General features: G+C 50.9%; 104 protein-coding genes, 1 pseudogene and 1 riboswitch (2 of these 106 cut by a window edge). Of the genes and pseudogenes, 81 read left to right on the forward strand and 24 right to left on the reverse strand.

Going from position 1 to position 115,343, the window contains the following annotated elements:
- From DX130_RS01605 to DX130_RS01630, 6 genes are all read left to right on the forward strand, one after another.
- Nucleotides 1-771 carry the 3' portion of a glycosyltransferase family 1 protein gene (locus DX130_RS01605; RefSeq protein WP_116042301.1) on the forward strand. The gene continues 357 nt to the left of window position 1, outside the view, so the window shows 771 of its 1,128 coding nt (coding positions 358-1,128); its start codon lies off the left edge, out of view; the stop codon is at nt 769-771.
- A gap of 19 nt (nt 772-790) precedes the next feature.
- Nucleotides 791-1,693, forward strand: a complete 903-nt coding sequence (locus DX130_RS01610; RefSeq protein WP_116042302.1) for a glycosyltransferase family 2 protein — start codon at nt 791-793, stop codon at nt 1,691-1,693.
- A gap of 34 nt (nt 1,694-1,727) precedes the next feature.
- The gene (locus tag DX130_RS01615; protein WP_116042304.1) at nt 1,728-2,801 is read left to right on the forward strand and encodes an EpsG family protein; all 1,074 of its coding nucleotides are present in this window, start codon (nt 1,728-1,730) and stop codon (nt 2,799-2,801) included.
- Nucleotides 2,802-2,969: 168 nt separating this feature from the next.
- Nucleotides 2,970-3,710, forward strand: a complete 741-nt coding sequence (locus tag DX130_RS01620; protein ID WP_116042305.1) for a glycosyltransferase family 32 protein — start codon at nt 2,970-2,972, stop codon at nt 3,708-3,710.
- A gap of 36 nt (nt 3,711-3,746) precedes the next feature.
- Nucleotides 3,747-4,352 (forward strand): sugar transferase, encoded by a 606-nt coding sequence (locus DX130_RS01625; RefSeq protein WP_116045647.1) that lies wholly within the window; start codon nt 3,747-3,749, stop codon nt 4,350-4,352.
- A gap of 53 nt (nt 4,353-4,405) precedes the next feature.
- Nucleotides 4,406-5,548, forward strand: coding sequence for a DegT/DnrJ/EryC1/StrS family aminotransferase (locus tag DX130_RS01630; protein WP_240644457.1), 1,143 nt, complete (start codon nt 4,406-4,408; stop codon nt 5,546-5,548).
- Here the strand turns inward: DX130_RS01630 and DX130_RS01635 are convergent.
- Nucleotides 5,545-6,204, reverse strand: coding sequence for an acetyltransferase (locus DX130_RS01635; protein ID WP_116045649.1), 660 nt, complete (start codon nt 6,202-6,204; stop codon nt 5,545-5,547). The genes DX130_RS01630 and DX130_RS01635 overlap by 4 nt on opposite strands.
- 203 nt (nt 6,205-6,407) lie before the next feature.
- Here DX130_RS01635 and DX130_RS01640 point away from each other — a divergent pair, with 203 nt between their 5' ends.
- The 9 genes from DX130_RS01640 to DX130_RS01680 are packed head-to-tail and all read left to right on the forward strand — an operon-like array spanning nt 6,408 to nt 16,951.
- Nucleotides 6,408-7,607: a nucleotidyltransferase domain-containing protein gene (locus DX130_RS01640; protein ID WP_116042309.1), complete on the forward strand. Its 1,200-nt coding sequence runs from the start codon at nt 6,408-6,410 to the stop codon at nt 7,605-7,607.
- A gap of 30 nt (nt 7,608-7,637) precedes the next feature.
- Complete coding sequence (locus tag DX130_RS01645) at nt 7,638-8,276, forward strand: acyltransferase (RefSeq protein ID WP_240644094.1); 639 nt, start codon at nt 7,638-7,640, stop codon at nt 8,274-8,276.
- Nucleotides 8,273-9,541: a glycosyltransferase gene (locus DX130_RS01650; protein ID WP_116042310.1), complete on the forward strand. Its 1,269-nt coding sequence runs from the start codon at nt 8,273-8,275 to the stop codon at nt 9,539-9,541. The genes DX130_RS01645 and DX130_RS01650 overlap by 4 nt, the downstream gene beginning before the upstream one ends.
- A complete protein-coding gene (locus DX130_RS01655; protein WP_165861119.1) occupies nt 9,498-10,553 on the forward strand; it encodes a glycosyltransferase family 2 protein in 1,056 nt (351 codons plus the stop codon). The genes DX130_RS01650 and DX130_RS01655 overlap by 44 nt, the downstream gene beginning before the upstream one ends.
- 16 nt (nt 10,554-10,569) lie before the next feature.
- Nucleotides 10,570-11,727, forward strand: a complete 1,158-nt coding sequence (locus tag DX130_RS01660; RefSeq protein WP_116042313.1) for a polysaccharide pyruvyl transferase family protein — start codon at nt 10,570-10,572, stop codon at nt 11,725-11,727.
- Between the two features lie 7 nt (nt 11,728-11,734).
- Nucleotides 11,735-12,931, forward strand: coding sequence for a glycosyltransferase (locus DX130_RS01665; protein WP_116042315.1), 1,197 nt, complete (start codon nt 11,735-11,737; stop codon nt 12,929-12,931).
- 3 nt (nt 12,932-12,934) lie between these two features.
- Entirely contained in the window at nt 12,935-14,149 is a 1,215-nt protein-coding gene (locus DX130_RS01670) for a glycosyltransferase (protein ID WP_116042316.1), read from the forward strand.
- The gene (locus DX130_RS01675) at nt 14,124-15,392 is read left to right on the forward strand and encodes a glycoside hydrolase family 88 protein (protein ID WP_240644102.1); all 1,269 of its coding nucleotides are present in this window, start codon (nt 14,124-14,126) and stop codon (nt 15,390-15,392) included. The genes DX130_RS01670 and DX130_RS01675 overlap by 26 nt, the downstream gene beginning before the upstream one ends.
- Nucleotides 15,389-16,951: a lipopolysaccharide biosynthesis protein gene (locus tag DX130_RS01680; RefSeq protein WP_116045653.1), complete on the forward strand. Its 1,563-nt coding sequence runs from the start codon at nt 15,389-15,391 to the stop codon at nt 16,949-16,951. The genes DX130_RS01675 and DX130_RS01680 overlap by 4 nt, the downstream gene beginning before the upstream one ends.
- A 45-nt stretch (nt 16,952-16,996) precedes the next feature.
- Here the strand turns inward: DX130_RS01680 and DX130_RS01685 are convergent, their stop codons facing one another.
- On the reverse strand, nt 16,997-20,020 hold the full coding sequence (locus DX130_RS01685) for a right-handed parallel beta-helix repeat-containing protein (protein ID WP_116042319.1): 3,024 nt from the start codon (nt 20,018-20,020) through the stop codon (nt 16,997-16,999).
- Between the two features lie 233 nt (nt 20,021-20,253).
- On the opposite strand from DX130_RS01685, the gene galE reads away from it, so the two are divergent.
- The 3 genes from galE (at nt 20,254) to DX130_RS26310 (ending at nt 22,780) form a co-directional block, all read left to right on the forward strand.
- Nucleotides 20,254-21,291, forward strand: a complete 1,038-nt coding sequence (galE, locus tag DX130_RS01690; protein WP_116042321.1) for a UDP-glucose 4-epimerase GalE — start codon at nt 20,254-20,256, stop codon at nt 21,289-21,291.
- Nucleotides 21,292-21,359: 68 nt separating this feature from the next.
- The gene (locus tag DX130_RS01695; protein WP_165861120.1) at nt 21,360-22,418 is read left to right on the forward strand and encodes a glycosyltransferase family 2 protein; all 1,059 of its coding nucleotides are present in this window, start codon (nt 21,360-21,362) and stop codon (nt 22,416-22,418) included.
- A gap of 101 nt (nt 22,419-22,519) precedes the next feature.
- Nucleotides 22,520-22,603: riboswitch (cyclic di-GMP riboswitch) on the forward strand.
- A gap of 15 nt (nt 22,604-22,618) precedes the next feature.
- Nucleotides 22,619-22,780 carry a hypothetical protein gene (locus DX130_RS26310; protein WP_165861121.1) on the forward strand — a complete coding sequence of 54 codons (162 nt, stop codon included), beginning with the start codon at nt 22,619-22,621 and terminating at the stop codon, nt 22,778-22,780.
- 12 nt (nt 22,781-22,792) lie between these two features.
- On the opposite strand, the gene DX130_RS01700 is transcribed toward DX130_RS26310, so the two are convergent.
- Complete coding sequence (locus tag DX130_RS01700) at nt 22,793-23,119, reverse strand: helix-turn-helix domain-containing protein (RefSeq protein ID WP_116042324.1); 327 nt, start codon at nt 23,117-23,119, stop codon at nt 22,793-22,795.
- A 355-nt stretch (nt 23,120-23,474) separates the two neighbouring features.
- Here DX130_RS01700 and DX130_RS01705 point away from each other — a divergent pair, with 355 nt between their 5' ends.
- From DX130_RS01705 to DX130_RS01735, 7 genes are all read left to right on the forward strand, one after another.
- On the forward strand, nt 23,475-25,409 hold the full coding sequence (locus DX130_RS01705; RefSeq protein ID WP_116042325.1) for an asparagine synthase-related protein: 1,935 nt from the start codon (nt 23,475-23,477) through the stop codon (nt 25,407-25,409).
- 13 nt (nt 25,410-25,422) lie between these two features.
- Nucleotides 25,423-25,569, forward strand: coding sequence for a paeninodin family lasso peptide (locus tag DX130_RS01710; RefSeq protein WP_116042327.1), 147 nt, complete (start codon nt 25,423-25,425; stop codon nt 25,567-25,569).
- Nucleotides 25,570-25,655: 86 nt separating this feature from the next.
- Nucleotides 25,656-26,597, forward strand: coding sequence for an aldolase (locus tag DX130_RS01715; protein WP_240644108.1), 942 nt, complete (start codon nt 25,656-25,658; stop codon nt 26,595-26,597).
- Nucleotides 26,587-26,907: a lasso peptide biosynthesis PqqD family chaperone gene (locus DX130_RS01720; RefSeq protein WP_116042330.1), complete on the forward strand. Its 321-nt coding sequence runs from the start codon at nt 26,587-26,589 to the stop codon at nt 26,905-26,907. Before DX130_RS01715 ends, DX130_RS01720 begins: the two co-directional genes overlap by 11 nt.
- Before the next feature lie 13 nt (nt 26,908-26,920).
- Entirely contained in the window at nt 26,921-27,403 is a 483-nt protein-coding gene (locus tag DX130_RS01725) for a lasso peptide biosynthesis B2 protein (protein WP_116042332.1), read from the forward strand.
- On the forward strand, nt 27,400-29,208 hold the full coding sequence (locus DX130_RS01730) for an ABC transporter ATP-binding protein (RefSeq protein ID WP_116042333.1): 1,809 nt from the start codon (nt 27,400-27,402) through the stop codon (nt 29,206-29,208). Before DX130_RS01725 ends, DX130_RS01730 begins: the two co-directional genes overlap by 4 nt.
- Nucleotides 29,209-29,268: 60 nt before the next feature.
- Nucleotides 29,269-30,054, forward strand: coding sequence for a metallophosphoesterase (locus DX130_RS01735; RefSeq protein WP_116042335.1), 786 nt, complete (start codon nt 29,269-29,271; stop codon nt 30,052-30,054).
- Between the two features lie 55 nt (nt 30,055-30,109).
- Here the strand turns inward: DX130_RS01735 and DX130_RS01740 are convergent, their stop codons facing one another.
- A complete protein-coding gene (locus tag DX130_RS01740; RefSeq protein WP_116042337.1) occupies nt 30,110-30,385 on the reverse strand; it encodes a hypothetical protein in 276 nt (91 codons plus the stop codon).
- A 50-nt stretch (nt 30,386-30,435) separates the two neighbouring features.
- Nucleotides 30,436-30,732, reverse strand: a complete 297-nt coding sequence (locus DX130_RS01745; RefSeq protein WP_206098753.1) for a DUF3055 domain-containing protein — start codon at nt 30,730-30,732, stop codon at nt 30,436-30,438.
- A 257-nt stretch (nt 30,733-30,989) separates the two neighbouring features.
- Here DX130_RS01745 and DX130_RS01750 point away from each other — a divergent pair, with 257 nt between their 5' ends.
- From DX130_RS01750 to DX130_RS01780, 7 genes are all read left to right on the forward strand, one after another.
- Nucleotides 30,990-32,003 (forward strand): HRDC domain-containing protein, encoded by a 1,014-nt coding sequence (locus DX130_RS01750; protein ID WP_116042338.1) that lies wholly within the window; start codon nt 30,990-30,992, stop codon nt 32,001-32,003.
- 140 nt (nt 32,004-32,143) lie between these two features.
- Complete coding sequence (locus DX130_RS01755) at nt 32,144-32,605, forward strand: chemotaxis protein CheX (protein WP_116042340.1); 462 nt, start codon at nt 32,144-32,146, stop codon at nt 32,603-32,605.
- A gap of 82 nt (nt 32,606-32,687) precedes the next feature.
- Nucleotides 32,688-33,461, forward strand: coding sequence for an SDR family NAD(P)-dependent oxidoreductase (locus DX130_RS01760; RefSeq protein ID WP_116042341.1), 774 nt, complete (start codon nt 32,688-32,690; stop codon nt 33,459-33,461).
- 39 nt (nt 33,462-33,500) lie between these two features.
- Complete coding sequence (locus DX130_RS01765; RefSeq protein WP_116042343.1) at nt 33,501-35,048, forward strand: DEAD/DEAH box helicase; 1,548 nt, start codon at nt 33,501-33,503, stop codon at nt 35,046-35,048.
- Between the two features lie 112 nt (nt 35,049-35,160).
- Complete coding sequence (locus DX130_RS01770; RefSeq protein WP_240644125.1) at nt 35,161-36,441, forward strand: S-layer homology domain-containing protein; 1,281 nt, start codon at nt 35,161-35,163, stop codon at nt 36,439-36,441.
- A gap of 512 nt (nt 36,442-36,953) precedes the next feature.
- Nucleotides 36,954-37,703, forward strand: a complete 750-nt coding sequence (locus tag DX130_RS01775; RefSeq protein ID WP_116042345.1) for an ABC transporter ATP-binding protein — start codon at nt 36,954-36,956, stop codon at nt 37,701-37,703.
- Nucleotides 37,703-38,953 (forward strand): ABC transporter permease, encoded by a 1,251-nt coding sequence (locus DX130_RS01780; protein ID WP_116042346.1) that lies wholly within the window; start codon nt 37,703-37,705, stop codon nt 38,951-38,953. The genes DX130_RS01775 and DX130_RS01780 overlap by 1 nt, the downstream gene beginning before the upstream one ends.
- Nucleotides 38,954-39,035: 82 nt before the next feature.
- Here DX130_RS01780 and DX130_RS01785 read toward each other — a convergent pair whose 3' ends face one another.
- A complete protein-coding gene (locus DX130_RS01785; protein ID WP_116045659.1) occupies nt 39,036-40,334 on the reverse strand; it encodes an aminotransferase class I/II-fold pyridoxal phosphate-dependent enzyme in 1,299 nt (432 codons plus the stop codon).
- Nucleotides 40,335-40,569: 235 nt separating this feature from the next.
- Here DX130_RS01785 and DX130_RS01790 point away from each other — a divergent pair, with 235 nt between their 5' ends.
- Both DX130_RS01790 and DX130_RS01795 read left to right on the forward strand, forming a co-directional pair.
- Entirely contained in the window at nt 40,570-41,361 is a 792-nt protein-coding gene (locus DX130_RS01790; protein ID WP_116042348.1) for a helix-turn-helix domain-containing protein, read from the forward strand.
- A 160-nt stretch (nt 41,362-41,521) separates the two neighbouring features.
- Nucleotides 41,522-42,232: a DUF421 domain-containing protein gene (locus DX130_RS01795; protein WP_116042349.1), complete on the forward strand. Its 711-nt coding sequence runs from the start codon at nt 41,522-41,524 to the stop codon at nt 42,230-42,232.
- Between the two features lie 119 nt (nt 42,233-42,351).
- Here DX130_RS01795 and asd read toward each other — a convergent pair whose 3' ends face one another.
- A complete protein-coding gene (gene asd / locus DX130_RS01800) occupies nt 42,352-43,137 on the reverse strand; it encodes an archaetidylserine decarboxylase (protein ID WP_116042351.1) in 786 nt (261 codons plus the stop codon).
- 130 nt (nt 43,138-43,267) lie between these two features.
- Between asd and DX130_RS01805 the strand changes: the two genes are divergently transcribed.
- The 3 genes from DX130_RS01805 to DX130_RS01815 all read left to right on the forward strand — a co-directional run bounded on the left by DX130_RS01805 (nt 43,268) and on the right by DX130_RS01815 (nt 45,868).
- On the forward strand, nt 43,268-43,555 hold the full coding sequence (locus DX130_RS01805) for a hypothetical protein (RefSeq protein WP_116042352.1): 288 nt from the start codon (nt 43,268-43,270) through the stop codon (nt 43,553-43,555).
- Nucleotides 43,556-43,624: 69 nt separating this feature from the next.
- A complete protein-coding gene (locus tag DX130_RS01810; RefSeq protein ID WP_116042354.1) occupies nt 43,625-44,308 on the forward strand; it encodes an HAD family hydrolase in 684 nt (227 codons plus the stop codon).
- A gap of 318 nt (nt 44,309-44,626) precedes the next feature.
- The gene (locus DX130_RS01815; protein WP_116042355.1) at nt 44,627-45,868 is read left to right on the forward strand and encodes a chitinase; all 1,242 of its coding nucleotides are present in this window, start codon (nt 44,627-44,629) and stop codon (nt 45,866-45,868) included.
- A gap of 255 nt (nt 45,869-46,123) precedes the next feature.
- On the opposite strand, the gene DX130_RS01820 is transcribed toward DX130_RS01815, so the two are convergent.
- Genes DX130_RS01820 through DX130_RS01845 form a run of 6 tightly spaced genes read right to left on the reverse strand, consistent with a single transcriptional unit; the run spans nt 46,124 to nt 52,848 of the window.
- A complete protein-coding gene (locus tag DX130_RS01820) occupies nt 46,124-47,251 on the reverse strand; it encodes a YheC/YheD family endospore coat-associated protein (protein WP_116042357.1) in 1,128 nt (375 codons plus the stop codon).
- Nucleotides 47,208-47,705, reverse strand: coding sequence for a GNAT family N-acetyltransferase (locus tag DX130_RS01825; protein WP_116042359.1), 498 nt, complete (start codon nt 47,703-47,705; stop codon nt 47,208-47,210). The genes DX130_RS01820 and DX130_RS01825 overlap by 44 nt, the downstream gene beginning before the upstream one ends.
- A gap of 1 nt (nt 47,706) precedes the next feature.
- Nucleotides 47,707-48,867, reverse strand: a complete 1,161-nt coding sequence (locus DX130_RS01830; RefSeq protein ID WP_116042360.1) for a YheC/YheD family endospore coat-associated protein — start codon at nt 48,865-48,867, stop codon at nt 47,707-47,709.
- Complete coding sequence (locus DX130_RS01835; protein WP_116042362.1) at nt 48,864-50,240, reverse strand: YheC/YheD family endospore coat-associated protein; 1,377 nt, start codon at nt 50,238-50,240, stop codon at nt 48,864-48,866. The genes DX130_RS01830 and DX130_RS01835 overlap by 4 nt, the downstream gene beginning before the upstream one ends.
- A 50-nt stretch (nt 50,241-50,290) precedes the next feature.
- A complete protein-coding gene (locus tag DX130_RS01840; RefSeq protein ID WP_165861122.1) occupies nt 50,291-51,454 on the reverse strand; it encodes a YheC/YheD family endospore coat-associated protein in 1,164 nt (387 codons plus the stop codon).
- Between the two features lie 11 nt (nt 51,455-51,465).
- Entirely contained in the window at nt 51,466-52,848 is a 1,383-nt protein-coding gene (locus tag DX130_RS01845; protein WP_116042365.1) for a YheC/YheD family endospore coat-associated protein, read from the reverse strand.
- Nucleotides 52,849-53,075: 227 nt separating this feature from the next.
- On the opposite strand from DX130_RS01845, the gene DX130_RS01850 reads away from it, so the two are divergent.
- On the forward strand, nt 53,076-53,393 hold the full coding sequence (locus DX130_RS01850) for a hypothetical protein (RefSeq protein WP_116042367.1): 318 nt from the start codon (nt 53,076-53,078) through the stop codon (nt 53,391-53,393).
- Between the two features lie 172 nt (nt 53,394-53,565).
- On the opposite strand, the gene DX130_RS01855 is transcribed toward DX130_RS01850, so the two are convergent.
- A complete protein-coding gene (locus DX130_RS01855; RefSeq protein ID WP_116042368.1) occupies nt 53,566-53,919 on the reverse strand; it encodes a helix-turn-helix domain-containing protein in 354 nt (117 codons plus the stop codon).
- A 180-nt stretch (nt 53,920-54,099) separates the two neighbouring features.
- Here DX130_RS01855 and DX130_RS01860 point away from each other — a divergent pair, with 180 nt between their 5' ends.
- Both DX130_RS01860 and DX130_RS01865 read left to right on the forward strand, forming a co-directional pair.
- Complete coding sequence (locus tag DX130_RS01860; protein ID WP_116042370.1) at nt 54,100-54,570, forward strand: hypothetical protein; 471 nt, start codon at nt 54,100-54,102, stop codon at nt 54,568-54,570.
- 96 nt (nt 54,571-54,666) lie between these two features.
- Nucleotides 54,667-56,013 carry a DRTGG domain-containing protein gene (locus DX130_RS01865; RefSeq protein WP_420818508.1) on the forward strand — a complete coding sequence of 449 codons (1,347 nt, stop codon included), beginning with the start codon at nt 54,667-54,669 and terminating at the stop codon, nt 56,011-56,013.
- Here the strand turns inward: DX130_RS01865 and DX130_RS01870 are convergent.
- The 3 genes from DX130_RS01870 to DX130_RS01880 form a co-directional block, all read right to left on the reverse strand.
- On the reverse strand, nt 56,010-56,324 hold the full coding sequence (locus DX130_RS01870) for a YtpI family protein (RefSeq protein WP_116042373.1): 315 nt from the start codon (nt 56,322-56,324) through the stop codon (nt 56,010-56,012). The two genes, DX130_RS01865 and DX130_RS01870, sit on opposite strands and share 4 nt — an antisense overlap.
- A 107-nt stretch (nt 56,325-56,431) precedes the next feature.
- Nucleotides 56,432-56,941 (reverse strand): sporulation membrane protein YtrI, encoded by a 510-nt coding sequence (locus DX130_RS01875; RefSeq protein ID WP_116042375.1) that lies wholly within the window; start codon nt 56,939-56,941, stop codon nt 56,432-56,434.
- 3 nt (nt 56,942-56,944) lie between these two features.
- On the reverse strand, nt 56,945-57,271 hold the full coding sequence (locus DX130_RS01880) for a YtrH family sporulation protein (protein WP_116042376.1): 327 nt from the start codon (nt 57,269-57,271) through the stop codon (nt 56,945-56,947).
- 125 nt (nt 57,272-57,396) lie between these two features.
- On the opposite strand from DX130_RS01880, the gene DX130_RS01885 reads away from it, so the two are divergent.
- The 9 genes from DX130_RS01885 (at nt 57,397) to DX130_RS01925 (ending at nt 69,746) form a co-directional block, all read left to right on the forward strand.
- Nucleotides 57,397-61,167 carry a DNA polymerase III subunit alpha gene (locus DX130_RS01885; RefSeq protein ID WP_116042378.1) on the forward strand — a complete coding sequence of 1,257 codons (3,771 nt, stop codon included), beginning with the start codon at nt 57,397-57,399 and terminating at the stop codon, nt 61,165-61,167.
- Between the two features lie 96 nt (nt 61,168-61,263).
- Entirely contained in the window at nt 61,264-61,761 is a 498-nt protein-coding gene (locus DX130_RS01890) for a phosphatidylglycerophosphatase A family protein (protein ID WP_116042379.1), read from the forward strand.
- A 129-nt stretch (nt 61,762-61,890) separates the two neighbouring features.
- The gene (locus DX130_RS01895) at nt 61,891-62,079 is read left to right on the forward strand and encodes a glutamate decarboxylase (protein WP_116042381.1); all 189 of its coding nucleotides are present in this window, start codon (nt 61,891-61,893) and stop codon (nt 62,077-62,079) included.
- 39 nt (nt 62,080-62,118) lie between these two features.
- Nucleotides 62,119-62,988 (forward strand): acetyl-CoA carboxylase, carboxyltransferase subunit beta, encoded by an 870-nt coding sequence (accD, locus tag DX130_RS01900; protein WP_116042382.1) that lies wholly within the window; start codon nt 62,119-62,121, stop codon nt 62,986-62,988.
- Nucleotides 62,978-64,051 (forward strand): acetyl-CoA carboxylase carboxyltransferase subunit alpha, encoded by a 1,074-nt coding sequence (locus DX130_RS01905; protein WP_116042384.1) that lies wholly within the window; start codon nt 62,978-62,980, stop codon nt 64,049-64,051. Before accD ends, DX130_RS01905 begins: the two co-directional genes overlap by 11 nt.
- Before the next feature lie 95 nt (nt 64,052-64,146).
- Entirely contained in the window at nt 64,147-65,901 is a 1,755-nt protein-coding gene (gene pyk, locus DX130_RS01910) for a pyruvate kinase (RefSeq protein ID WP_116042386.1), read from the forward strand.
- A gap of 174 nt (nt 65,902-66,075) precedes the next feature.
- Entirely contained in the window at nt 66,076-66,546 is a 471-nt protein-coding gene (locus DX130_RS01915) for an acyl-CoA thioesterase (RefSeq protein ID WP_276310878.1), read from the forward strand.
- Nucleotides 66,547-67,161: 615 nt separating this feature from the next.
- The gene (locus DX130_RS01920) at nt 67,162-67,554 is read left to right on the forward strand and encodes an FxsA family protein (protein WP_116042387.1); all 393 of its coding nucleotides are present in this window, start codon (nt 67,162-67,164) and stop codon (nt 67,552-67,554) included.
- Nucleotides 67,555-67,637: 83 nt separating this feature from the next.
- The gene (locus DX130_RS01925; protein ID WP_276310879.1) at nt 67,638-69,746 is read left to right on the forward strand and encodes an RNA degradosome polyphosphate kinase; all 2,109 of its coding nucleotides are present in this window, start codon (nt 67,638-67,640) and stop codon (nt 69,744-69,746) included.
- A 2-nt stretch (nt 69,747-69,748) separates the two neighbouring features.
- Here DX130_RS01925 and DX130_RS01930 read toward each other — a convergent pair whose 3' ends face one another.
- Complete coding sequence (locus tag DX130_RS01930; protein WP_116042390.1) at nt 69,749-71,287, reverse strand: Ppx/GppA phosphatase family protein; 1,539 nt, start codon at nt 71,285-71,287, stop codon at nt 69,749-69,751.
- Between the two features lie 308 nt (nt 71,288-71,595).
- Here DX130_RS01930 and citZ point away from each other — a divergent pair, with 308 nt between their 5' ends.
- Nucleotides 71,596-72,708: a citrate synthase gene (citZ, locus tag DX130_RS01935; RefSeq protein ID WP_116042392.1), complete on the forward strand. Its 1,113-nt coding sequence runs from the start codon at nt 71,596-71,598 to the stop codon at nt 72,706-72,708.
- Here citZ and DX130_RS26165 read toward each other — a convergent pair.
- Nucleotides 72,674-73,015, reverse strand: coding sequence for a hypothetical protein (locus DX130_RS26165; protein ID WP_133297876.1), 342 nt, complete (start codon nt 73,013-73,015; stop codon nt 72,674-72,676). The genes citZ and DX130_RS26165 overlap by 35 nt on opposite strands.
- A gap of 29 nt (nt 73,016-73,044) precedes the next feature.
- On the opposite strand from DX130_RS26165, the gene icd reads away from it, so the two are divergent.
- The 23 genes and pseudogenes from icd (at nt 73,045) to DX130_RS02045 (ending at nt 100,526) form a co-directional block, all read left to right on the forward strand.
- Entirely contained in the window at nt 73,045-74,340 is a 1,296-nt protein-coding gene (gene icd, locus DX130_RS01940) for an NADP-dependent isocitrate dehydrogenase (protein ID WP_116042393.1), read from the forward strand.
- A 272-nt stretch (nt 74,341-74,612) separates the two neighbouring features.
- Nucleotides 74,613-75,557, forward strand: coding sequence for a malate dehydrogenase (gene mdh, locus DX130_RS01945; RefSeq protein ID WP_116042395.1), 945 nt, complete (start codon nt 74,613-74,615; stop codon nt 75,555-75,557).
- 148 nt (nt 75,558-75,705) lie between these two features.
- Nucleotides 75,706-77,859 carry a DNA helicase RecQ gene (recQ, locus tag DX130_RS01950; RefSeq protein WP_116042396.1) on the forward strand — a complete coding sequence of 718 codons (2,154 nt, stop codon included), beginning with the start codon at nt 75,706-75,708 and terminating at the stop codon, nt 77,857-77,859.
- Nucleotides 77,860-78,094: 235 nt separating this feature from the next.
- Nucleotides 78,095-79,117 carry a LacI family DNA-binding transcriptional regulator gene (locus tag DX130_RS01955; protein WP_116042397.1) on the forward strand — a complete coding sequence of 341 codons (1,023 nt, stop codon included), beginning with the start codon at nt 78,095-78,097 and terminating at the stop codon, nt 79,115-79,117.
- A gap of 156 nt (nt 79,118-79,273) precedes the next feature.
- Complete coding sequence (locus DX130_RS01960) at nt 79,274-80,197, forward strand: nucleoside hydrolase (protein WP_116042398.1); 924 nt, start codon at nt 79,274-79,276, stop codon at nt 80,195-80,197.
- Nucleotides 80,198-80,267: 70 nt separating this feature from the next.
- Nucleotides 80,268-81,641, forward strand: a complete 1,374-nt coding sequence (locus DX130_RS01965) for an ABC transporter substrate-binding protein (RefSeq protein ID WP_116042400.1) — start codon at nt 80,268-80,270, stop codon at nt 81,639-81,641.
- Nucleotides 81,642-81,751: 110 nt separating this feature from the next.
- Nucleotides 81,752-82,675: a carbohydrate ABC transporter permease gene (locus DX130_RS01970; protein WP_165861123.1), complete on the forward strand. Its 924-nt coding sequence runs from the start codon at nt 81,752-81,754 to the stop codon at nt 82,673-82,675.
- Nucleotides 82,676-82,688: 13 nt separating this feature from the next.
- Nucleotides 82,689-83,534, forward strand: coding sequence for a carbohydrate ABC transporter permease (locus DX130_RS01975; RefSeq protein ID WP_116042404.1), 846 nt, complete (start codon nt 82,689-82,691; stop codon nt 83,532-83,534).
- 25 nt (nt 83,535-83,559) lie between these two features.
- A complete protein-coding gene (locus DX130_RS01980; RefSeq protein ID WP_116042405.1) occupies nt 83,560-85,722 on the forward strand; it encodes an ADP-ribosylglycohydrolase family protein in 2,163 nt (720 codons plus the stop codon).
- Between the two features lies 1 nt (nt 85,723).
- A complete protein-coding gene (gene rbsK / locus DX130_RS01985; protein WP_116042407.1) occupies nt 85,724-86,644 on the forward strand; it encodes a ribokinase in 921 nt (306 codons plus the stop codon).
- Nucleotides 86,645-86,660: 16 nt separating this feature from the next.
- Nucleotides 86,661-88,010, forward strand: coding sequence for a choice-of-anchor Q domain-containing protein (locus tag DX130_RS01990; RefSeq protein WP_116042409.1), 1,350 nt, complete (start codon nt 86,661-86,663; stop codon nt 88,008-88,010).
- A 222-nt stretch (nt 88,011-88,232) separates the two neighbouring features.
- Complete coding sequence (locus DX130_RS01995; RefSeq protein WP_116042411.1) at nt 88,233-89,255, forward strand: LacI family DNA-binding transcriptional regulator; 1,023 nt, start codon at nt 88,233-88,235, stop codon at nt 89,253-89,255.
- A gap of 173 nt (nt 89,256-89,428) precedes the next feature.
- Nucleotides 89,429-91,591, forward strand: a complete 2,163-nt coding sequence (locus DX130_RS02000) for an ADP-ribosylglycohydrolase family protein (protein WP_116042412.1) — start codon at nt 89,429-89,431, stop codon at nt 91,589-91,591.
- Between the two features lie 231 nt (nt 91,592-91,822).
- Nucleotides 91,823-92,644: an SDR family NAD(P)-dependent oxidoreductase gene (locus tag DX130_RS02005; RefSeq protein ID WP_116042414.1), complete on the forward strand. Its 822-nt coding sequence runs from the start codon at nt 91,823-91,825 to the stop codon at nt 92,642-92,644.
- A pseudogene (locus DX130_RS27520) lies at nt 92,644-93,123 on the forward strand (ATP-binding cassette domain-containing protein); the annotation flags it as partial. The gene DX130_RS02005 and the pseudogene DX130_RS27520, both read left to right, overlap by 1 nt.
- A gap of 138 nt (nt 93,124-93,261) precedes the next feature.
- Nucleotides 93,262-93,597 (forward strand): ATP-binding protein DrrA1-3 family domain-containing protein, encoded by a 336-nt coding sequence (locus DX130_RS27525; RefSeq protein WP_476703819.1) that lies wholly within the window; start codon nt 93,262-93,264, stop codon nt 93,595-93,597.
- A complete protein-coding gene (locus DX130_RS02015) occupies nt 93,594-94,430 on the forward strand; it encodes an ABC transporter permease (RefSeq protein WP_116042416.1) in 837 nt (278 codons plus the stop codon). The genes DX130_RS27525 and DX130_RS02015 overlap by 4 nt, the downstream gene beginning before the upstream one ends.
- 247 nt (nt 94,431-94,677) lie before the next feature.
- Nucleotides 94,678-96,426, forward strand: a complete 1,749-nt coding sequence (locus DX130_RS02020) for an ABC transporter ATP-binding protein (protein WP_116042417.1) — start codon at nt 94,678-94,680, stop codon at nt 96,424-96,426.
- Between the two features lie 24 nt (nt 96,427-96,450).
- Entirely contained in the window at nt 96,451-97,125 is a 675-nt protein-coding gene (locus tag DX130_RS02025; RefSeq protein ID WP_116042419.1) for a response regulator transcription factor, read from the forward strand.
- Nucleotides 97,122-98,195 (forward strand): sensor histidine kinase, encoded by a 1,074-nt coding sequence (locus DX130_RS02030; RefSeq protein ID WP_116042421.1) that lies wholly within the window; start codon nt 97,122-97,124, stop codon nt 98,193-98,195. Before DX130_RS02025 ends, DX130_RS02030 begins: the two co-directional genes overlap by 4 nt.
- Before the next feature lie 124 nt (nt 98,196-98,319).
- Complete coding sequence (locus tag DX130_RS02035) at nt 98,320-98,739, forward strand: hypothetical protein (RefSeq protein WP_116042423.1); 420 nt, start codon at nt 98,320-98,322, stop codon at nt 98,737-98,739.
- A gap of 39 nt (nt 98,740-98,778) precedes the next feature.
- Nucleotides 98,779-99,741 carry a sugar kinase gene (locus DX130_RS02040; RefSeq protein WP_116042424.1) on the forward strand — a complete coding sequence of 321 codons (963 nt, stop codon included), beginning with the start codon at nt 98,779-98,781 and terminating at the stop codon, nt 99,739-99,741.
- Nucleotides 99,741-100,526 (forward strand): DeoR/GlpR family DNA-binding transcription regulator, encoded by a 786-nt coding sequence (locus DX130_RS02045; protein ID WP_116042426.1) that lies wholly within the window; start codon nt 99,741-99,743, stop codon nt 100,524-100,526. Before DX130_RS02040 ends, DX130_RS02045 begins: the two co-directional genes overlap by 1 nt.
- A gap of 56 nt (nt 100,527-100,582) precedes the next feature.
- On the opposite strand, the gene nagA is transcribed toward DX130_RS02045, so the two are convergent.
- Together nagA and nagB are read right to left on the reverse strand one after the other, a co-directional pair.
- Nucleotides 100,583-101,767: an N-acetylglucosamine-6-phosphate deacetylase gene (nagA, locus tag DX130_RS02050; RefSeq protein ID WP_116042427.1), complete on the reverse strand. Its 1,185-nt coding sequence runs from the start codon at nt 101,765-101,767 to the stop codon at nt 100,583-100,585.
- Nucleotides 101,768-102,493 carry a glucosamine-6-phosphate deaminase gene (nagB, locus tag DX130_RS02055; protein WP_116042429.1) on the reverse strand — a complete coding sequence of 242 codons (726 nt, stop codon included), beginning with the start codon at nt 102,491-102,493 and terminating at the stop codon, nt 101,768-101,770.
- 268 nt (nt 102,494-102,761) lie between these two features.
- On the opposite strand from nagB, the gene fni reads away from it, so the two are divergent.
- Nucleotides 102,762-103,838, forward strand: a complete 1,077-nt coding sequence (fni, locus tag DX130_RS02060; protein WP_116042430.1) for a type 2 isopentenyl-diphosphate Delta-isomerase — start codon at nt 102,762-102,764, stop codon at nt 103,836-103,838.
- A 44-nt stretch (nt 103,839-103,882) separates the two neighbouring features.
- Here the strand turns inward: fni and DX130_RS02065 are convergent, their stop codons facing one another.
- Genes DX130_RS02065 through DX130_RS02075 form a run of 3 tightly spaced genes read right to left on the reverse strand, consistent with a single transcriptional unit; the run spans nt 103,883 to nt 107,405 of the window.
- On the reverse strand, nt 103,883-104,974 hold the full coding sequence (locus tag DX130_RS02065; protein ID WP_116042432.1) for a Ger(x)C family spore germination protein: 1,092 nt from the start codon (nt 104,972-104,974) through the stop codon (nt 103,883-103,885).
- Nucleotides 104,971-106,071 (reverse strand): GerAB/ArcD/ProY family transporter, encoded by a 1,101-nt coding sequence (locus DX130_RS02070; RefSeq protein ID WP_165861124.1) that lies wholly within the window; start codon nt 106,069-106,071, stop codon nt 104,971-104,973. Before DX130_RS02070 ends, DX130_RS02065 begins: the two co-directional genes overlap by 4 nt.
- Entirely contained in the window at nt 106,068-107,405 is a 1,338-nt protein-coding gene (locus tag DX130_RS02075) for a spore germination protein (RefSeq protein ID WP_116042435.1), read from the reverse strand. Before DX130_RS02075 ends, DX130_RS02070 begins: the two co-directional genes overlap by 4 nt.
- A 147-nt stretch (nt 107,406-107,552) precedes the next feature.
- Between DX130_RS02075 and DX130_RS02080 the strand changes: the two genes are divergently transcribed.
- From DX130_RS02080 to DX130_RS02110, 7 genes are all read left to right on the forward strand, one after another.
- Nucleotides 107,553-108,299, forward strand: a complete 747-nt coding sequence (locus DX130_RS02080; RefSeq protein ID WP_116042437.1) for a class I SAM-dependent methyltransferase — start codon at nt 107,553-107,555, stop codon at nt 108,297-108,299.
- A complete protein-coding gene (locus DX130_RS02085) occupies nt 108,296-109,279 on the forward strand; it encodes an MBL fold metallo-hydrolase (protein ID WP_116042438.1) in 984 nt (327 codons plus the stop codon). The genes DX130_RS02080 and DX130_RS02085 overlap by 4 nt, the downstream gene beginning before the upstream one ends.
- Before the next feature lie 256 nt (nt 109,280-109,535).
- Complete coding sequence (locus DX130_RS02090; RefSeq protein ID WP_116042440.1) at nt 109,536-110,483, forward strand: ABC transporter permease; 948 nt, start codon at nt 109,536-109,538, stop codon at nt 110,481-110,483.
- Nucleotides 110,484-110,528: 45 nt separating this feature from the next.
- Nucleotides 110,529-111,416: a carbohydrate ABC transporter permease gene (locus tag DX130_RS02095; protein ID WP_116042442.1), complete on the forward strand. Its 888-nt coding sequence runs from the start codon at nt 110,529-110,531 to the stop codon at nt 111,414-111,416.
- Between the two features lie 126 nt (nt 111,417-111,542).
- Entirely contained in the window at nt 111,543-113,102 is a 1,560-nt protein-coding gene (locus tag DX130_RS02100) for a helix-turn-helix domain-containing protein (RefSeq protein ID WP_116042444.1), read from the forward strand.
- 4 nt (nt 113,103-113,106) lie between these two features.
- On the forward strand, nt 113,107-114,870 hold the full coding sequence (locus tag DX130_RS02105; protein ID WP_116042445.1) for a cache domain-containing sensor histidine kinase: 1,764 nt from the start codon (nt 113,107-113,109) through the stop codon (nt 114,868-114,870).
- A gap of 143 nt (nt 114,871-115,013) precedes the next feature.
- Nucleotides 115,014-115,343, forward strand: the beginning of a protein-coding gene (locus tag DX130_RS02110) for an extracellular solute-binding protein (protein WP_116042447.1). It continues 1,380 nt past the right edge of the window; 330 of the gene's 1,710 nt are visible here — the first part of the coding sequence; it begins with the start codon at nt 115,014-115,016; its stop codon lies off the right edge, out of view.

The raw sequence follows: 115,343 nt of genomic DNA on the forward strand, positions 1-115,343 counted from the left end.
AGCGATTTGGCGCTGGACTACAAGTACCCGTTCCGTCTCTATGCGAGAGCGGCGATCAAGGGCAATCCGAGCCACTACTTCGCTTGTTCGACCCGAGCCGGCGAATGGCTCTACGGCAAGAAGCCTGCCAGTGAAAGAGCGGTAACGGTACTGAACAATGCCGTCAATACAGAGGAGTTCCGCTTCGACAAGGAAACGAGAGCAGAGGTCAGGACCGAGCTGAATGCGGGAGACTCCCTTGTCATCGGGCATATCGGGCGATTCAACGAACAGAAGAATCATAAGTTTCTGCTCGATATATTCGAATCGCTGCATCGGCGCAGGGGGGACGCGCTGCTGGTGCTTGCGGGAGACGGATACTTGCGTCCCGCGATCGAGAAGGAGGCCGAGAGAAGGGGCTTGTCGCAATCGATTCGCTTCCTGGGCGTACGCGAGGATGTCGCAAGGCTGCTGCAAGGAATGGACCTCTTCCTGTTCCCTTCCTTATTCGAAGGGCTGCCGGTTGTCCTGGTAGAGGCGCAAGCCGCAGGACTTACCTGCATCGTATCCGACCGTATTACGAAGGAGACGGATGTGACGAAGCGGGTATCATTCCTCTCGCTGGACCAGTCGCCCGACGAGTGGAGCAGTGCCATTCTGAGCGCTTCCTATGAGCATGCCGATACAAGAGCCATACTCCGGGAGAACGGATACGACGCAGTGGCTATGGCGAAATGGCTGGGTACATTTTACCGGCAGCAGCTTGAGAGCGCTGCGGCATCATCGCAATAAGAAGGAGCGGACTTTACGGATGGAACCTTCCATTACTGTATTTACACCCACGTTCAATCGGGCTTATACGCTGCATCTGTGTTACGAGAGTCTGTTGCGCCAGACTAACAAGAATTTTACATGGCTCATCATCGATGACGGGTCTACCGACGGCACATCGGAGCTGGTAGAGGGTTGGAGGCGAGAAGCGGATTTTTCGATCCAATATATATACCAGGAGAATCAAGGGATGCATGGCGCTCACAATACGGCGTATGAGCATATCCGGACGGAGCTGAACGTCTGCATCGATTCGGACGACTATATGACCGATCATGCCATCGAGGCCATTCTGACGTATTGGAAGCGGCATGGGAGCGAGCGTTACGCCGGTATTGCAGCGCTTGACGCTTCGCCCGACGGAACGGTGATCGGCACCAGGCTCCCGACTGGGCTTCAGAGCGCTACCCAATCCGAGCTGTATGCCAAGCATGGGGTGAAGGGCGATAAGAAGCTGGTGTACCGAACGGAGCTGACGAGGAGCAGTCCGCCGTATCCGGTGTTTGAAGGCGAGAAGTATTGTCCCCTCTCCTACAAATATATTTTGATCGACCAGCAGCAGCCGCTTCTCTTAATGAATGAGGTGGTCTGTATCGTCGAATACCGGACGGACGGCTCCAGCATGAACATTTTGAAGCAATATTTGCGCAATCCGCGCGGGTTTTCTTTTTTTCGCAAAACGGCCATGCAATATGCGTTGACGTACAAGGACCGATTCAGGGAAGCGGTGCATTATGTATCGAGCAATCTCATTCTGCGCAACAGGCGGTTTCTAGCCGAATCGCCGCGTCGATGGACGACGCTGCTGGCCGTGCCGCTGGGCGTAGCGTTGTACGTCTATCTGAATCGAACGAAACGAAGCACCGTTATGAAGAACGGATAACATCACGGCGCGAGACCTGGAGGGAGCAAAGCTAATGGAAATGATATGGTTCACGCTGGCGGCTGTGTTCTTATGCGCGTTTATGGGCAGGTTTCTATCTCTGAACACCGGGAGAATGCCCCTGACTATACGGCCGAATAGAGGATATATCGTTCTAGCTGCGCTTTGCTTGATTCTGGTGGCGGGCTTGCGCAACAACATAGGCGACACCTATCTCTATATGCACGGCTATCAAGTAACCGATTTTACGTGGGAGTCCGTGTTGCAATCGGAGGATATCGGCTTCAATCTGTTTCAATTGCTGCTGAAGCAACTGACGCCCGATCCGCAATTGATGATTTTTTTGACGGCGATGGTTACGAATTTGTTAATCGTCATCGTCTTCTATCGCTACTCCAGACTGGTAGAGTTCAGCTTGTATGCCTACATTACCACTGGGGCGTTCATCGTATCGATGAACGGCATTCGCCAATACTTGGCGGCGGCTATCGTATTCGCTGCAATCAAGTCGTTGCTGGATGGGAAGTGGAAGGTGTACTTCCCGGTCGTGCTGTTCGCTTCTTTTTTCCATCAGAGCGCATTAATTATGCTTCCGATTTATTTTTTGGTACGAAGAAAAGCCTGGACGGTGACGACCAGTTTGCTGCTTGCGGTAGCTATTCTGATCGTCGTCGGTTTCAACTACTTCTCTACCATGCTCTTCACGGTAATCGAGAATACCAAATATTCGGAGTATGAGAACTTCCAGGAGGGCGGGGCGAACTTCATCCGAGTGATCATTTACGCCATTCCGCTCATTATCGCTTATTTGGGAAGAGATAAGCTGAAGGCGATTTTTCCGCAAAGCGACGTGATCGTCAATCTGTCTCTGGTAGGAGCGGTCATTATGCTGATCTCGACCCAAAACTGGATATTCGCCCGGCTCGGCATTTATTTCACCTTGTATCAGCTCATTCTGATGGGGTGGATGATCAAGCTGTTCCGGGAGAAGGACCAGCGGTTTGTCTACCTGATGTTTGTCTGCTTCTACTTGCTCTATTTCTTCTATGAAAATGTCATTATTCTCGATATTCGCTATACCAGCGACTACATTAAGTGGCCATTCTAATGAGGCCTATGCTTTCGAAGTAGTTTTGCTTCGCAAAACTAAGCCTATGCTTTCGAAGTAGTTTTGCTTCGCAAAACTAAGCCTATGCTTTCGAAGTAGTTTTGCTTCGCAAATCTAAGCCTATGCTTTCGAAGTAGTTTTGCTTCGCAAAACTTTTAGGAGGAACCTATGGAAAAATCGGAACGCATCCCGCGCATTATCCATTATTGCTGGTTCGGACGCGGGGAGAAATCGAAAAAAATTAAAAAGTGCATGAAAAGCTGGGAAAAGCATCTGAGCGGGTACCGCTTCATGGAATGGAACGAGGACAGCTTTGATATCAGTCAAAGCCGCTACGCGAAGGAAGCCTATGACGCCCGTAAATTCGCTTTCGTCAGCGATTACGTCAGGCTGCATGCGCTCCATCAGTACGGCGGCATCTATCTGGATACCGATGTGGAGGTGGTGAGGCCGCTTGATGATTTGCTCCACCATGACGCCTTTTCGGGATTCGAAGACGAAACCTATCTGCAGTCTGGCACCATGGGAGCGACGGCTGGTCATCCGTGGATTAAGGCATTGCTGAGTGAATATGCGGGGAGGACGTTTCTGCTGCCGGACGGCACCTACGACATGCTGACGAATACGGCTGTCATCTCCGAGCATTGCAAGAGGGATGGGCTGAAGCTGAACGGCCAGCATCAAGTATTGGACAATGGGGTTGTGTTCTATCCCAGAACCTGCTTCAGTCCATACGATTATATTAACGGAGGCAGCTATTTGACGGGTGACAGCTATACGATTCACCACTTTGCCCAGTCCTGGCTGCCGGCTCATGTCCGGTTGAAAAGCGGGATTAAACGGATCGCGGGGAGAGTGGTAGGTCCCAAAGTCATTTCCAAGATGCGAAAGTGGCTCGTCCAGTCCTAGATTGATTCATAGAGAAAGAGGAGAAACCATACGATGATGAAACGAAGTTTTGATTGTATCGTCGCCTCCATCCTGCTCCTGCTGCTTTCGCCAATCCTGGTCATTGTTGCCATATTGGTCGGCACAAGGCTGGGCAGACCGATTCTATTCCGGCAGACAAGGCCGGGGAAGCACGGAAATCCGTTCCAGCTGTACAAATTCCGCACGATGACGGATGGGATGGATGCGGAAGGGGAGCTGCTGTCGGATCATTTGCGGCTGACACCGTTTGGTCAGAGGCTGCGCAAGTGGAGCCTGGATGAGCTGCCTCAACTGCTGAATGTCGTGAGGGGAGAGCTGAGCCTGGTCGGTCCGCGTCCGCTCTTGATGGAGTATTTGCCCCTCTATACGAAGGAACAGGCGAAGCGGCATTTTGTCAGGCCGGGCATAACGGGATGGGCGCAGGTGAATGGCCGTAACGCTGTGACCTGGGAAGAGAGGTTCATGAAGGATATTTGGTATGTAGAGAACAGAAGCTTCTGGCTGGATATGAAAATATTGCTGTTAACGGTAAAACGGGTGGTTAAGTCTGACGGCATTAGCAACGGCAACCATGCCACCATGCCGCTCTTTGAAGGAAACGCAAGCAATCAGAAAGGATGAGATGCCCTTTGTCCGCATCTGCTAATGCCAAAATTTATTTATCGCCGCCCCATATGAGCGGCCGGGAGCAAGCGTATATCGGGGAGGCGTTCTTGGACAATTGGATCGCGCCGCTCGGCCCCCATATTAATGCATTCGAGAGTGAATTGTCTGCTTATATCGGCTCGGGAGGAGCGACGGCAGTCAGCTCCGGAACGGCGGCGATCCATCTGGCGCTGCGCCTCCTCGGCGTAGGAGAGGGCGACAGCGTATGCTGCCCAAGCTTTACGTTCATTGCAAGCGCCAATCCGATTTTGTATCTGGGCGCGGAGCCCATCTTCATCGATTCAGAACCGGAATCATGGAACATGTCGCCTGCTGCGTTGGAGAAGGCGCTGGCCCATGCATCACGATGCGGCAAGCTTCCCAAGGCTGTTATTGTCGTCCATCTCTATGGGGCAATGGCTGATATGGAGGCTATTATGGGCATTTGCGAAAGCTATGGCGTGCCTATCGTCGAGGATGCGGCGGAGTCGCTAGGTTCTACTTATCAAGGCCGTCAAAGCGGGACGTTCGGTCGATTCGGTATTTTTTCCTTCAATGGCAATAAGATCATTACGACATCGGGCGGAGGTATGCTCGTATCAGACGACATTCTTGCCTTGGAGAAAGCACGGTTTCTGGCTACTCAGGCAAGGGACGAGGCGCCGCATTATCAGCATAGTCAGATGGGTTACAATTACCGGATGAGCAACGTGCTTGCGGGAATAGGCAGGGCGCAGCTTGACGTGATTAACGATCGTGTCGAGGCAAGAAGGAGCATCTTCCATATCTACGAGGAAGCGTTGAAGCATTGGGGAGAGATTCAATTTATGCCGGAGCTGCCGGGAACAAGATCCAACCGCTGGCTGACCGCATTGACGATCGACAGTCCCCATGCGGAATATATGATTCAGCAGCTTCTGGCTGCTATGATCAGAGCCAATATAGAAGTACGTCCCTTGTGGAAGCCGCTGCATATGCAGCCGCTGTTCGAAGGGAATGCGTTTTATAGCCATTCTGCGACAGGCAGAGCCGTCTGCGAAGATTTGTTTCATCGAGGGCTGTGCCTGCCTTCCGGATCTAGCTTAAGTCTGGAGGATCAAGGAAGAGTCATTGATGTGGTGGAAGACGTCATGCATCAATTGACAGGTTTGACAGCAAGGGCGGTCAATTAAAGGTAACGGTCGCCCGAAGCTCTTGAACGGATGATGCGAGCAGGCGTACCATAAGCTACCGTATGTGCGGGTACATCCGATACGACCGTCGCGCCTGCTCCGATGACACAATGGTCGCCGACGGTGCGGCCGTGGATGAGGACGGCTCCGATGGCAATAGCGGTATAATCGCCAATGGTCACATTGCCGCCAGTGGCGCATCGCGGCGCAAAGCTGACAAAGCTTCCAATGCGGGAATCATGATCAACCGATGTATTGGGATAAAGAATGTCATGTTCGCCTATAATCGCGTCGCTGTTCACGACAGCGCCCGCCATAATGACCGAGCCTGCGCCGATGCGGGCTCCTCTTGCTATTTGGGCAGAGGGATGGATAGCGGTTGCGAATGCCAGCTCCGGAAATCGACGCTTCAGGCTGTGGACGACTAGACCGCGCGTCCAGTTGTCGCCAATGGCTACGATAGCGCCGTCGATCGTATCGGCATGCGACTCCAGCCAATCTTCGCTGCCTAACACCGTGCAGCCGTATACCTGCTCCCCGATGGAGAGACGCTGATCCAGCAGGCCGGCAATCTCGTAGACGCCTTCTTTTTCCACCGTATCCACAACCGTCTTCGCATGACCGCCTGCCCCAAATATAATAATGCGCTTCGACATAAGGATTCCTCCGAACTTCATCATTGAAAAGGATAGACTACCTCTTATTCTAGCATATTGCCGGATTATCATAAAAATTGGAGGATATGGCATGCAAGAATTGACAGAATGGAAGACGGATGATAATCTGTACATGTGTTCGTTTTATAGAACAAAATTTTATTTTTGTTCGTTATTTGCGAATGAGTGTGAAGGGGAGACTTATGAAAAACGACTATAGCGGAGAATTCTCCCAGGAGCTGAAATTACTGCTGGCGCTGCTGGAGATGGAGGAAGGGTCGTCGCTGACATTCGAGCACTGGGAGCTGATGCAGGATGCCGATTGGCATGAGTTCATTGCGCTGGCCAGACATCATCGGGTGTTCCCGACGATTAATCGCAAGCTTCAAGAGTTAAGGCCGATTCGAGTCCCGGCGTTCGTCATGAGCATGTTCCAGCGGGATTATTATCGGAATACGATTCAAATGCTGGCGCTAAGCGGAGAGATGGAGCTGCTGGCAAGCCAATTTTTACATAAGGAGATTCGGGCGCTCTTCCTGAAGGGGCCGGTCATCGCTGCTGATCTCTATGGCGATGTGTCGCTGCGTACCTCTTGCGATCTCGACATATTGGTGCCGATGGACCGTCTTGAGGCGACGGAAGCACACTTGCTCTCTCTCGGTTATGTGAAGGATGAATATATTACGAGCGTGCTGAACGACTGGAAGTGGCGTCATCATCATATCACCTTCATGCATCCCCAGAAGGGAATCAAGGTCGAAGTGCATTGGCGTCTTAACCCGTCTCCGTCGAAGGAGCCTGATTTTGAGGATCTTTGGAGCAGAAGAAGGCAAAGCTCGCTAATCAGCAGGCCCATCTATTATTTGGGACGTGAGGATTTATTCTTGTTCCTGGTCTCTCACGGTGCCCGGCATGGCTGGTCGAGACTGCGCTGGCTGCTCGATATCAAGCAGCTCATGAATCAAAAGCTCGATTGGTCGAAGCTCATTGTGCTGCTTCGCAAGCATCAGCTTCTGCATGTTGGAGGGATGGCCGTTTGTTTGGCAGCGAAGCTGCTGGCGGCGCCTCTAAGGGAGGAGATGCGACCGATTCTGGCGTCACGCAAAGCGGAGTGGTTGGCGGAGGATACGTTGTTCTATGTCCAGAGAATGGTGAATCTCCATAGTCCGCCTGTGCCAAAAGATATCGAACGTTATCATAGACAATACTTGCTGGCGCTCATGACGACTAGACAGAAACTGCTGTTTTTCGCCAGCATTTTGCATCCGCTGGCAGAAGACGTCAAGACGCTGCCCCTGCCGGCCAAGCTGCATTTTTTATATTTTCCGCTGCGTCCCATTCTATGGGCTTCCAGGAAAATACGGGACCGTTCCTCCGGGAAGAAGCGGGAAGCAAGCGCCTAAGCGGAGGGCGCGCTTGAAGGGAGCATATCCATGGGAACATTGGTCAAAGCATTGCAAATGATAGGAAGCCAGTACCGGTCCAGAGGCTTGAGCAGCTTCCTGGCTATGAACAGGCTGCAGTTTTTTGCATGGCTGAGAGCGCTGGTCGTGAAGCTGTTCAGCTTTGGCAAAATTAAAAGCTCCATCTTCTTCATGCAAGCCAACAGTACAATCGAGCTGCTCGGCAAGCGCTCTCGGATGCGAATCGGCAAATATGCATTCATTCGGAAAAATGCCAGCATCCGCATCGACCACGAAGGCGAGCTGGAGCTGGGCGACTACGCGTTCATTAACGACAATTGCAATATTAATTGCGTCAATCACGTATCCATTGGCGCTTATACGAAGATTGCTCCCAATGTATGCATTAATGATCACGATCATAATTACAGGCAAGCCGGAGATGATCATTTGCTAATTGGTCAGGTCACCATTGGCGAGCATGTATGGATCGGCTCCAATGTCGTCATTTTGCGGGACACCACGATTGGGGATCATGCCGTTATAGCGGCTGGAAGCGTTGTGAAGGGTCATGTGCCGGCACATACTTTATTTGCGAATAAACGGGAGAAGCGAATGATTCCGATCGATCCTGAATCGGCTTCGTCACCCGTCAAGGAGTCCGTATGAAGAAGCAAATCCTGATCTCAGTGTATGACATGGAAATCGGAGGCATTGAGCGGAGCCTCATTAATATGCTGGAGCACTTCGATTATGAGCGATACGAGGTAGATATCCTCGTCTTCTCTCATCAAGGCGATCTCTTGGGGCAATTGCCGCGATCCGTCCGGCTGCTTCTGGAGGACGGACGCTACACGGTGTTCCGCAAGTCGATGAAGCAATGCTTGAAGGAGGGGCGATTCGGAAGCGTGGCCGTACGTCTGCTGGTGAAGCTGATTGCAGATGCGAAGGCCAGACGCCGGAAGCTGTCGGAGGGCTCGGGCTATATCCAGCTTCAGCTGGTGTCCAAATATTTGTCATTTATGCTGCCTGCGATCAGCAAGCGGTACGATGCGGTAATTAGCTACGCCTGGCCCCATGATTTTATGGCGAAGCGCGTAAAGGCAGGCAAGAAGCTGGCCTGGATTCATACCGATTATACCCAGCTCCAGATTGACCATGAGATGGATGAAGCGATGTGGGCCAAGTATGACGGCATCGCATCGATATCGGAAGCGTGTACGGCAGCTTTTATTAGCCGCTATCCCAGGTTGTCCGCCAACATGTTTATGGTCGAGAATATCACCTCCCCCGACTATATACGCGATAAGGCGCTCGAAGGTCGAGCGGAGGGGATGGAGTGCGACTGCTTCAACCTCGTATCCGTAGGCCGGCTTTCCTATGTGAAGGGCTTCGATATGGCGATTGACGCTATGCGCTTGCTCCACCGCAAGGGCATTCATCGGGTGAAGTGGCATATCGTCGGCTTTGGCGGCACCGAAGCGGAGCTGCGGGCGAAAATTGCGGAGTATGGGCTGGAGCAACAGGTTATTTTGCACGGAAAGAAGCAAAATCCTTATCCCTATATGGCAGCCTGCGATCTCTATGTACAGCCTTCCCGATATGAAGGCAAGGCGGTGACGGTGACGGAGGCGCAAATTGTAGGCAAGCCCGTCCTTATTACCAATTACCCGACCTCGGGGAGCCAGGTGCGGGACGGTGTGGACGGAATCATCTGTGAGGCGAATGCGGAGTCCCTTGCGGAATCGATCGAGCGGCTGTATCGCGACATTCCGTTAAGAGAGAGCTTAATAGCGGCGGTCAAAGGAATGAATTACGGAAATGCCGGCGAGCTTGCCAAGCTGTATGGCTGGATCGAAGGCGTTCCGGCAGGGCGGGAGGAGGAGAAGGATGAATACAAGCAGCCTATCAGTAGCGCGGCGGCCCAAGGTTAGCGTCATTATTCCGGTCTATAATACGGAAGCTTATCTGTCCTCTTGCATCGATTCGCTTCTGGCCCAATCGCTTGCAGACTGTGAGTTTATATTTATCAATGACGGCTCCTGTGACGGAAGCGCCGACATATTGGAGCGCTATCGGGGACAGGATCAGCGTATCAGCGTCATTCATCAGGTCAATAGCGGGGTAAGCGTAGCGCGCAACGCTGGGCTGGCCGCAGCAAGGGGAGAGTTCGTCGGATTTGTGGATGGGGATGATTGGGCGGCTCCCGAGCTATTCGCTACGTTGTATGCCGCTGCAGCAGACTGTGATGTTGTCTTTTCCGGCTATATCGGATCGGCGGGCGACAGGCAGAGAATTCATCATGATCCGTTCATGACTGGCGTTCGAATGGATCAAGCGTATTTGCGGGAGTGGGTATTGCCTGTATTCGTAGAATCGGACAGCTGCAACTCCGTATGCAATAAGCTGTACCGAAAGGAAATGATCGACGTCAACGGCTTGTCGTTCTCTCAGTCTCTCGCACTGGGCGAGGACGGTCTGTTCAACATGCGTTTTCTCTGCTACGCCAGAGGAGGCATCTGCCTGAATTATGCCGGCTATTACTACCGGGAGAGGGAGGGCAGCGCCACGAGGCAAGCGGAGGCAGTCGATTATTTCGCCCGTACGCTGGAGGTGTATCAATCCCCATTGCCTGACGATGTGACGGCTTTACTTGAGGAGGAGAAGCTGGAGCCGCTCAAGCTGAACAAATTCGTCAGGTCGGCGATTTCCATTATCCATGTTTATTACTCCGCGTCGACTCCGATTAGCTTTGGTCAAAAATACCGCTACGTTCACGCGCTGCTGGGGCAATGGCTGCTGCGCGAGGCGTTGGAGCGCTACAAGCAGTTGAACGAAGAGAAGATAGGGAGATATGAGCGGTTCTTGATCCGGCTCATGCAGCTCCGGTCACCGCTTGGCTTATATTGCATTACCGCATATAGCAATGCCCGAAATAAAGGATAAAGGAAGGTATTCCATCATGAAGATTATGATGTACGGCCATGGGGGCAGCATGAATCGCGGCTGCGAAGCGATCGTTCGCTCTTCGGCTTCGATTATTAAAGAAGGCATCGGCGGAGCGCAGGTGTATCTGCTGTCCGACAACCCGCATACCGATCAAACCATTACAAAGCTGGACGATGTGTACGACGGCTCGCCGTCTCCGCTGCGCAAGTACACCTACGACTGGCTGGTCTCATCAGTTAGAAACAAACTGTTCCAGGATGAATCCTATGCGCTGGGGAAAATTCACGACAATATCATAAAGCACATCGACGGGATGGATGTCTGCCTCTCGATCGGAGGAGACAATTATTGCTACGGCGAGCAGCCAGGCTGGTATGAGGTGAACCGCAGGGTGAAGCGCCAAGGGAAGAAGCTTGTCCTGTGGGGCTGCTCCATTGGCGAGGAAGATATGTCGCCGGCGAAGCTTCAGGATCTTGGCGGCTATGATCTGATTCTAGCTCGCGAGACGCTGACGTACGAGATGCTGAAGTCGAAAGGGCTGACGAATGTCAGACTGGTTGCGGATCCGGCATTTACGATGGAGAAGGAAGAGCTTGCGCTGCCGGAGGGCTGGCAGGAAGGCAATACGGTCGGCCTTAATTTCAGTCCGCTCGTTTGGAAGAGAAATCAGCAGTCCAAAGAGGCCGTTCATGAGTTGATCCGGCATATGCTGGATTCCACCGATATGACGATCGCCTTAACGCCTCATGTGATGCAGGAGGGCAACAATGACTACGAAGTGCTGCAATCGTATTACGAGGAATACAAGGATACGAGAAGAGTGTTGCTGCTGCCGGATCATCTGAATGCGATTCAGTATAAGGGATACATTGCGAGAATGCGGTTTTTTATCGGGGCGCGGACCCATGCGACCATTGCGGCGTATTCCAACGCTGTACCGACACTGGTGCTGGGTTATAGCGTTAAGTCGAAAGGCATCTCAAAGGACCTGTTCGGCGAGGAAAAGCTGGTGCTTGGCATACAAGATATCTCAAGCGGCGCCAAGCTGAAAGGGGCGTTCGATGAGATGGTGAGGGATGAGGCAGCACTAAGAGCTGCGCTGCATCAGTCTGTGCCGCGACTTCAAGGGCTGTCGCATCGGGCTGTTCAATATTTGGCCGAATTGGCGTGAGGTGACTATGAAGAAGAAGCTGCTGTTTGTGATGCCCAGTCTAGCCGCGGGGGGCGGGGAGAAGAGTCTTGTCACCATGCTCTCGCATATCGATTTTGACCGTTACGAGGTTGATCTGTTCCTGTTCAACCGGGAAGGGATCTTTCTGGATGCGCTGCCGAAGGAAGTAAGGCTGCTGGATTCGCAGTCCTTGTTTGACGCGTTTACGCTTCCGCTTCTCCAGTCGGTGAGGACGTTGTGGTCATCCGGTCATTTCCGATTGGCGTATAGCCGTCTCCGCTATACCCTGCGGAACAAATACCGCAGCGGAAGCTCCGTTACCGAGCAGCATAGCTGGAAGTATATGGCCCGTGCACTGGATACGCTGGAGCAGCAATACGATGTGGCCATCGGATTTCTGGAGAAGTCTTCTACCTATTTCTGCGTCGATAAGGTGAGAGCGGACAAACGGATCGGCTGGATTCATATCGATTACGACAAGCTGGAGATGGACCCCAAGTTCGATAAGCCGTACTTCGGGAAGCTGGATCATATTGTTACCGTGTCTGAGGAATGCGAGGACATATTGAAGCGCCGCTTCCCAGAGTATGATCGCAAGATCAGCACGATCTACAATATCGTGTCCCCGACCATAATTAACCGATTGGGCGAGCAGCAAGCCGGCGATGTATATGGACGGCGGAAGGGTGAGACCATTCTGCTCACAATCGGGAGGCTTCATGTGCAGAAGGGCTTGCCCCTAGCAGTAGAAGCTTGCGCCAAGCTCGTGGCGAACGGATATAACATCCGTTGGTTTATTATCGGGGAAGGGGAGGAGCGGGAAGCGCTGCAGGAGCTGATTCGGAGACACGGCTTGGAGGAGCGATTCATCCTGCTCGGTCTGAGAGCCAATCCGTATCCTTATACGCGGCAATGCGATATTTACGTGCAGCCATCCCGGTTCGAAGGCAAGTCCATTGCCATTGATGAAGCAAAAATTATGCATAAGCCAATCGTCGTGACGAATTTCTCGACGGCGAAGGATCAGATTCGGGATGGGGCGAACGGAATCATCGCTTCCATGGACTCCGAAAGCATCGCAACGGCAATTGCCCGGCTGGTCGACGAGCCGGAGCTTGCGGGACATCTTGCGAAGGAGCTGTCGAAGGAGAAGCTTGGAACGGAAGAAGAGATTCATAAGCTCTATAAGCTGGTAGGAGGCTGATTCATGAAGCCGAAATTGCTGTTCGTTATGAATCACTTGGATTGCGGCGGCGCGGAGAAAGCGCTTGTCTCGCTCTTGCAAGTGATCGACTATGACCGGTTCGAGGTTGACCTGCTCCTCTTCAAGCGCGAAGGCATGTTCCTGAAGCATGTTCCGAAGAGGGTGAAGCTTCTGCAGCCGCCCGCAGACTATCATTATTACGATATGCCGATCGGCTCCGCTATTGCGAAATGCGTTCGAAGAGGCGCTTTCCGTTCCCTGTTGCCCCGTTTGTATTTGGGACTGGTTATGCGTACGGAAGGTAATGCGGCACGAAGAGAGCAACTGGCGTGGCGACATATTGTACGAACGTTCAAGCGGCTGGACGGCCACTACGACGCTGCGATTGGCTTTCTGGAGAAGACGCCGATCTATTATGTCATCGACAAGGTGAAGGCCCGGCGCAAAATCGGCTGGATTCATACCAATTATGAGAATATGGGCATGGATCGGCGACTGGATGAGCCGTATTTCAACCGGCTGGATCATATTGTGACCGTGTCGGAGGAATGCGGCTCCTCCGTTAAGGATGCATTCGAGGAGTTTAAGACCAAGGTCAAGGTCATCCATAACGTCGTGTCTCCTGCGATCATTCGCAGGCTGGCCCAAGACGAGCTACCTGCCGAGCGGGGCAGTGCCGTACGTTTGCTGACCATTGCCCGATTGCATCCTGTGAAGGGAATTGATCTTGCTATCGAAGCGGCCAGACTGCTCCGGGATATGGGTATAGAGATAGACTGGACGGTACTTGGGGAGGGCAGCAGGGAAGAGCGCGAAGCGCTGACATCGCTGATTGAGCGCTATGAGCTTCAGGGGCATATACGGCTGATAGGGGCTGTCGATAATCCTTACCCTTATCTGAAGCTGGCTGACATTGTCGTCCAGCCGTCACGATATGAAGGGAAGTCGATTGCCATCGACGAGGCGAAAATTATGGGCAAGCCGATCGTGGCGACTGCTTTCACGACAGTGGCCGATCAGATTGAGCATGGTCAGAACGGCCTTGTGGTAGAGATGCAGCCTCATGCGATCGCCGCTGGAATTAAGCGGTTAATCGAGCATCCGGAGTTGCGTGAAGCTTTTGCCGTAAGACTGGCTGAAGAAGCATTGGGAACGGAACAAGAGGTACGCAAGCTGTATGAGCTCGTACACGATGGAGAATGGTTGGAGGCGAATTGAACATATGGAGCTCCTATCGGCAGGTTGGATTGTTGCATTGATTCTAATGATTAGTATAGCGGTCTTGTCGCTGCATGATCTGGTCCCGCTGTTGAACACTTGGTTCAAACGTATTCATATAGGTAGACAGGATCAGCACGCACTCTGGCATGCAGCTATTGTAGACAGAGGGGCGAAATGGTTGAACCGTACGCCCGTCGCCAAAGTAACCGATCAGACAAGACTGACAGTTATTGAGCGGATGCAGGGCCGATATTCGGCTTCAGCACTGCAGGATTGGCAGCGGGCCTCGTTGCTGCTGGGGCTTTCGGAGCTGCCCGAGGAAAGCGGAGTGAAACGCAGCATCGAGCACTTTCTGTCCGCTACCTTTACTGACAAGGGCGACTGGAAGCATACGCCACGCCATGTTGATTCTGCGATCCTGGCCTATGCTGTTATGAAAATTCCAGGCGTTCAGGCGGGGCGGTATCGCCCGGCGCTTGACGCCATCAGACGGCTTATTGAAGATCATGTGGGAGAAGACGGGACGGTCCGCTATCGGCATGCGATGCGTGACTATCGATACGTCGATACGATCGGATTTATTTGTCCGTTCCTCATTGCCTATGGAATGAAGTTCGGGGATACGTCTAGCCTGGAGCTGGCGATGAAGCAAGTGCGGGCATTTGCGAAGCATGGCTTCCACGAAGGGCTCGGCATCCCAGCACATGCCTACGATATCGGGAATCATGCGCCCCTCGGGCTGATTGGTTGGGGACGCGGGCTTGGCTGGTTTGCCATTGGACTGATTGATATGTGGAGCGAATTGCCAAGCAATCATGTCTATAAACGTGAGCTGAGACATGTCGTAAAGGCATTCGCAGAAGCGGTTATAAAGCTGCAGCAGCCGGGGGGAAGCTGGAATTGGACCGTCACACGGAAGGAAAGCCGCCCGGACTCCTCGGCCACCGTTACGCTGGCCTGGTTTCTTATCTTGGCTTCCGAGGTGGAGGGATTGTCTGCGCCTGCCATGAAGGCTGTGGAGAAGGCTATGGATTATTTGCGGAGTGTAACGCGAAGAGACGGTGCCGTAGAATTTTCTCAAGGCGATACGAAGGATATCGGAGTATATTCCACGTTGTTCGGCATCTTGCCGTTCACGCAGGGCTTTGCGATTCGGCTCGGTCAGCGATACGGGCAGTCGATAGATAGAGGGTCGGAGCTACGCACGGCTGAAGGGCAGCGTGAGTGGAGCAAGCCATGAGAGTAAAGAGCAGCTTCTTGAACATCTCGGCAGGCCTGGTGAATCAGCTTATTATTACAATCCTTAGTTTCGTGTCGAGAACGGTATTTATTAACAGCCTCGGCATCGAATATTTGGGCGTAAATGCGCTGTTTACAAGCGTACTGGCCATGCTTTCCCTGGCGGAAGCGGGCATCGGCTCCAGCATTATTTATAACTTGTACAAACCGGTGGCGGAGCGAAACAGGCTTAAGGTGCTGGCGCTTATGAAGCTCTACCGCAATACGTACCGGGTCATTGCCATTATTGTGCTGCTGCTGGGGCTTAGCGTGATGCCTTTTCTGGACATTATCGTGCAGGATGCCGATGTCAAGCATCTGGAATGGGTGTATTTGATCTTCCTGTTGAATACAGCTGTGCCTTATCTATTCGTATACAAGCATTCCTATCTCAATGTGAATCAGAAAAACTATATTGTCACGATCGTATTTTCGATATCCGCCATTATTTCGACGAGTATACGCATTGCTATTTTGTTCTACACGGAAAATTATTTGCTGTATCTGGCAGTGGACAGCATCATCACCATAGCGACGTCGATCATTCTGGCGCGTATCGTGGACAAAAAATATCCGTTCCTCCGCTTCGGCAAAGCTGATATTCTGGACCCGGAGACGAGAGCGAACTTCATGAAAAACATGAAGGCAATATTCATTCAAAATGTAGGCAATTACTTTATTTTCGGCATCGAAAGCATTCTGATCTCGACCTTTGTCAGCATTATAGCGGTCGGCATCTATGCCAACTATAAAATGCTGATCGACATAAGCCGTACCTTTCTCAATCAGGTGTTCGCCGGGATGAACCACAGCGTAGGCAATATGGTAGCCGTCGAATCCGCCGCCAAAATTTTCGATGTCTATAAAGTGATGCTGCTGCTAAGCTTCTGGCTGTATTCACTGTTGTCGATTGGCATGTATTTGCTCATTCAGCCGCTAATTCTGTTATGGCTCGGGCCGGACTTCGGCATGAGCGAGCTTATCCTGGCTTTGCTCGTCCTCATGTTCTATGAACGTGGCATGCGCAATACGATTACCTCGGTAAAGACGACGGCGGGGATTTTCCATGAGGACCGCTTTGCGCCGCTAGTTCAGGCTGTCATCAACCTAGGGCTGTCCCTATGGCTCGTACAGCAAATCGGGCTGGTTGGGGTATTCGTAGGCGGATTGCTCAGCGCTCTTCTTGTGCCCTTCTGGACAACGCCATATTTGGTATACAAAAAAGTATTTAAGCGCTCCGTCTTTCATTATTACTGGACCTATCTGCTGTATACGTTGCTGGGCACGGGCGCTCTTGGAGCCTCGTACGCTATAAGCAGTCTGCTTCCCGCACATTCCCTGCTGGCCCTTATCGCCAATGGCGTGATCGTACTCGTGGTGGTCAATCTGATCTATGTACTAGTGTTCTTCAAAACGAAAGAGTTCGCTTATCTGGCCCGCATCGCGGCGTCGTTTGCATCCAAGCTTAATCCTTTCAAGCGCCTTGTTCCTTCACGATTGCTGCGTACGGAAGAGAAATAAAGGCCATTCGTTATGGGGGCTCCCGGCGAATGACCTTTTTTGATATTAGGGGGCAATCAGGCCGTAAGGCTTGAAGCCCGCAAGCGGACCGATCCTTTGCCAGGTAACGCTTCCGTCTACGACGGTAGCCCCTATGACGCCTGGCCATACTGGAGCCGCAGCGCTTGTTGTACCGGTGTTGAGCGCTTCGTACACATAGCTCCCCGACTGAATGCGGTCGCCTTTGGTCTTGGCTGTAGACGTCGACCAGGCTAAGGTTGCAGCGTATCCTTCCGTGACGCATATCCAGCCAGCATATCCGCCTGAGACAGGAGCAGCATTGCCGTACAGATCGCCTCGGAACCAATAGCCGTGTACAGGAGGACTTAGTCCTTCGATATTAGGATCATAGTTTAAATAGATTGCGCCATCCGGCACCGGCAAATTGATTTGCGAATAGACGTTGCGGATATTGCCGAAGGTTCGGATCGCCTTGCTGTTCGCGGGATTGTAAAACTGCAGATTCAGTCGCCCAGCGCCTGTATAGTTAATCGTCGAACGTTTCAGATAGACGCTAGTTGTTCCGGCGACATTGAAATTATTGGTCAGGAAATAGGCAAAGCCGCTATTGGCGATTCCAATTCGGGAATCCACAACCTCAATCCAGCCATAGCCGGTATTGAACTCGCTTTGGAAGAGAGAAGCAGCCGTACGGATCGTAAATTCACATTGTTCAAGCCGCATAATCGGAGATTCGCCAGGCGTGTTAATGTTGCCGATTTTGAGAATGGAATCCGTCAGCTTGCACGAGTGGAATCGCGCTGTTCGCTGCTTCATGCCAAATATATGATTGTTCAGCAGGCTGTTCCTGAATTTGCAATCCCGGAATAGCACATTCTCCGCAGTCGTTGTCTGATAGCGCGTCTCAATACGGATGTTGACGTTCGTCATGATCGACCCGATGACTTCATAGGCGCGCAGGTACAGCTCTCGCTGAATCCCAACGCCTTCAAAGGAGCAGCTCTCTATCCGGTTCGCGACAACAAACGGTGTACCGGTGAAGTTTTCGGTCCAGATGAAATGATTTTCGCGGCAAATGAACCGGTCATCGTCTAGCAAGGAGAAGTTCGCGGAATCGATGAGCGTATTGTTGCGGAAGTTCACATCGTAGCCTGTGCCCGCCATGCTTGTGTTGGCGATGCTTACCATCGTATTGTTTTCGATATTGACATGCGCGTTGGGAAGATGGGCGTTCATAAGACCGACACCGGCTTGGCAGCGATGCAGGAAATTTTCCCTTACGTTCGCAACTTGCAGCGAATACAGGTTGATGCCGATGCCTGACAAATTGTACAGATGATTGTTGTGAACTTCGACCGACCAGCATCCGACCAGAATGCCGTGGTACAGGTTGTAGAACACATTGTTGCGAATGACGCAATTTTCGCCGTAGGAATCCTCCTGATTAATGCCATACCGAGTCGGGTCGTTGAAGACAGGCTTGCGGTCGAGCAGTCCCGTTCCGTCGCGAATGATATTGTTCTGAATCGTATTATAATTGCCGCCGAGCGTAATGCCGCCTCTGTGTGTGTTAAAGACTTCATTGAATTCAATCAGATTGTGATGAGGAGTTAGTCCGAATTTCAGCGTAATTTGCATGTTTTTGGTTGTGGAAGTCTCATTGTTGAAGATGAAGCGTAAGGTTCGGGCGCCGGGGGGAATGGAGATTGGCGTGTAAATTTTTTTGGCGTCATAGCGTCCGAGATAGATGTTATTGGCACCATAATAGGCGACGTCAACTTCCTTTGTATTCAAGGCGGTCTGACGGGTATATCCGGCTCCGGCAACGAGGAAGCTGTCATAGCCTGCCGGAATATTAATGGGCTGCGATACAAGCGTCTTGCCGTTCGCCTGGATGAGTGCGCCTGTCTGGCGATGCACTTCGTTGACGGTAAGGCCTAGAGCAAATTCGGCATAATCGTAGAAGGACACGCTGTCGATGGAGATGCCGTCGCCCATATAGCTGCTAATGATGCTGTTGCGGACTGAGCAGAAGGAGGAGCCTTTTGTAATATGAATGCCGTAGGTGCCCTCATGTGCTGCTTCGGCTGCATTCGCAAAGCTGCGCTCCGCCTTGTCGCCAATGAGAATCAGGTTTTTGATATGGGAATCGGTAACCCCTGGAAGCTGGATGCTGATGCCGCTTTGGACGGGGAACTGATAATAGGCTGTTGTGCCCGCGCGTGTATCGAACGGCGATCTGCGGTCGGAATCGTACAGCACCTTGAGGGTGGAGCCTTCAAAGTCTATGGTCATGTGGCTTTGGGCAATGGTGATGCTTTTGGGGAAGCAAATCGCGTATTCGCTCTTCGGAACATATACGTAACGATAGCCGTTATCGTAAGCCCATTGAATGGCATTGTTCAAGCCATCGATGTTTTTGTCGGCCATGATGTAATGCTGGTCGGTATAAGGTTTCGGCGGCAGTCCGGTTGAAATGCCCCATCTTGCAAGCTCAATCTGATAGGACGCAGCTTCACCTCCCGATCCTGATCCTGGCGGCCCTGGCGGTCCCTGTGGTCCTGCAGAGCCGGTATCGCCCTTGGGTCCGGCAGCGCCAGCGGGACCGGCGAGTCCTTGCGGGCCGACCGGTCCTTGTGGTCCTGCTTGACCCGCTGGCCCTGCCGGACCTTGAGCCCCGGCAGCTCCTACATTGCCTTGCAATCCAACCGGCCCTTGAACTCCGGCGGGGCCAGTATTGCCCTGCAATCCAGCCGTCCCTTGAACTCCGGCGGGGCCAGTATTGCCTTGCAATCCAACCGTCCCTTGAACTCCGGCGGGGCCAGTATTGCCCTGCAATCCAGCCGGCCCTTGAGCCCCATCAGCGCCAGCAGTCCCTTGCAATCCAGCCGGCCCGGTCGGTCCTGTTGGGCCGGGCGTCTGGCCGATGTTGTCCGGGATGGCCGATGGTCTGATCTGGCCTGTGTCGGGGTCAATGATAGAATCCAGTCTATTCTGGATATCCGTATCGTTGTATACGAGGAACGATTGTCCGTTCACATCGATGTAACCGTTATTATTTGAAGCCATGCATACATCTCTCCTTTCTCTTGATGATTAAGAGGGGTTCTCTGTTATTCATATGATAGAATGCCGGAGAATGAATGTGCGTTTTATAGAATGTGCTGCTGCCGTTATCTCTTGTTTTAGACGATAATCGTAATCTTTTGTTCGTTATTAGAGACAAAACGGCAATGATCTGCTACAATGTTCTTTATAAAGAACGAAATGTTCTCATTAGAAAATTGCGGAGGAGATGGAGCATGGCCATTCTCATCACGGGCGGAGCCGGTTACATCGGCAGTCATACTTGTGTCGAACTGCTCAATGCCGGTTATGACATCGTTGTTGTTGATAATTTATCGAACAGCCATCCGGAGGCGCTGAAGAGAGTATCGGACATTACGAACAAGACATTCCCCTCCTACTTTATTGATTTGCTTGACCGTGATTCGCTCGATCATGTGTTCAAAGAACACGGAATTGAAGCAGTCATTCATTTTGCGGGCTTGAAAGCGGTAGGCGAATCCGTGAAGCAGCCTCTCAGGTATTATCATTCCAACCTGATGAGCACGACGACGCTGTGCGAGGTTATGGAGGACAACGCCGTCAGAAAGCTCATTTTCAGCTCCTCCGCAACGGTCTATGGCGTGCCGGAGCAAGTGCCGATCGATGAGCAGGCCCCGATTGGCGCTATTAATCCATACGGACGGACGAAGCAAATGATTGAGCAGATGCTTGTGGATCTGGCGGAGTCGAATCCCGACTGGAGCGTGGCGATCTTACGTTATTTCAATCCCGTAGGCGCGCATGAAAGCGGTCGGATCGGGGAAGATCCAAGCGGTGTGCCAAATAATTTGATGCCCTACATTGCCCAGGTTGCCGTCGGAAGACTTCCCGAAGTATCTGTCTACGGAAGCGACTATGAGACGATTGATGGTACGGGTGTCCGGGATTATATTCATGTCGTTGATTTGGCGATTGGACATCTGAAGGCGCTGGGCAAAATCGAACGTTCCAGAGGTATCCATACCTACAATCTTGGCACGGGCAGAGGGTATAGCGTGCTTGAAATGATCGAAGCGTTCAAGCGTGCCTCAGGGAGAGCGATACCTTACCGGGTGATTGCCAGAAGAACGGGGGATATCGGAATTTGCTATGCGGAGGCATCCAAAGCAGGTCGAGAACTGGGCTGGGAAGCAGCCAGAGGCATCGAGGACATGTGCAGGGATGCCTGGCGCTGGCAATCGATGAATCCAAGAGGCTATCGGATGCAAGAGCCTATCGCTCAGCGGTTGTAGGACTGCGTCCGGGCCGCTATGCAACGTTTATGTCTTATTAATCAACTATCTGCGGCGAGGTGCAGCCTGTGAGCAAGGTCGATATCGTGGTGCCCGTCTATAACCCAGGGCTAAAGCTGCATGCCTGCATCAGATCGATCCGGAAGCAGACCTATCAGGAGTGGAACTTGCTGCTCATTGACGACGGTTCAAGCGATGGCAGCGATGCCCTGTGCATGCAATATGCGCAATTAGACAGCCGAATCCTATATGAGAGACAACACCACTCGGGCAGCGTATTGGCTCGCAGGCGCGGGCTGGAGCTGTCCAAGGCTCCATATATCCTGTATATGGATGCAGATGACTGGGGCGATCAGCGGCTGCTGGATCATTTGATGACCGCAGCACTAGTCCATAGCGCGGACATTACGGTGTGCAATATGTACAAAGTAATGAACGAAACAGCATGGCCCAGAAGGAGCAACGATAGCCGATACTTCAAACAAAAAAGGCTGTATGAAGCTGATGAGATCCGCAGCGAGCTTGTCCCTGCCTTTCTGCATGGACATCCGTTCCCGCCGCAGCTGCACGGCAAGCTCTACAAGCGAGAGCTTCTGCTGTCCAGCGGTCTTTATGCTTCACGTATCCGTTTTTTTGGCGATGACCTTTTTTTAAACCTGGAGATGTTTTTGAAGGCGCAGTCGGTCATGATTATTCCCGATATTCTATACTACTATCGTGCGGGCGGAGCTACGAGCCGCTATATGCCGCATTTATTTCACGATATGGTGAACGGGTTTCTCATCCAGAAGGAGGTTGTCGAGTCTCATTACCGGCATCAGTCCTACTCTCATTACTTCGGAATTAGAGTGATGCTGCTGAATACGCTCCGTACTTGTTTGCGCAATCTGTTTTCAAGCCGGCTGCCGGAGGGGGAGCGGAGGTCCGCAATCAGCGAATATTGCGCTCATCCGGCTGTTCTGGAGTGCGCCGGAGACGAGAGGACAGCAGCTTATTTCCCAGAACGCTACATTCATGCCATTCAAAATGGAGACATTAATTATTTGTCCAGATTGGGGAAAAGGGACTATCAGAGGAGTCTGCCAAAAAAAATTGTGATGTATGCGATTGCAAAAATATCATTCTAAAAATTTCGACAAATTGAGAAACAATATCTCAAAATATGGAGACATGAACCGACAGCATGTGCAATTGAATTAGGCTAATATACGTCTTGTGGTAATGAAATCGGAATGAGGGCGACGTTGAAATGCGTTTAGTATCTGGGCACCTTAAACGCATGGAGTCAGTGGTGCAACCGGCCCCAATGAAATGGGGGATATTAAGGATGAGACGAGTAACATCGGACAACCAGCAGGAACTGGATGCGGAGTGGGTAGAGCTCATGTTATGCGCGCGCGCGAAAGGGCTCACGACGGAAGAAGTGAGCAAGGTTCTGCGTATCCTTCAAGAAGAAGGGCAATCCATTATGCAGGAGAGCGCTGTATAACGTTATACAGCGCTATTCACGGCCTGATTTCCATTTATTAAACTCCAGAAATTCTTTGAATTGTTCTTTGCTTACCCCTGAATTCATAGCTTCTCTAACTAAAGCCTCCCAATCCCGATCTAGCCCTTCAGGGCGCTCAGATTGGTCGCTGTTTACAAATTCCTCGACCGGCACGTTTAATACCTCGCCTATTTTTTCAAGAAACTGTATGGAAGGGTTTTGCTGAAGACCACGTTCAATGGAACTCAAATAAGACTTTGCGACCCCTGCGCGCTGTGAGAGCTCTGTTAACGAAAGGCCCTTCCGTTTGCGAAGCACTTGAATGCGTTGTCCGATCATAGCAAACTCCTCCGTTAATGCTTATATGCATTTTTTTTTATTATATCGAAATATATTGAAATACGAAAGTGATTATGTTCCATTTGTCGTACATATTCGATATTTCATAACAGAATAAGCGTTCTTCATTCAATATTTCCCAATGAAGTGAAAGGTTGCTATTGTTTTTAATAGCGAACAAAAAGATTGCGAAAAGAACAAAAAAGGGCGAAAAATACGGTTGACACCCGAATGATTCCGAGATAATATGAGATTGTGTTCTTAATAAAGAACTTCATTCCTGCGGGATGCAGGGGGAGATTAATAGAGAGCTTGTTCGTTAAAGTGAACGATACCAGCATTTTCGGAGGCAGACATGAGCGCGATTGCGGGAGTACACGGAGATATCGGGATGACACGGCTGAGAGAGCATGGCAGCCGCATGTTGCAGGCATGGGCCGATCAGCCTGCTGATCATGTGCTGGCTTGGGAAGACAGACTTACCTTTATGGCCGCGCAGAGTCACTGGATTACGCCGGAATCCGTCGGTGTGCCTAACCCGTTCTATGATGGGGAACGCCGGTTGACGATTGTTGCCGACGCGATAATCGACAATCGAGAGGAACTGTTCGACAAGGTCGGCGTTCATCGTGGGGACAGATCCACTATAAGCGATCAGGAACTCATACTTCTGGCTTACGACAAATGGGGGATAGAGACTGCCGCCCGGTTGATAGGGGACTTTGCATTTGTCCTCTGGGATGAGCGTAACGATAGGCTCTATGGAGCAAGGGATTTCTCCGGCGGCAGAATGCTCTACTATAACTGGGATGGCTTGCAGTTTCGATTCTGCTCCATGATGGAGCCGCTGATGAAGCTGCCAGGCGTAACCCGATCGCTAAACGAGCAGTGGCTCGCTCAATATTTGGCCATCTCGACCGTTGTCGATGTCGTGAATACGGAGCAGACGGTATACGAGGACATTCGACAAATCCCGCCCGCGCATTACTTTGTTCTGAAGGATGGCAAGCTGAGCCTGTCCCGTTACTGCGTACTTGATTCTCCCGGGAAGCTGAAGCTTAAATCTGATGGCGAGTATGTGGAGGCGTTCCGCGATGTATTTCAAGAGGCGGTGGACGCCAGAGTGAGGACAAGGCATGGTGTGGGCGCCCAATTAAGCGGCGGATTGGATTCCGGTGCTGTTGCAGGATTCGCGGCCAGGCGGCTTCGGAAAGAGAACCGGACGCTGCAGACATTCAGTTATGTGCCGGTGAGCGACTTTGTCGATTATACATCGAAATGGTACATGCCGAACGAACGCCCCTATATTGAGAAGACAGTAGCACATATCGGGGGTATTCAGTCCCATTGTCTGGACTTCGAAGGACTGGACCCATATTCAGACATGGACGACATGTTGAATGTAATGGAAATGCCATATAAATTTTATAGCAATTCATTTTGGCTCAAGGGAATCTTCAAGGAAGCGAGCGACCGTGGGATCGGAGTGCTTCTTAATGGAGGGAGGGGGAACCTCTCCATCTCGTGGGGAGATGCCATTCCCTATTACGCAAAGCTGCTCAAGCGGATGCGCTGGATCACGCTGTCGGAGGAATTGAGGCTTCGCAGCTACGCAATCGGCTCGGGCAGAAAATATTTGCTTGGTGCGGTTAGCCGGGAAGCCTTCCCGTTTCTGGGGCGCACTAAGGGGGCGGTGAATCCGTTCCATACGATGATTCATCCCGATTTTGCCCGCAGAACCGGTGTATATCAACAATTGCGGAAGCATGGAATCGGTGATTCAGGGTGGCTCGAGGGCGGTGATGTCTACGCGCATAAAAAAAACCACTTCCGGGAGCTGTTCCACTGGAATGCAAGCAATACGCTTGCGGCCAAGCTGTCGCAGCGCTACAAGCTGTGGAAGCGGGACCCCACTAACGACTTGCGCGTCATCCGATACTGTTTGTCGCTGCCGGAGGATCAATATGTGAAGCAAGGCATGTCGCGAGCGCTTGTAAGACGAGCGACGATCGGCGTGCTGCCGGACTCCATCCGGTTGAACGAGACGGTAAGAGGCGTGCAGGGCGCGGATTGGCTTCATCGCATCCTGCCGAACTGGCAGTCCTTCTACGGAGAGCTGCAGCAGCTCAGCCGGGATGAGAGGATGCTGGAGCTTGTGGACGGCAACGTCATACGAGGCGTACTGGCCGCGCTTAAGGAGGGCGTACGCTCGGAGGACGCATATGGCAGAGATGTGAATGCCGCGATGTATCTGATTATCCTGTATCGTTTTCTACAGAAAACAGCTTGAAAGGAGGTGACGAATGATGATGGCAAAAAAAGAATGGAACAAGCCGGAACTGGAAGTTCTTCAGGTTAATCTGACTGAAGCTTCGACTCACAATGGTCCTTTTACTGATGAAGCGTATGTACCAGGAAGCAACAATGAAAACCCTCGGTTTACAAGCTAATAGCAGCGATGCAGTGGCGACTGGGCAAGTTCTTATACAACGATTGTATAGGAACTTGCCGATTCCATTTGTGGGGTGAGCAAAACGTGTTTGATACAAAAGTGAAACTGCAATATAAGGCCTTTGGCTTTTCCGTCCACAGCGACATGCTGCTGCCGGAGCTGTCTGCAGCAGAAAGCGACACTGCAAAGGCAGATATTACGGTCAAGGTTAATTCGTTCCTGAAAAACGGCTTTGATGCGGAGCCATATGATTTTATTGCCGAGGACGGAATGGTGTCGGTGAAAATGCCTGACGCCGGTGTATTCCGTGTGCAGGACGGCGACAAAATCATCGTATCGCCTTATGCTGGCGCAGATGAAGATTTAATTCGTCTCTACGTGCTGGGTACTTGCTTTGGCATCTTACTGCTCCAGCGGGGCATCTATCCGCTCCATGGCAGTGCGCTGGCCATTAACGGCAAAGCTTATGCCATCGTGGGGCAATCCGGAGCGGGCAAATCAACGCTTGCTTCTGCCCTGATCGAGAAAGGCTTCCGGCTGCTGAGCGATGATGTAATCGCCGTGTCGCACGATTCGCTCACGGGACAGCCCATCGTAGCGCCATCCTACCCTCAGCAGAAGCTATGGCAGAATAGTCTGGAGGCGATGGGTCAGAGCCATGAAGCGTTGCGCTCGATCTTCGGCAGAGAGACCAAATATTGCGTACCGCTTACGGATAGCTTCCATGGAACGTCCTTGCCGCTGGGAGGCGTCTTCGAGCTGACGAGGACGACAGAGCTTGACGGAATTGAATTGGAACCCGCGGGCAAGCTGGAGCGTCTGCCTCTCTTGTTCAGGCATACGTACCGGTATCAGTTGATCGAGCGGATGAACTTGATGAAATGGCATTTCGAGCAATCGGCAGCGCTGGCCTCAAGGCTGAATATTTATCGGCTGCGCCGTGGCGAATCCGCGTTCACTGCGCCGCAATTAGCCGATCTGATCTTGAATACGATATCGACGGAGGGAACAGACCATGGATTATAGAGGGGAATTGATCAGCCGGCCTGACCATCAAGCGTTATCGCTGAATCTGATTGCCGTGCAGAACAACAACAACATCGCCAGCGATATGAATGGCGAGAAAGTGCTTCTCAGCATTGATAACGGAAAGTACTACAATCTGGGCGCAATCGGCGGACGCATCTGGGATATGATGGCGCATCCCGAGACAATCGGTTCCATGGTCAACACGTTGATGGATGAATACGAGATTGACCGGACAACTTGCGAGGAACAAGTGTTTTCGTTCCTGACGCATCTTTCCGAAGAACGGCTAGTCCAATTCGGCATGTAAGGCTGGTGAATTCATGTCGATCATAAGGAAGCTAAAGCTGCTAATGTCCTACGATATCCGAACCATTGCGTTGCTCGTGGAAGCGACCTTCTATATGGGATGGGCAAGATATCAGCTGCTGTACCGTCCGTTCCCAGGCCTTGCTGCCCGACTGGGAGAGCCCATGAAGGAGACGGGATATGAGGAGAACGAAACGAGGCGCAAGGAACTGGCTCGAATCCGCCAAGCGCTTAAGTTGATGAGCGGGCATACCTTCTGGGAGAGCAAATGTCTCGTTCGCGCCGTTGCAGGTCTCAAAATGCTGGAGAGACGCGGAATCGAAAGCACTTTATATCTGGGAACCGCCAAAAACGAAACGGGTGGCATGATTGCTCATGCCTGGCTTCGTAGCGGACCGTGGTATATTACCGGGGCGGAAGAGATGAACTTATTTACTGTGACAGGCAAGTTTGCCCGAAGCATGGCATTCAAGGGCCGGAGGGCGATGAAGGTATGAAACAGCTGTTTTATTTTGCAGGACAACTCCATCGGTATTCAGGTAAGATCTTATATTTCAATCTCATCGGCATGTTGTTTATCGGATTGCTGGACGGTGCGGCAGTCCTGTTGCTGTTGCCGCTGATCAGCGTCATCGGGATTATACCGGCAAGTACGGCATCCATTCCAGGCACAGGCTTTCTGTCCTTCCTGCAGGAGATGCCCCTCAGTCAGTCGCTCGCGATGATTTTATGTTTTTACGTTGCATTGGTGGCGGCCCAGAGCTTGCTGCAACGAAATTTATCGCTGAGGGAAGTACGCATACATACAGGTTTCATTAATCATGTGCGGCTGGAAACGTACCGGCTGCTGCTGCAGGCGAACTGGACTTTTTTTGTGCGAAAACGAAAGTCGGACTTGATCAATGCGTTGACAGGCGAGTTGGGAAGAGTAACGAACGGCGCATTTTTGTTTCTGCAAATGATAGCTTCCATTACGTTTACACTCATTCAGATCGGGCTGGCTTTATGGCTGTCCTGGCCTTTAACGCTGTTTATATTGGGCTGCGGCTTGCTGATCGGCTGGCTGTCACGGCGTTATATCCGAAAGTCGAAACAACTGGGAGCTGTTACCGTCGAATTGGCCCAGAGTTATTTGGCAGGCATCACCGATCATTTTAATGGAATGAAAGAAATCAAAAGCAACTCGCTCGAGGGGTCCCGCTATCGCTGGCTGCAAGATTGGTCGGTGAAGATCGAGCGCGAACGATACGAATACTCCAAGGTGCGGAACAATTCGCAGCTGTTCTATAAATGGGCTTCGGCTCTCTTGATTGCAGTGTTCATCTTTGCCGCAGTTACCTTATTCGATACGCAAGGTGGACAGATGCTGCTGATCACGCTATTGTTCGCGAGACTGTGGCCCCGATTTACCGGCATTCAATCCAATCTGGAGCAGCTTGCCTCTTCCATTCCCGCCTTCAGGGCGCTAATGGAGCTTCAGCTTGAATGCAAGGCGGAGAGGGAGCGGGGCGTACGAGGGGAAGAAACGTTCGGAGAGAAGCTCCTTCCCTTGCCAATGAACGAGGCGCTGGAGCTGAAGGAGATTTTCTTCCGCTACGATCGCAACAGTCCGGACTATACGCTGCATGATGTCAGTCTCCGTATTCCTGTGAACGGGATGACGGCCATTGTAGGCAAGTCCGGTGCAGGCAAAAGCACAATCGTTGATATGCTGCTGGGATTAATTGAGCCCGAGCGGGGAGTGGTAGCCGTAGACGGCAAGCTGCTTCAGCCGGAGCAAGTGACGAGACTTCGGCGATCGATCAGCTATGTTCCGCAGGATTCGTTCCTGTATCATGCCAGCATCCGTGACAATTTGCTGTCGATCGATCCGGATGCGACTGAGGAGCAGATGTGGGAGGCGATGGAATTTTCGTCGGCGATCGAATTTGTCCGCGGGTTGCCTCAGGGACTGGATACCGTCATTGGGGATCGCGGCGTCCTGCTCTCCGGCGGGGAGCGGCAGCGTCTTGTACTCGCGCGAGCGATACTGCGGGGACCCTCCATTCTCATTCTAGACGAAGCGACGAGTGCGCTGGACAGCTTGAACGAATCCAAAATTCAAAGTGCCTTGGAGCGGCTGAGAGGCAAGCTGACGATTATCGTCATTGCCCATCGCTATACAACGATTCAAAATGCGGATCATGTTATTGTGGTGGACGATGGCCGTGTCGTGCAAGCGGGTGAGTTCAAGACGCTCGCGGAGGAACAGGGCGGCATGTTCCGAAGCTTGCTCGGAAGCAAGCAGCCAGTAGCAATGTAGCTGCAAATTCTCTATACTGAATCTTATATCGTTATAAGATGAGGTGAGAGGAGAGCCGCTATGAATCTGCTGTTGGAATGGCTCGCTATCGCTGCGGCTGCGGCCGCCTTGCTCTATATCGCCTTGATCGTTCCTACCCGCTGGCTCAAGATCGAGCAGGTGCGGCACTCGCTTGACATCGGCGCCCGTATCCTGCAAATTAGCGACTTGCATGTAGATATGCTACGAATATCGTCCCAGAAGCTCCAAGAAGCGATCCATAAATCCAACCCGGACTATATCTTTCTAACCGGCGACTACACATTCAAGGCAAGCTGTTTGCCTGCGCTGGATCGTTATATAGGTGTAATCGCAGCAGCCGGCGTCCCTGTCTATGCCGTGCTTGGCAATCACGATCATAACTTTCCCGATGCCAAAAGAATAATCGATGTGATGGAGCGGCATGGCGTAGCTGTGCTTCGCAACAAATCGGTGGAGCTGCCGGATTTCTACTTGGTAGGGATCGATAATTATGGAACCGGCCACAGCCGGATACAGGAAGCCTATAGGGGGGTAAGCGACAGCGGAAAGAAGCCCGTAATCGTCATTACCCATGATCCCAATATCGTGCCTGTGCTGCAGATGCGCTTCGATTATTTATTATCCGGGCATCTGCACGGGAAGCAGATGAACGTTCCCTTTTTTTTCTCTTTCGTGCAGAAAGGAGCGTTGCCTGCCAAAGGGATCTATAAAGGGCTGCATCATACCCCGAACGGCGGCTCTTATTATATTTCCAAAGGGATTGGTCAAGCTGGCATAAATGCACGTTTTATGGTCAGAAGCGAGATTACGCTTCATGAAATATGAACAACGCCCTTAATAGCCATTTGGCCGTTAAGGGCGTTGTTCATATCGGCAGAGCTTATGGTTCGTCCTGTACTTCGGGGATGGACGCGTTATCGTCTTCGCCAGGATAACGGCGAGGGAGTCCGGCGTGCAGCTCCTGGTTCTCGTAACCGAATCGTGGCGAAGACCGCTGACCCGTGCTCCATGGGGTGCTTTTGCCCAGTGACTCGCTAATCAGATCCGAACTGTAAGGCCCTTCCGGAAATTCCTCGAGAGCAAGATCATTTTGGTGAGACTCCACCGTATCTAAATCCTCATATGCGTCGCGCTGTTCCGAATCAAACCGATCCAATGGCAAGCCCTCCTGACTTGTAGTTGTTTGCCACCCTAGGTTTGCCGAGATTAGTCGGTAAAATTCACCGTGCCAACCACGAAGTAGAGAAATTGGGCCAGCTCCCCGGCTTCTTCCTCGGTCAGCTTGAACGTATGCTCCAGATAGCCTTCCTCTTCCAGATCGTCCGGCCCGATAATAGCTGTTTTGCCCGACTGCAGGTCGGTAATCAATTTTTTGCCGTAGAAACGGTTTGTCGAGGTGACGGCCAGATCGAATCTTTTTAAGCTTGGCGTAATAAAAGTAGTGAATCTCGTCGTTGTATCCTCTGTCGTATCCGACATAAAGTCGTATTGAGGCAAATCCATAGGCGTAATCCTCCGCATCGGTTTTGAGATTATTATACCTGAATGCGAGGCAAAAGATAAGGAAGTGTATAGCCTGTTACAGGAGAGTCTTGCCTAATGTTCCGTAATATGTTAGAATAATGGAAATCGAATTATGGAACGTGTGAGGAAGCACCTCTTCTGCCTTTGCGGAAGGGGTGCTTTTTTTTTTGCATGTCTGAAGACGGGGCGTTCGTTCTTGCATTCGCCATATAACTTGACGAAAGGTGAGATGAAGGATGCAAATCGTATTTTTGAACACGTTTGAGAAACCGGTAGAGGGAGGACGAGTCGATGTCGCTCAACTTTCCATATGCGAGGATGGAGGTCTGTGGAGAGTGCTCTGGCTGGAAGCGGGCGCAGGCGCTGACGAGGGCGGCAAGAACGAGCCGCATCGCTGGTTTGAGGGGACGTCATGGGAGGAGCTGCTGGCGGCCTTCCGTTACGGTGTGGCTAAAATGATGGGGGCCGGCTATGTTCCGATTATCGAGGGCATGCTGGAGAGCGGACGCGCTTCCGGCGGCAGTCTGCCGTCCATGCTGCAATGTTACGGAGAGCTGAACGCCGATGAAACCTTGTTCAATGAGCTAAGAGAGTGGCGGCGCAAGACGGCGGCTGCAGAGAAGCGATCGGCGTATTTGGTCGCTTCGAACCGTATGTTATGGATGATTAGCGCATATGTCCCGCATAACCTCGACGAGTTGAAGCAATTGCCCGGCTGGGGCAAGAGCAAGCAGGAAGCTTACGGAGAAGCGGTCATCGGCTTGACCGCCGGAGTGGAGCGGGCGACTTCATTTCCTCTGGATTGGGTGGCGGACAATTTGGATGAGGAACATTATACAGCGTGGTTGTATAAGCAGAAGGAGAACAAGTATAAGGGCATAATGGATCGCCAGCAGCAAAAACGCCGCATACTGGACTTGCTGCAGCAGTCGGGCGGATTGGATGAATTGCAGTCCGAGCTGAAGCTGCCGCGCAGGGAGCTTCTCATGCGAATCGAGCTGCTGGAGCAGGAAGGGTATGATGTAGACGGTCTAATTCAGCGGGAGCTGGACACGGTTCCCGAGGAGGAGCAGGAGCAGATCATGGAGGCGATGGCATCGATCGGGGACCGATATTTGAAGCCCGTGCTCCAGCACGTATACGGCGAAACTGCCGCCGCACAGTCCGGGAAGCCGGTTGAAATGCTATACGAAAGACTTAGGCTGATTAGAATACATTTCCGGAAAAAGACCCAAGAGAAAGCCGTTTAGACTAGATTAACTCTTCATTTTTTTGTAGGTCTAAAGATCGATATGCAGCATTACTAGTATACTTGTCCTATTAATTCAAGTATAATAGTGGCAAAATAGACAAATAGCGAATTTTGTCGAAAAAGGAGCGCATCCTCTTTATGAAGGCAGAATATATAAATCCGTTTCTTGAGTCAGCAAAAATCGTAATTGAGCAACTTGTGCAGATTAAGCCTGCTACAGGGCAGCTCGGAGTCAAGGACATTAAGTTCGTAGAAAACTATATTTGGATACAAATAGGATTAAACGGACAAATGAACGGTGATATTGTATTCGGACTTAGTGAACAGGTGGCTCTGAAGATGGTTTCGGCGATGATGGGCGGATATGCGATTTCCGAGATTGATGAGATGGGACGCAGCGCGATCTCCGAACTGGGCAATATGATTAGCGGCAATGCCAGCACGATCTTGTACAATCAGGGTGTAAGAGTGGATATTACGCCGCCGAAGCTGATTCAATCAGCCCAGGCAGCCGGATTCAATGCTACGAAAGCACTGACGGTTCCCCTAATTATGGACGGAATCGGTGAACTGGATATTCAAGTGCTTATTGCCTCTTAAATACAGAAGAAGCTCCTAATTTGGAGCTTTTTTTTGCTTAGAGGGCTTGATATGGAGTACACTGAGGGATGGGTGATGCTGCATGTTGAAAGATAAGATCGTACTCATCTCGGGCGCTTCCAGCGGAATAGGCGCTATCATCGCTTTGATGCTTGCGGACCGGGGAGCGATACCGGTATTGACCGGCCGAAATATTGAGAGGCTGAAGAAGCATGCGGCCTCTATTAAAGGTGAATGCGCCTATTACGTCATGGATGTAACGAAGACACAAGATGTAGAGAACACGGTCAATGCGGTCATCGCAAAGTACGGTAAAATCGATATCTTGTTGAACAATGCCGGGTATGGCCAATTCGAGACGATTACGTCTATGCCTGTCGAGCGGTTCGAGGCGATGATGGATACCAACTATATGGGCATTGTACGATGTGTTAAGGCGGTACTGCCTCATATGCAGAAACGCGGCCAGGGACATATCGTAAATGTGGCCTCGATGGCAGGCAAAATCGGCTCCTCCAAGTCGACCAGCTATTCGGCGACCAAACACGCTGTTCTCGGCTTTACGAATTCACTCCGTATGGAGCTCAGGCCGCAAGGCATTCATGTGTCGGCCATTAATCCTGGGCCGATTGACACGGAGTTTTTTGCACTGGCCGACCCTTCCGGCTCTTATGTGAAAAATGTAAGCTGGTTCATGATGAAGCCGGAGTATGTCTCCCGTGCCATCGTGCGCGTCATGGAGAAACGAACCGCCGAGCTGGATCTGCCGCGTACGGCGTCCATCGGCATTAAGCTCTACGGATTGTTCCCGAGAATAGCGGATAAGCTGTTCGGCGGACTGTTCAACAAGAAATAAGATAACGACAGGGTTAAAGAAGATAAGCGAGGTATAACAATGAGCGGAAAAACCTGGAACGATCTAGGGATTCAAGAAGCATTAATAAAAGAATTGGTCAAAAACGGCATCAATGAGCCGACCTCCGTGCAGGCGGAGACGATTCCGGCTATGCTGGCCGGACATGACGTTTCTGCGAGATCGCAAACCGGAACAGGCAAGACGCTTGCCTTCCTGCTGCCGCTGCTGCAGCATATTAACACGGAGTCTGGAGCGATTCAGGCTGTTATTCTATCGCCGACGCAGGAGCTTGCCATGCAGATTGTTCGTGTCGCACAGACTTATGCGGAGCCGATAGGCGTTCGCGTACAACAGTTGATCGGCGGGGCAGCGATGAAGCGCCAGGTTGAGAAGCTGAAGCTCCATCCGCAACTGGTCATTGGAACACCAGGCCGGATGAATGAATTGCTGAAAAATCGCAAGTTGAAGCTAAGCGATGTGCGGCATGTCGTCATCGACGAGGCGGATCAAGTGTTCCAGCTCGGCTCGACGAAGGAAGTGGAGGCCGTATTGTTCAGTATGGGCAAAGAGCGGCAGACGGCATTTTTCTCAGCAACTTATCCTGATATTATGTCACGGTTTGAAGGCCGTTGGATGAGAGGCACGCAGCGCATCCAGTTGACGCCGGAGCACCGGGTTTCCCAGACGATCGAGAACTATTATGTCATCAGCGATAAGCGAGACAAGACGGATACGGCAAGAAGGCTTATCCGATTGCTTAATCCGTCTTCGGCGCTATTATTCCTGAATGACACCAATGGAATTGCAAACTGGGAATCCAAGCTGAGCTATGAAGGCTTCAATGTCGAGATGCTCTACGGCGATTCCGACAAGCAGCGCAGAGCGGCGACGCTTGAGCGGTTCCGCGACGGCCGCTGCCAGCTGCTGCTGGCAACTGACGTGGCGGCGCGCGGCCTGGATATTGAAGGTCTTCCGCTCGTCCTTCAGCTTGACCCTGCTGTTGATGCTGATCACTATGTCCATCGTGCGGGCCGGACAGGCAGAATGGGACGCAGCGGCACGGTCATTACAATCGTCACGCCGCATGAGCTCTTCATCATGGAGAAATTCCGCAAGCAGCTCGGCGTCGATCTGAAGGAACGGGCCATGTACCGTGGCGAACTGCTGTCTGAGGAGGAGCTGCGCGAAGCGACGAGACCGAAGATGGAGCGACTGGCTAGAGAAGAAGCAAGAGCGGGCAATCGCTCTAAGCCGTCCGCAGAGCGGCCTGGCAAGCCATCGGGCGAGCAAGGCAGCAAGTCGGCGCAGGCATCTGTTTCGGCGAAGCCGGCAACATCGGGAAGAGGCGAAGAAACGGCTCCGCGCTCCCGAGCGACAGCTCCGGCAAGAGGCGAAGAGACAGCGCCACGCTCCCGTGCGAGCAGCGGAGCTGCTGCTAGCCAAGCTCCGAAGAAGCCTGCGCGAGCGAAGGACAAGCCTGAGGCGAAGCCTGCGAAGAGCAAGGCGGTCAGGAAACGGGAAGCCAAAGACAAGGGCGCTCCGAAGTGGTTGAAGGAGAAGCGTCAGTCGACCTCAAACCCAGAATAAAAATATTTTTTTAAAAAGCCACCCCCTTTAAACGAACGCGTCCCTCCGAAAGGTATGGGCGAAGGTAAAAAGCGGTATATCCCGCAATCGTTCTTAAAGGAGAGTGGCTTTTATGTCTAAAATGAAAACGTTGAAAAAAACGGTGCTGTCAGCTACGGCGCTGGTCATGCTGGCAACAGGAGCAACATCCGCTTTCGCTGATGGTAAAAACAATGCTAACAGCAACAGCAAGTGGAAATCCGAATATGAGCATAACAAGAACAAAGGCAAAGGCAAAAACGATAAGCAAGACAAAGATGGTAAGCACGACAAGGATAATCATAAAAAAGAGAACAAAATAACATGGCAATTCAAGGACGAAGCTGAGCTTCAATGGGCGTTGGAGTACATTATGCGTCTGGCCTCGAAAGGCGTATTTACCGGCTATGAAGATGGTACGTTCAAGCCGCAGCAAAAAATTTCCCGCATTGAGACGCTTACAGCAGCCGTACGGCTAATGGGATTGCGCGACAAGGCGGAATCGACCGCGGAGATGAATACAGAGCTTCACTTCAAGGATGCAGACAAGTTGAAGAAAAAATATCCTTGGGCAGTCGGTTACGTTGCTGTAGCGCTTGAGAATGATCTGTTCTTCGAGACAGACACAGAAGTTCAGCCGGAGCAACATGCAACAAGACTATGGTCGACGATTCTGTTGATCAAAGCGCTCAAGCTGGAGAACGAAGCGAAAGCACTGAACAACACGAAGCTGGACTTCAAGGATGCGCACGAAATTCCAGCGGGATCTGTGGGTTACGTAGCGCTTGCGCTTCAGAAGGGGATTATTACCGGCTATGAGGACAAGCGTGGCAACAAAACATTCCGTCCGAACCAGCCTGTAACACGCGCCGAGCTTGCAGCGCTGCTTGATCGTACGGATGGCGAGATGCCGGATCATGATGCACAAGCGATCCATGGCCAGTTGAAGGCTGCGCCTACGGGCGGCAAGCTTACACTGGTGAAGCCGGACAAGACGGAATTGACGCTGACGATCGATCCGACGGTCTTCATCTTCCGCGACGACAAGAAGTCGCCGGTCAGCGCGCTTCAAGCGGGGGATAAGCTTTTCTTGCGTACGTATCAGAACAAAGTTGTCTTTATCGAAGTGACGGAGAAAGCTCCGGCCAGCACAGCATTCACACAGCTTGGCGTTGTCAGCACGCTCGGCTTCAATTCCCAAGCGAAGCTTTCGACCATCGCGATCAATCCGGCCGACAGCACTCAAAATTCCGTTCTTATCTATAACGTTGATCCTAACGTCACCATTATCGGCGATGCTTCCAAGCTGAAGAACGGACAACTCGTTCAAGTGAAGGGCGACAAAAATATCGTAAAGACGATTGAAATCAAATAATGCTCATTTAGACTCTTTAAATTGATATGGCTGCAAAAATAAGATGGCGGTGCCGGGATGATTCCTGGCATCGCCATTTTTATTTTCGTTGCTTTGCGTGTCCTATAGAAAATATGTGCGGACGAAAGTCACTTGGTTTTGAGGTTTACTTTCGGCGGGCTTCCAAGCAGAGAACGTTGGAGTCTTTCATTGATCTAACGTTTTGTTTCTCGGGTTCTCCATTCATGGCTTAAAACAAACGGAGTCAGATATATTCTGGAGAAGCGATAGCGTGCGCCTTTGTATCCGGATTCCAATTTTATAACATTGTTCAGGGAATCTGGATACAACAGCGCTCGGAAGAATATATCTTACGCAGCTGTCCCTTCCGCCATAGAGTGTTCTTTAAAGCAAGAGAGTCATCTTTTGAGCTGCCTACAACTATTACGCCAGCGGTTTTTTTGATATTAGGCCGCGGATTCGGTATGCTAGCTAATAGGAAGGCGATTATTGGAAGGCAGAAGGTGATTGATATGGAAACCATATTGAGCGTTAAGCAATTAACTGGCGGATACAGCCCGCGAAGACCGGTGCTCCATGACCTCAACTTCGAGCTGAAAGCTGGCGAGATGGTCGGACTGATCGGATTGAACGGTGCGGGGAAAAGTACTACGATCAAGCATATTTTGGGATTAATGAATCCCCATCAAGGCCAGATCAAGGTGGCGGGCGTCACACTGAACGAATCGCCGCAGCAATACCGTTCGGCATTTGCTTATGTACCGGAGACGCCTGTTCTCTTCGATGAAATGACCGTTGAGGAGCATTTGCGGCTAAGCGGCATGGCGTACAACGTGCCGAGCGGCGATTACGAGGAACAGGCGTCCAAGCTGTTGGAGCAATATCAAATGGTTCCGAAGCGAAAGGCGTTTTCCTCTCATCTGTCCAAGGGCATGAAGCAAAAGGTCATGATTATGAGCGCGCTCTTGGCCTCGCCGCCACTCTACATCATTGACGAGCCATTCCTGGGACTGGACCCGCTGGGTATTCGCTCGCTGCTCGATCAACTGGTCGAAGTAAAGCGCGGAGGCGCAGCGATACTAATGAGCTCCCATATTTTATCCACAGTGGAAGCGTATTGTGACCGATACATCGTCATGCATCAAGGGAGGATTGCCGCACAAGGCGATCTTGAGGATGTCAGGCGAGCAGCGGGATTGGATGCAGGAAGCGGAACGCTTGAAGATGCCTTCTACAAGCTGGTGTCTGGAGGAGCAAGCTAATGCTGCCCGCAAATTATGATCTGGCAGCGCTGTGGCGCGGAAGGGCCAAAGACTTCCGTAATGAGATCAAACCGTATATTCGCTATATGGCGATGAGTGGTTTTCCCTCTTTTTTATCGCTGATCTTTATTGCGTCTGCAATCGGATACTTTACCCTGCTACGGGATGTGCCGCCGGATTTCCCTATTGTCCTTATAGGCGTGCTTGTTTTGATGCCGGTGTTATGCTGGAGTCCGATGCGCACATATTTGGCTGGCGCTGACGTTGTGTATTTGATGCCGCGTGAATATGAGATGGGCCCTTATCTTCGTTCCTCCTTTCAACGTACGACAGTGAAGAGCGTACTGCTTGCGGCTGTCGTGATGCTGCTGTATATGCCGATCTATCGACAGGTGGGCACGGGAAGCGGGATCGAGTGGCTCGTATTCGCCGCAATCGTCATCAAAGGAGCTAATGCTGCCGGCGGATGGCAAGAGCGCAAGCTGGCCTGGAACAACATGAGACTGCTGCTGCGCTCGGTGCGCTGGTTGTTAACGGGACTGACTTTAGCTGTCTGGCTTACATCGGCTCCATGGCAAGCGATGCTGTTCACATTGTTGTGCGCTGGGCTGGCGACGCTGTGTTATCGGCTCCCTCAGCGTCATCGCTTTCCGTGGGAGAGACTGATTGCGGAGGAAACGGTGACACGGAGACGTTATTATGCTTTCTTTGGCCTATTCATTGACGTGCCCGTTCTGCCATCCAGCATTAGGCGCAGAGCTTATCTGTCCTGGATATTGCCGCGTATTCCGTTCGCGCACCGGTATACATTCAATTATCTATTTAGCGCGACGCTGTTCCGATCAGAGATTGGCGGCATCCTGATTCGCATTCTGATGCTGGGAGCACTTGTGAACTATATGGTTGCGGATGCCGCATCCTTGTTAGGTTGGGTAACCGCTTTTGTGTATGGCTTGTTCGGCATCGTATTCAGCCTGCAGCTTGGCGGACTGCGAAGCGTACATCGCTACTCGGTTTGGAAGCATGTCTATCCGCTCCCTGACGACAAGCAAACCGAGCAGCTGATTCAGGTTGATAGACTTGCACTGGCAGCAGGTTTGCTGCTGCTCTGGGTGCCAGCTGCGGTACCATTGTTGCTGAAGGGCATTATAGCGCCGCCTGTTGTTATGCTTGTTGGCGCTCTTGCATACCTCGCCATCAGGCCGATGAGACTGCGGAGGAAGATTAAGTCGGACGCCGATGAAGATTGAAGTCGCAGAATGAAGCAAACCGCCCGAGGCAGATGCCCCGGGCGGTTTGCTTTCTTATAAACGCATGAATAAAGGTCCGTCTTTATTTTGCTGCTACTTCGATTACCGCTTTGTGGATCGTATCGAACAGCTCTTCCAAGTACTCTTCTTCGATACAGGAGAAGGCGACGCGAAGATCCGTCTCGCCCAGAGCAATGGTTCCAATGCCGTATTCATGAAGCAGATGCTGGCGAACATCCTCAGCGGATACAGTCGTCAGCTTCAGACACATGAAATAGCCGGAGTTAAACGGATAATATTCCCATGTATCGCCATAACGGCCGCTGTCCAGCAGCGACTTGACGCGATTGGCGCGTCCCTTCATGATGTCGAACTTCTCGGCCTTCTGCGCTTCAAACTCTGGCGATTGCAACGCATGCAGGACGAAGGTCTGTGATGGATGCGGACCGCTGGATATCGTCGAGCGGATAATGCCCAGCGTCTTCTGCTCCAGCGCAGCCAGCGTTGCTTGCGATTCGGAAGCGTATGTGATGAATCCAACACGGAAGCCCCATACGTATTCTTCCTTTGTCGCGCCGTCTACCTTCACGGCAAGCACACGCGGATGCAGTGCAGCCAGCTTCGAGAACAACGACTCTTGCACCGAATCCTCAAAGAACAAGCCGAAGTAGGCATCGTCGGTTACCGCTACGACATGAATGCCGGCTTCTGCAGCATCGTGAAGGGCCGCTACAATTTCCTCGCATTCCCGAACGCCAGGCGTATATCCGGTCGGATTGTTCGGGAAGTTGAGAAGGACAATTGCTTTGCCTTTTCCCTGTTGAGCAAGTAGAGCTTCGCGTAGAGCGGCACTGTTGAATTGCATGTTTTCATTATACAACGGGTACTCTACGATCTCGGCGCCGCGGCGGATTCCGAAGGTAAGTTCATAGTTTTCCCAGTTTTTGTTGGGGATAACGACAGCGTCTCCTTCGTCGGCGAACAGATCGGCAACGATACTCAGCCCGTGAGTGAGTGCGTTCGTGACGATTGGATTGCCGAAGCTCACGCCTTCAAGAGAAGGGTTGTCCTTGAACATCTTGGCGCGCCAAGCGCTGCGCAGCTCAGGCTTGCCGGCTGGTGGTGCATATTCATATATATCCTTCGGATGATAGGCGCTTAGCGTATCTTGAATGACCTTAAGATGCATGGGCTTTCCGTCTTCAGTCGCGATGCCGATGGTGGCATTGAACTTGGTTGCCTTCGTCTTCGCTTCAGCGGATTGGCTGAGGATGCCTTCTTTTGGGAAATAGATCGCTTTGCCTAGGTTTGACAACATGGCGTAGACGTTCGGACTTTCCTTCTGCAACGTCTCATTTAATTGCTGTGCCAGTGGGTTCATGGATTTCATTCCATCCTTCCGAATTCAATCGTTATTGTACTTCTAATGTTCGTGATATTATACCATTTTTGTTCTCTGCAAACCATTCGGGATTGTGAATATTTTTCGGAAATCGTTGCTAGCGCTTGCAATCCATATGTTGATTGATAGCGCTAATCCACTATAATAAAAGGAGGAAGCGCTGCGGCATCGCTTATGCGATAGACGCGCGCATGATGCGAGGGAGGATCACTTAATGCTTCATATATCGCCCGATTCGCTAGGACTGCAGCCGGCCTTCGCCAAAATCACCTGTGAGCCGGGATGGAGATGGGCCAGACGCGAGAAGCCATTGGCGAACTTTGACTTGTTCTATGTCTGGAGCGGGGAAGGGGAGGTCGAAGTGAACGGCGTCCATTATAACGTAGGACCGGGAAGCTGCTTCCTGTTTCGGCCCGGCGATTACACTAGTGCGACGCATAATCCGCAGAAACCTCTAGTACTTACCTATATTCATTTCTCAGCCAATGGAGCATTGGACCACATTCCGGATCGATATCGGGTGCTGGACGAGACGGTCGACTTCGAATATATGCTGTCGAGGTACGTCAGATTGTTTCTTGTACAGACCTATGCGGCGGAAGAAGAGGCCAAGCTTGTACTGAAGGCGTTGCTGATTCAACTGCTCAGAGCAGATAATCATAATCATGTCCCGATCGAGAAGAAGGCCAGCAATCAATTGACCGAAGCCATCCATGAAATTGCGAACTATATCCGGCAGCATCCGGGTATTGCCCATCGGGTAGAGGATCTGGCTACGAGAGCGCAGCTTTCCCCCCGTTATTTCTCGATGAAATTCAAGGAGATGGTCGGGATGTCCGTCCAGACTTACATGATCCGCACCCGAATTGAGCGTGCGCAGCATCTGCTCATGCATGCGGGCATGAATGTGACGGAGGTGGCCGATGCGCTCGGCTATCGGGACATCTTCTTCTTTAGTCGTCAATTCAAGCAATATACTGGACGAAGTCCGTCCGAGATCCGGTGAACAGTGCCGTAGTCTCATGATCAAGAGTCGCAATCTATCGATTGTGCTCTTTTTTATGTTGAAAATGACCAGTATTTGGATAGAGTCGTCAGGTTCGGAACATACTTATAGCGAAGCTTAGAAGCAAGAGTCAGAAGATTGGCGGGACGGTGCGATATGGATGTTTGAGCATTTCAATATTTTTATAAGAAGCATAACCGCCTTTGTTATCTTGTTGCTGATTACACGGCTATTAGGCAAGCAAACGCTATCTAACATGAACTTTCACGAATTTGTGACAGCCGTTATTATGGGCGCGATCGGAGCAAACTTTGCTTTTAACGAAAACATTCAAGTAACGCATTTGCTTATCTCTCTCGTCGTATTTACAGGGACCTCTTATCTATTGGCCAAGCTTCTGATTCGCAATCGAAAAATTCGCAAGTGGACGGAAGGCACTCCGACGGTCCTTATTGAAGGCGGTAAAATTCTCGAAGAGAATTTAAAGAAAAACAATCTAACCTTGGATTCGATGAATCAATTGCTTCGACAGAAGGATATCTTTAATATTGAAGAGGTTGAGCATGTCCTTTTGGAATTGAACGGCAAAGTGTCTGTCATGAAAAAAGACGAGCACAGAAATGTGACGCTTAAGGATTTGAAGCTAAAAGCGGATTCGTATAAGCCTGTCCCCATTGAGTTAATTATGGATGGGCAAATGATGATCGGCAATCTTGAAAACAATCAGATCTCGCGCGATTGGCTGCAAAAGGAGCTGAGGAATCTCGGCAAAACGGTGCAAGACGTTTTCTATGCTGTAAAGGGGAGCGATGGGAAGTTGTATGTGGATTTTTTCAAGGATGGGATCAAGCATCCTGTGGATATAGAGTGAGCTATTGGGAATGACGTATCAGGTATCGAAGTCCCAGCTTAGCAAGCAAAAGCACGCGCTCAATTGGGCGCGTGCTTTTGTATGCTGTACTCATTTCAGAAAGGCTCCCTGTTTGTGGGCTATAGGCGCAGCTCGCCCAGAGATTCGCCCATCCGGACTTTCGTGCCAAGCTTCAAATCAGGACGAGGGGTGAATGTGTCCTCCTCCAAAAGCAGGACAACCGTCGATCCGAATTCAAAGTAGGCAAGCTCATCGCCCTTGACTACTGTTTTGGGTAGCGGAGCGGCGTATTTGATGCTGCTTACATTCATCGCGCCCACCTTGATGACCGCCGCTTCCCCGCCTTCATGGCGAATATAGGTGATCAGGCGCTCATTTCGGCTAAGCACCCGCTTCATGTGCTTGAGGCCGAAATCATTGACGGGATACACCTTCCCAGGAATATGTACATTCTCCGTGACAGCCCCCGATACGGGAACGTGAATACGGTGATAGTCTGTCGGGCTAAGATAGAGAACCATATAGTAACCGTGATAATAACTTTTAGCTCTTGGTGAACCGTCCAGCAGCTCATCGACGTTATAGTCTTGTCCTTTAATATTCATCATCGTACCCGCGTTGATAGGGCCAAGTCCGGTTATGAGCGCATCGACCGGGCTTGCCAGCGTAGTTGGTCCGGAATCTATCGTTCTCATGCCGGGTTTTAATCTTCTGGTAAAGAAATCATTCAACGTGCGGTATTCTCGAAGCTCTTTCTCAGCTTCTTCTACCGCAATGCCATATAGCTTGGCGAATCGGGGAATCATAAGACGACTTGCCGCAGATTGGGCGAATTTGCCGGTCAGGCGAGAAATCCATTTGCGGGAGCTAAGCTCCGTCATTGCGCGTAACAGCCATTTGGTCATAGCGGCACCGTCACGTCCTTTTCTTGCGCATAGCGCATGTATTGGCCGTAGGCCTTTGGTCCAACACACAGTTTGACATAATCGGTTCATTTAAGCAATAGCTGCGAACAAGTAAAGGAGGAAGATTAAGATGATTATGATCATTACAATAGCATTGGCTCTAACATCGCTGGCGGCGCTGGCAATGATGTTGAAGTATGAGAGGGTCAGAAGAGGGCTTGACGGCCTCGCTTGTCTCGTGACATTCGTATTTTTCGTTGCCGTGTCCGGCGCTGTTATGGGGACGCTGCTTGACGATACGGTGTTCATGACAGAAGTTCACAGAGTACTTCTGAATCCCGCATTTCTGATCAGCGGGGCGTATCTGGGTCCATACGGCGTATCCAGATTAGCCTTGCTGGCTTGGCGAGGGAGGTAGGGTGAGGGTTGCGGGAATAGTCGGCATCCGATATGATAGGTAAAATTGTTGGAAAGGATGACGCATTTCATGACGATTGAGCGACAGGGACGGCCGGATGCCGTCATTTTTGATATGGATGGAACCTTGTTTGAGACAGATAAGCTGCTGATTCCTGTACATGAGCGCGTGTTCCGGACGCTGCGCGAAGAGGGGCTGTATGTGGAAGAAGCGCCGCCTGCCGAGCGATTGCTAAGCTGCCTAGGCATGCTGCTTGATGATATATGGCGCGAGATTATGCCGGGAAGCTCGGAAGCGGCCCGCCGCCGAGCGGATGAGCTTCTGTTGCAGTATGAGCTGGAGGGGCTGCTTGCTGGAGAAGGAGCTCTGTATCCGTACGTAGAAGAGACGCTGCAGCAGCTTAAGGAGGACGGCGTCAAATTATTTGTCGCCAGTAATGGCCTAGAAGGGTATGTAAAGGGAGTCGCGGAGCAAAAGGGGATCGCTTCGTTGTTCGATGGCGTATACAGTGCTGGAGAATACAACACAGCTAGCAAAGTCGATCTGGTGGCAAGGCTGCTTCAAGATCATCATCTGGACTTCCCCGCATCGATATGGATGGTAGGTGATCGCTCCTCGGATGTGGAAGCTGGCCGCGGCAATGGCCTGAAGACGATCGGATGCGCTTATGCGCGCTATGGACGCGCTTCGGAGCTTGAGGACGCGGATGTACAGATCAACGATTTCCGTGAATTGCTGGAACTTCGCTTGTAACCAAATCACAAGAATGTACACATAGCTACGAACGAATGAACTGTCGAATTTCTTCGACAGTTATTTTTTTTATCCGCAGGGTCACCTGAGTTTTGTTCCTTCTCTTAGTTCCTCGGCACGATGGAAGCCTATCCCAATTTGTCTAAATCGACGGCGAAGGTTCGGAGACAGTCCCGCCTAGTCGCCTTTCGCCATAAAAAAACGATCGGAAAACCGCATATCGGCCTTTCTATGCAGGATTCAGGCTCTATGTACAAGCGCAATCTCGATGATTATCTTTTAGTGGTAAACTAATTTTTTCGTAAAGGAGACTTGTACATGCTACAACGCAATGCATCTCGTCCTCGAACCATGATCTATCGGACAGCTTGTCTTTCTCTGGGAGCGGCCTTGCTTCTGACGCCGCTGGGCGCTTCCGCTGCGCCGGGACCCGCACCGGTGACGAGTACAACGAAGCACGAAATCGCTGTCGCCGTGTATGAGGGAAGCGATCTGGCCGTAGGAGAGAATCGTTTTCTCACGCGCCGCGACATTCGCAGCGAGTGGGACGGTATCGACCCGGATTACAGACCTGATGAAGCCGTTCAGGCGGTAAGGGCGCTGCTGACCAAGCAAGACTTCGAGAAGCTGTTCCCATACCGGCTAGGCTCTGCAGCTTGGAGGGAAGTCGCGAAGGACAAAGAGTACTACAAGGAAAACCAGGCTGACTACTTCTCCTACGAAAATCTGATTAGCGCCGTGACGGAAGCGGCGAACATCAAGCTTAAAATCAGCACGCGCAAGGATACGCCGGGCGCGCAGGAAATTCATCGTCTGGACAAGGAAGCCCGCATCGAGACGCTCGTCAGCCGTTCGGCCGATTTCAACTCCTCCAAAAATAAGAAGAAAGAAATTGAAACCGTTATCATTGATTTTGGCACATTTCTGAAGGAAGGTTTTAAGAAAGACCGTAAACGCGAGCTGGCGGCTTTCCTTGCGAACCTGTCTCATGAGACAGGCGGCGGCTGGGCTACCGCTCCCGGAGGAGAGCTGAAGTGGGGCCTTTTCTGGAATGAGAACATAGCGGGAAGGACCGGAGCCAACATGTCCGACTTCGTCGATCCAGACAGCGCAGAGCTGTATCCGGGCGCGGAGGGCAAGCGCTACTATGGACGCGGTCCGATCATGATGAGTTGGAATTTCAACTACGGGCTGTTCAGCTCTATCATTTACGGAGACAAGAGCGTACTGCTGAACAAACCAGAAATTTTGGCGCAGGATGGCAAGATCGGCTATATGACCGCGATTCTGTTCTGGATGACGCCGCAAGATCCGAAGCCGTCCGCTCACGATGTCATCATTAACAAATGGAAACCTACGAAGGAGCAGATCGACAAGGGGCTCGGGAACCGCGGCTTCGGGGTCACCATTATGGTGCTCAACGGTCTGGAAGCGAATCTGGGCGAGACGGACGGCAGTCCGGTCAAGCGTCGTGCGGGCCATTACCGCGATATTACGAAGCAGATGGGTGTCGATATAACGGGAGAGAAAGTGGACACGCTTGGCATGCAACCGTTCTAACGGCCATGCTTCTTTAGCCGGAATCGCGCCGAAAGGGTGAATCCGAGCAAATAGAGTTGCCACACACCACTCATCACGTCACACGGGCGAATCCGGGCAATTAATGTTGCTGAGAACCGTTAGACCCGCGGCTTTGACCGAAATCCAGAAATGGCGGTGCAGGGATACCCTGACACCGCCATTTCTTTATCCGCTTCATCTATGAAGCGAGCGAGCTGTCTTCTCAAGTACAGCCTATCCTTGGGATCTCGCCCGTTACGACTCGATTTTCTTATCGCTGTCTCTGGTCTTCATCATCCGATATTTCCATAGAGCGTATTCCAGCGGTCTGACGATGGCACTGCGGTATACGTCGGATTCGCCTGCTCGACTGAACACTTCCCGCGCGGGCTTCGGATTGACCTCAATCATCCAGATGCGTCCATTGCGATCAATGGCGATATCGACGGCAAGCTCGCAGAGCGCATCATAACAAAACTCCAAATATTCGGCTACGGCTACCCCGAACCGATCGACATCTGCCTTGATTTTCGCTATCTTGGTTTCATCTCCAATCCAGGATCGGAGCAGCGTATCCATCTTGACGGCACGGCCGCCACCGTGAAGATTGGCGGTAATGCTGCCTGCTGCGCCGACCCGACCCGCACATCCTGTTATCTGCCATTGCCCGCTGCCATCCTTCTGCACAAGCAGTCTGTAATCATGGACGCGTCCGTTATTCAGCTTCAATTGCAGCCCTTGCTGCACAATGTAGCGTGTGTCCTTCACTTTCCATCCAGTCAGGAAGTCACCGAGCCGCTCGGAAACCACCCGTCTGGGCTGGATGATGCGTCTGGAGTGGTTTCTTCCTTGGATGAGGAGAGTCCCGTTACGCTCTTTCTCGATTCGGAGTATGCCCCGGCCGCCCGTTCCATTGATGGGCTTCAGGTACAGTTGGGAGTGGGTTTTGAGCATCTCCTTCACGTCCTGAATGCCTTCGTAGTAACGGGTAGCCGGTAAGTACGGACTGAATCGGGCGTCTTTCGCTAATATGGAATGAATCGCCCACTTGTTGCGTAGCGGGCGATTGAGGAAGGTTTCGTGGTGATAACGCGCCCTGAACTTCAAGAGCTGCTCGAACCGGTGGGAATGCTGGATTCGGCAGCGATCGAAGATCAAATCAGGGAAATTCGTCCATTTCCTGTACCAGCTGCGGGTTTCGGGATTATAGAACTGTGCCCGGATTCGGTTCCTCTTCTCATTTACATCCGATGGCGTGAAGACGAATACGTGTAGTCCGAGACGTCTGCCTTCCTCGGTCATCCTTCGGTAATAATCCCGTTCTTCGAGGGTGCCAGCGTCATTGAGATATAGCGTCAATATGCCCAGGACGGGCTGAGTCATGCTGAATTCCCCCCTCGAAACGGAGCGTCGATTTACCGGTAGGCCCTTTGTGAATGGAGACGGCTTTCATGCCCAGGGAGAAGCAAAGTGCCATGCTGGGAATATTATCGGCAGCGACATGACAGGCCAAATGACCGATTGCATTCATCATACTCTGCATGATCGAACTGCCCGTACCGGTTCTGCGGGCACTAGGGTGGACAACGATAAGACAGCCCCCCTCGCCGCCGTCGGCCGCGAACCCAAGCCCGCTTATCCGCCCACCTGATTTGGCGACGACAATCGTCGCTTTGCTGTAGCCGCTCTCATCTGACATAAGCCAGGCCGGCTCCAGACTCCGGAGCGCATGCAGCGATGCTACTGTAATGCGTTTCTCCCCGAACCGAATGATAAAGCCAAGCAGCCTTCTCTTTTCTTTCATCCACATTTCAGGTGTCAGCAGCAGCAGCTCCACGTTACGCGCCTCCCGCTTGTTGCGATTTTTTCTTTCGTGCCAGAAAAGCTCCGTACTGAAATATGCGCTCAAGCGATTTTTGCCGGATGTGAGGCTCATCGAATTTCATCGGTTTGGAATTGGCTTCGAAAAACCATAAGTTGCCGTTGCTGTCGACGCCAAGATCCATCGACATCTCGCCAAGCCGCTGCCCGGACGCGCGTTCGATCTGCCTGGCGATAGTCAGAGCGGCGAGTTTCGCCTTTTGCAACAGTTTATGAGCCTGCTCTGAATTGAATGAATAGGTGAGCAGTTTCTCTGGGTCCTCGATGCGTCCGCCTCTAGGCACATGTGTCGTAATGCTGGTCGCACCGGCCAGCCGGGCGCCCATGCCTGTCAGCTCCCAGTAGCCTCTACGGTTTTTTTGCACAAGCGCCCTCAGGTCGAACCGCCTTTCATTGACCGATGCCAGTTGAATGCCTTGCTGCGCAATATACGCCTCGCCGCCGCTTTGCTTTTGGATTCGCGTCCAGAGCTTCTGCAGAGAAGAGCAGCTATAGGTGGAACTTGTTTTGTTCTCCTGGATTTTAAGGCGGTAGGGGAGGCTCTTCTCCCCATGCACTTTGACGGTCATAATGCCTTTGCCCGCCTTGCCGCTTTCCGGTTTCAAATAGAGATAGTTGTGCTTTCGCATCAGCTTGCCAAGTCCGCTTACAGTCATGAGCCGCCTGGTTGTCGGGATGAACGGACGTGTTGTCTTCGATCGGCGCAGCCATTCGAACAAATCCCATTTGTTGAAGAAGGAGGGATTGAATAGAATGACGCGGGAATGCCTCCGGCAAGCGTTGATTTTCTGGCGGACGGCAGGCTGAACCTCGTCTTCGCGCAGCGGAATGCGATTATAGATAATGTCGGGGAAGGGAACGAGCTGCTTCTGCCAACTGCTTGGATCCTTGTGATAGACGTAGCCGCGCAGCATTTTCCGGTGCAGGTGCAAGTTTTTGACGGTGAGCACGTAAACGAGAAATCCTAGCGATTGCCCGGTACGGATCAGATCGGCGAAGTTAGCGCGATTGCCGCGGAAGTCGCCTGCGGGGTCGTCAACCGTCAAAATCGCCAGCACGAGAGCACCGGGACGCGTCGTTTCTTTCACTTGTCGCTCATCCTGAATTAAGCTGTTCATTGGCTGCTACCTCCTTTGAATCGGCTCAAATACAGGCAATGATCGAAGAGATAGGAGATGGAGGCCTTGCCTTCAGAGCGAAGCGAAGGGTGCTTGAAGATGGAGCGTCCAGGTTTCGCATTAGCCTCGAACATCCATACGTTGCCGGATTTGTCGATGCCGATATCAAGGCCCAGTTCACCTAGCCGATGCGGATAGTTGCGTTCGATCGCCTCGGACAGCTTGACGGCGACGTGCTTCGCCCTCTCTAGGATGGCTCCAGCCTCTCTGCCGAAGGTGCGACTTAGCGCCTGCTCGGGAGTCATGAGGGACCCGCCGCTCTTGACATGTGTCGTAACGCTGCCGCGCCCGGCTTTCTTGGCGCCGATGCCTGCGGCAATCCATTGATTGCTGCCGTTCTTGTGCATATGAAAGCGGAAGTCCAACTGGCATCGGTCTATCTCAATTAAACGAATGCCTTGCTGTGCTACATATTGACTAAGCCGGCTGCCATGCCGGGACTGAAGCATCTTCATCATGCTTTGAAAGCTGCTGTAGCGCGCCAGCACATTTTGGCTGCCTTTGCGGTATCGGACGAAGTAGCCTCGCTTTGGATGGTGAGTCAGCCGGTAAATACCGAAGCCAAGACTGCCGCCTCCCGGCTTGTAATAGATGAATTGGTGCTGGTCCAGCATTTCTTTTATTTTGGTCGGGGTCGGATTAGGCACGGATTCCGGTAAGTGCGTCAGCGCCTCTGGATCGTTGTCGAGCAGCTTGTAGACATCGGCTTTATTGAGGAAACTCCAGTTGAAGATCGGAATTTGCTTTTTCACGAATCGTTCGCGCACCGAGCTTATATAAGGGGAGATTTCCGCCTTGCGATTAGGCAGCCGGTTATAGACGACATCAGGCAGCGGTACAACTTTGCGGTACCAACTGCCTTGGGCGTTCAGGAAATAGCCGTTGACCGTCTCCTGCTGCCAGTTGATATCGCTGGGGGTAAAACCGAACATGTAGGCCTTGCGGTCGCCAGTTCGGATCACTTGCTTGATAAAGCCTGAGCGTGAGCCAAAGGGATAGCTCTCTGCAGGATGGATCGTATCTGTCAAAATACCGACCAGCGGACCAAGCTGCAATTCATTTTCCCCATTGCTGAGCAAATAGACATTGCCGGATTTCGGTACTCTGATTGAATTGCGAATGCCCGCAGACAGATAGAGATGGTTGCCAGCGCGCTTCAATTGCCTCACGGCGGCGGTGATGACTTCCTTGCCCAGCTTGAGATGGATCGATTTATTGCCGGTTAGCTTGAGCTGCTGGTAGAGCGGTCTGGACAAATAGACGATTTTATCGGACTGCTGTGAGAAGTGTACGTTGCAAGTTGTCAAACTCATCGATGAACCTCCTGAACGTGTAAAGACCTCAGTCTATTGGAGCGGGCCATCTAACGGTGCGGCTGACAAAGGTCGTATGGGGACTCGGATGCGGTAAAGGTCGGCGATAAACGGTCCTTCAAGTATCTGGCATAATGAATCGGTCGTTCGATTGACGCGGTATATGCGGTTAAGGGAGCGGTCTGCCGGAAGGCTTCGCGGCCAGGCTTTGAGTTGACCTCTAGCAGCCATATGGAACCGTCCGGTTCAATTCCGAAATCCATCGCAAGCTCGCCGAATCTTCCGAAGCCATGCTCCAGTCGGATTGCTGTATGCCCACTTATTGTATGGATTTTACGAAGTAAACGTTCGGCCATGGGCTTGCCAAAATTGGCAGACAACAGGGTGCAGGAGTCGCTCACTTCTCCTCCCCCGTGCAAGTTGGACGTCAGGGACCCGCTGCGTCCGATTCGGGCCGCCGTTCCCGTTAATCTCCATTTGCCCTCTCCATTCTTTTGAAGCAGCGCGCGTATATCGTATGGCCGTTCCTTGTCGTCTCGCAGATTCAGATAGGGCTGCAACAGGAAAGGGGAGTTCCCCATAAATCGGGCGAGTCTTTTCTTCAACTCGACGAGGTTCGGAAAAATGCGCTCGAATGAGCGGTTGTCCCGGGTTCTGCCCTTGACGGCGACCGTATCATCCCATAATGATTGCCGGATTAGGATGACCCCCCTGCCTTGCATGCCGGCAGCAGGCTTTATAAGGGCTTTTCCGCCATGCGAGGCGAGGAATGAGGCAAGCTCCTCAGTGACATATCGGGTAGTTGGAGGAATATGACGTGCAAGCGTGTCGTCTTCGGCAAGCCGAGTGTAGACGATCGGCTTGGAGGGCAAGCTCCCGTTAATCCGTTGATGGGCCTTGCGGGCATGAATAGCGGAGAGGGCCTCTTCGCATTGCAGTCGATCCCGTTTGGAATGGAAAAACGTTCTGTCATACACGATATCCGGCAGCGGCATGGACTGCCGAACCCAAGCGCCATTCTGCCAGCGCCAGCCTAGCAGCATCCCCGTATGGTGATCGTAGTCTTCGGAGGAGAAGACATACGTCTGAAAGGAGAACCGGCTGGACGCCTCGGACAAGTCCCTGCATAGACGCGGCTCCGGTGGAGTCATGGACTGCTCGGCAGTGCGGTCTGGCGCAATCAGAATACCTAGGGAAAGAATCGTGTAGTCCATGGCTGCCTCCATCAGAAGCCCGCGAGGAAACGGGCGTATTGGATCATCATGCGAACGGAAGGCCTGATCTTGCCTTCGTTAAGCGGTGTGTTGTCGTTTTTGGACGGTTTGGAATTAACTTCGAGCAGCCATACCCTGCCGCTTGTATCAAGTGCAAGGTCAATGCCAAGCTCTCCGAAATGCGCAGGAATATGGGTGTCGATGCCTTTGGCGATTTGAAGCGCTGCGTTGCGGAGTCTTCCAGTTGCATCGAGACGGTTAATGTTGCTGCTCATATTGCACTTGGACACTGCTGCGGTTACGGTGCTCAGCGTTCCTCCGCGTGCGAGATTGGATACAAAATGCTGATTCCCCGCTGTACGGGCGACGATGGAGGTGATGATCCAGTTGCCTGTGGCGTTTTTCTGAACGAGCGCGCGGAAATCGACAGGTCTCTTCTGGATTTCAATTAGCTGCAATCCTTGCTGAATCTGATAGCGGACCGACTTCATCTTGGCGGAGATAGAGGCGTACAACTTGGTCAAATTAGGGTAGACCTGTCTGCGCGAGCCAGCTGGCGTAGCATGCAGTGCCTGATAGCTTTCTCCTTCCAGATGGGAGACGCGGATGATTCCCTTGCCGAGGCTTCCTCGTACCGGCTTTAGGAACACATTGCTGTATTTGCCGCACATGCTGCGCATGGTGGTATAGCTTCGGAGAGGATGCGACTCAGGCAAGTAGCGGACGAGCGATTCGTCCTTCTTAAGCGCTTCGAACACTTCCGTCTTATCCAGAAACTTTTCATTAAAGAAGACGGTTGAATGATAGAGCTTGGTCTCCTTCATAAAGTGCTGTACCCCTGCGCTATTCTCCAGCTTTCGCGTCGTCAGGCGGTTGTTCACGATATCCGGCGCAGGAAAAAGATTTTGCTTCCATCCGTCCGCATAAGTCCATCCTTCGACTATGTCTGGCCTCTTCCTGATATGGCTCGGCGTGAAGAAGTACACATACGCGCCTTGCGCTTTGCACGCTTCTACCAGTTCGCGGCAGAACATGGTAATGGTGCCGAATGGCTTATCCGGCGTTTGGGGGAAGTCGCGGCTTACCAGCACGCCGATAAGCGGACCAAGTGACAACAGGCCGGTGCCTGTCTTGTAATGCATACGCAGATGCAGGCGGGAGGGAGAGCCTGCAGGCCAGCCCATTTTGGCTGCGAGCGACTGGCTGATGCGCATGCCGTCGAGTTTCGCTGACGGTATTACTTTCAGGTGTCGGCGAAAGGCGCCGAACTTGAGCTCTACATGCTGTCCTCTAGGGATCTTCCAATGCTTGATGTAGCCTTCGCCAATCACAATCGTATCTTCGGGCAATTGATCTGCGGCGATGACTCCTATGGCGACTTTCGTTCTAAGCATTTCTAATCTCCTTCCAAGCCAGAAGGTTACTCGTTGACAGGAGGCGGAGGCCTGTAGGTGTTTTACACGAATTAATTCATCATATGAGTACGCCTAACGGATGGTGATTGCGTGTTCGCGGCGCGGTGCTACAGACAGGCATAGTGTTGAAAGCCGGTTCATAGAATAGATACAGAATGGACAAGGTTGTCGATGGATGAAGCGGGGGAAGAGGGAGGGATTGCGTAATGGAGAAAAAACGAAAACAGCCGGGTAAGGGACGTCATGTGTTTTATCTGATCTCTGCTTCGGGCATGCTTTTTTATGCGTTGACCCAAATGGGGCATAGCAATGGAGGCAGCGCTTCTCATGTATTCTGGTATGTATGGCTTGGTTTTACTGCGGTCATTATAGCAGCCAATGTGAATATGCTGCTCATGAGCGAAGGGAAACGGGAGGAGATGGCCCGCATCAAACGCGCGAAGGCGCAGCGGTGGGAGCGTGCCCTGGAGAAGCGGATTGCGAAGCGTGCGGAAGCTGTGCAGCGCTCTCGAAGCAGAGGGTAAAGGAGCGGCTGGAGTTAACGTCAAACGCATGAGATTAATCTGAAGAGATAGTGAGAATCGGAAGCGGGAGCCGCTTCCGATTTGTTTTTCCTGTCTGAGTCATGATAGAGAATGATTGCTTGCAAGCCTTGAGGGGGAAAGCTCCAAGGTTTTTTATTCCGTGCAGAATGCGTTAGTCCAGCTCTTTGAACTGTACCAACTGCTTGACGAATTTGTAGACAGCTTCCTGCTCTTTCAGAGACAGGCCGTTCAACTGGCTTGCGATTTTGTCGACGTAATGTTCGGAGTCCGATCCAGTTGCGGTTTTTTCCGGCTCTACTACGTTCACAATCGTCTCAAGCGGCGTATGCAGAGCGGCAGCAATTCTGTTCAGAACGTCAATCGTCGGGTTCTTATCTCCGCGCTCGACTTGTCCCATGTAAGAAGCGTTGATATCCGCGCGCAGCGCCAATTGTTCTTGGCTAAGTCCCTTGGCTCTGCGCAGTGCGCGTATGTTCTCGCCGACCAAACGTCCGATGTCGCTCATAAAGTCACCTCAGCCTAACGATAAAATGTTGAACGCGACGCCTCAACGTTATATAGGATGTATATTAAATAATTACTATAGTCATTGACTTCCTAGTGGATGATTTATTATAATTAACATAAATATTACAGATGTGTTAGAATGGTGGGATAATAGCTGAAGGAGCAGGGTGAAGAAGGGATGATGGTAGAAGAGTTTGAGTTTTATAGAAAGGTCCGGGCTTTTTATTGCAATGTGTCGTTTTCATTGTCCTTCACCTACCGTTTCTCACACCGGCATAACAAGTCCGCGACAGCTAAAGGGACGTTCAGTTGTGGAGTGAACGCGCACACGCAAACTGTGGAATATTTGATGCAGTTGAATTCGGACCCCATTGAAAGGCCCTATAGCGAAAGCAGTTCTTTTCTGTTTTCCAGTATTTACGAGGCCATTCCGGCTCAGGTTATTGAATTTATCAATTACCCCATCCATAAGCTTCGCTATCGGGTGCCGATCGATTATGATTGGCAGCAATTTATAGTAGACGGGGCAGAGAGCGCCATTAACGTAAGTACGATGAACGGATTGTTTAAGAAGTGGAAGCTGCTAGGATCCAATAATCAGCCCGTCGACGCCCATTTTAAGGTGAAGAAGGTAGAGTTTAATTGGTAGATTAGGCTGTCATGATCAGGACAAGCCCTCCGGATTTCCGATTCCCCGTCCCATATCCTATAATGGAACTAACGAGGAGGAATGCGTGTGAGCAGCATCCATGAGCCTGGCAATGATACAACTACCAAGCATGAGCAAATTCTTCACTATATACAAGGACTTAAGATTGGCACGAAAATCTCGGTAAGAGCGATCGCGAAAGAGCTTGGCATCAGTGAAGGGACCGTGTACAAAGCATTCAAGGACGCAGAGGCATCCGGTCTCGTCAGCACCAAGGAACGAATCGGAACCGTGCGGATCGACCGCAAGCGGCGTGACGCTTTGGACCAATTGACGTTCGGCGAGGTTGCGCAAATTGTCGAAGGCCGTCTGTTCGGCGGCGGCGAGGGACTGGACAAAACGCTGCACAAATTCGTTATTGGCGCGATGGAGCTGGACGCGATGCTTCGTTATATCGATCAGGGCAGCCTGCTTATCGTAGGCAACAGAGTGAACGTCCATCGCCGTGCGCTGGAGCAAGGGGCGGGGGTTCTCATCACAGGAGGGTTCGAGCCAAGCGAAGAGGTAATCTCGCTGGCGGACGAACTCTCTTTGCCGATTCTATCATCCAGACACGATACGTATACCGTAGCTTCCATGATCAACAGGGCTATGTACGACCGGCTTATTAAGCGGAAAATCATGCTGATCGAGGATATCGTCACGTTCAGCCGCCCGGCGGATGTACTGCGCACCGGCGCTGCCGTATCCGATTACAACAGGCTATCGAAGGAAACAGGTTACTCGCGGTTTCCGGTTGTAGACGATCGAGGCAGGGTAGTCGGGATGATGACGGCGAAGGACGCGGTTGGCTCCAGGGAAGATATCGCGGTGGATAAGATTATGACCAGGCAGCCCATTACGGCGGCACCCAACATTACCGTTACGTCTGCCGCACATACGATGGCGGCGGAAGGCATCGATCTGCTGCCTATCGTCGATCGGCATCGCAAGCTGCTTGGCGTTGTCACGCGGCAAGAGGTACTCGATACGATGCGATTCGCGGGCAAACAGCCAGAATCGGGACAAACCTTTGAGGATTTGATGTGGGCGGGCTTCATTCAGACGGAGGAAAACAGTTCGGACGACGCGGGCATTAGCTATAAAGGGGCTATTACGCCGCAGATGTCGGGCGCACTGGGCATGGCTTCCGAAGGACTGCTCACTACACTGATGGCGCAAGCCGCCAGAAGAATGATCCGGGATACGGGCAAGCGAGACTTCCTGCTGGAGAGCATGACCTCCTATTATGTCAGGCCGGTTCAAATTGATAGCGAGATTACGATAAAGCCGCGGCCGCTTGAGCTGAGCCGCAAGTTCTCCAAGCTGGAGATCGAAGTGCTGGACCGGCAGGGATTAGCCGCCAAGGCTATGCTGACGGCCCAGATGATCGACCCGTATTAACGGTGACTTCCTTCGCTTGAGGCCATCGAACGGTAGACGCTCAAGTTGCGAATGCCCGCGAACAAGTTGAACAGTCCGAGAACGATGAAAATCGCGCCAATGATGATGCGAAGTGTAGATTCGTTGGACAGGAATAGCTGGACGGCGGCGATAAAGATAAGCATACCGCCCATGCTTATGTTCATTCTAGCGGCATATATGCCCTTCGTTCTGGTATCCTTGGCGCGACGCGACTTGAAACTGAATAGGGTCGAAAACGTCAGCGTGATGAGAATACCCGGGAATAGCAGCCATTGCAGCAGTTGATCCATGTTACCCATACAGCTCCTTTAATCCGAGAAATAGAGGCCGGCGCCGCAATCGGCGTCCACGGCTTGCCAATCGTTCTCTATTGTATCAGATTGTGTCTCCGATTACTTCAAGAAGCGGGAGCTTTGGCATGGGGCAGAGCGATCATCCAGATTTGCAGCACGTTGTCCGCAAGCAGCACCGTTTGCAGCTCAACCATATAATCTTTGCCGTTAATGTCCGTATAGACTTTCCGCTCCAGAATCTTGCGGGCGAATTTGGCGTCAGAGTCGACCTTGTAGATGCTTTGGCCGAGGAAGATCGAGAGATCTTCCTTTACGCGTTTGATCAGCTCTGCTTCGGTCACTTTGTCCAGATGGGCCCGTTTGCCGCTTGATTCGGCGAGCCTTAGCTGGATGCTTTTAATGACCGTATGCTGGTTTTTATATTGATTTAACCCCCGAATATCTTGCTCGTATTGCTCCAGCTTGGACTCCAGCTCATTCTTCGTATGATATAAGGCCTCAAACTGCGCAACAAACAGAGAATTCAGTGTAACGGCTCCGGCAAGCATGCCCAGCAGGAAGACGCCTGTCAGTTGCATCCATCTTATATACCGATTGAACGGAGGCAGTCTCATCGACTATAGCGCTCCTTTACATATTAATCGTACCAGTTCAGTGGCCATATGCGCCCCTAGAAAGGCGAACAAAATAAAGCAAATTTGCTGTGCGACCGGCGACAGATGACCGAGGGAGATATTGCTCTCAATGACTCGTACCGGATCGATGGAGCCTCCGATGGCAGCCACTATTGCCCATATTTTCAGCCGGAGTGCCGTATCGAGCATAACAGTGGCGGGAGGCATCAGCATAAAGACGGATCCGACTCCCGCCAGCGTGGCCCCGCCGATTACAACGCCAAAGGCGATAAAAAAATCCATACCCGCTTTTGATAAAAAATAACTCATCCCGCTGCCTCCAATTCTTGCTCCGAATGCTTTATATCATTCTATGGGCGTGTCCAACCTGATTATGATAAAATAGCGATAACTTTAAAATGAGAACAGAAGTTTGCCAGGAGGGTGGTCATACCATGGGCGTAAGTGCCGGACAAGAAGGGGCATTTGTACATCTGCATGCGCATAGCGAATATAGTCTGCTTGACGGCGCCGCCCGCATACGGGATCTGGCTGCTCGGGCTGCCGAGCTTGGCATGCGCGCGCTTGCCTTAACGGATCACGGCGTTATGTATGGCGCAATTCCGTTCTATCGGGCTTGCCGCGCGAACGGGATTAAGCCGATTATCGGCTGCGAGCTATATTTGACGGCGGGATCGCGGTTCGAGAAGGGCCCGCGCAAGGATAATCCGACCTATCATCTTATCGTGCTAGCGAAGGACGAGACAGGTTATCGCAACTTGATGAAGCTTAGCTCGATAGCCCATCTGGAGGGCTTCCATTATAAGCCGAGAGTGGACATGGAGATGCTGGCGAAGCATGCCGAAGGCTTGGTCTGCCTAAGCTCCTGCCTGAATGGCGAGGTGTCCCAGCATCTGCTCTATGATCGTATGGATGAAGCGAGGGAAGCCGCTCTTCGTTACCAGGCGATCTTCGGAGATGATTTCTATCTGGAGCTTCAGGACCATGGGATGCTGGAGCAGAAGAAAGTCGCGACAGCGATGATCGGGCTTGCCCGGGAGACAAGCATTAAGCTGGTTGCGACCAATGATGTGCATTACCTGAAGCCAGAAGATGCAGGTGTGCAGGATGTACTCATCTGCATCGGTACGGGCAAGACGGTTGAGGATGCGGACCGGATGCGCATGACGACGGATCAGCTGTATATGAAGAGCGGCGAAGAGATGGCGGCTTTATTCCGCCATGTGCCGGAGGCAATCGACCATACGGTAGAAATCGCGAATAAATGCAATCTGGAGCTGACGTTCGGCAGAGCGGCTTTGCCGGTGTTCCGGCCTGTTCCCGCCGGTACTTCTTCCACGCAATATTTGGCGGAGCTATGCCGGAATGGGCTCATATCGCGATACGCGGGTCTGCCGGAGTGGAGTGATGGTTCGGATTTTCAGGCGCGGGCAGAAGAGCGCCTCGCTTATGAATTGTCGGTCATCGAGAATATGGGCTTCAGCGATTATTTCTTAATCGTCTGGGATTTCATCCGGTTCGCTCATGAACGCGGTATTCGCACCGGGCCGGGCCGGGGTTCCTCTGCCGGCAGCCTTGTTGCTTATGCGCTAAGGATAACGGATGTTGATCCGTTGAAATACAAGCTCCTCTTCGAGCGGTTCCTGAACCCGGAGCGGATATCGATGCCGGATATCGATATCGACTTCAACGATGAGCGTCGCGACGAAGTCATTGCTTATGTATCCGCCAAGTATGGCGAGGAGCATGTCGCCCAGATCATTACGTTCGGTACGATGGCGGCCAAGGCTGCGGTCAGGGATGTGGGCAGAGCGCTGAACGTCCCATTCCAGGAGGTGGATCGGGCTGCGAAGCTGATTCCGAATCAGCTCGGCATTACGCTGGAGGAGGCGCTGCGCCAGAGCGAGGAGCTGCGAGCGGCTTGCGAGCGGCAGCCGAAGACGGACGCGCTGCTGAAGATGGCGATTAAGGTAGAAGGAATGCCCCGGCATGCCTCGACGCATGCGGCGGGGGTTATTATCTCGAAGGAGCCGCTTACGCATTACGTCCCGCTGCAGGGCGGGAGTGAATCGATTCCGTTGACCCAATATTCCATGGAGCATCTGGAAGCGATCGGGCTTCTTAAGATGGACTTCCTGGGCCTCAGGACGTTGTCTATTCTGGAGAGAACGCTTAGCTGGGTGAAGGAGCTCTTTCAGAAAGAAATCGATTTCCGTACAATAGACGATTCCGATCCCCATACGTATGCGATGCTCGGCCGCGGCGACACGACGGGCATCTTCCAGTTGGAGTCGACGGGTTGCCGGCGCGTGCTGCGGGAGATGAAGCCTTCAACCTTCGAGGATATTATCTCGGTGCTGGCCCTGTATCGTCCCGGCCCGATGGAGTTTATTCCGAAATATATTGGCGGCAAGCATGGCGTACTCGATGTATCTTATCCTCACCCCAAGCTTGAGCCTATCTTAAAGGATACATACGGCATCATCGTCTACCAGGAGCAAATCATGCAGATTGCCTCCCTCATGGCGGGTTTTTCGCTTGGCGAAGCCGACTTGCTCCGTAGAGCCGTATCGAAGAAAAAGCGCGAGGTGCTGGATGAGGAGCGCGCTCACTTCGTGAAGGGCAGCCTTGGTCAAGGGTATAGCGAAGAGGAGGCCAACAAGGTCTATGACATGATTGTCCGTTTCGCCGATTATGGCTTCCCTCGGGCGCATGCCGCCGCATACGGCGTGCTCGCGTTCCAGACCGCTTGGCTTAAGGCGCATTATCCTGTTCCGTTTATGGCATCTATGATGGCATCGGTAACGGGCAATATGCGCAAGACGGCGGAATACGCCGATGAATGCCGCAGGATGGGCATCGAGGTGCTGGCTCCGGATTTGAATGAGAGCAGCGTCACGTTTACACCCGTGGGAGGAGCGATTCGCTTCGGGCTGGCTTCTATTAAAAACGTTGGCACTCAAGCGATCGATGCGATCTTACGGGAGCGGGAGAACGGTCCGTTCCTAAGCTTTCTGGATCTCTGCAAGCGGGTCGATCTGCGCGTCGTGAACAAGCGTGTGCTGGAGTCGCTTATACAAGCCGGGGCGTTCGATTCCATGTCGGGCCATCGGTCGCAGTTGCTTGCTTCGCTGGAAGAAACAGTGGAAACGGCTGTGAAGTGGCGTAAGGAGAAGGAAGAGCTGCAGATTGAGATGTTTGGCTTCGAGGAAGTGCAGAATTGGGATGTGGAGCTGCCGGACATCACGCCGTATACGACTTCTCAGAAGCTGGACTTTGAGCGGGAATTGCTGGGGATGTATCTGTCCGGTCATCCGCTTGATTCAGCAGCCGAACTGTTGGATAAGCTGGAGTTGGAACGTCTGGTCGATTTGAACGAGGCAGCGGACGGAACGATTGCCATGGTCGGCGTGATGATTGCGGGATTGAAGCCTTTTACGAACAAGAAAGGCAATGCGATGGGTTTTATGGAGGTAGAAGATCGGATTATGCGTGTGGAAGCCGTCGTTTTCCCGGCCGTGTGGAAGCGCGTAGGCGCAAAGCTTGCCAAAGACGGGCTTGTCATCGTGCAAGCCAAGGTTCAGCATGAGGACGAGGATTTCAAGCTGCTTGTGGATGATGTCATTCCTTTGGAAGGGACGGTCGACTACTTGGCGTCGCAGGTTCGGCGATTGCGCCAAGCGGCTCGCGCACGATCATCGCGGACGGATGCAGGCCGCTCTATAAATAATCCGCAGCAGTCATCAACGGTAGCCGGCACGACGACTCGTCCGTCTTCCAGCGGTAAGGACGATGCTCCAGCGGAGCCAAAACAACCGCAGCATGCCCTTCCATCTGGCGAGCGGCCGCAGCCGGAGCGGACAGTGATGGAGTCTGAATCCCGTTCCGTTCATCGGGGCGATCATTCGCGGCCTGCAGCCGTTCAAGTTCCAGCACAGTCCCGAGCCGCTGATAGCGGCGGAACGAAGGCAGGAAAGCGGCAGCTGTTGTATATGAAGATTACGGAGAACAGCGAGCGCACGGAAGTGCTGAATGCTCTGAAGCAGCTGCTGCTCTCCCATCCCGGTCCGATCGACTGCGCCTTATTCTATGAACGGGAAGGCAAAGCAATGGCGCTAAGCGCCAGCCATCGCGTGAGACCGGGTCCTGAATTGATCAGATCCATCGAGGCCTTGCTTGGCCCAGGCACTGCGATTATCAAGTGAGAACGGAGCGCTCTTCTTATCGGATTTTGTATTTCTATGCACATAATGGCTTGTACACGCATATGCATAGAGATACAAGCAGGCCCGAGAGGAAGGATGTCCGTGAACGCAATCGAGAAATGGCTGGAGACGCGCGGCGTAACCGTAGAAGATATCTCAGAAATTGTATATACGCTGCAATCACCCTATAATGCGGATCTTCGCATAGAGGAATGCCGGGAGAGCGTGCGAGCGGTGCTCGAAAAGAGAGAAGTGCAATATGTGCTGTATACGGGCATTGCCCTGGATGAACTGGCCGAGCGCAAGCTGCTTCCCGAGCCGCTCCAATCCATTATGGAACGCGACGAATCGCTGTACGGAGTTGACGAGACGCTGGCTCTTGGCATTACGAACGTATACGGCATGATTGGACTTACGAGCTTCGGATATTTGGATAAAATGAAGCCTGGCATCATTCGCAAGCTGAACGTAAAAGGGGAGAAAATCCACGTCTTTCTGGATGATTTGGTTGCGGGTCTGGCAGCAGCGGCATCCGCCCGCATCGCTCATAGCGATCCGAAAGCCATTCGATATCATTTGCCGGATTCGCCATAACTATGTTATCATTATGGCATCATATGGCCTTTTGGCGGGATTGGTTTCGTTTTACTAGACAAGACGGCGACTGCCGTGAACGTTTGACAGGTTAACTTTGCTTACGCGGGGTTATCAGGAGGTACCAAGATGTGGACGGTTATCTATATCGCACCAACAGCAAAAATGGCAGAAAACATCAAGAAGCGGCTTACGGAAGAAGGTTTTTTGATAAAGGTCCGGCCCGTCAATCTGTCTAAACAGCAATATGAGATATTAGTTCCATCAGGCGAGCTTGAGGAAGTACAGGAAGTATTCAATTCCTTGTTCCGTTCTTGATGGCTAATTCTACATTATTGCGCCTTGAGAGGTGTCACAGTGCAAATTAAGGACTTATTTTCGAAAAAAAAATATGCGACGATTCCCTCGGAGCGTCCCAAGCGTGATATTCCAGAAGGCTTGATGAATAAGTGCTCCAAGTGCGGCACGATTCAATATAGCAAAGAGCTGGAAAAAAACTTGAAGGTTTGCTCTTCATGCGGGCATCATTACCGGCTGAATGCGTGGGAACGGATCGGAATGACACTTGATGACGGGCATTTGACTGAATACGATGCCGCTATGGAATCGGTCGATCCGTTGTCCTTCCCGGGCTACGCTGGCAAGCTGGAGCAACAGAAAGCCAAATCGAACCTTCGCGATTCCGTTGTGACGGGCGATGGCAAGATTGGCGGCTTTCCTGTTGTTGTTGCTGTGATGAGCTTCGACTTCTTCACAGGCAGCATGGGCTCCGTCGCTGGCGAGAAAATTACAAGAGCGATCGAAGCGGCTCATGAGAAGAAGCTTCCTCTTATCATTTTCTCGACATCGAGCGGCGCTCGTATGCAGGAAAGTATACTGAGCTTGATGCAGATGGCTAAGACGAGCGCTGCGCTGGCGAAGTTTCAAGGAGCGGGCGGGCTTTACATTTCCGTCTTTACAGACCCGACGACTGGCGGCGTATCCGCCAGCTTCGCGAGCCTTGGCGACTACAATTTGGCCGAGCCTGGCGCTTTGATCGGCTTTGCTGGACGTATCGTCATTGAACAGACGATACGTCAGAAGCTGCCGGACAACTTCCAGACGGCCGAATTCAACTTGCAGCATGGTCAGTTGGATAAAGTCGTGCATCGTAAGGATATGAAGGCGACGCTTACGAAGCTGCTGGACATGCATTGCGAAAAGGAGGGATCGTTCCATGGCGAATGAACTGCCTTTTGAGAAGCCGATCGTGGAATTGCGCCAGAAAATCAAGGAATTGAAGAGCCTGAGTGTAGACAAAGGCATTGATTTCTCTGAGGAGATTCTGCGGCTGGAGGAACGCTGCAAGCAGCTGGAAGAAGAACTGTACAGCGAGCTTACGGCTGCCCAGAAGATGCATCTGGCGCGTCATCATCAGCGTCCGACATCGCTCGATTTCATCGGCGCGATCTTTTCCGATTTCATGGAGTTGCATGGCGACCGTCTGTTCGCAGACGATCTGGCGATCGTGGGCGGCCTTGCCAAGCTGAACGGAGTGCCGGTTACTGTTATCGGCCATCAGCGAGGCAAAGACACACGCGATAATATTGCCCGTTTCTTCGGCAGTCCCCATCCGGAGGGCTTCCGTAAGGCGCTGCGTCTTATGCAGCAGGCGAACAAATTCAATCGCCCGATCATTACGTTTATAGATACAAAGGGCGCCTATCCGGGCAACACGGCAGAAGAACGCGGACAATCGGAGGCGATTGCGCGCAATTTGCGTGAGATGGCCGGTTTCGGCGTGCCTATTATCTGCGTAGTCATTGGTGAAGGCGGAAGCGGCGGAGCGCTGGCGCTTGGTGTCGGCAACCGCGTATTGATGCTCGAGAACGCCATCTACTCGGCCATATCGCCGAACGGCGCAGCCTCCATCCTATGGAAGGACGCGTCGCGAGCCGATCAGGCAGCCGAGGCGATGAAGATTACAGCGAAGGATCTCCTTGAGTTTGGCATTATCGAGCAGATCATCGAGGAGCCGCAGGGCGGTGCCCATCGCGATCTGGAGTTCCAGGCGGAGCGTATTAAGGAAGGTCTCTGGAGCCAGCTTCAAGAGCTTCTGAAGCTGAACGCCGAGGAGCTGATCGAAGATCGCTACAACAAGTTCCGCAAGATTGGATACTTCCAGATGGCCGAGCTTGAAGCGGCTGAGGATGGCTTGGAACAATCTGCGGCAACAGAGCTTAACAGCGGCTTGAACGACTCCATCGCAAGCGATGCCAAGGGACAGGAAGCTGCCCCAACCCTTAACTAACGTATACAATCGCTTTAACGCGGAGGACAAGCCCGCGGAAGCGTGTATTTATATTCAAAAAAGACATTTCAGGCACTAAACGGAGGAAACATAACATGCGCAAAACTAAGATCGTTTGTACAATCGGACCTTCCAGCGAATCACTGGAAAACACTAAGAAACTCATTCAAGCCGGGATGAACGTAGCCCGTCTTAACTTCTCGCACGGAGACTTCGAGGAGCATGGCAACCGGATCAAAAACGTTGGACTGGCTAATGTTGAGCTCGGCACATCGGTAGCGATCCTGCTCGATACAAAAGGTCCGGAAATCCGTCTGGGCAAACTGAAGGAAGAGCCGATTGAACTGGTGCAAGGCGATGCGATTACGCTGACAACGGAAGAAATTCTGGGTGACCGCACGCGTATCCCGGTAACGTACAATAATCTTCCGAACGACCTGACTGTAGGTTCGACTGTTCTGATCGATGACGGTCTGATCGGTCTGACAGTTGAGTCCATTGAAGGCACGGAAGTTCACTGCCGTATCGTGAACAACGGTCCAATCAAGAGTAAAAAAGGCGTCAACGTTCCTGGCGTGAAAATCTCGTTGCCAGGCATCACCGAAAAAGATGCGAACGATATCGTATTCGGTATCGAGCAAGGCGTCGACTTTATCGCAGCTTCCTTCGTGCGTAAAGCAAGTGACGTTCTGGAAATCCGCGAATTGCTGGAGAAGCACAACGCAGGCCATATCCAAATCATCTCCAAAATCGAAAACCAGGAAGGCGTAGACAACCTGGATGAAATTCTGGAAGTGTCCGACGGTCTGATGGTTGCGCGTGGCGACCTTGGCGTAGAGATTCCTGCTGAAGAAGTACCGCTCGTTCAAAAAATGATGATCAAAAAATGTAATCGCGTAGGCAAGCCGGTTATTACGGCAACCCAAATGCTTGATTCCATGCAACGCAACCCGCGTCCGACTCGTGCGGAAGCGAGTGACGTAGCGAATGCGATCTTCGACGGTACGGATGCGATCATGCTTTCCGGTGAGACAGCTGCCGGCAAATACCCGGTTGAATCGGTTCAAACGATGTCACGTATTGCTGAACGCGCTGAGAGCGCGCTTGAGTATCGTGAAATCTTCATCAAACAAGCGAATGCTCAGCAAACTTCCGTAACGGAAGCGATTAGCCAAGCGGTAGCCAATTCTGCACTGGATCTGAACGCAAAAGCGATCATTACATCCACGCAAAGCGGCTTTACAGCTCGTATGGTATCCAAATACCGTCCGAAAGCGCCAATCATCGCTGTTACAACGGATACTAAAGTAATGAGACGTCTTGCACTGGGCTGGGGCGTTATCCCGGTTAAGGGAGCAGATGCGGTTACAACGGACGAAATGTTCGATAATGCCGTTGAAGGCGCACTGGGCACAGGCATTCTGGCACTGGGCGATACAGTTGTTATTACAGCAGGCGTACCAGTTGGATTCGCTGGCACAACAAACCTGATGAAAATTCATCACATTGGCGAACTTCTGGCTAAAGGCCAAGGAATCGGCAGCCAAACCGTAACGGGTAAGCTTGTGGTAGCTCGTACGCCGCAAGAAGCTAATGAGAAAGTACAGCAAGGCGATATTCTTGTTACTGTAGCGACAGACAAGGAATATATCCCTGCATTCGAGAAAGCGGGAGCTGTCATTACGGAGCAAGGCGGCATTACTAGCCATGCGGCCGTATGCGGTCTTAACCTGAGCGTTCCGGTTATTCTAGGCGTGACAGGTGCTATGGATACGCTGAAGGATGGTATGGAAGTTACCGTGTATGCGGAAACTGGCTTTATCTACTCCGGCCAATCCAAAGTACTGTAAACTTAACTTTATAATGAATAGAGAGCGATGGTGTCTACACCGTCGCTTTTTATTCAATTATCGGAATAACCTCTATTGCGGCCGTTCAATCCAAACGGACCACGTTAGAGGTTTTTTCTAACCATTAGCTTATGGCAGGTTGCAGATGCAAATAATAGAACGGGGGATGGAAACTTGGAGAGGGAAGGCGCATGGAGATTGCATCCGATTCGGGTAAGATATCAGGAAACCGATCAGATGGGCGTTGTTTTTCATGGCAATTATGTAACCTGGTTCGAAGTTGGACGTACGGAATGGATAAGGTCGGCTGGTTATGATTACAAAACAATTGAGGGCAAAGGATTGTTATTGCCAGTCGTTGATCTGGCGTGCAAGTATGTTGCTCCTGCCCATTACGACGATCTCGTAGTGGTATGTACCCGAATTGCTGGCAGCTCGCCGCTGCGCGTAGAGTTTCAATCGCAGGTTCGCCGAGTTTCGGAGGCGGATTTTCAGGCAACGGAGGTGGCATATGGCGAGGAGCTTCCTGGAGAATTGCTCGTCGAAGGCGGCACCAAGCATGTCTGGGTCAATCCACAGTGGCAGCCAGCCCGGCTGAATCGCGTGCTTCCGGAACTGTATGCGCTTATCGGCGGAAGTAAGTGACAGGATGGGCCAAGAGCGCACCATTTAAGTCGCTCCTGCCGACCTAATTGTGTGAGAAGGTCAAGCGTGTACCATTTAAGTCGCTCCTGCCGACCTAATTGTGTGAGAAGGTCAAGCGTGTACCATTTAAGTCGCTCTTGCCGACCTAATTGTGTGAGAAGGGCACGCGTGTACCATTTAGGTCGCTCCTGCCGACCTAATTGTGGGAGAAGGGCAAACGTGTACCATTTAAGTCGCTCCTGCCGACCTAATTGTGGGAGAAGGGCAAGCGTGTACCTTTTAGGTCGCTTCTGCCGACCTAATTGTGGTAGAAGGTCAAGCGTGTACCATTTAAGTCGCTCTTGCCGACCTAATTGTGGTAGAAGGGCAAGCGTGTACCATTTAAGTCGCTCTAGCCGACTTAATTGTGGGAGAAGGGCAAATGTGTACCTTTTAGGTCGCTCCAACCGACTTAATCCAGCCGGTAACGCTGATAGGCATCGTTCAAGTCGCTCCAACCGCCTTAATCCAGCAAGAAAGGTCCGTTCATATCCTTTAAGTTGATCGTATCGACTTACATCTGTTTATTGGTCCGAAAATAATGATATGCATGCTACAAGCGAAAGGTGGAATATGATGTATAGGTGGATATTAGCGGCGATTATTATCGTGCCGATTATCGAGATTTGGGGCATTCTCCGGATGGGGGATTGGATCGGCGGTTGGAATACGTTCCTTCTTATTCTCGTATTAAGTGCAGCAGGCGCGTTGGTCACTCAATTTGAGGGCAGAAAAGTATGGCTGGAAGCGCAGAGGCAAATGCAATCCGGACAAATTCCGGGCCGGGCTATTATTGACGGGATATGTGTCCTTCTGGGCGGGCTATTGCTGCTGCTACCAGGATTTTTCAGTGATTTCCTCGGTATTATCATGCTTCTGCCGTTCACGAGGCCCCTCTTTCGCAATATGATATTGCAGTGGCTGGAGAAACGGATGCGTAATGGCAACTTTACGATCAGACGTTTCTAACAATGTTTACATGAAATTAACAATTCGATAATGTGCCAAAAATAGTCATCTATCATAATGATATCGATAGCATAGGCTGTGGCTTGCTTCAGCAAACCACATCGAAAGCGAGGAAAAGGATCACCATGACCAAGCATTTGTCCCCATATGTCAATCGAGATTTGAGCTGGATCGAATTCAACCGAAGAGTGCTCGAAGAAGCCCAGGACACGCGTAATCCTTTGCTGGAGAGAGCAAAATTTCTTTCGATCGTATCAAGCAATCTCGATGAGTTCATGAGCGTGCGAGTTGCCGGCATTCAGGATCAGATGAGAGCGGGTTTAACGAAAACGGACTTTACGGGATATACCCCCGCAGGCTTATGGAAACGACTTATTAAACGCGCTACCAGCATGGTGTTCGAACAATACCGCACATATCGTGAAGTGACGCGTTGCCTCGCCAAGGAAGGAATATGTATTCGATCGTTGGATGAACTCAATGCGAGCCAGCAAAAATCGGTATCTGACTATTTTCACGAAATCGTATTTCCCGTCCTTACGCCGATGGCTGTAGACCAGAGCAGACCGTTCCCTCTCGTACATACGAAGGAACTGTATTTGGCGGTGTTGCTTAAGCGCGAGGATGCAGAGGAAGAAGAAGAGCCATTGTTTGCTATTGTTCAGGTGCCTTCCATCTTATCGAGATTTGTTGCCGTTCCAGGAAGGGTGAATAGCAAAAAACAAGAGTTTGTGCTGCTAGAAGAGCTGATACAGCAATTTATTCATACGTTATTTAACGGTTATGAACCGTTTTCTGTCCATCCGTTCCGGCTGACGCGCAATGCAGACCTGACGCTGAATGAAGAAGGGGCAGAGGATTTGTTGGAGGAAATCGAAAAGGAGCTGCGCAGACGCAGATGGGGCATTCCCGTCCGTCTCGAAGTGGCGAAGGGCATGCACCCTTTTGCACTGCAGACACTTAGGGAGGAACTTGAGATTGAGGACAATTTGTTCGAAATTGACGGACCTCTTGATTTAAGTTTCCTTCTTCGGTTCGCCAGCAATTTGGCAGGCTACGATAATTTGCGTTACGAGAAGTTGGAGCCGGTGTACCCTCGTGAATTTGATGAAACAGACGATATGTTTGAAGTGATCAGGCAACGGGATGTGCTGGTTTATCATCCGTATGAGTCATTCGAGCCGGTCAACGATTTTGTGCTGCAAGCTGCTTACGATCCGGATGTGCTTGCGCTCAAAATGACACTTTATCGAGTCAGCGGGCAATCGGCACTCGTACAGGCGCTGGCGAAAGCAGCGGAATCTGGCAAACAAGTTACCGTCGTAGTGGAATTGAAGGCGCGATTTGACGAGGAGCGTAATATTGCATGGGCTAGACAGCTTGAGAAAGCGGGATGCCATGTGGTATACGGTCTTGTCGGCTTGAAAACTCATGCTAAAATTTTGTTGGTCGTCAGACGCGAGCAAGGAACGTTGCGCCGGTACGTGCATGTTGGAACGGGGAATTACAATGACAATACGGCAACTTTATATACTGATATTGGCTTGTTCACCTCACACCCAGTTATCGGCGGCGATGCGTCGGCTTTGTTCAACGAGGTGACAGGCTACTCCTCACCCTATAACTGGAAGGCATTGGGCGTGGCGCCTACTGATCTGAGAGAAAAGCTCTTCCGGCTGATCGACCATGAGAAAGCAATTGCGCAGGCAGGGCGTAAAGCGCATATTATCGCGAAGATGAATTCGTTGTCCAATCAGGATATCATTGATAAATTGTATGAAGCTTCTCAGGCGGGTGTGAAAATTGAATTGATCGTACGAGGAGTATGCTGCTTGAGGCCGGGCGTAGTCGGACGCAGCGAAAATATTAAAGTAATCAGTATCGTGGATCGTTATTTGGAGCATGCGAGAGTGATGTATTTCTATAATGATGGGGAAGAAGAAGTGTATCTCTCCAGCGCAGATTGGATGACACGCAATCTCATGAAGCGAATCGAGCTGATGTGTCCCGTATTCGATCCAGGGTTGCGCGCCATCTTAATTAACATGTTGAAGCTGAACCTGGAGGATAATGTGAAATCCAGGGAACTGAAGCCAAGCGGATTATATGAGCCGGTTGTTAGCAAGGACGACAAGCCGTTCCGTAGTCAGTTCGAAGCCAAATTGATTCCGCTGTGGAAAGGCGAGATTTAATTTTAATGTTGCATCCGGTAGTGATCAAGCACGGGAGTCAAATGCCAATGTTTTTTGAAATCGGCAGCCAGTTCATCGACTTCCCGCTTCTCTACCGCTAGTGGCCCCCTAGGATGAAGCGGACGCAGAAGCAGCTGCGACTCTGTAGGGCGGATGGCAATCTGTCCGATCGCTTGCGTCTCACTCCGATCAAGGGCCGCTGCCAATTGAAGGAGCAAACCAAGCTTGCATATTTGATCGATGTCTTGATCATGGATTAATGTCCGATAAGGCATGATCTGGTTTTTGGCGCGCCCTTTGCCCTTGAAAGATGCGATTGCTGCCGTCATGATAATTTCTCTATGCGATAGACCATTGAGATGCGAGTGGATAATTAAATAGAAGGAATGCCTCGCGTAATCGTAATAGTCGATCGACGCCCCGATTCGGTGCAATTGCGAGGCGGCATCAAGCAATAGTCTGGCGCGCGTGTCTAGCCCAGCACCTGTAAGGCTATGCAACTCGTCGTATAAGGCCAAGGACAGCCGGTTAACCTGCATCACATGCTGTCTGGGCGCTTCCGTATGCAAGGCGTTCAAGTTTCGTAAACTGTAGGCAAGCGGGTCGTTCAGCTTTGGTTGCGCAGGGAAGCGCGTCGCATGAAACAGCCCGTCCCGCAGACCTGCTCCGCATATTTGATAGTGGGAGGCTTTCACGGATCGAAATATTGCACGCAGCACGGCAATGCCCGGCACGATCACATCTGCTCTGTCCTTGGACAAGCCGGGCAGCTTGCGTCTGCGCTCCAGCGGCAGGCTTCTTATCGTCTGGAACAGCTCATCGACTCCTGCTCCTGAGATTTCATAATTATGTGTCTGTACAAATGCATAATGATGGACCGCCTGATGCACCTTACCTAGTGCGCGTACGGTTCCGCCGACGCCAACGAGGGGCAGTCCCGCCGCTTCGCGTATCCAGGGATGCTGCTTTGCTGCATCCGCAACAACGGCTTCGATCGCTTTCAGCGATTCGTCCGTTAATCCGTTTTTGGAATCGAACGACTGGTTCAAGCTGACGCAGCCGAAGGGAAAAGATACGGAGTGGATCAGTTCGCGATTCCGGAAGAGCGATAGCTCCGTGCTTCCGCCCCCGATATCGATCAAGTAGCCGTCTGTCACATTTAGCGAGTTGATCATACCGAGGAAGCCGAAGGAAGCCTCCATCTCCCCGGTCAGCAGCTCGATGGACAGCGAAGTGTCGGCCTTGATTCTCTCCAGCACGTAATCCCGGTTGGTTGCGTTGCGGATAGCCGCTGTCGCAACCGCTCGAATATGGCCAATCCCATGATGCGAGCAGATGCGCATGAAGTGGCGGAGCGTCTCGGCAAGCTCTGACACCGCTTCTTCGGTCAATGCGCCTTTTTCATCTATTTTTCCGCTTAGTCTAGCGGAGCGTTTACTGGCATCGACGACGCGGTGGGCACCGCTGTCTGTTCTCTCGTACACGACGAGCCTGACAGAGTTGGAGCCGATGTCGATGATGCCATTGCGTTGTCCTGTCATGTTATCCTCCGTTCCAGCATAGGGAACATGCCGCGTCTACTGTGGACATTCTATCATATCGTCTCGCATTTTTCGAAGTATAGGGGTAGTGAGATTGTGGAATAATGAGCTGTCGGGAACAATTCGCGATACCCTCAGCCCCTTCTATTGTACATAAGCGATTCAAATTATCAATGATGCCGATAAAGCATTTTTATGTCCCATTTTGTTGGCTTCATTGAAAAAATCATTTATGATTAAAGACAGTGCATCAATAACGTTACCATTCTTGGAATGAGATCTATATCGAGTATAAAGGAGAGAGAACGATGACAGCAACTAAAGGTCTAGAAGGAATCGTCGCGGCAGCGTCATCCATCAGTTCAATCATTGATGGAGTGCTCACTTACCGCGGTATTGATATTGACGATCTTGCGGAAAACGCTTCATTTGAAGAAGTAGCGTATCTGCTCTGGTACGGCAAACTCCCAAATCGTTCGGAACTGGACGGACTGCAAAAGCAGCTTGATGAATTCTCCGAGATTCCTAGCGCAGTAATCGACCAAATCAAATTGTATCCGAGAGATACAAACTCTATGGCTGCTCTCCGTACTGCAGTATCCAGCCTTGCGCTATACGATGCTTCTGCGAATGACATGAGTCCAGAGGCTAACCAACTGAAAGCGATTAAATTGCAGGCGCAGCTGCCTACCGTAATCGCTGCTTTCGCGCGTATTCGCCAAGGCAAGGAGCCGATTGCTCCTAAGAAAGGCGTATCGATTGCTTTCAACTTCCTGTACATGCTGACTGGTAACGAGCCGGCTGAAGTGGCAGTGAAGGCTTTGGATCAAGCACTCGTTCTGCATGCTGACCACGAGCTGAATGCTTCTACATTTGCGGCTCGCGTAACAGTAGCCACGCTTTCCGATATCTATTCCGGTGTAACTTCCGCAATTGGCGCTCTTAAAGGCCCTCTGCATGGCGGCGCGAATGAAGCTGTTATGGTTATGCTTGAAGAGATCGGCACGTTTGCAAACGTTGAGAGCTACATTGGCAATGCTTTGGCGAACAAAGTTAAAATTATGGGCTTCGGTCACCGCGTCTACAAAAACGGGGATCCTCGCGCAAAACATTTGCAAAAAATGTCCCGCGAGCTGGGTAAGCTGACTGGCAACATGGAGCTGTACGAAATGTCGGTTAAGATCGAAGAGTTGGTAACTGGCCAAAAAGGTCTGAAGCCGAACGTTGACTTCTACTCCGCATCCGTATACACAGCGCTTGAAATTCCGCGCGACCTGTTCACGCCAATCTTCGCAATCAGCCGCGTATCCGGCTGGAGCGCACATATCTTGGAGCAATACCAAGACAACCGTCTCATTCGTCCTCGCGCGGACTATGTTGGTCCGGTTAACGCAAAATACATCCCGATCGAGCAACGTTAATTCGATGAGGGTATACATCATGAAGCGAGGGCAAGCGGAAGGCTTGTTCTCCTTTCCATGTATGCTTTAGAAGCCGTTTTTTGTTATAATCAGCTAGATGCTGATTTTTACTCATAACCATGGTTTCAAGCTTACGAAGCAAGTTTTGCTCCAAATCAACTAATCGTTGATCCATACCACAAAACTTAGGTCGATGCTTACGAGGCAAGTTTTGCTCCAAATCAACTAATCGTTGATCCAAATCACAAAACTTAGGTCGATGCTTACGAAGCAAGTTTTGCTCCAAATCAACTAATCGTTGATCCATACCACAAAACTTTTTAGGAGGAATTATTCATGGCTAAGTTCGAAAAATACGCTCTTCCAACTGAAGGCGAGCAAATTACAATTGACAACGGTGTACTTCAAGTTCCTAACAACCCGATCATTCCTTTCATCGAGGGCGACGGAACAGGACGCGACATCTGGCGCGCTTCGAAACGCGTTCTTGACGCTGCTGTAGAAAAAGCTTACAGCGGCTCCAAAAATATCGCTTGGTATGAAGTTTTTGCCGGCGAAAAAGCATTCAACGAATACGGCGAGTGGCTGCCAGCTGATACGCTGACTGCTATCCGTGAATATATCGTAGCGATCAAAGGTCCTCTGACTACGCCTATCGGCGGCGGCATCCGTTCCCTGAACGTTGCGCTTCGTCAAGAGCTTGACCTGTACACTTGCCTGCGTCCAGTTCGCTACTTCGACGGCGTACCTTCCCCGGTTAAACGCCCTGAGCTGGTTAACATGGTTATCTTCCGCGAGAACACTGAAGATATCTACGCTGGTATCGAGTACGCTGAAGGCTCCGCAGAAGTGAAAAAAGTAATCGCGTTCCTGCAAAATGAAATGGGCGCTAACAAAATCCGTTTCCCTGAAACTTCCGGTATCGGCATCAAGCCAGTATCCGCTGAAGGCTCGAAACGTCTGGCTCGCGCTGCGATCGAATACGCGATCAAGCACGGCAGAAAATCGGTTACACTGGTTCACAAAGGCAACATCATGAAATTTACAGAAGGCGCGTTCAAAAACTGGGGCTACGAAGTGGCTGAGCAAGAATTCGCTGAGCAAACCTTCACTTGGGGCCAATACGACCGCATCAAAGACGCTGAAGGCGTTGACGCTGCGAACAAAGCACAAGCAGAAGCAGAAGCTGCTGGCAAGCTGATCGTGAAGGACGCAATTGCGGACATCGCGCTTCAACAAGTATTGACTCGTCCAACTGACTTTGACGTAATCGCTACTTTGAACCTGAACGGCGACTACCTGTCCGACGCTCTGGCTGCACAAGTAGGCGGCATCGGTATCGCACCGGGCGCGAACATCAACTACCTGACTGGACATGCTATTTTCGAAGCAACTCACGGTACTGCTCCTAAATACGCGGACAAAGACGTCGTGAACCCAGGTTCCGTCATTCTGTCCGGCGTTATGATGCTTGAGCACCTGGGCTGGCAAGAAGCGGCTGACCTGATCTATAAAGGCATGGAAACTTCCATCAACAACAAAACAGTAACGTACGACTTTGCACGCCTGATGGAAGGCGCAACAGAAGTAAAATGCTCCGCATTTGCTGACGAAATCATCAAAAACATGTAGTTTAGGCCCATTCGCTGGCGGCTATGAAGCCGTCCGAGGGATTGCCTGATTGAAGCTACTTTAACACTCCCTTAGGGGAGCCATGGCGATGCGCCTCTGAATTCCCGCTCGAAGAACGAGGGAGTACAGGGGCGCATAGGCTTTGTAGGGCTAATGACCGGCGGGGGACCAAGCTGTTCCGCTATGAACGTATCTTTTGACGGATAGATGCCTATAAAGGGGATAGATGCGCATGCTTGCGCGATAAATGAATTTTAGGGAGGTCATAAGTTATGGCAATTCAACGTAAGAAAATTACGGTTGTAGGCGCAGGCTTCACGGGCGCGACTACTGCGCTCATGCTGGCGCAAAAAGAGCTGGGCGACATCGTTCTGGTCGATATCGCCCCTCTGGAAAATCCTACGAAGGGCAAAGCTCTCGATATGCTGGAGGCGACTCCCGTTATAGGCGTTGATGCGAACATCATCGGTACATCCAACTACGAGGATACGAAAGATTCTGACGTTGTGATCATTACGGCTGGCATAGCGCGTAAGCCTGGCATGAGTCGCGACGATCTCGTGAATACCAATGCCGGTATCGTGAAATCGGTTTGCGAGAGCGTAAAAGCGACAAGCCCTAACGCTTATGTCATTATTCTAAGCAATCCGGTAGACGCGATGACTTATGTTGCTTACCAGGCGCTAGGCTTCCCTAAAAATCGTGTCATCGGCCAGTCCGGCGTACTGGATACAGCCCGTTATTGCACCTTCATCGCACAGGAGCTGAATGTGTCGGTTGAAGATGTTCGCGGCTTTGTGCTTGGCGGACACGGCGACGATATGGTGCCGCTTGTACGTTACTCCAACATTGCTGGCATTCCAATCGAGAAGCTGATCCCGGCTGACCGTATTGAAGCCATTGTCAAACGTGCACGCGTCGGCGGTGGAGAAATCGTTAATTTGCTGGGCAATGGCAGCGCATATTATGCACCGGCTGCATCCCTTGTTCAAATGACCGAAGCGGTACTGAAGGACAAGAAACGCATTATTCCGGTTATCGCCTACCTCGAAGGCGAATACGGATACGATCATTTGTTTATGGGCGTTCCGGCCGTAATCGGCGGAGACGGTATCGAGAGAGTGATTGAGCTTGAGCTGACAGCTGAAGAAAAAGCGGCGCTTGATCAATCCGCACAATCTGTACGTAACGTAATTGAAATAGTTACAGGCGGCTAATGCCATACCGGTCAAAGGGATGAGCGTCATTATCGAATAGGATTCAATCATCCCATCTGCCTATAGTGTTGACTTAAGTACGGGAGGACCCTGACAGAACATTGCCAGGGTCTTTCTGTTTTGGGAGAGAGAGGAGGCGCGCTTAGAGATGGAAAAGGCATTGCAATTATTAAAAGAAGTATATGGTTACGACTCCTTCCGAAAAGGACAGGAAGATATTATCGCAGGCATTGTAGACGGTCATGATACATTAGCGATTTTGCCGACGGGCGGCGGGAAGTCGATCTGTTATCAGCTTCCGGCGCTGCTGCTGCCAGGCACTACGCTAGTTATCTCGCCATTAATTTCACTTATGAAGGATCAGGTGGATAGCTTGCACCGTGTCGGTGTACAGGCTGCGTTCCTCAATAGCTCGCTTGGAGCGGCAGAATACCGGGAGGTGCTTCGCAAAGCGATGCAAGGCGAGTATAAGCTGCTCTACGTGGCTCCTGAGAGGCTGGATGCCCCGATGTTCCAGACGTTGTCGGAGCAGCTTCATATTCCGCTAATTGCCATTGACGAGGCTCATTGCGTATCCCAGTGGGGACATGACTTCCGTCCAAGCTATCGTCAGCTCGCAGGATGGATCGCCCGAATGCCGAATCGCCCCCTTGTCGCTGCTTTTACGGCGACAGCTACAGAAGAGGTGGCCGATGATATTGCCGCTATGCTTCGGCTGAACGATCCGCGCCGGTATGTGACGGGCTTTGCACGTCCTAATTTATCTCTATCTGTTGTGAGCGGCGTGGACAAAAAACGGTTCCTGAAAGATTTTTTGAAGCAAAGAGAGGATCAATCCGGCATTATCTATACGGCTACGAGAAAAGAAGCGGAAGAAGTCGGGGGCATGGTGCGGCAATTTGGCCTTGATGCTGGAGTCTATCATGGAGGAATATCAGATTCAGACCGCGCTCAGACGCAGGAGCAATTCCGCTTCGACCAGGTTCGTGTCATGGTAGCGACGAATGCATTCGGCATGGGCATCGACAAGCCCAATGTCCGTTATGTGCTGCACTGGCAGATGCCAGGGGATCTGGAGTCGTATTATCAGGAGGCGGGCAGAGCCGGCCGGGACGGGGAGGAGAGCGATTGTATCTTGCTCTTCGAGCCTGCTGATATGCAGGTTCAGCGCTTCTTGATCGAGCAGGGAACGGGCGATACGGACCGAAAGTCGATTCAAATGTCCAAGCTCCATTTGATAATGAATTATAGCCGGACCCAGCGCTGCCTCCAACAGTTTATTGTAGATTACTTCGGAGAGAGTGATGTGCCTCAATGCGGCAAATGCAGCAGCTGTCTCGATAAAAGCGAAGCTGTTGACCGGACGGAAGATGCGAAGATGGCACTTTCCTGCGTAGGCAGAATGAGGGGACGCTTCGGCGTGACGATGGCGGCGAAAGTACTTAAGGGCTCCCGTGACAAACGTCTGCTTGAGTTTGGATTGGATCGGCTCACCACATATGGGCTCATGCGCCATCTTCCGGAGAAAGAAATTGCGGACTGGCTGTATTGGCTTGTAGCCGAAGGCTATATGAGACTTAGTGAGGGACAATATCCTACTGTCTCCTTAACGGCGAACGCCCTTCCTGTTCTTGAAGGCAAGGAGACGATCACACAGCGTGTACGGGCAACCGTAAGACAAGCAGCGGCAGATATGTCAGCATCCTCTCCATTGTTCGATGCGCTTAAAGCATGGCGCAGAGAGGCAGCTGCGAAGGAAAGCGTGCCTCCGTTCATGATCTTCTTCGATGCCACGCTCCGGGATATTGCGAATGCGCGCCCGGCGTCTATGGAGGATCTGCTCGATGTGAAAGGAATCGGTGCTGCAAAGGGCAGTAAATATGGTCAAGATATTATCGCGATTGTGGCCGAATTCCCGGATGCAGGGGGTTCCACATCTGCTGTCTATTCTAGAACAAAGGGGCAGACCTCTGCTGTCAGAAGAACGGATAACGGAGAGCAGCCTAGCCATCTGCAATCGCTGGAGCTGTTTAATCACGGCATGACGCCTGCCGAGATCGCGAAGGAACGTGGGTTCAGCCAAGTGACGGTGGAAGGCCATATTATTCGCGGCGCAGGAGAAGGGCATGATGTAGATTGGGATCGTATCATTCTCCCTGGACAAGAGGTGCCTATTCTAGCTGCCATTAATAAAGTCGGAGCTGAACGACTCAGACCGATTAAGGATGAGTGTCCTGCAGAAGTGACATATTTTGCGATTCATGGCGTCTTGTGCAAACATGATCTATCATCTGGTTCTTAAAAGATAGAGTTTTGTGATCATGGCAAATATTAATTAATCAGATAACCAAGATTGCTATAGCAAAGACGGGATGTACTATCCCGTCTTTTGTTATAGTTCTATGATGATAAGCTACGTAAGAGAGAATATAGCCTATTCAATCAAAGAAGTTGCCGATTATCCCGTTTAATGACATAATAAAATCGAACCGGTACCATAAAATCTGGTTTAGTACGAAACATAGGAGTAGATTGAGATGGTCAAATCAGATTCGGTCACCATTGCCGATGTAGCCAAACGGGCAGGCGTCGCGAAATCAACGGTTTCGCGTATTATAAATGATGTACCAGGTGTGAAGCCAGTGACACGCAGCAAAGTATTGCAAGCCATCGAAGAGTTGGGCTTCAGGCCCAATATGTTGGCAAGAAGTTTAAAAACGAACATGAAGCAACAGATTGCACTTGCTATTGACGATATCCGAAATCCGTATTATCCGGAACTGGCTTGGGCTGTAGAGCAAGTGGCAAAGGAAAATGGTTATCGACTCGTATTAATCAATCATTACGGCAATGCGGAGGAAGAACTTGCGATTATAAGAAGGATGAATGAAATGCATATTGACGGTATTATTATGCTGTCGATCAGCAATCCAACTGCGCTTAAAAATAATATCAATCATGCTTCTGTACCTGTATGTCTGATCGGCAATATGGGTGAAGATGTAAATGCAGACATGGTGTTTTTATCAAAAACAGAAGGGCTGCTTGCTATGGAGCATTTGATCCGTATCGGCTGCTCGAATATTGCGTATGCGGGAGGACCCAAGCAGTTGCATCAAGGAACACGCTATGAAGCCTATGATACGTCGCTTAGTATGAATTTTATGAAACCCAATTCGGCAAATGTATACATCGGTACGGACTTTTCCTTACAAACGGGTATCCAGGCGGCAGATTATTTCTGCAGCTTGCCGGAATTGCCGGATGGCGTGTATGCCGCTAATGATATGATTGCAATTGGATTAATTCAGCGGCTTCTGGAGAACAAAATACGGGTTCCGGAAGATGTGACGGTTGTAGGTGTCGATGATATTAGTTGGTCTACTATTGCCAGGCCAAGAGTGTCGTCTGTCTCCAATCTGACAGGTGAAACCGGTAGAATCGCAGCGGAATTATTGCTAAGGCGGATTAAAGAAGGTCAAACCACTCCACTACGAAAAGTACAACTAGAACCGCGGCTTATTGTACGGGAATCGACGGTTAAGGTTACCGTGAATTAAACGGCGTAGGAATCATTTAGTTCTCTTGACAATTCAAAGGGGCCGTGTGATAATATTTTCGAACCGGTTCGAAAATTTTCATAAAAATAATCTAAGTCTTAGACAGATTGCATTTCAAATGTTGAAAGAGCTTACAATCAGGGGGTTGATGCCTAAATGAAATTACATCGAATGATACTGGATACAGATATTGGAACCGATGTGGATGATGCGATGGCCGTGGCTCTCAGCATGTTTTCTCCGGAAATTCAGGTAGAAGGAATTACGACGGTATATGGTGACGTAGTCCTGCGCTCCCGAATGGTTAAAAAGATATTACAAATGGGTGGCAGGGAAGACATCAAAATTTATGCAGGCGTGGAGCAGACGCTCCTGCGAAATCGGGAGATCTGGTGGCTCGGTCATGAAGGTGAAGGCATTCTTCATCTCGACGAGCGGGATCAAAATCTTGATTTCGAAGAGAAGCATGCGGTTGATTTTATTATCGAGACTGTCATGAATAATCCGGGTGAAATTACTCTGGTACCGATAGGGCCGCTCACCAATATAGCAGCCGCGATGATCAGAGAACCAAGGATAGCTGCGCATGCGAAAGAAATCATTCTGATGGGTGGCGTATCTCGAATAGGAAGCAATGCTGCTGAACTCGATTATTATGAGCATAATATTAGCCGAGATCCGGAGTCAGCATCTATCGTTTTCGGAAGCGGTGCGAAGATTGTAATGGTTGGTCTAGATGTGACGCGCCAGGTATTAATGAATCGTAGTCATTTACAACGTTTAACAGAGTCGGGAGAACCGCTTAATCTTGTGCTTGTGAAGCTGGTGGAGAGATGGCTTGAGTGGTACAAGCATGAATATACAGCCATGAACGATCCGCTTGCTGTCGCGCTGTTGATAAACCGTTCTTTTGTCAAAACTAAAAAAATGAAGGTGCATATCGAATATGATCATCGTCATCCAACGGGGCAGACAATTGCACAACATTCAGACGACGCTAACGTTGAAGTCTGCGTAGAAGTCGATAGCGAAGGTTTTATGAACTTGCTGCTCGATCGATTATGCAGCCGGAAATCTTAGGAACGATTGAATCATATGGAAGCGATTACACGTGTTGCAGCAATTATTCATTCATTGGAGGGTTAGATCAATGACGATGAAGACATTTAAATCCGTGACAGCAATGGCGTTGGCTCTTGTAATGCTTGTGTCTTTAATGACAGCTTGTTCGTCTAACAACAGCAAACCAGGAGATGGCAAGGAGCAACCTGGCACCAATGCTCCCCACAGCAAGGTAGTGATTCCGTTCTGGATTACCCCGCAGGACACAGGGATTACCGCCTGGTTTAGGAAATGGACGAATGAGTTCAACCAGTCACATGATGGGGTTGAAGTCAAATTGGAATTTGTCCCGCAAGACGCTTGGCAGCAAAAGCTGAAGGCAGCTCAATCGAATGGTACTGCTCCGCAAATCGCTTATACGAATTATGCGAGCATTCCGATGAGCGTGGAAGAGGGGATGTATGCGGCTCTCGATGATTATATGGATCCCAAACTATTCGAGGATCTGTACGGGAATATAAAAGAAATCGTGTCCATTGGCGATAACCACTATTCCTATCCCGTATTCGTGGAGCCGTACCAGCTTCTATTCTATCGCAAGGACTTCTTTGAGGAGGTAGGGCTAGATCCGGAATCTCCTCCAACATCATGGAAACAATTGATCGATATGGCAGCCCAACTCACGAAACAAGGCCGATTTGGATTAGCCGTTCCGGGCAGCGGGGATGTAGCTTGGACGCACTGGGCATTCCAGAACATGATCGGACACTTTCCGATCAGCGACGACTGGTCGCATGCCACTGTGAATGACGAGAGCTACCGAGAATTGTTTAGCTTCTGGAAAACGCTGTATGACGAAAAAGTTGTGCCCAAGCAGGCGTTGTCCGAGGCATGGGATATAAAGCCGCTTGCAGAAGGCCGCGTGGCCATGGGCTTTAACGGATCATGGGCTATCGGTAATCTGAAAAACGAATATGCGGATATTGCAGACAAAGTTGGCGTTGCAGTAGCACCTACACCGGATGGAATAACGGAAGGTAAAACGACTGCCGCGCTTGGTGGGTATGCCTTGACTCTCGATGGCAAAGCGAAAAATCCGAAGGAAGCAGCGGAGTTTATCTCATACCTTGTAGCAGGTGATCCGCAAATTATGAAGGAGTTTTTTGAGACGTCCCAATACTCCAAGTTTTCGGCACGACAGTCCGTGGATGAGCTCATTAACAAAGAACCGGGAGTGTCAGATGATCCGTACCGTGACATTATTTTGAAACAAGTCATCCCGTTTGCCAAACCTGAGCCCTGGTATTCGTTTGATATTTCAAGCATTTACGGTACAGCGCTAGAAACGGTAATCTCCAATGGCGTTCCTGTAGACGATGCGCTAGCCAAGCTGGAAAAAGATATTAACGATTATATCAAGGTTCACAACTACGCGAACAAAAATCCCAAGCAGAACCAGTAAGGCTCTGTAAATAGCGAAGGTCGTAAAGGTCAACCGGCCATATATCGGCCTTCCCTTGGGCTCTAAGGTCAAAACAGATGAATTTGCCATCAGGCAATGAGGTGACAGACGTGAACGATGCAACAGCAAGAAAGGGATTGTCAAGTCAGAAGCTTTTATCCCGTTCTCGACAAGATGCCAAGACAGCATATGCCATGTTAGTACCAACCTTTATTTTGCTTACGTTATTTGCGCTTCTTCCGCTAGGAATGTCATTGTTCAAAAGCTTTACCGATTTCAGCTTCTATAAGACACCGGAGTTTATCGGTTTTCATAATTATCGAATTGTATTGGCCGATCCCTTTTTCCGTAAAGCCGTACTGGTCGCTTTTAAGCTCGTGTTTCTGATCGTACCTGTTCAATTCGTGGCTGCCTTTCTGTTCGCCCATTTAATCAAGGAGATGTCAACGCGGATCGGCGCATTCGTCAAAACCACCATATATATTCCTCTTGTCATAAGCGGAATTGTAGTAGGCGCGGTGTTTTCCTTCATTTATAACTATCAAGGCGGCATTCTTAATTCCTTGCTGAATGTATTCGGTATCGAGAATCAAGCCTGGATCGCTGATTCCACTTATGCGCTTTATAGCGTAGCTGCCCCCGCTATATGGCAAGGATTTGGCTATGTGACGTTAATGATGCTAGCAGGATTGCTCGATATTCCCAAAGATTATTATGAGGCTGCCAAAATGGATGGTGCGTCTGCATTTCGCAGGATGGTCTATATCACGATACCGAATATGAAAAATGTATTTATATTTATTTTCATATCCGGGGTGACGGGAGCGTTGTCGCTGTACGAAATTGTCCTGATGATTACGAACGGCGGTCCTGGAGGGGAGACGTTAACGCCGGTTCTCCATCTGGTCAACCATTTTAACAACGATCCTACGATGGGCTATACCGTTGCCGGCGCAATCATAATGGCAATTATATTAGGCTCATTCTCGGCTGTCATCTTCCGCATTGTACAGTCGGACAAAGCTATTGATTAGAAGGGTGATTGCTATGAACGAATCGAGAAAAGCCCGCTACATTGCCAATCTAATCGGTATATTCGTAGCGTTAATCGCATTGTTTCCGCTTATATGGATGACGATATCCGGTTTCAAAAAGCGAGAAGAGGTGTTATCGTTTCCGTTCCGTTTCTTTCCAAAGGAATGGAATTTCCAAAACTACGTCGACATCATCATGAATTCGACTTCCTTTTTCCCAGATGGAGCGTCGTTCATGACTTCCATGTTCGTTACGTTCGGCGTCGCCGTTTTTTGTGTCATATTCAGCCTATTGCTGAACTCAATGGCTGCGTACGTATTTGCCAGATTGGAATTTCCGTTCAAAAAGTTTCTATGGCTATATTACATGCTGACGATGTTTATCCCTGGCATTGCTATTTACATTACAGGCTTCATGATTGTTGACATGCTGAATATGACGAATACGTTCTGGGTGCTGACATTGCCAGGTCTTGCTTATGTATGGAGCGTATTTTTTGTCAGACAGTTTTATCTCAACATTCCGATGGCGCTGGAAGAAGCGGCACTGCTTGACGGTGCGACGCGATTCCGTATTTACTGGTCGATTTTTTTGCCGCTTTCAGTCCCGCCTTTTGTCATTATGGGGATGAATGTTTTCCTGGGCTACTGGTCTGCTTTCCTATGGCCGGTCATGACCATTTCGGATCCATCGCTATACCAAATCAATCAGTTGCTCATGTTCTTCAAAGCGCAGCGTAATACGGAGTGGCAGTATATTATGGCGGGAGCGTCTATCGCTTCTGTACCGCCGATTGTCCTTATGCTCATGTTCCAGAAGTATATCATTCAGGGCATCAAGTTATCGGGTATCAAATAAATCGAGTAGGTCAGGAGAGAGAGAGATGTTGAACCAAGCTGCAACGACTATACAAAAGCATGGCTTAAAAAATGATTACATTGAACGCACCTATGCGGGCTGGCTTGGCAAAGTGATTGGTGTCCGGCATGGCGCTAACGTAGAGAACTGGAGTTATGAGAAGCTTCAGCGAGCTTTTGGGGAAATTACGGGCTACTTGCATGAATTTCGCAATTTTGCCGCGGATGATGACACGAACGGCCCTTTGTTTTTCCTTCGGGCGCTTGAGGATTATACGCACACACGGGAAATTACTCCAGAGCAAATCGGTCTTACTTGGCTGAACTACGCGGCTGATGGTCACGGCTTTTATTGGTGGGGAGGCTATGGCGTGTCCACGGAACATACCGCCTATGTCAATATGAAGAACGGAGTCATGGCGCCCAGATCTGGATCGATCGAACAGAATGGAGTTGCAGTAGCCGAGCAAATCGGAGGGCAGATCTTTATCGATGTATGGGGAATGATTGCTCCTGGCAATCCAGAGCTGGCAGCCGAATATGCAGAGAAAGCAGCCAGCGTATCGCATGACGGAGAGGGCATCTACGGGGGCAGATTTATTGCGGCAGCCATTGCTGCCGCCTATACAGCCGGAAGCATAGATGAGATCATCTATGCGGGACTGGCCGTCATCCCGGAAGGGTGTGAGTACCGTCGAATGGTGAACGCTGTAAGAGCGTTCCACCTGGAGCATCCGGACAACTGGCGTGATTGCTTCTTGTATGTAAAATACAATTTTGGTTATGACAAGTATCCTGGACACTGTCACATTATTCCTAATTCGGCTGTCATTATTCTTTCTATGTTATATGGCGAAGGAGACTTCTCGCGTACGATCAATATTTGCAACATGTGCGGGTGGGATACGGACTGCAATGTTGGCAATGTAGGAGCGATTCTTGGCGTCTGGGCAGGATTAGACGGCATAGGAATGGAGTGGAGAAAGCCCATTAACGATTTTCTTTGCAATTCCAGCGTAATCGGCTCGCTTAATATACTGGATTTGCCTTGGTGCGCTGCCTATATATCCCGTTTCGGCTATTTAATTGCGGGCGAACCCATGCCGGAGCAATGGGAATCGATTCTTCTCGGCAAAGGTGCCAGATTTCACTTTGAATACCCAGGGTCGACACATGCCATGCGTACGGGATCTAGCGACGAAACTCATGTAACCTCATTTATTGAAAATACGACGGAGCAGGCTTTCGCAGGCTGTCGATCCCTGAAAGTCGTCTTCGACAAGGTCCAAGGCGGTCACGCATACCGACTCTACCATCAGACGTATTATCGTCCGGGAGACTTCAATGATAGCCGTTATGATCCAAGCTTCTCGCCAATTCTGTACCCGGGCCAAAGCATATCCGCACAGCTGCTGCTGCCGGAGGGTTCCCCAGTTCCGGTCAAGGCGGCCATGTATGTCATGGATGGCAACAGCAGCGAACGCTGTTATGGTAACTTCGTCGAGCTTATACCTGGCCAATGGCTCGAAGCACGCTTTGACATTCCTTTTCGATCAGGCGCATGTCTGGAGGAAGCAGGGATTGAACTGATCCCGTTGGATGGATGGGTATCAGAACTCGTTGTTTATGTAGATGATTTTACTTTTAGTGGAAAGCCAAATTATGAAGTTGATTTTTCGAAAGAACGTCTAGAAGTATGGAACAGTATGCATACGGAGATCAGCCAGTTCACCTATCTGAGAGGCTTGTGGACATTAGAGGACGGAGAGCTTAGCGGCAGCTATCCTTCAGAATCGGCGGAATGCTATACCGGGGACTTGGCTTGGACCGATTATCGTATGGAAGCGGAGCTAATACCGAAATTTGGAGACGGGCATTATATGCTCTTCCGCGTACAGGGCGGTATTCGTTCTTATGCGGTCGGGTTAGCACCAGGAGGAAAGCTTGCTCTCCTGAAAAATAGCAACGGTTACGAGGGTTTGGCTGAGGTTGAATTTCCATGGCGGGCAGAGCAAGCCTATCGAATCGCGGTTACCGCCAAGGGCAGTCTGATTTCAGTGGAGTGGGGCGGAGAAGTAATCCTGACCTTCGACGATCAGACTCAACCTTACCTGAATGGCGGAGTCGGCTTTGCGACCATGAATGGGAGCCATACACACTATACGCGTTTTGGCGTGAAAGGAGTATAACATGAGCTCGATACTGGTAGCGGGTAGTTTGAACATGGATGTTGTTAACCGGGTATCGGAGTTTCCAGTCCCGGGCGAGACCATTACAGGGAGAGGAACGGCATACCATCCAGGCGGAAAAGGTGCCAATCAAGCAGTTGCAGCCGTTCGCTCTGGAAGTACGGTTACGATGGCAGGAGCAGTCGGTTTGGATGCCAATGGACAAACCTTGGTGGAAAGCTTGAAGAACTCCGGTATTCGAACAAACGGGATTATCAAGAACGAAGCGCTGACAGGCATGGCTTTTATTACCGTTAATGATTCAGGTGAGAATACGATTGTACTTTCTCCTGGCAGCAATGGTGCTTTTGCACCCGATGATATTCGTGAGGAGATTATTCAAGAGGCTGATATCGTCTTGCTTCAAAACGAAATACCATGGATTACGAATTTTGCTATTATGAAACGGTCTGTAGCATACGGCAGCAAAGTCATCTATAATCCTGCTCCTGCTCACCGGGTTGATCCAACCGTATTGTCATGGATAGATACGCTTATCTTGAATGAAACAGAAGCAGCCGTTACTACTGGACTAAATATTGGAAATCATCAGGAAGCGGAATTAGCAGCCGATCAACTGATTACCCAAGGTGTGAAGAACGTCATCATTACCCTTGGAGGCAACGGATCTTATTATGCCAGCCATTCTGGGGAAAGCCTTCATATGCCTTCGTTTAAAGTAGAGGCTGTAGATACGACTGCAGCAGGAGATACATTTATCGGCGCTTATGCTTCAGCTCTTCACAGCGGCCAATCACGATTAGTCGCGCTGCGATTCGCTACCGCGGCGGCAGCTATCGCGGTTACCCGACATGGGGCTCAGCACTCGGTTCCGCACAAGTATGAGATAGAGACTTTTTTGGAAAATCATACATCGGTATAAGGAGGTTTCTATACATTTGAGCCCATCTGTAAAAAGACGTGGATTGTATCTATTCGCTATCTTCGGAGCCTTGATAATCTGCTTGTCTATCGTATACTTGAATTTGCCTCACGTGCAGGCGCAATCGGGACATGACTACTATATAGATAGCTCAAATCCGAATGCGAGTGATGATGGTGAAGGAACGGAAGCTAGCCCGTGGAAATCGTTGCAAGTGTTTGAAGGGAAACACTTTTCACCTGGAGATACGGTTCATTTTGCGGCAGGAACGACGTATACGGGTACTTTCGAAATGGCGTCCTCAGGTACGGAAAGCGATCCAATTACGATAAAGTCATACGGGGATGGCGACAAACCGATTTTCTCCAATCCCGGCGGATTAAATATATTGACCGTCTCAGGTTCTCAAATTCGTATTAATGGATTGAAGTTTCGCGACACAGCCACAATCTCTGATTGGAATTCTACAACGTATATGGGAAGCGGGGCTGTATTGGTTCTTCAAGAAGCTGATGATGTGACTATTACAAACAGTGAATTTACGGAATTAGGAGTAGGGGTCAAAACGTATGGCTTGAATACAACGATCATGCACAACTACTTCCACGATCTTGTCATTGCGTATAGAGATGAAGAACAGTCTTACGGCGCGGTCGGGATCAGTGTGAATCATTCGAATACCGAAATTGCGTATAATACGTTTGTAAACTGTCGTTCTACAGACAGCCCGTATGGAGCGGACGGCGGAGCAATTGAAATTGAGGGTTTCATTAATGACAAGAATAATATTTGGATTCATCATAATCGCTCAACCGATTCACAAGGCTTTATCGAAGTAACCGAAACGACAGCTGCCAACGTCACGGTTGCGCATAATATTAGTGACGATTATCAGCAATTTATTGCCTTTGATACGACGGTTACCCCGCATAACTTCAAAGTGGAGCATAATACCGTCGTACGAACAAAAACATCGAATGTAACTTCCTTGTTTACGGTGCTTTTTTACCGCGAGGAAGGGCCCATTCCAGATGATTCGTGGCTCTCTATCACCAATAATATTTTCTATACGCCTGCGGCGAAGGTATTGAATGGATCCTATAATTACAAAGCCTATGATTATCCTCGCCAAAATAATGTCTATTACGATGGAACGACTGATCCGGTCGGATATCCGCTCGGTGAGGGAGATATGGTTGCAGATCCGCTGTTCGTCGATTTCGAAGCCCGGGACTTGCGTCTGAGTGCGGATAGTCCCGCCATTAAAGCAGGGATGGATCTTGGTTATAAGAAAGATTTCGACGGAAATGTGCTTCCGAGAGGTAAAAATCCTGATATCGGTGCATTTCAATATCAAAGCAAATAAACAATGTTTCAACTTGAAGCGGTGTCAGGCTAGAATCCTGATATCGCTTTTTTATTTTCTGCATGATTTAAGTTGTCGTGTTCGATAAGCAGGCTGAAGCTGTTTTGTTCCGATCTCTTCGATCAATCAGTTGTCGGTTATCGGTTTTAATGACATAATGAAATCGAACCGTTACCAGTAAATTTGAATTCGGTTAAGTATATAATTTAGGAGCAGATTCAGATGACAAAATCAGATTCGGTTACGATTGCTGATGTCGCTAAACGGGCAGGTGTGGCGAAATCTACGGTGTCGCGCATCATAAACGATGTACCCGGCGTCAAGCCGGTAACGCGCAGCAAAGTGCTTCAAGCGATTGAAGAGCTGGGTTTCCGTCCTAATATGCTGGCAAGAAGCTTGAAGACAAATATGAAGCAGCAGATTGCTCTTGCCATTGACGATATTCGAAACCCTTATTACCCGGAGCTGGCTTGGGCTGTGGAGCAGGTTGCGAAGGAAAACGGGTTCCGGCTTGTTCTGATCAACCATTACGGCAATCCGACGGAGGAGCTTTCGATCCTTAGCAGAGTCAATGAAATGCATATAGACGGAATCATTATGCTAACGATCAGTTATCCGGCGGCATTAAAAAAATATATTAATCACTCGTCGGTGCCTGTATGCCTGATCGGCCATATGGGCGATGATGTGAATGCGGATATGGTGCATTTGTCAAAGTCGGAAGGTATACTTGCCATGGAGCATTTGATACGGATTGGCTGCACCAATATTGCGTACGCCGGAGGCCCCAAGGAGATCCATCAAGGGACTCGTTATGGTGCCTATGAGTGGTCACTTAACGCAAGCTTCATGAAGATTACACCCGCTAATGTATACATTGGCTCCGACTTCTCCATACAGACGGGCATACAAGCCGCCGATTATTTCTGCAATTTGCCCGTACTTCCCGACGGCGTATACGCTGCTAACGATATGATTGCTATTGGATTAATCCAGCGGCTGCTGGAGAAGGGGATTCGGGTACCGGAGGATGTCGCGGTAGTAGGGGTAGACGATATAAGCTGGTCAACCATTACAAAACCGCGAGTGACCTCTGTCTCAAATCTGACATCAGAGACGGGACGAATTGCAGCAGAGCTGTTGCTCAAGCGGATTAAAGAGGAGCAATCGACCCCGCTGCGCAGAATACAGCTGGAGCCTCGACTCATTGTGCGGGAATCCACTGTAAAAATAATAGAGTCCTGATTTTTCCAAATAAAAGAAGTCTTTCACGGTCCCTTGACATTGTTTAAGGGCCGTGTGATACTTGTTTCGAACCGATTCGAAAAGTTTCGTTAAAATAATACGATAACTTTTTACAAACCCTTTGAATACATTTGCGATCTTTATTTTATTCGAAACCGACAGGAGAGAGAGACATGCAAAAATCGACAGCATCTCCCGCAAACCATAAAGGCTTGCAACCAGATTATATTGAACGCACCTATGCGGGGTGGCTCGGCAAGATGGTGGGCGTTCGCCATGGCGCTAACGTTGAGAATTGGAGCTATGAAAGAATGCAGCGCGTTTTTGGAGAAATGACGAGCTACCCGCATCAATTCAGCAATTTTGCTGCCGATGACGATACGAACGGGCCTATCTTTTTCCTTCGGGCTCTTGAGGATTATACACATACACGCGACATTACGGCGGAGCAGATCGGCCTTACTTGGCTGAACTATGCGCCGGATCAGCATGGCTTTTATTGGTGGGGCGGCTACGGAGTGTCCACGGAGCATACGGCTTACTTGAATTTGAAGAACGGCATTATGGCGCCTAGATCGGGCTCAATTGAGCAAAATGGCGCAGTGGTTGCAGAACAAATCGGCGGTCAAATCTTCATCGATGTTTGGGGAATGATTGCACCGGGCAATCCGGAGCTTGCCGCCGAATATGCGGCGAAGGCAGCCAGTGTATCGCATGACGGTGAAGGCATGTACGGTGGCCAATTTATCGCTGCCGCCATATCAGCTGCATATACGGCTGACACAATCGATGAGGTCATGGACGCAGCATTGTCCGTCATTCCGGAGGACAGTGTTTACCGAAGAATGACGAATGCCGTTAGAGCCTTCCACCGGGAGCATCCGGACAATTGGCGCGATTGCTTCTTATACGTCCGGGACAACTTCGGATACGACAAACATCCGGGCAACTGTCACATCATTCCGAACTCGGCTGTCATCGTTCTATCGATGTTGTACGGTGCAGGCGATTTCGCGCGTACAATCAATATTTGCAACATGTGCGGCTGGGATACCGATTGCAACGTTGGCAATGTTGGCGCTGTTATGGGCGTATTCGTAGGACTGGACGGCATCGGGGATGAGTGGAGAGCTCCAATCAATGATTTTATGTGCAGCTCCAGCGTGATGGGATCGCTTAACATTACGGATTTGCCTGCGTGCGCGGCCTATATTTCCCGATTCGGCTACCTTATAGCGGGCGACGCTATGCCGCAGGAATGGGAAGCGATATTACGGGGTCAAGGACCGAAATTCCATTTCGAATTTCCTGGATCTACGCATGCGATGAGGACGAATACAAGTGACGAAGCTCATGTAGGGACTTGGCTTGAAAATACGACAGAATACGCTTATTCAGGCTCACGTTCATTGAAAGTGGCGTTCGACAAGGTGCAAGGCGGAGAAGCCTACCGGCTTTATCACCAGACGTACTACCGTCCTGCAGACTTCGATGACAGCCGCTATGATCCTAGCTTCTCACCGATTCTGTACCCGGGACAATCCATCTCGGCGCAACTGCTGTTGCCGAAGGACTCGCCGGTTTCGGTCAAAGCGGTTATGTATGTGAAAGATGGCAATCGCAATGAACGGCATTACGGGGAGACGATTCAGCTTATACCTGGAGAGTGGCAGGCGGTTTCCTTCGATATTCCTTCCATGTCCGGCGCTTGTCTGGAGGAAGCGGGCGTAGAGTTTATTCCGTTAGATGGACGTTCGATGGATTTGATTGTTTATGTGGATGATTTCAACTTCTCCGGTCAGCCTCATTATGAGATTGATTTCAAACAAGAGCGTCTTGAGATTTGGAACAATCTCCATGTCGAAGTGAGCCAATTCTCGTATTTGAGAGGCATATGGACGCTGGAGAATGGCGAGCTGAGCGGCAGCTATGCAGGTGAGCCGGCGGAATGTTATACCGGAGAGCCGACATGGACCGATTACCGCCTGGAGGCTGAGCTTATTCCTCAGCTTGGCGAAGGCCATTATATGCTGACCCGCGTGCAAGGGGGCATTCGCAGCTATGCGGTAGGTCTGGCGCCGGGCGGAAAGCTCGCGCTTCTCAAAAACAACAACGGATACCAGGTTTTGAAGGAAGTTGAGTTCCCTTGGGAAGCGGGACAAGCGTATACGCTCGCGGTTACTGCAAAGGGTGCTGCGTTCACGGTAGAATGGAATGGCGAGACGTTGCTGACTTACGAGGACAACGACCAGCCTTATCTGAATGGCAGCGTCGGCTTTGCGACAATGCAGGGAAGCCATACGCATTACACGCGTTTTGCGGTGAAAGGGATTTAACGAGGCTTCTTCTACACAAATAGAGATTGAAGCGGTATTAGGCCACAGGGTCTGGTACCGCTTTTTTGTTGTGTGAAATAAGGAACGATTGAGAAATTTTGTTTTCAAACACTGACATACAAGATGTCATATTTCCTGCGTTACGATCTCTGTAGCGAATCGGATCAAGCATCTCGGGAGAGGGGTGAAGCCATTCGCGCAAGATATGAAAAATAAAGGAGGCCGTAACAGATGACGATTCTGGTAACTGGCGCAACAGGGACGATTGGAAGAGATGTAGTGGAGCAGCTTTTGAAGAAGGGAGTGCGGGTCAAGGCAGTTACTCGCAACCCGGAGACGGCGCAATTGCCGGAAGGGGCGGAGGCGGTAGCGGGAGATTTGACAAAGGCGGACACGCTTCGGAAGGCGCTGGCGGGCGTTACCGGTATTCATTTGATTGCTTCCAGCTATGATTCGTATGTGCCATGGTATACCGATCCAGCCCTTATCCGGCTTGCAGAGGAAGCGGGCGTGCAGCGGGTATCCCTGCTGATGTCTTATGAAGAGGGGCCGCTGGAAGAGGAGCTTAAAGCAAGTTCGTTGGAATGGACGATGCTTATGCCTGTGGAGTTTATGTCCAATGCGCTGATCGACTGGCAGCCGACTATTCAAGCGGAGGGAGTCGTCCGCGAGCCATTCGGGTCTGTGCGCAGCGCCCGGATTCACGAGGGAGATATCGCCGCTGTCTCTGTTGCGGCATTAACAAATGGCGGGCATCATGGTCAAAGCTATTGCTTGACGGGACCAGAGGCGTTGTCACGAATGGAGGCGGTCAAGGTTCTCGCGGAAGCGATAGGGAGGGATATTCGCTTCGAGGAGTTGTCGGAGGAGGAAGCCAGACAAAGATGGAGCGGTCAGGGGCATGATGAGGAATCCATCGCGTTTTTTGTCCAGATGGGCAAAAATCCGCCCGAGATCGGGTATACGGTGCTGCCGACAGTGGAGCAGGTGACCGGCAAGCCGGCAAGAACATTCGCCGAGTGGGCATTAGAGCATAAGGATCGGTTTATCTGATGTCGATAGCCATTGAAGTGAAACAGCTTCGAAAGTCATACCGCAACAGGGAAGTGGTGAAAGGGATTGACCTTTCTATTCACCAAGGAGAACTGTTCGCTCTGCTTGGCCCCAACGGAGCGGGCAAAACAACGGTCATCGAGATGCTGTCCACGCTCATCCTTCCAGATAGCGGCACGGCGCGGATCGGAGGGCATGATGTAGTGAAGGATGCTGCAGCCGTCCGGAGCAAAATCAGCCTGACCGGACAGTTCGCTGCGCTGGATGAAGGGCTGTCCGGCTTTGAGAATTTGGCGATGTTCGCCAAGCTGTAAGGATATTCGTGGAAGGAAGCGCGGCGATTAGCCGATGAGCTGTTGCCCGCTTTCGGCCTAGAGGAGGCGAAACACCGCCTTGTGGAGCAATACTCCGGAGGCATGAGGAGGCGACTGGACGTTGCGGCTAGCGTATTGGCTCAGCCGGAAGTGATCTTCCTGGATGAGCCGACGACGGGGCTGGATCCCCAGAGCCGTCTGCAAGTTTGGGAAGTGGTGCGTTCTTTGTTGAAGCAGGGCACGACCGTATTGCTGACGACTCAGTATTTGGAGGAGGCGGACCGACTGGCAGACCGGATTGCGGTGTTGGATGAAGGGCGCATCATTGCCGAAGGAACGCCAAGAGAGCTGAAAGCCGCCGTCGGCGGGAAGACGCTGTCGATCCGATTGAAGGAACACGTTGCGCTTGAGCCTTATATCCGGCTGCTGGCTGCCGAGCACGGGCTGCACATGAGGCGGGATGAAGAGGATCCGCTAATGATCAGAGTCCCTTCGCCTGATGAGCGGCTTGCGAGTTTGGCCGTCCAGACGCTTATGAACTATGACTGTCCGATAGCGGAATTCGCTCTTGCCGAGCCAAGTCTGGATGAAGTATTCCTGTCGCTCACCGACGCGCGCAAGAAGGAGGTGGTATCATGAACGAGTCCCGTTCGGGAAGCCCTTCGGATCAGCCAGCTTGGCTCATCCGTCGGACCGTCCCTCAGAGGCCGGGACGTGCCGCGGCTACTGGGGTTTTTATGAGAAGAACCTTCCTTAGTGTCAAAAATAACCCGTTTGGCTTTATCGTGGATTGTCTGGCTTCGCCCGTTCTGATGCTGCTTATCTTCACCTATTTGTTCGGCGGAGCTATTGCGGGATCGACATCCGAATATGTTCAATTTCTGCTTCCTGGCGCCATGGTACTAATTGTGGCTCCAATGACCGTCTACAGCGGGACCACTTTGTGCCAGGATATCTCGAAAGGTGTGCATAACCGGTTTCGGACGATGTCAGTCTGGCCGCCGGCGAGCGTGCTGGGGCCGATTATGACTGATTCCTTGCGTTATGTTGTTGCATCGATAGTTACAATCGGCATCGGTCTTCTTCTCGGTTTTCGTCCGGAAGGAGGAGCGGGAGGCGCACTAATGGCTCTTGCTTATGTCGTCTTCTTTGGTTTTAGCATCAGCTGGGTATTTGCGATGATGGGTATCGTGGTGAAGAAGCCGGAGACAGTCTCTGGAACGAGCATGGTTTTGATTTACCCGCTGCTCTTTGCAAGCAGCATCTTTGTCGACTCGGCTACGATGCCGGGCTGGCTGGGAAGAATGGTTGATTTTAATCCCATTAGCCTTGCGGCATCCACCCTCCGGGGTCTAATGCACGGCACAGCCACAGCAGCCGATCTTGCATGGGGCATCGGGATGGGGACGCTGCTAATCGCTGTTTTTGCTCCGCTCACGTTTTACTTTTTCCTAAAACATAATACGCGATAAGCGTGATGTACTCTTTAACTCCGATATTATCGAATATACAAAAGAAGCCCCTTTTGAACTGGCAGCCAAGTCTTCCATTCTACAAAAGGCTGGCTTTTTTTTTGTCTGGAGAAGCAAAAGCGATCGGGAGAACGTTTTTGTGCAGTTTGTGTTTTAAGTAATGAAGAATTTATGTGTTGTTTACATTCTGTTTAAACTGGGAAGCTATTGTAAAGATATAGAACATATATAGATAGGATGTGGAGAGATGGAGAAAGAGAACAAGAAAGGTGCGGTCAAACGGTTTGCCAAGCTTATTATGGAGACCAACCCTCCCAAGCTGCTGCTGGGACTGGCTGTGCTGTTAAGTGTTATTACGACGCTTGTCGCACTCACGATTCCGTTATTTACAAAAGAACTGGTGAACGGCTTCTCATTCGGATCGCTTGGGTCGGGGCAGATTATCGGAATCGCTGTGGCATTCATCGCGCAAGTGGTGGCTGGAGGTCTATCGGTCTATTGGCTCCATTACAGCGGCAACAAGATCGTATCCTCCATACGGGAACGGTTGTGGAGCAAGCTGCTGCGCCTGCCTGTGCCGTATTATGACAACAAGTCGTCGGGGGAAACCATCAGCAGGCTGACCAATGATACAGCTATTCTGAAAAGCTTGATTACCGAGCATATTACCGGCTTCTTCACCGGCATCTTGTCTGTAATCGGGGCGCTCGCAATCTTGTTCTATATGAACTGGCAAATGACGCTTGTCATGTTGGTCGTGTTCCCGGTAGCTGCGCTTATTATGTTTCCAATCGGATCTCGCATGTACAAGATATCGAAGGAGACACAGGAGGAAACTGCCAGATTCACATCGGTCATTAATAGGGTTGTATCCGAAATCCGGCTGGTGAAAGCATCTGGATCCGAGCCGATGGAATATGAGCATGGCCGCACAGGCGTGATGAACCTGTTCCGTTTCGGACTGAAGGAAGCCAAGATGCAGGCATTGATTGCGCCAGTGATTTCTTTTATTATATTGCTGCTGCTGGTTGGCTTGATCGGCTTTGGCGGCGTACAAGTATCGTCGGGCGCAATAACAGCCGGAGAGCTGGTTGCTTTTATTATGTATTTATTCCAGATCATGCTGCCGCTTACGCAAATCTCTCAGTTTTTCACACAGTTTCAGAAGGCGATGGGAGCAACCGATAGTATTATTGCTATAATGGGCGCAGAGGAAGAGAATCAAGACAGCGGCAGTGAAGCCGAGCATATTCGCAAGACGGTATCGCTCGAGCGGGTATCGTTCGCTTATAAGCCTGAGGAGCCGATTCTGCAGGATGTCAGCATGAAGATTGAAGCGGGCAAGGTTACGGCGATTGTAGGCCCTAGCGGCAGCGGCAAGACGACGTTGTTCTCCCTGTTGGAGCGTTTCTACTCTCCGTCTGCAGGCAGTATCCGTATCGGCGAACAAGACTTGTCAGACGTGAAGCTGCGTTCCTGGCGGTCCAAGATTGGCTACGTCTCTCAGGAAAGCCCCATTATTGCGGGATCGATTCGCGATAATTTGAGCTATGGGCTGGACCGGGCGATTAGCGACGAAGAGATGGAGAATGCAGCGCGAATGGCTTATGCCGACGGGTTCATCGGTGAGCTGCCTGACGGCTATGATACGGAAGTGGGCGAGCGGGGCATCAAGCTGTCCGGCGGACAACGCCAGCGAATTGCGATTGCAAGAGCGCTGCTACGCGACCCGGAGTTGCTTATGCTGGATGAAGCGACCTCCAATCTGGACAGCAAGTCGGAAGAGGTCGTGCAGGATGCGCTTAAAAACTTGATGGTCGGCCGTACGACGATTGTCATCGCACATCGTTTGTCCACGGTAGTGGATGCAGATACGATCGTATTTTTGGACAAGGGTCGAATTACAGGCAAAGGAACGCATGAGCAATTGTATCGCTCGCACACCCTGTACCGGGAATTTGCAGACGGACAATTAAAGATGAATAAATCGGCCTAATAAAGGGGCGAGGAGGTGCAGCATATGGGTTATGTGCTTATCGTGGATGATGATCCCCATATCCGGGAGCTTATGAGCGTCATATTGGTGAAGGAAGGCTATCAGGTGCAGCAAGCGTCTGACGGCAAGGAAGCGATAGCCGCTATGGAAGCGTCCCCGGCAGATATGGTCATTCTGGATATCATGATGCCGAATATGGACGGTTGGGAGCTGTGCCGCATATTGCGCGAGCAATATGATATCCCCATATTGATGGTGACGGCCAAAGGCGAATTGCAGGATAAAGTGAAAGGTTTCCACATCGGTACGGACGATTACATTGTGAAGCCGTTTGATCCGCCGGAGCTGGTGGTCCGCGTGCGTGCCCTTATGAAGCGATATCGGATTGCGACTTCTCAACAAGTTACCGCCAGCGGGCTAATGATGGACCGCTCTACGTACCAGATGAGTGTGAATGGCGAAGCCGTCGCCCTGCCGCCCAAGGAATTTGAGCTGCTCTTTATGCTGGTGAGCAACAAGGGGCGTACGCTTGCGCGCGGCTCGTTGATTGAGTCGATATGGGGATACGACTTCGACGGCAACGAACGAACGCTTGATGTCCATGTGAACCGGCTGCGCGAGCGTTTTACAAGCTGGGGAGTACTGGTCAAAATTACGACAGTCCGGGGACTTGGTTACCGTATGGAGGCGGTGGAATGAAACGGAAAATGTCCAGAAGCGAGATAGTGGTCAAAGGCGCAAGTGCAATACTGTTTGTGTTCCTGCTGTGCTGTGTCGCGTTTACGGCGGCTTATTTCCTTACCCGATGGTTTTACGAGACGCATCCGGTCTCAAGAAGCGACTTTATCGTTCAACTGGTAAATTGGGGACTAGGTCTGGTTTTCCTTATCTTATTAGGGTTTGTGGGCAGTATCGTAACCCGCCCGAAGCAGATAATCATCTGGAATGAGATGATGGCTGCTCTTCGCCGCATCGCCAAAGGCGACTTCAACGTCGTTATTGATCAGGAAGGCAAGTACCGCGGACAAATGGGTGAATTCGTTGAGTCTATTAATGAAATGACGCAGGAGCTGAGACAGGTGGAGCGATTGCGCCAGCAGTTCATCTCGGACGTATCTCATGAAATCCAGTCGCCGCTTACTTCGATCCGCGGTTTTGCAAATACACTGCAACGCGAGGATCTCTCGCGGGAGGAGCAGAGGCGATATCTCTCTATTATCGAAAAAGAGACGATCCGCCTATCACGGCTAAGCGATAATCTGATGAAGCTTACGTCGCTGGAATCGGATCATGTTGAGTGGGAGAAGCAGCGTTACCGGCTGGATAAGCAGCTTGAGCACGTCGTCCTCTCATGCGAGCCGCAATGGCTGGACAAGGAGCTGGATATCGAGCTGGATACAGAGCCTTGCCCTATTCTCGCGAACGAGGAGCTGCTTAGTCAAATATGGCTGAATCTGCTGCATAACGCGATCAAGTTCACACCGCAAGGCGGAAGCATCCGGCTTTCGCTGAAGAAGCTGGATGGTGCGGCACGCGTGGATGTGTCCGATACGGGCATCGGCATCCCGCGGGATGATCAGCAACGGATCTTCGAGAGATTCTATAAAGGAGACAAGCAGCGGACCAGGACCGCGGATGGCAATGGACTAGGTCTGTCTATCGTTCACAAGATTACAGAGCTTCATGGCGGCACAGTCCGAGTCAAGAGTACGCCGGGCGAAGGGACGGTATTTGAGGTCGTATTGCCGCTGGGTGACTCCGTACAATAAGGGGGTAGAACTGTCACGGTGAATGCACTATCCGTGGCAGTTTTTGCTTTTTGTTCATTTGAAAATCGTACGGTTTCTGATAAACTACTTATTATAGGTAAAACAAAACAGGAGGAATTTGTGAATGTATGAAGCTATGGTATTATTACACGTTCTAGGCGCTGCCGGTATGGGATTCTATATCGTTCTGCCTATTATGCTGGGAGGAGCTTCGAAGAGTACGGGAGCGGGACAAGGCGGTCTGGCTTCTGGCTTGCTTACAGCGAACCGTATCGTTCAATATTTCCTAATCATTCAACTCTTGACAGGCGGCTACTTGATGACAAAAGGTGACTACGCTGTCATTTGGATGATTATTGTTACCGTTTTATTTTTGGCTATTGCCGCACTCGGCGGCATTATTTCCAAGCCGCTTAAGCTGATTGTAAGCCAAATTCAGGCAGGACAAAGCGCTACTGCACCGATCAACAAATCAAAAGTGATGAGTCTTATTATTCTCGTCCTATACGTAGCTACGATCTTCTTTATGGTAAATCGTTTCTAAGTATAGACGAGTCAGACAAGAACGGATTATTAGGGGGATATGGTTGTGCGTGAAAGTTCACCTCAGATCGTAACGTTCGGAGAGTCCATGGCGCTATTTATGCCGGAAGAGCATAAATCAATTGAGCGCGCAGCAACGCTTGAGCAAAGCTTCGGCGGCGCGGAAAGCAATGTTGCCATCGGCCTTGCCAGACTCGGTTCTTCCGTGGGCTGGTTCGGAGCGCTCGGCGACGATCCGTTCGGCAAGCTGATCATGAAGACATTGCGCGGAGAAGGCGTTGACATCTCCCGCGTGAGATTTAACGGCGATGCGCCGACAGGCATGATGTTCCGCGAGCATGTCGCGGGCAGACTGGCCGTCCATTATTTCCGCAAGGGCTCTGCGGCCAGCAGAATGAAGCCGGAGGATCTGGACGAGGATTACATTCGCGGCGCCAAGCTGCTGCATGTAACCGGCATTACTTGCGCCTTGAGCGAGGATTGCCGCAGAACGGTTCGCCGGGCTGTCGATATCGCCAAGGAAGCGGGCGTTCTGGTCAGCTTTGATCCTAACTTGCGATTGAAGCTGTGGTCGATTGAGGAAGCTCGCGAGACACTGCTTCCGCTTGCTGCGGATGCCGACTACTTCCTACCAGGATGGGACGAGCTGAAGCTGTTGTATGACACCGACGAATACGCCGAAATTAAGGAGCGCTTGAATGCTCTGAAGGGCGTTAGCATTGTTAAAGGCATGGGAGATGCGACAATCGTGCTCGACAAGGGCGTCGAAACCGCTATCCCGTTCTATCCGGCGGAGCAGGTCGTCGATACGGTAGGAGCCGGCGACGGCTTCTGCGCAGGCTTCCTTGCAGGCATTATGAAGGGGCTGGCGCCTATCGAGTCGGTCCGGCTTGCCAGCATTAACGGATCTCTGGTCGTACAGATGCGCGGAGATTGGGAAGCGCTGCCGGAATGGGAAGTCGTAGAGCAACGCATGTCGGCCAAAGCGTGGGTGGAGCGCTAATGATAATCGAAGGGAACGGTTCGAAAGGACAGCGCCGCCGTGAGGCGATTCTGCAGCTGCTCAAGCAGCAGGGCCGCATCACGATTGTCGAGATGGTTGAGCGCTTCGGCTGTTCGGAAGCGACGGCGAGACGGGATTTGGAGCAGATGGAAGGCGTCTATCCCGTTATACGTACGATTGGCGGTGCCATGTACGATGGGATGGGCACGATGAGAGAGCTTCACTTTGCCGAGAAGGAAGGCTTGTCCATCCTGGAGAAAGAGAAGATCGCTCAGACCGCCGCCAAGCATATCGTAGAAGGTGATGTCATCGGCTTGTCCGGCGGAACGACAAACTTCCTGCTGGCCAAGCTGCTGAAATCCCGTAAAGGGATTACCGTCGTTACGAATGCGGTCAATATCGCCATGGAGCTGGCGGGCAGCTCGATTCAAGTGGTCGTGACCGGAGGCATTATGCGGCACAACAGCTTCGAGCTGTGCGGGCCGCTTGGCGAAGAGATGATTGCCCAGCTTCATATTGGCAAGATGTTCATCGGGATCGATGGCATCTCTGCCAATGGCGGGATATCCAGCTACTCAGAGCAGGAGGCGCAAAGCGCCAAAGCGCTCATTAGGCGCTCTCAGGAAACGTACGCGGTGTTCGATCATACGAAGAGTAATCGGACTTCGTTATTTTCCGTAGCCGCTATATCGGAGCTGAAGGCGGTTATTACTGACTCACCGCTGACTGGCGATCTGGCCGACGAGCTGCAGCGCCATCATGTATCCATTCACCTAACCGATTAATGAAAAGCCGCGCATTCCGGAATACGGAATGCGCGGCTTTGTTATATTGAGATGAATTATTCGGATTTGCTGAAGACAGTACGTCCGCTCACCCAAGTACGCTCTACGTTGAACTCCGCGTCTGCTAGAACGAGGTCCGCTTGCTTGCCTTCTGCGATGGAGCCGGTCTGATCGAAGATACCGAGCTCACGCGCAGGGTTGCCGCTCGCCAGCTGGCTCACTTCAAGAATGCCCAGCTTCGTGTTGTTCAGCATATAGCGGAAAGCGCGAATCATGGTTAAGCTGCTGCCTGCCAGCGCATTGCCCTCGCGCAGGCGCGCTGTTCCGTTCTTCACTACTACAGCCAGACCGCCAAGCTCGTACGTGCCGTCTGACATGCCTGCAGCTTCGATAGCGTCGGTCACGATGATGACTCTATCCAGCGGCTTGGCAGCCAGCATAAGTGCGATTGCGGCTGGGTGCACGTGCTCGCCGTCGGCAATGATTTCCGCGTAGATGCGGTCATCGGTCAATACGGCGCCAAGTGTGCCCGGCTCGCGGTGATGCAGGCCGCGCATAGCGTTGTACGTGTGAACCGCATGTGTAAGTCCGGCATCGGCCGCGCCTTTGATCTCTTCATAGAGAGCATCCGTATGGCCTGCAGCTGCGATTATGCCGTTCTCCGACATCCACGCGATGGCTTCTTTGGAGTTGTTCTTCTCCGGAGCGAGGGTCAGCAGCTTCACCATGCCCGGATGCTTCGTATTCCATTCCTGCAGCCATTCCAGCTGCGGATCACGAATATAGGCAGGGTTTTGCGCCCCCGGCCATTTCTCGCTAATGAATGGTCCTTCCAGATGGACGCCGAGCAAGGGTGCGTATTGATTGCCGGATTGCTGATACTCCGCAACGGCATCCAGCACCGCATCAATGGCTTCCTTCGATGCTGTCATCGTCGTGGCCAGCATGCCCGTCGTTCCTTGCGCTGCGTGGAACTTCGTAATGCGGTCATAGCTTTCGCTATTGGCGTACATGAAGTCGCCTCCGAATCCGCCATGCACATGGACGTCGATGAAGCCTGGCAGAAGCCAGCCGCCTTTCCCGTCCACATTCTCCACATCAGCAGGCAACTCCCCGGAGGAATCCTCCGACACGATCGTGGCAATACGACCGTTCGAGACATGCACACTACCTCTCACAACCCGATCTTCCAACACGATATGAACGTTATGAATGTTCCAATTCAGGGAGTTTGTTGTCATTTATCCCAGCATCCTTCCTGCTTCGCGATCAAGCAGAACCGTTACTCGCGGATGTGTCTGCAGCAAGGAAGCAGGCACTTGAGTCGTAATCGGACCAGTCAGCGCTTCTTTCACGATATGCGCTTTGTCGGAACCGCGAACGACCAGCAAGATGGTATTTGCCTTCAATATGGAGCCGATGCCCATGGTATAGGCTTGCTTCGGCACTTCGTCGATGGAGGCGAAGAAACGGGCATTGGCTTCAAGAGTCTCTTCTTTCAGTTGTACGACATGAGTCCCTGCGGACAGATGCTCGTCAGGCTCATTGAACGCGATATGGCCGTTATGGCCAAGACCGAGCAATTGGATATCGGCTGGGCATGCGTTAATCATAGCTTCATAGCGGACGCATTCCTCTTGCGGATCTTCAGCCATACCGTCTGGCAGGTGAGTCTGAATGGCCGGAATGTCGACATGCGAGAAAAGGTTCTTGTTCATATAGTAGGCGTAGCTTTGATCGTTATCCGGCGTCAACCCGACATATTCGTCGAGATTATAAGTTGTAACGCCGCTGAAGCTCACTTTTTTATGGTTATAGTCTTCTACCATTTTGGCATAAATGCCAACGGGTGTCGATCCTGTCGCTAGGCCCAGTACTGCATTCGGTTTCTCGTTAATCAGTTTGCGGAAGATCTCCGCTGCGTACTGATCAAGCTCTTCGGATGTTTCAAAAATACGGATGTCCATGATAATGCCTCCTGATTGTTTGAATTCAACAACGGGCTGAAAAACCGCCGCTGTATACCGTTTATCGTATGTCTTAAGTGTATATGAAAGAGCAGCAATACACAATAATTATGATCGGCAAATTCAAATATTTGATTGGAATAATCATATCTCCCCATCCCTCATCGGTAAGGTCAGCGGAAGCGGAATCATTAAAAATATGCTATGCTAATCCATACAGCTATCTTGCAGAACCCGTCCCTCGCGTATAGGCAATCGGGGTGCGGGCATGCAACCAGGAGGTCAATCTTTGAAGTCAATTAACGAGGGCCATATCGAAAAACGCAAGGGAGAGCATATTCGAATCTGCTTGCAGGAAGAAGTAACGGGAGTCGGCATTCGGACGGGACTTGAGGATTATCGCTTCAAGCATAATGCGCTTCCCGAGCTTTCTTTCGAGCGGATTCGTCTGGATACGCACTGGCTTGGAGAGCCGCTTCGTGTGCCGCTGCTTGTCAGCTCGATGACCGGCGGTACGAACGAGGCGGGGGCTATAAATAAACGGCTCGCTATGGCAGCCGAGGAGCGTGGCTGGGCGATCGGGCTAGGCTCCATGCGCGCGGCGCTGGAGAAGGAAGAGCTTGCGGCTACCTTTAAGATTCGTGAGTTTGCACCCAGCATCCCCATTATTGCCAATATCGGAGCCGTCCAGCTGAATTACGGCATGGGGCCGGAGGCATGTCAGCGTGCGGTTGATTTGGCTGAAGCGAATGCGCTTGTCCTGCATCTCAATGCCTTGCAGGAGGTATTCCAGCCGGAAGGCGATACAGATTTCAGCGGATTGCTTGTCAGAATTGAAGAGGTATGCCGCAACGTATCGGTTCCCGTAGGCGTGAAGGAAGTAGGATGGGGCATCGACGCCCAGACGGCTGTTCGATTAAGCGAAGCAGGTGTCGCCTTTATCGATGTAGCGGGAGCAGGCGGAACATCATGGAGCCAGGTCGAGAAGTATCGATCAAGCGATCCGGTACGCAGACAAGGAGCCGAGGCGTTCGCAGGATGGGGCATTCCGACTGCAGAGAGCTTGTCGGAAGTGCGGGCTGCCCTGCCCTCCATACCGATCGTTGCCAGCGGCGGGCTGCATAACGGAGTGGATGCCGCCAAAGCGATTGCGCTGGGAGCCAATCTGGCAGGGTTTGGCCGCTCCCTTCTCCCTCAAGCGGCAGGCGTGAACAGCGCGCTCTCGATCGAGAGTTTGATTGAACAGTTCGAGCGAATTGAATTTGAGCTTCGAGCGGCGATGTTCGGTATTGGAGCAGCCACCATTGCAGAGCTTGGAAGCACAGCCAGACTTGTAAGAACTTAAATATAGAACCCCAGATAACGGCAAGCCTGCTGCAAGGCTTGCCGTTATCTGATTAATCCGGTCCCCTCGATCTTCACTCGCGCATCTACGCTGAATTTGGCATTTGGATAGAGTTGATTCCAATTGTCCCAGCTGTTCGGGCCAGGATACATGGCCCGATATCGAAGGCCGAATCCGAAGGGGTCAATGCCGTGCTTTTGAATTTTTTTAAGAAGCGTTACGGTGGCCTTCTCATATTCAAGTGACAATGCATCCTCAACCGGCCCCCAAGGGCTCTCAAACAGACCGTTTGGCGCCTCCTCGAAGACGACGTCCATTTTAATTCTCATGTTAATGAGCAAGGGATCGTTATTTTTATGAATCTGAAAGCTGGAATTTAATTGATTGATCGCAATCACCATGGGTGTGCCCTTGAACATGCCGTGCATGGACGCTTTTGTGAAATGATCCGACATTTGATTGAACATCTGGGTTTCGGTCGGGGATAAAATCATTTTGATTTTACTCTTGTCGAATAAAGCGACTTGATTAATGACGTAGCTTTCTTTGCCGTCATTGGTAATGATTGCGAGCACAGGGTCCATGCCTTTCTCCGTCACCCTTCGGGATAGTCCGGATAACGTTTCCGCATAATTGTACGATGACTCGGTGCCATCAGCACCGAAGGACAGCAGAAGCGCATTGCCCGGATAACGTTCCGATGCTGGCTGTACGTGAAGGACGTTTTCGGCTGTTGGCCTTCCTATGGCCATCGTAGCTACGCTTTGAATGTCCCGTCTGCGCAGCATCCAATCGATCGACTGGTTAATGTCCCGCTTTGCGAGTTCCTCACCGATAATCATCATTTTGCAATGGCCGAAGTCAAGCTCTTTGTCCACATAGGCTTTCAGCATCCGCACGCCTTCCGCTATGCTAGGTGCATCAATTGTCTCATACTGGATCTTCGAGGCACCCGGCTCGATCTTGGGTGAAGGGATTGCGAGCTGGAGCGTGATCCGGTACGGTTTGCTTTTGTTGCCGGACCAGTCGATGCCGGTGCCAACGACGAAAAATCGTTTGTCAATATCCTTGAAGCCGCAGCCGCTAAGCGAAAGCAACACAAGGAAGAGAGTAATGACTGCCGCAAAACGTTTCATTCAGAACGGAGCCTCCTTCTGCTCAGGATGAAGATCCAGAGCACGCTGACGATCTCGGTGAACATCCGCAGAACGAGCCAATAAGACGTGATAAGATAGTTCAGCTTCTCATTCGTGAAGATGAGGTACAGCACGGTGGCCGTTGCGAATGTCCCCAGAATGATATAGTTGGATAAAGGTGCCTTGGGGCTGTCGATTTCCGGCTTGCTGCCTTTGAAGCAGCCCTTGATATATTCCATTCCAAGATGCCACCCCGACATCGTATAGACAAGCGTCAAGTTCAGGAATACGATCAGGAACAAGAAGACAACACGCTCGATGAACCCGTATTGCATGCTTAGCGAATCTGAAGTAACAGCCCATAAGTAAATATAGCGGTCTACCCCTTCCGTCCCGTGAAAGCCGATTGGGACAAAAAAAGTAATGACCAGGATGATAAATCCCAGCACCGGATAAATGTAAAGATGCTTAAACCGGAAATTGGGCGGAAGCAGCCTGTTGTATAGCGCCAGATAGATATAGCCTGTAAAGATTAATGTAGCCGCGGAAATCGTAATGATGGTCGGCATCTTTGTGACGTAATTGGCAACAACACGAATGGAATCCAAGTTTAGTTGCGGACTGCGAACCATTTTGAACAAAATAAACAGGATGATCGGAGCGTTTACGATAATTGTGATTTCGATAATAAAGTTAATGGTCAGGGTTGATCGCGAAGCGGCGTAAGCCGCTGCTACTACAAGCACGATAAGGATGATCGTAGAGTTGGTGTCCGGGTTGAAAAAACGATTGATAAGCACCGCATATGCGACTACAACGATCGTGGACGAGAACCACCACATTACCGCGAAAAAAATGGAAGACAGCGATACCAGCCATCGGGGACAGTGCAGTTTCAATATATCCTGAAAGCCAAGTCCGGGGTAGCGCGACATCGCATTGGTGAACATGTAGATCAGTATGGCGCCGATGACCGGTGCGACCAGCAATGAGGCTACTGCGCCCGAATAACGGTTGCTTACCAAAATATGCGGTACGAACAGCATCAGATTCATGAGGCTGACAAGCATGAAGTTGTAGAAGAAGTAACGATTCATTTGGTCCTCACCTGCCCAATGTCTCCCTCTGCGGGATTGATCTTGCCATGCAGACGGAAATAAGGTTTGCCGAAGCTTCGAAGATTGCATAGGTAGCAGAGATAGAGAAACAGTCCTACCGCTACACCGGTAATGCCGAAAAAAATGGAAGAAACAATTAAGGGATACTTGAGAAAGCGAACGGAAAACGACAGTGAGTTGATCGGAATGACGAAGTTGGATATCGCGACAACCGAAGTGACAATGATCATAATGCTGCTGACCAGACCCGCTTGCTGCGCCGCTTGGCCCAGGATCAAACCGCCGACGGTTGTTGCTGTCGATCCGATATATCGGGGCAGGCGAATGCTCGCCTCAATCAGCGTCTCAATCATGAACAGCATAATGAATACTTCAATATAGGACGGATAAGGCACGGCCGACCGGCTTGCTGCGATCGAGAAGGCAAGCTGCACCCGGAACAGCTCCGGATTATAGGAGACAATTGCGATATAGAGGGCAGGCAGCGTAATGGTCAACACGATGGACATGTACCGGATGATGATTAGGACCCTAGTCATCCAGTAGGCTTCATAGTTATCTTCGATCGCGTGCATGAAGTCGAAAAAGGAGGCGGGCATAATTAAGGCGAACATGCTTCCTTTGATGAGGACGACGACTTTTCCCTTGCCCAGCGCTCTGGCGATCCGGTCTGGCCGCTCCGTAATAAGAACGGTCGGGAACAGATGACGCCGCTTGCCGATCAGCAGCTTCTCCAGCTCTCCGGCGGCATGCACCATATCCACACTAATGCTGCTAAGCTTCGAGCGGACATTGTCCAGTACGGATGGATCGACATGCCGTTGATCAAACAAGACTAGGAGAGGCGTCTTCGAGATGTAGCCAACGGAATACTCTTCTATGCCAAGCTCCGGTACGGGATACATCGTTCGAATGAGATTGAGCGATTTGTTCAAGTCTTCGCTCAGGGCGATCTGCGGTCCTTGGATGGCGCTCTCAACCTGTGTTTGCGGGCTTTCATTGCAGATGACGTCCCCTGTAAACAGAGAATAGATGTCTCCAGTTTCGTTATCTCGAATCATGACATTGCCGCGCAGCAGCAGGTCTTGCCATCTGGCAGAGTCTTCGACCTTCAAGTATTCCGGTATCGTATGAAGATGTTTGCGATAAGAGACTTCTTCCTTCGTAAAGGGAACGGTAATAAAGTCGCTGACCATCTTCTCGTCGCATAGCGGGGCGATGTACGCGATATCGATACTCATGTCTTTATTGCGGAGTGTATAGGTTTTCAGATCCGCCGCTTCGGCGAATAACAACCGGATACGTTCATTCATGGCGCTCGCCTCCCGGGCAACATATTGCTTGCACGTATGACGTGGCAAGCTTCCATAGTTTGCGCCCCGTGGCAAAACTTATGCTAAGATAAGGTATGATCATGGCCGTTACTCATTCGGCAGACGAAAGGAAGCAAATGAACAGCTATGAAACCGTGGTATGAACAAAGCTTTGGCAAAGATTATATGATCGTCTATCGGCACAGGGATTGGGAGCATGCGAATCAGGAAGTCAGGAAGATGGCAAAGTGGCTGTCGCTGCCCGAGCAAGCCAGCGTGCTAGATATCGGCTGCGGCATGGGCAGACATTCGCTTGCTTTGTCGGAAGCGGGCTTTAATGTGACAGGGGTGGATTTGTCCGATACCCTTCTGGAGGAAGCGCGGGCTCATGATTGTGATGACCGTGTGAAATGGAAGGATGGGGACATGAGAGAATTGCCTTTTGCAGACGAGTCGTTTGATGCAACCTTCAATCTCTTTACGTCGTTTGGCTATTTTTCACTTGAAGAGGATAACGAGAGAGTCATTCAGCAGATTCGGCGCGTGCTGCGCAAGGGCGGCGCGTTTTTGATCGATTTCTTGAATCCTGTATACGTTGAACAAAATCTGGTGGCGCGTTCTGAACGGTTCGACGATTCATGCGGCCTGTCGATTGTGGAGAAACGCTGGATCACCGGCGGATGGGTACAGAAGGAGATTACGGTCTACGAGCCGCATGAGCCGGAGCATGCCAGACAATACTTGGAGCGAGTTCGGCTATATTCGCTTGAGTGGTTCGAGAAGCGCTATGAAGTATGCGGGCTTCGACTGGAACAGCTATACGGCAATTATGACGGCACCCATTATAATGAGGAACAATCACCGAGAATGATTATGGCAGGGAGTGCATTATGAATACGAACATATCTACACTAGCGCATGGATGGCTTCAGGTGAAGGTGCCATTGCCTTTCTCGCTGAAATGGGTCAACAGCTATATCATTCCCGAGCGGGAGGGCGTTACGGTCATCGATCCTGGACTGGGCACACCGGAGGCGAAGGAGCTATGGACGGATGTGCTTGCGGAAACGGGTCTTGACTGGGGAGACATCAAGCGGATTATGATTACTCATCAGCATCCCGACCATTACGGGCTGGCCGGATATATGCAGGAACGATCGGGAGCGCCTGTATGTATAACGGAACGGTCGCATGCTTATGCGATGCGGCTGTGGGGAGAAGGAAGCGGCTTCCCGAAGGCCCTTCGCGAACTGTACATTCACCACGGCATGCCTGGGGAGATCATGGATCGGATTGAACGCAATCTGGATGGGTTCATTGAGCTTGTATCGCCGCAGCCGCAGGTGGAGTATATAGCAGCAGGCCAGCGGCTTGTCCTGGGTGACTGGGAGTGGGAGCTAATCGACGCGCCGGGTCATGCATACGGGGCTGTATGCTTCTATCAGCCGGATATTCGCTGGATGGTATGCGGCGATCAAGTGCTTCCGCACATTACGCCTAATATCAGCGTTGTGCCGGGAGAGGAGAAGGACCCGCTGGAAGCATTCCTTGGCAGCCTGGAGCAATTGAAGAGTTACGATGTCGCCTTGGCGTTGCCAGGCCACCGCGATCCCTTTACGGATTTTCAAGGTAGAATCGACGAGCTGATTAGTCATCATGTCAGAAGGCTCGACCGGATGGCTGAGCTGCTGAAGCATGAGTCGTGCACAGCCTTCGCGTTGTGCGAGACACTGTTCGGCGTACGGCTGCGAGACAATCCCCATAACCTCAGATTTGCGATGTCCGAGACGCTGGCGCACCTTTATTATTTGGAGCGGGAAGGCAGAATTCGGAGCCGGGAAGTCGGTGCCGCTCTTGTATATGAGACGTTTTGATAGTGAAGCCCTTTGATGCCGAAACCGGTATGAGGGCTTCTTTTTTATGCGATTTTGCCGCTTCAGGGACGCTTTTTAACCATAAAAAAGCACCGTTCAACGATCACCGTTGATTTTGTACAACAATCGTTAGTTAGTGTTCTGGTATGGGGAGGGGTACCCGGATTAAGATAACATTATTCCATACACAAGATTACGAATGAGTAGGTGGTTAGTGGTGTTAGATCGAGTAGCCAAGAGGAAAAATTCAGCAAGCATGCAGCCTAACGCTTCTCTGGACAAAGCCTCCTTCTGGGTAAGGTTTGCGAGGCAATGGGACTATCAACTCATGATTTTGCCAGCTATCCTGTTTCTGTTGATATTCAGCTACGGGCCGATGTGGGGCGTGCTGATGTCGTTCCAGGAGTTCAATTTATTCAAGGGCTTTTGGGCGAGCGAATGGGTTGGTTTCCGTCATTTTGAGATGTTTTTTGAATCGCCGGAGTTTTGGCGCATTATGCGCAATACGTTCGCGATCAGCTTATTGAAGCTGGCAATCGGATTCCCGGCTCCTATCATCCTGGCTTTAATGCTTAACGAGATTGGCGGCGTATTGTTCAAACGCTTTGTCCAGACGATTACGTATATTCCGCATTTTATTTCATGGGTTGTCATTTCCGGCTTTGTATTCTCCATGTTCGCGGTAGATGACGGTGCAGTGAACAATGTGCTGCTCGCTCTCGGGCTGATCGACGCACCGATTAACTGGATGTCGTCCCCCAATTACTTCTGGTCGATTCTGATCGGCACGAACGTATGGAAGGAGATCGGCTTCGGCTCTATCGTCTATCTGGCGGCTATCGTCGGCATCGACCCGTCCCTGTATGAGGCGGCCGCAATCGACGGCGCCAGCAGATGGAAACAAATTTTTACCATTACGATTCCCGGTATCGCGCCTGTCATTATCATTTTCCTGATTCTCGGTGTCGGCAACGTGCTGAACGCAGGCTTCGAGGACATCATGATGCTTACCCGCAACCTGAACAACGGCATAGTCATGTCGGTCGCAGATGTGCTCGATACGTATGTGTACCAGATGGGGATTATGAACCAGCGTTATTCATACGCGACTGCGGCTGGACTATTCAAATCATTCCTTAGCATCGTGCTTCTTATTGGAGCCAATGCGATTGCACGCAAATTGGGGCGAGAGAGTCTATGGTAATCGGCTCACGTTATCAAGATGAAACTATCATGAGGAGTGGCGACATTGAAGCTGTCATATACAGATAAGGCATTGCGCGGCACGATCTATGCGCTGCTCACGATTCTGGCTTTTGTTACCTTCTATCCGTTCTGGAATTCATTCGTCATCTCGTTCAACAGCGGTTCGGATACGGCGCTGGGAGGCATTACGTTCTGGCCGAGGGATTTCACACTGCAGAATTACGAGATCGTATTTAAGGACAAACAAATTTTCAGCGCCTATTTTATTACGATTATGAGAACGGTGCTCGGAACGGCGTTGTCCATGTTCTTTACGGCATTGTTTGCTTACGGGCTATCCAAAAAGGGTATTCTGCTCAAAAAGTTTTATACGCTGTTTGCCATCTTTACGATGTTTTTCAACGGCGGTCTTATTCCGTACTTTATCATCGTATACAGCTTAAACCTGTACAACACGTTTTTCTTCTTGATCCTGCACGGTATGGTCAGCGTCTATAATATGATTATATTCCGGACGTTCTTCACCCAGCTGCCGGATGGCATCGAGGAATCAGCTAGAATCGATGGATGCTCGAACTTCGGTGTTTTCTTCCGAATCGTGCTTCCGGTATCGGGTCCGGTACTAGCGACACTCGGCTTGTTCACAGCGGTATTCCTATGGAACGACTGGTTCATTCCGGCTGTCTTTATCAACGATCAGAATTTGGTTCCCCTGCAGACGCTGCTTGTTCAGATTATTAACGCAGGTACAACTGCGAATCTGCTCAACAACCTGAATAGCTATGCGCAAAGCGCTGTCTCACAGACTGTGACGGTCAAGGCGCTGCAAATGGCGACGATGATGGTTGCGACGCTTCCGATTTTGGTGGTTTATCCGTTCTTGCAGCGCTACTTCGTAAAAGGTGTGCTCATCGGATCGCTGAAGGAATAGTCTTCTTCAGGACAAAGACGATTGGAAGAACTTGCAATAGGTCATTAACAACAGAGAGCAACGGGGATATACTGGTAACAGTATATCCCGGTTCGCTTTTTTCTGTTTTACGAGGGAGGGTCAATTGTGTACAAAGCTATCGTCGTGGACGATGAAAATTACGATTTGGAAGGCATGAGGCAGCTGATCCCATGGACGGAGCTGGGTATTGAGGTGTTGAGATGGGAGAACAAGCCGCTTGCGGCATGGTCATTCATCGAGCAGAACCATCTGGATATTCTGATTACCGATATCAAAATGCCCATTATGAGCGGTCTGGAGCTAGCCAAGCTGGCCCAGCAAAAAAATAACCATGTGAAAAAAGTGTTCATTAGCGGTTATCAGGATTTCGACTATGCCAAGCAAGCGCTGGATATGAAAGCGGATGCTTATCTGCTCAAGCCCGTTGAGGATGATGAATTAATTGAAATTTTGCGTCGTATTGTGGCAGAACTCGACACAATGAAGGAAGAGGAGGCCGTAAGCATGGACTCCTTCGAATTTATCCGCAATGATGTCGTGCTCCATCTGCTGGAGGGCGATATGGACGAACAGACGCTGCATACCTTTCTGCAGAAATATTCCGTGAACATTCCGAAGACAGCTGCTGCCGCGGTGTTAATTGAAGTGGATCGCGTGCTGCCGAGCCGTTATTCCGAGCGCGATCACGCTATTCTGTTGGATCATACGCTGGAGCTGATCATGAATTATATCGACAAGCGCAATCTTGGTCTGTATTGCAAGGTGTCGGCTGCCCGTATTGGCCTGATCTATACAGGCTCCGATATCGGTATGGCCGATGAACTGAATCGTATGATCGATCAGGTAAGATCGGGAGGTCCGCTTACGGCTACCATCAGTTTCGGCGATCCCGTTACGGATCGTGGCTCGCTAGTGTCCTCATTCGGACAAGCGCGCGAGCTGATCGGCTACAAGATGTTTCTTGGAAGGGACCGAATTATTCTTCCAGGCGAGGCGAAGTGGACGGAGGCGAGGGAAGTCCGGGATGTGAACTCCATTCTGGATCAGATGTTTACGGCGACAGTCAATTATCAATTGGTTCGCATATGCGATTGCATGGAGGAACTGTTCCAACTGGTGAAGACGTTCAAGAAGCCGATCAGAGTCTATCATTTCTCTCTGCACATCGTGATGAAGCTGGAGCATTACTTGGAGCAAATGAACGAAAGCTTCCACAGCTTGCTTGGCTGGGGCAATGATTACTTCGATACGATCAATCAGTTCGAGACAGCGCATGATATTCAGTCTTGGCTGCAGCGAACGCTATTCGAAATATCGGAGATGGTCTATACACGCAAGCAAAGCCGAAACAACCGCCTGTTCGATGAGATTACAGGGTATGTGAAGCAGCATCTATCGGAGGAGATAACACTGAAGGAGATGGCCAACCATTTTGCCTACTCGCCCAATCATCTTGGTCATATGTTCAAAGTCACGATGGGTGTCAGCTTTAATGAATATATGGCGATGTGCAGGATGGAGAAGGCAAAGGAGCTGCTGCGCAATCATAAGTTGAAAGTGTATGAAGTAGCCGATCAAGTCGGATACAAGAGCTTGACGTACTTTAGCCGGGCATTCCGCGAATATGCGGGCATGACGCCGGGAGACTACAGAAAGCAAGGGTGATCTCATGAACCGCCGTTCCAAACGGTTTTTCCCGCTTCGTTATAAGCTATTAGTCTCTTATATTCTGCTCGCGCTCATACCGGTGCTGGTCATTGGCAGCTATTCCTACTATTATACGATGCATTCTATTGAAGAGCGGACCAAAGATAATCTGAAGGTGGCGCTTAGCCAATTCTCCAATAGCGTACAGATGCGTATGTCCGATATTATCCGGACTTCGGATGCTGTCTTCGACGATCAAGTGCTGTCCCGTTATTTGTCGGGATATATTCTGGGCTATGAGCGTCATCAGATTATGACGACGTACGTATTGCCCAAGCTTGATATGGCCACTGCGTTGCCCAATGTGCAGGTGATGCTCGACGTATATTTGGACCGTCCTTCCGTAGATGAATACTATTATGAGGCGAAAGAGAAGTTTCTGCGTGACGGACAGCGGCAATTCGGCATTCGGTATACAGAACGAATCCAGGATGAGCCATGGTATCAAGAGATGCAGGATATGGCCTATGACCGAATGATTTGGCAGCAGATCACAAATGACAAGGAATATCAGAATATATCACTCGTCAGGCCGCTCATTGACTATGAACGAATCGGCAAGAGCGGGTTAATCAAAGTAACGGTAAAACTGAAGGATATATTCGAAGACTTTGATTTCAGTGCATTTGGTGAAGGGATGAAGCTGGTCGTTGTCGATGAAGATAACAAGCTGCTGTATTCGAGCTCCATTCCGGAGGAGCAATATGACGAAAAAATGCTTATACATGCCGAGGCCAATGGAAATATGCTGCTGGAATCTTCACTAGGAAATATGAATGCCCGAATTGCGGTTCTAGTGCCGCTGGAATCGCTGCATAAGGAATCGTTTCATATGAGAAATACGGTTATCTTAATCTGCTTATCCAGTATGCTGGTTGCTATTCTAATCAGTATCTTTACGTCCAAAGTATTTACGCTGCGATTCGGTAAGCTTGTGCACTCCTTGCAGGCTTTTAAGGAAGGAGACCTCCAGCGGCGAATCAAGTACAAAGGCCATGATGAATTCAGGCAAATATCCGAAGCGTTTAACGACATGGCTTCCACCATTCAAAGCCAGATTAACGAAATATACATAAGCAAGCTGGAGAAGAAGGAAGCGGAGCTGCAAATTTTGCATGCACAGATCAATCCTCATTTCCTTTACAATACATTCTCGTCGATCAGCCGCATGGCAAAGCTTGGAGAGCTGACGAAGCTTCATGAGATTATCCGCTCACTCGCCAAGTTCTACCGAATGACCTTGAATCGCGGGGAAATGTTCATCCCGATTGGCAAGGAAATCGAAATTATAGAGTCTTATCTTAGCATTCAGAACATCAAATACGCCGATCGGATTATCGTCAGATTCACCATTGACGAATCGCTGCTGGAATACAAGACTGTAAAATTTGTTCTGCAGCCGTTCGTGGAGAACGTGCTGGAGCACGCCTGGTACGATGATCAAATCGAGATCGACGTGGCCCTCTTTACGGAGAATAACGGGGAAATTGTGATGGAGGTCCGCGATAATGGCCTCGGTATGAAGGAAGAAACCATCAAGGCTATTTTCAGTGAATCGGGCAACGGCATCGGATACGGTATTCGAAATGTAGAGCAGCGAATCAAACTCCATTTCGGACAGTCTTACGGCGTTACCATTCGCAGCATGATCGGTCATGGTACGGCGGTGCGGCTGCGTATTCCTGCAGTAGAGGAGCTGGAGAAGGATAGCGGCGAGACGGGTTGAACGATGGAAACTCACGGGAGTAAACGTTTGCAAAAAGCGTCATTGATTTAGTACACATTTCGTTGATTGGGACGATTTTTTGCCTCGGCTATCAATTTTATAATGAGCATGTAGCACATAATCAAGAGAGGGGCAAATGATCCATGAACAGCAAAAAATCGTTTCAAGCGCTTATCGTACTGGCGCTTAGCGTCATCCTCGTGCTTAGCGCTTGCTCGAAGAAAAATGAACCGGCTCCATCGCCGAGTCCGGTGGCGTCGCCAAGCGGCAATGAACAAGGTTCTCCTAATGAGGGAGGGGATGGCGGCGAAGTTTCCACGGATCCGCGTTCCAAGGTAAAACCAGTAACCTTTACGCAATACGTACATTATGACTGGTTTACAGCGCCTTCCTGGGAAGAGCGTCCGCATGGCAAATGGATTACTGATACACTCGGTGTCAAGATGGAGCCGATACAGTCCAATGGTGCTGCA

This window comes from Paenibacillus paeoniae, assembly GCF_003388735.1.
GTDB lineage: Bacteria > Bacillota > Bacilli > Paenibacillales > Paenibacillaceae > Pristimantibacillus > Pristimantibacillus paeoniae.

Coding starts and splice junctions, on each gene's coding strand:
- DX130_RS01610 (WP_116042302.1), top strand. CDS start 791: ATGGAACCTTCCATTACTGTATTTACACCCACGTTCAATCGGGCTTAT.
- DX130_RS01615 (WP_116042304.1), top strand. CDS start 1,728: ATGGAAATGATATGGTTCACGCTGGCGGCTGTGTTCTTATGCGCGTTT.
- DX130_RS01620 (WP_116042305.1), top strand. CDS start 2,970: ATGGAAAAATCGGAACGCATCCCGCGCATTATCCATTATTGCTGGTTC.
- DX130_RS01625 (WP_116045647.1), top strand. CDS start 3,747: ATGAAACGAAGTTTTGATTGTATCGTCGCCTCCATCCTGCTCCTGCTG.
- DX130_RS01630 (WP_240644457.1), top strand. CDS start 4,406: ATGAGCGGCCGGGAGCAAGCGTATATCGGGGAGGCGTTCTTGGACAAT.
- DX130_RS01635 (WP_116045649.1), bottom strand. CDS start 6,204: ATGTCGAAGCGCATTATTATATTTGGGGCAGGCGGTCATGCGAAGACG.
- DX130_RS01640 (WP_116042309.1), top strand. CDS start 6,408: ATGAAAAACGACTATAGCGGAGAATTCTCCCAGGAGCTGAAATTACTG.
- DX130_RS01645 (WP_240644094.1), top strand. CDS start 7,638: ATGGGAACATTGGTCAAAGCATTGCAAATGATAGGAAGCCAGTACCGG.
- DX130_RS01650 (WP_116042310.1), top strand. CDS start 8,273: ATGAAGAAGCAAATCCTGATCTCAGTGTATGACATGGAAATCGGAGGC.
- DX130_RS01655 (WP_165861119.1), top strand. CDS start 9,498: ATGAATACAAGCAGCCTATCAGTAGCGCGGCGGCCCAAGGTTAGCGTC.
- DX130_RS01660 (WP_116042313.1), top strand. CDS start 10,570: ATGAAGATTATGATGTACGGCCATGGGGGCAGCATGAATCGCGGCTGC.
- DX130_RS01665 (WP_116042315.1), top strand. CDS start 11,735: ATGAAGAAGAAGCTGCTGTTTGTGATGCCCAGTCTAGCCGCGGGGGGC.
- DX130_RS01670 (WP_116042316.1), top strand. CDS start 12,935: ATGAAGCCGAAATTGCTGTTCGTTATGAATCACTTGGATTGCGGCGGC.
- DX130_RS01675 (WP_240644102.1), top strand. CDS start 14,124: ATGGAGAATGGTTGGAGGCGAATTGAACATATGGAGCTCCTATCGGCA.
- DX130_RS01680 (WP_116045653.1), top strand. CDS start 15,389: ATGAGAGTAAAGAGCAGCTTCTTGAACATCTCGGCAGGCCTGGTGAAT.
- DX130_RS01685 (WP_116042319.1), bottom strand. CDS start 20,020: ATGGCTTCAAATAATAACGGTTACATCGATGTGAACGGACAATCGTTC.
- galE (WP_116042321.1), top strand. CDS start 20,254: ATGGCCATTCTCATCACGGGCGGAGCCGGTTACATCGGCAGTCATACT.
- DX130_RS26310 (WP_165861121.1), top strand. CDS start 22,619: ATGAGACGAGTAACATCGGACAACCAGCAGGAACTGGATGCGGAGTGG.
- DX130_RS01700 (WP_116042324.1), bottom strand. CDS start 23,119: ATGATCGGACAACGCATTCAAGTGCTTCGCAAACGGAAGGGCCTTTCG.
- DX130_RS01705 (WP_116042325.1), top strand. CDS start 23,475: ATGAGCGCGATTGCGGGAGTACACGGAGATATCGGGATGACACGGCTG.
- DX130_RS01710 (WP_116042327.1), top strand. CDS start 25,423: ATGATGATGGCAAAAAAAGAATGGAACAAGCCGGAACTGGAAGTTCTT.
- DX130_RS01720 (WP_116042330.1), top strand. CDS start 26,587: ATGGATTATAGAGGGGAATTGATCAGCCGGCCTGACCATCAAGCGTTA.
- DX130_RS01725 (WP_116042332.1), top strand. CDS start 26,921: ATGTCGATCATAAGGAAGCTAAAGCTGCTAATGTCCTACGATATCCGA.
- DX130_RS01730 (WP_116042333.1), top strand. CDS start 27,400: ATGAAACAGCTGTTTTATTTTGCAGGACAACTCCATCGGTATTCAGGT.
- DX130_RS01735 (WP_116042335.1), top strand. CDS start 29,269: ATGAATCTGCTGTTGGAATGGCTCGCTATCGCTGCGGCTGCGGCCGCC.
- DX130_RS01745 (WP_206098753.1), bottom strand. CDS start 30,732: ATGGATTTGCCTCAATACGACTTTATGTCGGATACGACAGAGGATACA.
- DX130_RS01750 (WP_116042338.1), top strand. CDS start 30,990: ATGCAAATCGTATTTTTGAACACGTTTGAGAAACCGGTAGAGGGAGGA.
- DX130_RS01755 (WP_116042340.1), top strand. CDS start 32,144: ATGAAGGCAGAATATATAAATCCGTTTCTTGAGTCAGCAAAAATCGTA.
- DX130_RS01760 (WP_116042341.1), top strand. CDS start 32,688: ATGTTGAAAGATAAGATCGTACTCATCTCGGGCGCTTCCAGCGGAATA.
- DX130_RS01765 (WP_116042343.1), top strand. CDS start 33,501: ATGAGCGGAAAAACCTGGAACGATCTAGGGATTCAAGAAGCATTAATA.
- DX130_RS01770 (WP_240644125.1), top strand. CDS start 35,161: ATGTCTAAAATGAAAACGTTGAAAAAAACGGTGCTGTCAGCTACGGCG.
- DX130_RS01775 (WP_116042345.1), top strand. CDS start 36,954: ATGGAAACCATATTGAGCGTTAAGCAATTAACTGGCGGATACAGCCCG.
- DX130_RS01780 (WP_116042346.1), top strand. CDS start 37,703: ATGCTGCCCGCAAATTATGATCTGGCAGCGCTGTGGCGCGGAAGGGCC.
- DX130_RS01785 (WP_116045659.1), bottom strand. CDS start 40,334: ATGAACCCACTGGCACAGCAATTAAATGAGACGTTGCAGAAGGAAAGT.
- DX130_RS01790 (WP_116042348.1), top strand. CDS start 40,570: ATGCTTCATATATCGCCCGATTCGCTAGGACTGCAGCCGGCCTTCGCC.
- DX130_RS01795 (WP_116042349.1), top strand. CDS start 41,522: ATGTTTGAGCATTTCAATATTTTTATAAGAAGCATAACCGCCTTTGTT.
- asd (WP_116042351.1), bottom strand. CDS start 43,137: ATGACCAAATGGCTGTTACGCGCAATGACGGAGCTTAGCTCCCGCAAA.
- DX130_RS01805 (WP_116042352.1), top strand. CDS start 43,268: ATGATTATGATCATTACAATAGCATTGGCTCTAACATCGCTGGCGGCG.
- DX130_RS01810 (WP_116042354.1), top strand. CDS start 43,625: ATGACGATTGAGCGACAGGGACGGCCGGATGCCGTCATTTTTGATATG.
- DX130_RS01815 (WP_116042355.1), top strand. CDS start 44,627: ATGCTACAACGCAATGCATCTCGTCCTCGAACCATGATCTATCGGACA.
- DX130_RS01820 (WP_116042357.1), bottom strand. CDS start 47,251: ATGACTCAGCCCGTCCTGGGCATATTGACGCTATATCTCAATGACGCT.
- DX130_RS01830 (WP_116042360.1), bottom strand. CDS start 48,867: ATGAACAGCTTAATTCAGGATGAGCGACAAGTGAAAGAAACGACGCGT.
- DX130_RS01835 (WP_116042362.1), bottom strand. CDS start 50,240: ATGAGTTTGACAACTTGCAACGTACACTTCTCACAGCAGTCCGATAAA.
- DX130_RS01840 (WP_165861122.1), bottom strand. CDS start 51,454: ATGGACTACACGATTCTTTCCCTAGGTATTCTGATTGCGCCAGACCGC.
- DX130_RS01845 (WP_116042365.1), bottom strand. CDS start 52,848: ATGCTTAGAACGAAAGTCGCCATAGGAGTCATCGCCGCAGATCAATTG.
- DX130_RS01850 (WP_116042367.1), top strand. CDS start 53,076: ATGGAGAAAAAACGAAAACAGCCGGGTAAGGGACGTCATGTGTTTTAT.
- DX130_RS01855 (WP_116042368.1), bottom strand. CDS start 53,919: ATGAGCGACATCGGACGTTTGGTCGGCGAGAACATACGCGCACTGCGC.
- DX130_RS01860 (WP_116042370.1), top strand. CDS start 54,100: ATGATGGTAGAAGAGTTTGAGTTTTATAGAAAGGTCCGGGCTTTTTAT.
- DX130_RS01870 (WP_116042373.1), bottom strand. CDS start 56,324: ATGGATCAACTGCTGCAATGGCTGCTATTCCCGGGTATTCTCATCACG.
- DX130_RS01875 (WP_116042375.1), bottom strand. CDS start 56,941: ATGAGACTGCCTCCGTTCAATCGGTATATAAGATGGATGCAACTGACA.
- DX130_RS01880 (WP_116042376.1), bottom strand. CDS start 57,271: ATGAGTTATTTTTTATCAAAAGCGGGTATGGATTTTTTTATCGCCTTT.
- DX130_RS01885 (WP_116042378.1), top strand. CDS start 57,397: ATGGGCGTAAGTGCCGGACAAGAAGGGGCATTTGTACATCTGCATGCG.
- DX130_RS01890 (WP_116042379.1), top strand. CDS start 61,264: ATGTCCGTGAACGCAATCGAGAAATGGCTGGAGACGCGCGGCGTAACC.
- DX130_RS01895 (WP_116042381.1), top strand. CDS start 61,891: ATGTGGACGGTTATCTATATCGCACCAACAGCAAAAATGGCAGAAAAC.
- DX130_RS01905 (WP_116042384.1), top strand. CDS start 62,978: ATGGCGAATGAACTGCCTTTTGAGAAGCCGATCGTGGAATTGCGCCAG.
- pyk (WP_116042386.1), top strand. CDS start 64,147: ATGCGCAAAACTAAGATCGTTTGTACAATCGGACCTTCCAGCGAATCA.
- DX130_RS01920 (WP_116042387.1), top strand. CDS start 67,162: ATGTATAGGTGGATATTAGCGGCGATTATTATCGTGCCGATTATCGAG.
- DX130_RS01930 (WP_116042390.1), bottom strand. CDS start 71,287: ATGACAGGACAACGCAATGGCATCATCGACATCGGCTCCAACTCTGTC.
- citZ (WP_116042392.1), top strand. CDS start 71,596: ATGACAGCAACTAAAGGTCTAGAAGGAATCGTCGCGGCAGCGTCATCC.
- DX130_RS26165 (WP_133297876.1), bottom strand. CDS start 73,015: ATGGATCAACGATTAGTTGATTTGGAGCAAAACTTGCTTCGTAAGCAT.
- icd (WP_116042393.1), top strand. CDS start 73,045: ATGGCTAAGTTCGAAAAATACGCTCTTCCAACTGAAGGCGAGCAAATT.
- mdh (WP_116042395.1), top strand. CDS start 74,613: ATGGCAATTCAACGTAAGAAAATTACGGTTGTAGGCGCAGGCTTCACG.
- recQ (WP_116042396.1), top strand. CDS start 75,706: ATGGAAAAGGCATTGCAATTATTAAAAGAAGTATATGGTTACGACTCC.
- DX130_RS01955 (WP_116042397.1), top strand. CDS start 78,095: ATGGTCAAATCAGATTCGGTCACCATTGCCGATGTAGCCAAACGGGCA.
- DX130_RS01960 (WP_116042398.1), top strand. CDS start 79,274: ATGAAATTACATCGAATGATACTGGATACAGATATTGGAACCGATGTG.
- DX130_RS01965 (WP_116042400.1), top strand. CDS start 80,268: ATGACGATGAAGACATTTAAATCCGTGACAGCAATGGCGTTGGCTCTT.
- DX130_RS01975 (WP_116042404.1), top strand. CDS start 82,689: ATGAACGAATCGAGAAAAGCCCGCTACATTGCCAATCTAATCGGTATA.
- DX130_RS01980 (WP_116042405.1), top strand. CDS start 83,560: ATGTTGAACCAAGCTGCAACGACTATACAAAAGCATGGCTTAAAAAAT.
- rbsK (WP_116042407.1), top strand. CDS start 85,724: ATGAGCTCGATACTGGTAGCGGGTAGTTTGAACATGGATGTTGTTAAC.
- DX130_RS01995 (WP_116042411.1), top strand. CDS start 88,233: ATGACAAAATCAGATTCGGTTACGATTGCTGATGTCGCTAAACGGGCA.
- DX130_RS02000 (WP_116042412.1), top strand. CDS start 89,429: ATGCAAAAATCGACAGCATCTCCCGCAAACCATAAAGGCTTGCAACCA.
- DX130_RS02005 (WP_116042414.1), top strand. CDS start 91,823: ATGACGATTCTGGTAACTGGCGCAACAGGGACGATTGGAAGAGATGTA.
- DX130_RS02015 (WP_116042416.1), top strand. CDS start 93,594: ATGAACGAGTCCCGTTCGGGAAGCCCTTCGGATCAGCCAGCTTGGCTC.
- DX130_RS02020 (WP_116042417.1), top strand. CDS start 94,678: ATGGAGAAAGAGAACAAGAAAGGTGCGGTCAAACGGTTTGCCAAGCTT.
- DX130_RS02025 (WP_116042419.1), top strand. CDS start 96,451: ATGGGTTATGTGCTTATCGTGGATGATGATCCCCATATCCGGGAGCTT.
- DX130_RS02030 (WP_116042421.1), top strand. CDS start 97,122: ATGAAACGGAAAATGTCCAGAAGCGAGATAGTGGTCAAAGGCGCAAGT.
- DX130_RS02035 (WP_116042423.1), top strand. CDS start 98,320: ATGTATGAAGCTATGGTATTATTACACGTTCTAGGCGCTGCCGGTATG.
- DX130_RS02040 (WP_116042424.1), top strand. CDS start 98,779: ATGGTTGTGCGTGAAAGTTCACCTCAGATCGTAACGTTCGGAGAGTCC.
- DX130_RS02045 (WP_116042426.1), top strand. CDS start 99,741: ATGATAATCGAAGGGAACGGTTCGAAAGGACAGCGCCGCCGTGAGGCG.
- nagA (WP_116042427.1), bottom strand. CDS start 101,767: ATGACAACAAACTCCCTGAATTGGAACATTCATAACGTTCATATCGTG.
- nagB (WP_116042429.1), bottom strand. CDS start 102,493: ATGGACATCCGTATTTTTGAAACATCCGAAGAGCTTGATCAGTACGCA.
- fni (WP_116042430.1), top strand. CDS start 102,762: ATGCAACCAGGAGGTCAATCTTTGAAGTCAATTAACGAGGGCCATATC.
- DX130_RS02065 (WP_116042432.1), bottom strand. CDS start 104,974: ATGAAACGTTTTGCGGCAGTCATTACTCTCTTCCTTGTGTTGCTTTCG.
- DX130_RS02070 (WP_165861124.1), bottom strand. CDS start 106,071: ATGAATCGTTACTTCTTCTACAACTTCATGCTTGTCAGCCTCATGAAT.
- DX130_RS02075 (WP_116042435.1), bottom strand. CDS start 107,405: ATGAATGAACGTATCCGGTTGTTATTCGCCGAAGCGGCGGATCTGAAA.
- DX130_RS02080 (WP_116042437.1), top strand. CDS start 107,553: ATGAAACCGTGGTATGAACAAAGCTTTGGCAAAGATTATATGATCGTC.
- DX130_RS02085 (WP_116042438.1), top strand. CDS start 108,296: ATGAATACGAACATATCTACACTAGCGCATGGATGGCTTCAGGTGAAG.
- DX130_RS02090 (WP_116042440.1), top strand. CDS start 109,536: ATGCAGCCTAACGCTTCTCTGGACAAAGCCTCCTTCTGGGTAAGGTTT.
- DX130_RS02105 (WP_116042445.1), top strand. CDS start 113,107: ATGAACCGCCGTTCCAAACGGTTTTTCCCGCTTCGTTATAAGCTATTA.